Genomic DNA, 112198 nt, shown 5'->3' with positions numbered 1-112198 from the left:
TCGGGTTCTCGGTGGTTCCCCCGGTGTAGCCCGAGACCACGCCGCGCACCCCCGGCACCTTCTCGAAATCCGCCTCGACGCACCAGAAACAGCCGCCCGCCAGATAGGCCTTGTCGGCCATCGCGGGCGCGCCCGCCACCATCAGCACCAATGCCAGACCTGCCCGGATCATCGCGTCCCTCCCCTGCTTCCCCCGGTCATACGCCATCCGGGGGCCGGCCGTTTCCACGTCACGTCAAATTGACCGCCGCCCGTGCCTGCCGTAGGTCGGGGGAAACCCGCCACATCCCCCGAGGGGCCGCCCATGGACCATGTCACCACCCACGCCGCCGAAGAGGATACCCGGAACGAGTCGATCCTGATCTGGCTCAACGGGCGCATCCTGCCCAAGGCGCAGGCGGTCGTGTCGGTCTATGACAGCGGCTTCATGCTGGGCGACGGCGTGTGGGAGGGGTTGCGCCTCTACAACGGGCGCTGGGCCTTCATCGACGATCACATCACCCGCCTGTTCGAGGCCGCCAAGGCCATCGACCTCGACATCGCGATGACGCCCGATCAGGTCAGGCAGGCGCTGCACGACACGGCGGCGGCCAATGGCATGACCACCGATGCCCACGCCCGGCTGATGGTGACGCGCGGCGTCAAGACCCGGCCGTTCCAGCACCCGAACCTGTCGCAGCAGGGCCCGACCGTGGCGATCATCATGGAACACTCCCGACCGCGCATCCCGCGCCCGATCCGGCTGGCGACGGTTCCGCATGTCCGCGGCCTGCCGATGACGCAGGACCCCAAGCTGAACAGCCATTCCAAGCTCAACTGCATCCTGGCCTGCATCGCCGCGCAGAAGGCGGGCGCCGACGAGGCGCTGATGCTCGATGTGCATGGTTTCGTGAACACCACCAACGCCTGCAACTTCTTCATCGTGCGGCGCGGCGAACTGTGGACCTCGACAGGCGACTACTGCATGCCCGGCATCACCCGCCGCGCCGTCATCGACCTTGCGCGCGCGAACGGCATTCCGGTGTTCGAAAGGAACTTCTCGCTGGTCGAGACCTATTCGGCCGACGAGGCGTTCCTGACCGGGACCTTCGGCGCCCAGACCCCGGTCGGCACCATCGACGGGCGGGTGATCGGGACGGGCCAGATGGGCCCGGTGACCGAACGGCTGCGCGGGCTCTACAAGGCGTTTGTGGGTGCCTGATGTCGGGACGGATGCCATACGTCTGCCAGACGCGGGCCAGACGGATGCCAGACAGCGAAATAGCGGGAATTGCAGATGAATATCGCCATGTGGTCCGGTCCCCGGAACCTGTCGACCGCCATGATGTATGCCTTTGCCGCACGGGGTGACTGCGCGGTCTGGGACGAACCGTTCTATGCCGCCTATCTGGCGGCCACCGGGCTCGATCATCCGATGGGCGATGCCATCCTGGCCGCCGGCGACGCCGATCCCGCCCGCGTCGCGATGGCCTGCGCCAACGCCCCTGCGACCGGCGAAAAACTGTTCTATCAGAAGCACATGACCCATCACATGATTGATGGGTTCCCGCTGGATTTCATGGACTCCTGCACCAATGTCTTCCTGATCCGGCACCCCGTCCGCGTCATCGCGAGCTATGTCGCCAAGCGCGAGAACCCGACGCTCGACGACATCGGCTTTCCCCAGCAGTCCCGCCTGTTCGACCGCGTGGCCGACCGGACCGGCCGCGCGCCGCTGGTGGTCGACAGCGCCGACATCCGGGCCAACCCACCGGGAATACTGCAGAAACTTTGCGATTCCCTGGGCATCGGTTTCACGTGGAACATGCTGTCATGGCCTGCCGGGCCGAAACCCTATGACGGTGCCTGGGCCCCGCACTGGTATGGCGCGGTCCATCGCTCCACCGGTTTCGACACGGCCGAGGGCCCGTTGCCCGACCTGCCGCCGGAATTCCACCCGCTCGCCGAAGCCGCCCGCCTCCACTACGACCGGCTCGCGCCGCACCGTCTGACGGCGTGACCGCTAGCCCTTGCGTCCTGCCGCAAGTGCAGCCGCTATCGCTGCCGCGATCACGTCCGGGTCACCGATCTGGTTCATCAGGATCAGGATCAGCCGCGCGTTCAGCGCATGGCTCTCGGCCTCGGTCAACCCGTCATGCGCGGCGATCAACCGGGCATAGGCCTCATCGGCATCGGGCAGGTTCGGGGCGGTCGTCATCATAGGTCACTCCATCCCCAGGGCGCGCCGCAGCGCTGCGGCAATGGCATGGGGGTCGGGCGCCAGCCAGCGCGCCGCGACATGCCCGTCCGGGCGGATCAGATAGACCGCCCGATCCGCATGCCCCAGGTATCGCGCCCGCAAGTCATTGTTGCCATGTGCGGAAAGCGCCACGTGGTGCAGCGCGATACCGTCTGGCACCCGCACCTCCGGCGCCTCGGTGTCGATGGCCAGCAGGGTAAAGCCCGGCCCCAGCCGTGCCAGCAGCCAACCCTCGCCCAGCGGCGCATCGGGGCAGGGCGCGCCGGGTCGGCTGCGCGCGGGCATCCGCGCGTCATCGGGGCTGTTCAGCACCGAACCGTCATGCACGCATGGCACCGACAACCGGCCGGAGTTCACCATGGCCCGGGCAAAGGGCATCGACTCGGCCAGATCCAGCACGGCATTGCGGAACAGCCGCGACACCGGCGACTTCGGCGTGATGAAATCGGTCGCGCGGGTCGAGTTCAGGATATTCTCATCGGCGGCCTGCATCCGCTCGGTCTCATAGCTGTCGATCAGCCGGTCGGACGCCGCGCCCTGCACCACGGCGGCCAGCTTCCAGCCCAGGTTGTCGGCGTCCTGCACGCCGGAATTCGCCCCGCGGGCACCGAAAGGCGATACCTGATGCGCCGAATCGCCGGCAAAGATCACCCTGCCATGCCGGAACCGGGCCATCCGGCGGCACTGGAACGTATAGATCGATGTCCAGACCAGGTCATAGTCCACCCCCGGCCCCAGCATCGCATCCACCCGCGCCCGCACCCGGGCGGGTTCCTGTTCGCGCGCGCGGTCGATGTTCCAGCCCAACTGAAAATCGATGCGCCAGATGTCGTCGGGCTGGCGGTGCAGCAGTGCCGAATCGCCCGAGCGGAAATGCGGCTCGAACCAGAACCAGCGTTCCGTCGGGAAATCGGCCGTCATCCGCACATCGGCAATCAGGAAGTTGTCCTCGAACACCCTTCCCTCGAACCCCAGACCCATCATGCCGCGCAGGGGCGACCGGGCCCCGTCGCAGGCCACCACCCAGTCGGCCCGCAGCGCATAGGGCCCGTCGGGCGTCATCACGTCCAGCGTTGCGCCGCTGGCATCGGGGGCGATCCCCTCGACCCGGCTGCGGCCCCGGATCTCGATGGTTGCGCCGTCGGCACGGGCCGCGGCGATGGCCTCGCACAGGTATTGCTCGAAATAGGGTTGCTGCAGGTTCACGAAGGCCGGAAAGGCATGACCGTCTTCGGGCAACAGGTTGAATTCATAAATCAACCTGTCGTCGCGGAACACCTTTCCCCGGCTCCACCGCACGCCCTTGTCGACCATCGGCGCGGCCGCGCCCAGCCGGTCGCAGATCTCCAGCGTGCGCTTGGCAAAGCAGATGGCACGGCTGCCGCCGCCCGGCCCCTCCTGATCGTCCAGCACCAGAACCGGCACGCTCCGCCTCCCCAGGTCCAGCGCCAGAACCAGCCCGACAGGCCCGCCCCCGACGATCACGACCGGATGGCGCGCGGCATCGGCACGGTCCTGGTCCGCCGACCGCAGATAGGGGTAAAGCACCAGCCCGCCGTCCCGCGTCGTTCCGCCGTCCGCCACGGCCGTCAACCCTGCAGCGCCGCCCACATCTGGCGGTCCCGCTCGGCGGTCCAGATGCGTGGCGTGTCGATGCCCTGTGCCTCGTCAAAGGCGCGGGCGACGTTGAAGGGCAGGCAATGTTCATAGATCGCGTAATCGCCGAACTTGGGGTCGCATGCCGCGCGCACCGCTTCCCAGGCCTCGCGCAGCGAGCCTCCGCGCATCGCGACGCGGGCGGCAGGCGCGTAGGTCGACTGCACGAAGTCGCGCGTCGCCGCCAGTGCGTCCCCAACACGGTCGCGCCCCATCAGTGCGGCACCCCGTCCGGGGGCGATGGCCTCGGGGTTGAAGGCGCCGATGCGGTCCAGCGTGGCTGGCCAGTCGGCAAAATGCCCGTCGCCGCAATAGCAGGCCGAGTGGTATTCCACGATGTCTCCGGTGAACATCACGTTGGCGTCCGGCACATGCACCACGGCATCGCCCGCCGTGTGCGCGCGGCCCAGATGCCGGATGTCGACCCGTCGCCGCCCCAGCCAGACCGACATGCGGTCGTGAAAGGTCGTGGTCGGCCATGTCAGTCCGGGGATCTCGTCGTGTCCCTGGAACAGGCGGGGAAAGCGGCCGAACTCGCTTTCCCAGTCCTCCTGCCCGCGCTCGGCCACCATGCCGCGCGCGCGATCCGACATGATGACCTGCGGCGCACCATAGGCCGATGCGCCCAGCACGCGCACCGCGTGGTAGTGAGTCAGCACCAGATGGGTGATCGGCTTGTCGGTGACGCTGCGGATGCAGTCGATCACCTTGCGCGCCAGCCGGGGCGTGGCCTGCGCCTCGATCACCATGACCGCGTCATCGCCCACGATGACGCCGGAGTTCGGGTCGCCCTCGGCGGTGAAGGCATAAAGCCCCGGCCCGATCTCGGTGAAGCTGGTCTTTTTCTCTTGCAGGTCGCCCTGCGAGGCGAAGGCACGGGTCACGCTGCGGCCCCCTTGCGAACGATTGCGGAAAACCCGCCCCAGATCATGCGCCTGGCATCGAAGGGCGCATCCGCGGCGGGCATCTTCAGCCGCGGATCGGCCATCACGGCCGCGTTTACGGCGTCACGGTGGGCACGGTCGCGGAAGGTGATGAAGGAAAAGAACACGACCTCGCCGGGCTCTGCCTTGACCGCCATCGGGAAGGACGTGACATCGCCCCCGGGCACGTCATCGCCCATCGCCTCGACGGCAGAGATCGCGCCGTGGTCCATCCAGATCGCCATCGCCTCGTCCGATATCGCGCGATAGTCCTCGACCCGGTCCCTCGGCACCGGCACGACGAAACCGTCGATGTACATCACTTCACCCCCGGCGTGCCGTCGAACTTCTTCCCCAGGCTTTCCCAGCAGTCGATGTAGTCGTCCTGCAGGGGCGCCGTGGTCGCGGCCCATTCCGTCAGGTGCTGGGGGAAGCGGGTCTCGAACATGAAGGACATGGTCTCGTCCAGCTTCTCGGGCTTCAGCGCCGCGTTCGAGGCACCCTCGAAGGCGTTGCGGTCGGGGCCATGCGGCAGCATGCAGTTGTGCAGCGACATGCCGCCGGGCACGAACCCCTTCGGCTTGGCGTCATAGATGCCGTAGATATTGCCCATCAGCTCGGACATGACGTTCTTGTGGTACCAGGGCGGGCGGAAGCTGTGTTCGGCCACCATCCAGCGTTCACGAAACAGCACGAAGTCGATGTTGGCGGTGCCCGGGTCGCCCGAGGGCGCGGTCAGCACCGTGAAGATCGACGGGTCGGGATGGTCGAACAGGATGGCGCCCACCGGGCTGTAGGCGCGCAGGTCGTATTTGCAAGGCGCATAGTTGCCGTGCCATGCCACCACGTCCAGCGGGCTGTGGCCGATCGGCGTTTCGTGGAACTGTCCGCACCACTTGATCGTCACGGTCGAGGGCGCCTCGCGGTCCTCGAAGGCCGCCACCGGCGTCTTGAAGTCGCGCGGATTGGCCAGGCAGTTTGCGCCGATCGGGCCGCGATGCGGCAGGGTAAAGGGGGCGCCGTAGTTCTCGCAGACGAATCCGCGGCACGGCCCTTCCAGCACCTCGACGCGATAGACCAGGCCGCGCGGGATGATCGCGATTTCCTTCGGTTCCAGGTCGATCATTCCCAGTTCCGTGCAGAACCGCAGGCGCCCCTCCTGCGGAACGACCAGCAGCTCGCCATCGGCGGAATAGAAGTACGCGTCCACCATCGAGCGGGTCACCAGGTAGACATGCGTCGCCATGCCCGTCTGCGTATTCACGTCGCCCGCCGTGGTCACGGTGCGCATCCCCGTCACCCAGGTCAGCGCCTCGCCCGAATGCGGCACCGGATCCCACCTGTACTGGCCCAGGCTGATCACGTCGGGCACCACATGGGGGGCGGATTTCCACAGCGGCACGTCGACCTTGCGGAACCGCGTGGTGTGCTTCACCGAGGGGCGGATGCGGTAGCACCATGTCCGTTCGGGATGCGGCTTCGTGAAGGCCGATCCGGAAAGCTGTTCGGCGTAAAGGCCATAGTTGCATTTCTGCGGGCTGTTCTGTCCCTGCGGAAGCGCGCCGGGCAGCGCCTCGGTCTCGAAATCGTTGGCCCAGCCGGGCATATAGCCCTCATGCGGACCAGGGTGGGAAATGGCGCGGATCATGCCTTGGGGAAGGGCGTGGCGGGTCATGGCGGCCTCCGTTCGGATGCGCGCGATAATGGTTGCTTTTGCAACCAAGTCAAGCATAACCTCTCCCTGCACGCCGAGGAGCACCCGATGCCAGACACAGCGCCATCCGGTTTCGACCTTGATACCTTCCTGCCCTACCTGCTCAATCAGGCGGCCGAGGCGGCCAGCCGTTCATTCCAGCCGGTCTACCGCGACGGCTGGGGCATGACGCGGCCGCAGTGGCGGGTTCTGGCCCATGTCGGGCGCAGCGGCGGCATGACGGCGCGCGACATCTGCCGCGCCTCGCAGATGGAAAAGACGATGGTCAGCCGCGCCGTCGCGGCGCTTGAATCGCGCGGCTGGTTGATCCGCGCACGTGCGGAATCCGACCGTCGTGCCGAGAACCTGACGCTGACGGCCGAGGGGCGCGCGGTGTTCGCCGGTCTGGGCCGTCGCGCGTGCGACCACGACCGCAGTCTGCGGCAGGCCCTGGGCGCTGACGCCACAACGCTGGAAACCGTGCTGCGCCGCCTCATCCGTGAGGCGCCGCCACCCGGCGACACCGAGGGGGACGCACCATGATCCTGATTGTCGGGGCGGGGATTGCGGGGCTGACGCTGGGGCTGACCCTGCATCAGATCGGCCAGCCCTTCCGGATCTACGAATCCGTGGCTGCCCTGCGACCGCTGGGTGTCGGCATCAACCTGCAACCCAATGCCGTGCGCGAACTGATCGACCTGGGCCTTGGCGCGGATCTTGACCGGATCGGGGTCCGGACGCGGCAATACGGGTTCTACACCAAGACCGGCTTGCCGATCTGGGTGGAACCGCGCGGTCAGGCTGCCGGCTACGCCTGGCCGCAATACTCGATCCACCGGGGCGGCCTGCAGATGCTGCTGCACCGCAGGCTCACCGAACGGGCCGGGCCGGACTGCGTGGTGCCGGGGCACCGGGCGACGGGATATTCGGTCGACGGCGGGCGCCCCGCGCTGCATCTGACAGGGCCGGATGGCGCAGTTGTCGTGCAGGGCGATCTGATCATCGGCGCGGATGGCATCCATTCTGCCATCCGTCGCCAGATGCACCCTTCCGAGGGCCCGCCCGTCTGGAAAGGAATCATCATCTGGCGCGGCACCACCCGCGCGCCTGCCTTCTTCGGTGGCGCAGCCATGGCGCTGGCCGGACATGACAGGCAAAGGTTCGTCGCCTATCCGATCTCGGAAACCGACCCAGCCACCGGGCTTTGCCTGCTGAACTGGATCGCCGAAAAGCGCGTGGACCCCGCGCAGGGCTTCCGCAAGGAAGACTGGAACCGCCCCGCGGATCGCGCCGACTTTGCGCCGGGCTTCGACAGCTGGCGATTCGACTGGCTGGACGTTCCGTCGGTCATCCGCGATGCCGAACAGGTGTTCGAATATCCGATGGTCGACCGCGATCCGGTGGGCAGCTGGTCGGACGGGGCCGTCACGCTGATCGGCGATGCCGCCCATCCCACCTATCCCGTGGGGTCGAACGGCGCGAGCCAGGCGATCGTCGATGCCCGCATCATAGGTGCCGAGATCCGGAACCATGCCCCCGGCCCCGATGCGCTGCGTGCTTATGAGGATCGCGTCAGGCCGCGCATGAACCGCGTGATCCTGGCCAATCGGGGCACCGGCCCCGACGCCGTGATGCAGATGGTCGAGGACCGCTGCGGCGGTACATTTGCCCGGATCGAGGATGTCATTGATCCGGCGTTCCTGGCCGAACATGCCGCAACCTACAAGCGCCTTGCCGGGTTCGGCATTGACGAGTTGAACGCACAGCCGCCCGTCATCGGCCCGCTGCACGCTCAGTAGGGCAACCCGGTGTAGTTGGCAGCCATTTCGGCCCGCGCCGATGGGGATGACTCGAGCGCATCCAGTGCCGCATCCTGCATGCGGCGATCGAAATCGCCGTGCTCCGGAAAACGGTGCAGCATCATTGTCAACGACCAGCTGAACCGCATCGCCCCCCAGACGCGGGACAAGGCGCGTGCCGAATAGTTGTCGATTCCGCCGTCATGCCCGTGGCGGAAGAACGCGGTCAGGGCGTCGGACAAATAGAACACATCGCCCGCCGCGAGGTTCAGACCCTTTGCCCCGGTCGGAGGCACGATATGCGCCGCATCCCCGCACAGGAACAGACGCCCCCACCGCATCGGCTCGGTCACGAAAGACCGCAGGGGCGCGACCGACTTCTCGATCGACGCCCCCGTTACAAGCCGCGCGGCCGTCACGGCGGGCAGACGGCGGCGCAGTTCATCCCAGAAGGCATCATCGGGCCAGTCCTCCGGATGGTCCGTCAGTGGCACCTGGATGTAATAGCGCGACAGTTCGGGATTCCGCATCGAGGCCAGCGCAAACCCCCGGTCATGCGCGGCATAGATCAGCTCCTCCGCAACCGGCGGGGTGCGGGACAGGACGCCAAGCCAGCCGAACGGATAGACCTTCTCATATTCCCGCCGCACGACATCGGGGATCGCGCGGCGGCTGACGCCGTGAAATCCGTCGCAGCCGGCCACGGCATCACAGTCTATGCGCAGCGGCCTGCCATCGTGCACGCAGGTCACGAACGGCGCGTCACCCGTCAGATCGTGCAGCGCGACATCCGCGACCCCGTGCAGGATGGTCGCTCCGATCGCGTCCTGCGCCGCATAGAGATCGCGGGTCACCTCGGTCTGGCCATAGACCATCACCGAACGCCCCACGGACGCCGCGAAATCCACCCGGAACATGCGGCCCCCGCCCGCCAGATGGCATCCGTGGTGAACCTGGCCTTCCCGGTCCATCCGCGCGCCCGCCCCGGCGTGCCGGAGAAGGTCGGCCGTGCCCTGTTCCAGCACCCCCGCCCGGATGCGCGACAGCACATGGTCGCGCGACTGTCGTTCCAGCACCACGGTGGCGACGCCCTCGCGATTCAGAATCTGGCTGAGCAGCAGGCCCGACGGCCCGGCCCCCACGATGACAACCTGCGTCCGCATCGTTCCCCCCTGAAACGTGGCCGCAGACAATAGCGCCAGGCGCGTGCGGAGGAATGGACGAAACCGATCACCTCTGGCATTTTGCGGACATGGCCGATATCACAAACGCTATCCCGGCCTGGCAGCTGTACGGTGAAACCCGCCAGTTTCCGGACATCCTGCATGTCGAACGCATCGCCGACCGGGCCGCCGGCCTGGACTGGCGCATCGCGCCCCACCGCCATCTTCATCTGCATCAGATGTTCCTTCTGTCCGCAGGGGGCGCCACCGTCACGTTGGAGGGGGCGGTCATGCAGCCTGCGCTGCCCGCGCTGCTGAACGTGCCGCCGGGCACGGTTCACGGCTTCGCCTTCGCGGCCGGGACGGGCGGCTATGTGCTGTCTTTGCCGGTCATGCATTTCGAGGCGCTTCTTGCGCCGGGTGCCGAGACAGGCGCAGCCGCGCGGCCCTTCCTTTGTGCCGCAGATGCGGCTGTTGCCGATCTGTTCGCGGCGCTTGCCGCCGACCATGCCGCCGCCGACCCCATGCGCCGCACCCGGCTTGCCGCTCGGGCGCCGCTGATCGTCTGCCATGCCCTGAGTTTGGCCCCCGCACCGCAGTCATCGGCCGCAGCGGTGATCGACCCCCGGCTTGCCAGGTTCGAGGCGCTGATGACCGCCCATCTGCGCGACCGGTGGGGCGTGGCCGACTTTGCCCGCGCCCTGGCAACGTCCCCCCGCCATCTCAGCCGGCTGTGCCGTGCCGCGACCGGGCTTTCCGCGCAGGGCCGGATCGAGTCGCACCGGGTGCGCGAGGCGTGCCGCCTGCTGGTCTATACCCGCATGCCCGTTGCCTCTGTCGGCTATGCTGCGGGATGGTCCGATCCGTCCTACTTCAGCCGCAGCTTCCGCAGGGCAACGGGCCTGTCGCCGCTTGACTACCGCGCGAGGTTCGATGGCTGAAGGGTCACAGGCCCTGCTTCAGCAGCCGCGCCTTCTGCCGATCCCAGTCGCGCTTGGCGGAGGTCTCGCGCTTGTCGGCAAGCTTCTTGCCCTTGGCGACGCCGATCTTCAGCTTCACGATCCCGCGGTCGTTGAAATACATGGCAATGGGCACGAGCGTCATGCCCTCGCGCGCCGTCGCGGACCAGAGCCGGGCCATTTCCTTGCGGTTGACCAGAAGCTTGCGACGGCGGCGTTCCTCATGGCCCCAGGTCTTGGCCTGCAGGTAGGGCGCGATGTAGCCGTTGATCAGCCACAACTCGCCACCTTCGACGCTGGCATAGCTTTCGCCGATGTTGGCGCCGCCCTGCCGCAGGCTTTTCACCTCGGAGCCCATCAGGATGATCCCGGCCTCGAGGTCGCTCTCGATGTGATAGTCGAACCGCGCGCGCCGGTTCTCCGCGATGAGCTTTGAATTGGGATCGGATTTCTTGGCCATGATCGCGCCGACATAAGGGCGCAGGGGGCGGCTGTCCAGCGACGCGGCGCTCAGGCAGCCCAGTCGGGCAGCGCGCAACCCGCTTCGTCTCGGGCCGCCAGCAGCCGCCGCCCCGCTGCAACACCGATCCTTGGAAAGATGCCGGCAGCGGCCGGGTATGCTCCCGCGCCCTGGGTCATCGACGGACAGTGCAGCAACAGGCCAGAGGCCGCCCAGACGTATTCTTCCTCGTCGAACAGCGGGGTGATCACCTCGACGGGTGCGATCAGGCGGCGGCGTTCGGCGCCCCGGAAACCGTCGAAGGCAAGCGCGGGCAACAGAACGGCCAGCGCGTCCGGCAACCCGCCCACAGCCGCGTCCTCGGCGGTCAGGTCCGCCAGAAGGTGCTGGCCCGGCATCAGAGTGACGCTGTCATCGTTGCCAAAGGCGCCACCGGGCAGCCGGATGACCTCGGCTCCCGACACCGGCATCATCCAGGCGCGATCCACGGCGACCACGCGCCGCAAGCCGCCGTCGAGCGTGTGCACGGCATCACCGGTGCAAAGGTTGCCCGCCGCGCGCCATCCGCTGCGGGTTTCGACCAGCGTGGCCGCGATCAGCCCGGAAGCGGCCGGAAGATCGGGCAGGATCGGGGTTGCCGTGGCCAGACGAGCGAAATCCTGCATGAACATGGGTATCTCCTTCGGGTGCGCGTTAAGGTTTGCGGCGATCCGGTCGCCTTGCCGCCCAGAAGGCACCCCAATCCTGCCATTTTCTTGACATCACCGGGGCGAGGATGCGTCAGTGTCGCGCATCAGGAAACGGCAATGATGCGCGTCCGCCCACTGCCCGCGAAACGCTCGGGCGTTCACCTTCCGACAACCATGAATCCATACCTGTCAGTGGCTTGCGGGCAGGCGATTCGCCCTTTGCGTGCGGATCAGGGTGTAGAGCCCGCTACACACCACAATGGCGGAACCCGCCAGCGTCGCCGCATCCGGCCGTTCGCCAAGCAGGATCACCGCAAGGATCAGCGCGAACACCAGACGGCTGTAGCGCAGCGGCGTCACGACCGAAACCTCGCCGGTCCGCATCGCGATGGTCAGCGCCAGATAGGCCGCCACGCCAACCGCCGTCACGACAGCCAGTGTCACGGCTCCCACCAGGTCGGGCATGACCGCCCCGCCCGTCCAGCCCAGCATCATCGCGCCCGTCGGCACCATGGCCGCAAAGCCGTAGACGCCAAGCTGGAGGTTGCCGAGCACAGCCGGGGCCGCCCGGGTGGCAAGGTCGCGTCCGGCGAAGCCGATCATCCCGGCGACCGCCAGCAGCGACAGCGGCGTGAAACCCTCGACCCCCGGGCGCAGGATGATCAGGACACCCGCGAAACCGACAAGGATCGCTGTCCAGCGTCGCCATCCCACCCGCTCGCCGAAGATCAGCGCAGCGCCCGCCACCACGACCAGTGGCGTCGCCTGCAGGATGGCGGATGTCGCCGCAAGCGAGGTCAGGGCCAGGGCCAGCGTGTGGAACAATCGTCCCGCCACCTCGAACGCCGCGCGCAGGATCAGCGGCCGTGTCAGGATGGCGGGATGCCAGACGGGCAGGCGCCTGCGACGGCAGAGCAGGGCAAACACCAAAGCCCCGGCCAGCCCGAACACGATCAGGATTTGTCCCACCGGCATTTGCCGGGCGATCACCTTCAGCAGCAGATCCTCGACGGCAAATCCCGCCATGGCGAGGATCATGAAGCCGCCGCCGCGCAGATTGTCGGTCATTCCATGCCCCGCTGGCGCCGGTCGTGATGGGCGATGGGACGGGACCTGGCGGACCGGTATCGCAAACCGGACCGCCAGAGTCGCCGCGTCACCGCGAACCGGTCAATGATGTCGCGCGTGCCGCACGCATGCCCGGACATCACGACATTGCCGACCACGCCGGGTCATCAGTTCAGCAGCCCTGCGTGCCGCATGGCCGCGTCGATCCGGGCCTTCGTGCCGTCCGTCAGGCCCACCAGCGGCAGGCGAACCTCATCCGAGCAGAGCCCCAGCCGTGACAGGCCATACTTCGCGCCGCACAGCCCGGGCTCAAGGAAGATCGCCTCGTGCAGGGGCATCAGCCGGTCCTGGTAGGCAAGCGCACGGGCATAGTCGCCCGACAGCGTGGCCTCCTGGAACTCGGCACAGAGGCGTGGTGCCACGTTGGCCGTCACGCTGATGCAGCCGACCCCGCCATGCGCGTTGAACCCGAGCGCCGTGGCATCCTCGCCGGACAGCTGGATGAACTCGCGGCCGCAGGAGATGCGCTGCTGGCTGACCCGCTCCAGCTTGCCCGTCGCGTCCTTGACGCCGACGATGCGCGGCAGCCTGGCCAGAACACCCATGGTCTCGGGCGACATGTCGACCACCGACCGGCCGGGGATGTTGTAGATGATGATGGGCAGGCGGCAGGCATCGTGCAGCGCCGTGTAATGCGCGATCAGCCCCGCCTGCGTCGGCTTGTTGTAGTAGGGTGTCACCACAAGCGCGGCATCGGCCCCCACGCGCTCGGCGTGGCGCAGCAATCCGACCGCCTCGGCAGTCGAGTTCGACCCGGCCCCGGCCACGACCGGGATGCGCCCGGCGGCAGCGGCCACGACCGCCTCGATCACCGCCTCGTGCTCTTCATGGCTCAGGGTGGGGCTTTCGCCGGTCGTGCCCACCGGCACGATGCCGTGGCTGCCCTCGGCGACATGCCAGTCGACGAGCTTCTTCAGCGTGTCGAAATCCACTGCGCCGTCCTTGAACGGCGTGACCAGCGCGGGAAGCGACCCCTTGAGCATGACACGCATCTCCTGTTGCGGGGCGCTGAATCGCCCCGGATGAACCGTCGGCCTTCCTAGCGCCGGGGCGAGGTCTTGCCAAGCATGGGCCTTGGCGGGGATGTGAGTTGCGGTGGAGGCTGGCCAAAGGGTAACTGGCGCCATGATCCGTGCTTCGAACCGCCTTGCCGCCGGACTGGTGCTTTCGCTGATCCTTGTGATGCCCGCAGCGGCACAGGATCTGCGCGCCGCGCTGTCCGCGGCCGCCCGCGGCGACTGGACCGCCGCCGCGGCGCAGGCGCCCGATCCTGTTGGCGCCGACATCGTGGAATGGCTGCGCCTGCGTGCAGGCGATGGCACGCTGACGGACTATGAGCGCTTTCTGGCCCGCCGTTCCGACTGGCCCGGTATGCCCTTCCTGCGCCGCAAGGGCGAGGAAGCGGTCGCACGGTCGACCACGCCGGATCGGGTGATCGCCTATTTCGGCAACGGTGCCCCCGCTACGCCGGAAGGTGCGATTGCGCTTGTGACCGCGCTGAAGTCTGCGGGCCGCCCGGCAGATTCCGCGCGCGTCGCGGCGGATGCCTGGGTGAACCTGGCCTTCGATGCCGCACAGGAGACAGTCTTTCTTGCCGCTGCGCCGCAGGACCGGGCCGCCCATGAACGCCGCGCCGACCGCCTGCTGTGGGATGGCAGACTGGCCGAGGCGCGGCGCATGCTGCCCCGGCTGGGCGCCGAAGCCCGCGCGTTGGCCGAGGCACGCATCGCCCTGCGCGAACGCCGCGACGGCGTGAACGCCCTGATCTCCGCCGTGCCCTCCGCGCTGGCGGGCGATCCCGGGCTGGCGCATGACCGGTTCCAGTGGCGGATGAACAGCGGGCTCTATGACAGCGCCGCCGAACTGATCCTCGAACGGTCCGACACTGACACGCTCGGCCGCGCTGCGGCCTGGGCCCCGCGCCGCGCAAACCTTGCACGCCAGTTGGCAGAAGAGGGCAAGCACCGCACCGCATGGCGGGTCGCGGCGTCGCATGGGCTTTCCGGCGGCGGGGATTTCGCGGACCTCGAGTTTCTGGCGGGCTTCATTGCCTTGCGCCACATGGGCGACCACGCGACAGCGCTTGGCCACTTCCAGCGGCTGAGATCCGCCGTGCAGACACCGATCAGCCTGTCGCGCGCCCACTATTGGGAGGGCCGGGCGGAAGAGGCGGCAGGGCGGCGCGATGCCGCCCGGGCGGCCTATGGCGCGGCGTCCCGCCACTCAAGCGCCTACTACGGGCTTCTGGCGGCCGAGCGGCTTGGCCAGACCCTCGATCCTGCCCTGCTGTCCGACACGAGACCGGCCGACTGGCGCCAGGCCGGTTTTGCCGGATCGTCCGTTCTCGCCGCCGCGCGGATGTTTCTGGCTGCCGGCGACCGGACAAACGGCAAGCGGTTCCTGCTGCATCTTGCGGAAGGTCTGGACCCCGGCGCGCTGGATCAGCTGGCCGACATGGCGCTGTCGCTGGATGAGCCGCATGTTGCGGTCCTGATCGCCAAGGCTGCGGCGGAACGCGGGCGGATCATTCCGCGCGCCTATTTCCCCGTGCCCGCGATGGTGCCCGATGGTTTGCCCGTCAGCCGTGCGCTGGCCCTGTCGATCGCGCGGCGCGAAAGCGAGTTCGATCCGGCCGTGATCAGCCCGGCAGGTGCGCGCGGATTGATGCAGGTGATGCCCGGCACCGCCGAGATGATGGCAAGGGAAACGGGTCAACCCTATGCCAGCGGCCGTCTGACCACCGATCCGGCCTACAACGTCAGCCTTGGCGCCGCCTATCTGAAGAAGCTGATCGACGAATTCGGCCCTGCCGTCGCGCTTGTCGCTGCCGGGTATAACGCCGGCCCGGGGCGCCCCCGCCGCTGGATCACCGAATTCGGTGATCCGCGCGACCCCGCTGTCGATCCCGTTGACTGGGTCGAGATGGTGCCGATCGCCGAAACACGCACCTACATCATGCGCGTCGTGGAAAGCCTGGTGATCTATCGTGCACGACTGCGTGGCCAGCCCGGACCGGTCAGGGTGACGGCCGAACTGACCGGGCGCTGAGCCTAGGTCTTTGCCCGCACCCTTTGCCGCCACAGCGTGAACAGCCCGGCTGCCACCACGATACCCGCCCCGATTGCCACGTTCGTTTCAAGGCTCTCGCCAAAGACCGTGATACCGAGCGTCGAGGCAAAGACCAGCTGCAGGTAGGCGAACGGCTGGACCGCGCTGGCCTCGGCGACCTCATAGGCCCGGATCAGCAGGTAGTGGCCCAGGGCGCCGGTGCAGCACAGCAGCGCCATCCACCCCCAGTCGGACCAGGACATCGGTTCCCAGAACCAGATTCCGACTGCGGTGATCGCCACGCAGCCTGCCGTGCCTGTCCAGAAGAATGACACCGATGCCGCATCGCCGCGGGATACCCAGCGGGTCAGAAGGCTGTAGAAGGCGAACATCGCGGCTGCCAGCAGGGGAACCAGTGCCCAGGGCGAGAACACCGCGATCCCGGGTTGCAGGATCACCAGGATCCCGGCGAACCCGATGCCGATGGCCGTCCATCGGCGCCAACCGACCCGTTCGCCCAGCACCGGCCCCGACAGTGCGGCGACCAGCAGCGGGTAGCAGGTGAAGACGGCATGCGCCTCGACGAGGCCAAGCTTCACATAGGCCACCACCATGATGCAGATCTCGGCCACCAGCAGCACGCCCCGGAACGCCTGCACAACCGGAAACCGCGTCCGCGCCGCCGCAGACAGACCCCCGGGCGCCCTTGCGGCAATCGCCATGACGAAGGCGGCGAAGAACCAGTAGCGGATCATCACGACCATCAGAACGTTGTATTCGCCCGCCAGATGGCGTGACAGGCCATCCTGCATCGCGAACACGAAGGTCGTGGCCACCATCAGCCATATGCCGCGCGCCGTGTTCTGCTGTATGCTCATGCTTCGGCCCTGACAGATCGTGCATCGCGCACCGTCAATGCAAAGAGCCCTGCCAGAACCACGATACCCGCGCCGACCAGCGTCGCGGTCTCGACCGTCTCGCCGAAGACCGTCACGCCCATGATGGTGACAAAGACCAGTTGCAGATAGGCAAAGGGCTGAACCGACGCCGCCTCGGCCACCTGATAGGCCCGGATCATCAGCCAGTTCGACAGGATCGCCACCGCCCCGTTGGTCAAGGTCAGCGCCCAGTCGCGCGCGCCCATCGGCTGCCAGTGCCACATCCCGGCCAGCGTCATCAGCACTGCCCCCATGATTCCGGACCAGAAGAAGGCGACAAAGGCATCCTCGCGCACCGTCGCCTTTCGGGTGAGCACGCTGTAGGCCGCGAACATCGCCGCCGACAGCAGGGGCAGCAGCGCCAGCGGGGTGAACAGGTCGGTACCCGGCCGCAGGATCACCAGGATGCCCGCAAAGCCCGCCCCGATGGCGATCCATCGCATCAGCCCCACGCGCTCGCCCAGCACCGGCCCTGACAGGGCGGCCACGATCAGCGGGCATACGGCAAAGACCGCATGCGTGTTGATCAGCCCGATCAGGGTGAAGGACAGGACGATCACGCAGATTTCGCCGGTATGAAGCACCGTGCGTGCGGCATGAAGCCCCGGCTGCACCGTGCGCAGCACGGCGCGAATCCCGCCCGGACGCGCGGCGGCCAGCATCAGGACGAAGGCGGCGAAGAACCAGTAGCGGATCATCACGACCATCAGCACATTGTATTCGCCCGCCAGATGGCGCGTCAGGCCGTCCTGCACCGTGTAGCAGAACACCGTCGCCACCATCAGGATTGCGCCAAGCCGCGTGTTGCGCCCGGTCATCGAAACCACCCCGCCGTCATGTGCCGCTTGCCTGCGTATCCGGCACGCCGTTCGACCACAAAGCCTGCCGCCGCAAGGCCCCTTCTCACGAATCCCGCTGCCGTGTAGCTGGCACAGGTGCCGCCCGGCCCCGTGTGGCGTCCGACCTCGGACATGAGGGTCTCGCCCCACATCTCGGGATTCCTTGCAGGCGAGAAACCGTCAAGGAACCAGGCATCGGCGCGGCCCTGCCACACCGGCAGGGTGGCGCGTGCGTCGCCGATGATGATCCGGGCCTCCAGGTCGGGAAGGCGGATGTGCCTGCTGCCTCGGGCCCACTGGTCGAGGAACGGCGCTGCCACCGCAAGCGCCTCGGGGAACGCCGCAAGGGCGCGGGCCATGTCGGCCGCCGCCATTGGCCAGCCTTCGAACGAGGTGAAGCGCAGCACGCCTGCGACGCCTGCGCTCCGCCAGGCGATCAGGGCCGCCATCAGGTTCAGGCCGGTCCCGAACCCGAGTTCGGCAATGTGAAAGCCCGGCCGGAACCGGGCGGGCAGGCCGTTTCCCGCAAGGAACACGTGCCGCGTCTCATCCAGTCCGCCGGCCAGCGAGAAATAGGGATCGTCAAACTGGCGCGACACGGGAATGACGCCGTCGCGCCAATCCAGCACCGGGGCGGGCTCGGCCAAGGCCTTGGGGGTCGTCTGGTCGGCTGCGGTCATCTGCCCTAGTCTCCGGCGCGGCGAAACTGCGGGGCGCGCACCGGAATGGCAAGGGCCGATCTTGTGACCGATCTGGTTGTGATGGGGGCGGGTGTGACCGGCCTGTCGGTGGCCTGGGCCGCGGCCCGCAGGGGCGCGCGCGTGGTCGTTGTCGACCCGGCGGGAATCGGGGCGGGTGCGTCCGGCGGTGTAGTTGGCGCGCTGATGCCGCATCAGCCCGAACGCTGGACCGAGACAAAGGCGTTCCAGCTGGAAGCCCTGTTGATGGCGGCGGAATGGTGGGGGGCGGTGCAGGCCGCCGCCGGTCTGCCAACCGGCTTTGGCCGGACTGGTCGGCTGCAGCCTCTGGCCGATGATGCGGCCGTAAGGGTGGCCCGGGATCGCGGGCAGGCTGTACCCGGCCTGTGGAGCGGGCGCGCCGCGTGGCACGTGCTGGCCGCCCCGCCCGGCTGGGCGCCTGAAAGCGCCACGGGCCTGGTGATCAGCGATACGCTGTCGGCGCGAATCCGCCCCGCCTGGGCGCTGCAGGCGCTTGCCGAAGCCATCCGGGCATCGGGCGGCCGGATCGTCGCGCAGGCGCCAGCGACGACCGCCCCTGTCGTCTGGGCCACAGGGGTGGCGGGCCTGGCCGATCTGTCGGCGGTGTTCGGCCGTGCCGTCGGCGCCCCGGTCAAGGGACAGGCGGCGGTTCTTGCCTTTGACGCAGGCGAGGACGCGGCCCAGATCTATGCCGACGGTCTGCACATCGTGCCTCATGCCGATGGAACCGTGGCGGTCGGATCGACCTCGGAAACCAGCTTCGCCGATCCCGCCGCTACCGACCACCAGCTGGATGCCATAGTCCTGCGCGCCCGCAGGGCGTGCCCGTGCCTGGCCGATGCGCCGGTGATCCTGCGCTGGGCGGGCCTGCGCCCGCGCGCCCGCACGCGAAACCCCCTGATGGGCCCCTGGCCCGGCCGCGCGGGCCATTTCGTCGCGAACGGCGGCTTCAAGATCGGGTTTGGCATCGCACCCCTGGTTGCCGAGGTGATGGCAGACCTTGTCCTGCAGGGGCACGACCGCGTGCTGCCCGCGTTCCGGGTCGAGGCCGCGCTCTAGCCCGCGTCGGCCGTCATGCACAGCCGTCCTTCCGGCCCCTCGACCCAGAACCGGTTGTCCGCCGCACAAAGGCTTGCGGTTTCCCCGAGGATGAGCGGCGCGGTCGCCCGAAAGGCGAAGCGCGCCAGACGCCCCATCCGTTCCACAGCCAGCAGCATCAGGTGCTGGGCCAGCAGCGGCCCGTGCACGACGACGCCCCGATATCCCTCGGTCTGGGTGGAATAGGCCGCGTCGTAGTGGATGCGGTGGCCGTTCAGTGTCAGCGCCGAATAGCGGAACAAGGTCACCGCGTCGAACGTCACGTTGCGCCGAACCTCCGGCTCTCCCGTCGCCTGGGGCGGCGCGGCCGCGGGCTGCGTCGGTGTCGGGTCGGCGCGGTAGACCAGTTCCTGCCATTCCGTCAGCACCGCTTGCCCGTCCTGTGTCACCTCGTGCCGCAGCGCGACAAAGGCCAGCGGCCCACTGCGCCCGTCCTTCCGCTCGATCCCCTCGCAGACCGTGCGCCGGACGGCCGGACGGCCGGGCCACAGCGGAGCATGGAACGCCAGCCTGCCCCCCGCCCACATGCGACGGGGCAGCCCGGTGTCGGGAATCGCACCGATCCCGGGCCGGGGATGGCCGTCCCGGCCCAACCGGTCGGGCGGCTCCGGCGTCCAGAAATAGACGTGGTGCCCGAACGGAATCAGTGCTGCCGCCGGGTCATGTGCACGGCCCAGCAGGGCCGAAAGGGCCGCCGCCCGTGCCGGGTCCATCATGTCATGCGTCTCGATCACCTTCCGCGCTCCACCTCGGCCCGCAGAAGGGTCATCAGTTCGGCAAGCGCAGCCACCGACCGGGGGTCGATCAGCCGACCCTGGTGATCGAAAGCGGTGCCGGAATTGGCGATCATCACCTCGGGTCCCGGCAGCAGCCGCGGGCGGAACGGGTTCAGGCACAGCCGCAGCGAGTATTGCGCGCGTTCCCCTCCGGCCCGGCCTGCGGCGGCCGACAGGATGGCCACAGGCTTGTCCCGCCAGACCGAACCCGGGACGCGGCTGATCCAGTCGAGTGCGTTCTTCAGAACGCCTGACAGCGCCTTGTTGTATTCCGGTGTCGCGATAACCACGGCATCCGCTGCGGCAACCTGCCCGGCAAGTTCCGCAACGATATCGGGCATCCCCCGCGCCTGAAGATCGGCGTCGAACAGCGGCAGGCGCAGATCGGCCTCATGGAACGAGCCGGGCGCATAGATCCGTGCGGCCTCGTGCAGCAGCATGCGGTTGGTGGAGGCTGCGCGCAACGCGCCACAGAATCCCAGCAGGTTGTGATCGGCCATGGCATCTCCGGACAGCTTTCACGAACTATGCCTGCCGGGGCTGGCAGGGCAACCCGGGGCATTGACCTACAGGGCCGCAGCGGCGATCCCCTGCAGGAACGGGGCGAACGGAGGCGGTCATGCAAGAGGCTTTCATCTGCGATGCGGTGCGCACACCCATAGGCCGCTATGGCGGCGCACTGTCTCAGGTTCGCGCCGACGATCTGGCGGCTGTGCCCATCGCGGCGCTGATGGCGCGGAACTCCGGCGTCGACTGGGCGGCGGTTGACGATGTGATCCTTGGATGTGCCAATCAGGCGGGCGAGGACAACCGGAACGTCGCGCGCATGGCGGCGCTGCTGTCCGGCCTGCCGGTCTCGGTGCCCGGCACGACGGTCAACCGGCTGTGCGGATCGGGCCTCGATGCGGTCGGAATGGCCGCACGGGCGATCCGGGGCGGCGATTGCGACATGCTGGTTGCGGGCGGCGTCGAGAGCATGACACGCGCGCCCTTCGTCATGCCCAAGGCAGATGCGCCGTTCGCCCGCGCCCCGGCGATCCACGACACCACCATCGGCTGGCGTTTCGTCAACCCCCGGATGAAGGCGGCGCATGGCACGGATTCCATGCCCGAGACCGCCGACAACGTCGCCGCCGAATGGGGCATCTCGCGCGTCGATCAGGATGCCTTTGCCCTGCGCAGCCAGGAACGCTGGGCCGCGGCGCAGGCGAAGAACCTGTTCCGCGACGAGATCGCGCCGGTCACCATTGCCGCACGCAAGGGCCCGCCTGTCGTGGTGGATACCGATGAACATCCCCGCGCCACCTCGCTGGCGGCGCTGGCCGCGCTGCGCGGCATCAATGGCGCGGACCTGACCGTGACGGCGGGCAATGCGTCGGGCGTGAATGACGCTGCGGCGGCCGTGCTGATCGCCTCTGCCGCCGCGGCGCAGCTTCACGGTCTGGTGCCGCGCGCCCGGATCCTTGGCATGGCCGCGGCCGGGGTCGAGCCCCGGGTCATGGGCATCGGCCCGGTTCCCGCGGTGCGCAGGCTGCTGGCGCGCACGGGCCTGCGACTGGCGCAGATGGACGTGATCGAACTGAACGAGGCCTTCGCGGCGCAGGCGCTGGCCGTGCTGCGCGACCTGGGCATTCCCGACGATGCCGCCCATGTAAATCCGAACGGCGGCGCCATCGCGATGGGCCATCCGCTTGGAATGTCGGGGGCCCGGCTGGTGACGGCTGCGACGCATCACCTGCACCGCAGCGGTGGCCGCTATGCCCTTTGCACAATGTGCGTGGGCGTCGGCCAGGGGGTCGCGCTGATACTGGAACGGGTCTGAACCTACAGCCTTGCTGCCAGGCGCGCGGCCTGGTCGATGGCGCGCTTTGCGTCCAGTTCCGCCGCCACTTCCGCGCCGCCGACAAGGTGGTGCGCGATGCCCGCCTCGGTCAACGCGTCCGACAGTGTGCGGTTCGGAACCTGCCCGGCACACAGCACGACGGTATCCACCGGCAGAAGATCCGGGGGGCCGTCACCCCTGCCCAACACAAGGCCCTCGGGTCGGATCTCGTGATAGGTGATCCCACCTTCCATATGCACGCCCTTCATCTGCAATGCGGCGCGGTGAATCCATCCGGTGGTCTTGCCAAGCCCCTTGCCGGGCTTGCCGGGCTTGCGCTGCAGCAGGTGCACGACGCGGGCGGGCGGTTCAGGCTGCGGACCGCCGGGCGCAAGGCCGCCGGGGCTGTCGGCGGGATCGCCCACACCCCATTCCCGGCGCCAAAGGTCGGGATGTTCGGCAGGGCTTTCGCCAGCGTGGACAAGATACTCGGCCACGTCAAAGCCGATGCCCCCCGCCCCGATCAGCGCTGCCCTTGCCCCGACCGCGGCGCCCCGCAGCACATCGGCATAGCCCACCGCATGTTCCTGCCCCGGAATCCCGGGGTCGCGCGGCGTGACGCCGGTGGCGATGATCACCTCGTCATAGCCCCGCAGATCGTCGACGCCCGGCGCCGCATTCAGCCGCAGATCAACCCCTGTCGCGGCGATGCGATGCCGGAACCAGGCGACGAGTCCGTGAAACTCTTCCTTTCCCGGGACCTGCTTGGCCAGGTTCAGCTGTCCGCCCACCTCTGCCGCGGCCTCGAACAGCGTCACCTTGTGACCCCGTTCCGCTGCCACGACGGCCGCCATCATCCCGCCCGCCCCGGCACCCACCACGGCGATGCGCCGGGCTGTGGCTGCGTCCGGATAGGTCAGTTCGGTCTCGTGGCAGGCGCGCGGGTTCACCAGGCAACTGGTCAGCCGCCCGGAAAAGGTATGGTCCAGACAGGCCTGGTTGCAGGCGATGCAGGGTGCGATATCTGCCGCCCGCCCGGTCCGGGCCTTCACCACGAAGTCGGCATCGGCAAGGAACGGGCGCGCCATGCTGACCATATCGGCCAGACCCGTTGCCAGGATCCTTTCGGCCACCTCGGGGTGATTGATGCGGTTCGAGGTGATCACCGGAATGCCGACCTCGGGGCGCAGCCGGCCAGTCAGATGCGCAAACGCCGCCCGGGGCACCGATGTGGCAATGGTCGGGACCCGCGCCTCGTGCCAGCCGATTCCGGTGTTCAGGATGCTGGCGCCCGCCGCCTCGATGGCCCGGGCCAGCGTCACAACCTCATCCCATGTCGATCCATCGGGTATCAGGTCGATCAGCGAGATGCGGTAGATCAGGATGAAGTCGTCACCCGCCGCTGCACGGACGCGGCGCACCACCTCGACCGGCAGGCGCATCCGGTTGGCATAGTCGCCACCCCAGCGATCCTCGCGACGGTTGGTGTGCCGAACGAGGAACTGGTTCAGGAAGTAGCCTTCTGACCCCATCACCTCGACGCCGTCATAACCGGCCTCTCGGGCCCGCGCGGCAGCGGTCGCGATGTCGGCGATCTGCTTCTCGATACCCGCCTCGTCCAGTTCGCGGGGCGGGAACGGACTGATCGGCGATTTGATCGGGCTGGCCGACACGCAGTCCTTTCCATAGGCGTAGCGGCCCGCATGCAGGATCTGCATGGCAATACGTCCGCCCGCATCATGCACCCGGTCGGTCACGATGCGGTGGTTTGCGATGTCTCGCTCGGTGAACAGGCCAGCGGCACCTGGAAACACCCCGCCTTCCCGGTTCGGGGCCATGCCACCCGTCACCATCAGCGCAACGCCGCCACGCGCCCGCGCGGCATAGAACTCGGCCACCCGGTTCCAGTCGCCGGTTTCCTCCAGCCCGGTGTGCATCGAGCCCATCAGCACGCGGTTGGGCAGCGTGACATGCCCGAGCGTCAGCGGCGCGAACAGATGCGGGTATTCCATGGCAGCCCTCCCAAGACCGCCCGCAATCTGCCCCGGCGCACCGGGCCCTGTCACGCCGAACGCCGCGTCACGCCTCGGGCTGTGGCGCTATCCCCGGAACACCGTCAGGATTTCGGACAACGGCTTCTTTCGCTTCGCCACGGCGGGCACCGTTGCATCAGCGGCTGGCCAGCCGACCGGCAGGATCATGACCGCCTTCTCGCTGTCCGGCCGACCGCAGAGCGCGGGCAGGAATTTCATCGGGTTCGGTGTATGTTCCAGACAGACAAGCCCGGCGTGGTGCAGCGCGGTGATCAGCATGCCCGTGGCGATGCCCACGCTTTCCGGCACATAGTAGTTCTTGTAGCGGGCTCCGTCCTGGGTCACGCCGAAGCGTTGCGCGAAGACCACGATCAGCCAGGGCGCATCGGTCAGATGCGGCTTTTCCGGCCCCGTGCCCACGGGTTCAAGCGCGGCAAGCCATTCGTCGCCGCCACCGCCCGCGTAGAATGCACGCTCTTCCTCCTCGGCGGCGGCACGGATACGCGCCTTCATGGCCGGGTCCGAGATCGCGGCAAAGTGCCATGGCTGGTGGTTGGCGCCGCTCGGGGCCGTTCCCGCCGCGGCGATGCAGGCGGCAATGATCGCTTCGGGCACCGGGCGCGTGGCGTACTGCCGTACCGAATGCCGCCTGCGCATGTAGGCCAGGAACCGCTCGGCCTCGGCCTGTGCCTGGTCATCCGGCATCTGCACGCGGTCGGGCAGCGGCAGCGGCTGATACGAGACCTCGCCCTTGCGATACATGCCTATCCTCCCCCGATCAGCGCACCTGCGGCAAAGACCAGAGCACCGCCGACCACGACTTGCAAGGTGGCCCGCATGAACGGGGTTTCCATGTATCGCATCTGGATCCAGACGATCGCCCACAGTTCCACGAACACCACCGCAAGGGCGATCGTGGTCGCTGTCCAGAAATCGGGGATCAGGTAGGGCAGCGCATGGCCCAGTCCGCCCAGCGTCGTCATGACGCCCGAGGCGATGCCGCGCTTCCACGGCGACCCGCGCCCCGACAGCACGCCGTCATCATGGGCGGCCTCGGTGAAACCCATCGAGATGCCCGCGCCGATCGAGGCTGCAAGGCCCACGGTCAGCGTGGTGGCGGGGTCTTGCGTGGCGAAGGCCGTGGCGAAGATCGGCGCGAGGGTCGAGACCGATCCGTCCATCAGCCCCGCAAGCCCCGGCTGCACCCATGTCAGCAGGAACTGGCGCCGCTGGGTCTGATCCTCGTCCCGGCGGGTGTCGTCCGGCAGGTGCTGGGCCGTCAGGCGCCTGGCGGTCTTCTCGTGCCCCGCCTCGGCGGCCGCCAGATCGCCCAGCAGCCTGCGGGTGCCCGCGTCGCCGGTGCGGGCGGCGGCGGTTTCATAGAACAGGCGCGCCTCGTTCTCCATGGCATGTGCTTCTGCGCGGATGCGGTCCAGCCCGAGGTTCTCGGTCAGCCAGACGGGGCGGCGGGCGTAGGCGCCCGCGACGTGTTCGCGCCGGATCAAGGGTATCACGTTGCCAAAACGGGTCTGGTGCAGGCCGATCAGACGCTGGCGGTGCTGGTCCTCTTCGGTCGCCATGTCGTCGAACAGCGCGGCAGAGGAGGGGTAGTCGGCGCGCAGGCGTTCGGCATAGGTGCGATAGATGCGCGCGTCGTCCTCTTCGTTCGAGATCGCAAGCGCCAGAACCTCTTGCTCGGTCAGGTCGCGGAAGCGGCGGCGGTTCGACAGTCCGGGGATCATCGCGGGCTCCAGTTTCTGGAATGATTCTAATCTATCCGGGCAGAGATCCGGCAGCAAGACTCACAGAAGTGAACCGTTCAGTTCATTTGTGCTGGACAAAGTGAACGAATCAGTTCAGAAACAGAAAATCTAGACCGTTCAGTTCAGATGAGGATCGCCATGACCAAACTTCGTCTCGCCATCGCAGCGCTTGCCGTTTCTGCCGCCCCCGCTTTCGCCGGCGGTATCCCGGCCTTCGATCTTCCCCGGCTGGATTTCGGCGCCACGGCCACCATGTCATCCTCGGGCGTGGCCCCCGTCGCGCTGCCGGAGCGTCCCGCTTCGCGCTGACGGGGCACATTCACTGCTGGAAGGGCCCTGCGGCGCTTGCCGGGAATGAACCGCCCGGTTTACAATCGCCGCAGGGAGAGCGACATGGGTGCAGCGGCGCAACCGGCCATCCGCAAGGGTCGAAAGTTCGAACAGGTGCTTGACGGCGCCCGTCTTGTCTTCATGCGCGATGGCTACGAAGGCGCGAGCGTCGACGATATCGCGCGCGAGGCCGGTGTCAGCAAGGCCACCCTCTATGCCTACTTCCCCGACAAGCGGATGCTGTTCGTCGAGGTCGCCAAGGGCGAGTGCTGCCGTCAGGCCGAAGAGGCAGAGGCGCTTGTGAACTCCGACATGCGGGTGGAACAGGCTCTCACCATCGCCGCCCACAAGATGACCGATTTCTTCTGTTCGGATGTCTTCCTGCGCATCTTCCGTGTCGTCGTGTCCGAGGCCGAGCGCTTTCCGGAGCTGGGGCGCGAGTTCTTCGACAACGGACCGGCCCAGGCAAAGGCCAAGCTGATCCGCTACATCGCCGAACGTGTCGGCCGTGGCGAACTGGTCTGCGACGACCCTGCCCTTGCCGCCGACCAGTTCGCCGAGCTTTGCAAGGCAGACCTGTTTCCGCGCCTGGTCTTCGGCGTCAACCTTCCGATCACCGCAGCCGACCGTCATCGCGTGGTGTGCGGCGCGGTCGAGATGTTCATGGCGCGCTACGGGGCAGCGGCCCGCCGGGACGGGGGCGCCACAGCTTGACCGGCGCCCGGTGCTGTGAGACGCCGGGCCATGGCCAGCCGCACCCGCAAGACATCCCGCAGGACGGAAAGACCGGCACGCCGCCGCGGCCTGCTGCGTCGCGCGCTGCGCTGGGGGGGCGTCATGGTGGCTGGCGTGGCAGGGCTGTGGCTTGCGCTGATCCTGCTGTTCGCGGTCGTCAACCCGCCCACCAACATCTACCAATGGCAGGAAAGCCGCAGGCTTGGCGGCATCGAGCGTGACTGGGTTGCGTGGGACGACATCGCGCCCGTGATGGCGCGCTCGGCCGTCGCCGCCGAAGATGCCAACTTCTGCCTGCACTGGGGGTTCGACATGGCCGCGATCCGCGCCGCCATGGACGCAGGCGCCGGGCGCGGCGCCTCCACGATCAGCCAGCAGGTGGTGAAGAACGTCTTCCTCTGGCATGGGCGATCCTGGATCCGAAAGGGGCTCGAGGCCATTCTGACCCCGGTTGTCGAACTCGTCTGGTCCAAGCGCCGCATCATGGAGGTCTATCTGAACGTGGCAGAGTTCGGCGAAGGCGTGTTCGGTGTCGGCCCGGCCGCCCGCCATCACTTCAAGTCCGAGGCGGGCAGGCTGACGCCAACCCAGGCGGCCCGTCTGGCTGCCGCGCTGCCTGATCCCAAGGGGCGGGATCCCGCGCGTCCGTCACGTTTCCTGCAGCGCCGTGCCGCCTCGATCGCCGATGGCGCGGAAACGATCCGCGCCGATGGCCGCGCGGCCTGTTTCGAATAGCGGCCCGACGGCGCGGGCGCCGCGCCGCAGGACCGTTGCCATCCGCAGGGGCCGTTCGGCATTGAACCGCCCCCACCCCCCGGCTATCAGAAGGACGAAGTATCCCGGGCACCCCACATGATCCGCCTCTATCATTTTCCGCTGTCGCCCTTCTGTCGCAAGGTAAGGCTGACGCTGGCCGAAAAACGCCAGGAAGTGGAACTGATCGAGGAGCGCTACTGGGAACAGAGCCCGGATTTCCTGCGCCGCAATCCGGCGGCCAAGGTTCCCGTCCTGCGCATCGACCAGAAGGTGATGAGCGAGAGCCAGGCGATCTGCGAATACCTTGACGAAACCATCCCCGAGCCCCGGCTGATCCCCCGCGATCCCGATGCCCGCTACGAGGTGCGTCGCCTCTGCGCCTGGTTCGACGACAAGTTCCATGCCGAGGTGACATCGAAGCTTCTGTATGAACGGGTCCACAAGAAGGTGATGGGCCAGGGCTATCCGGATTCGAAGAACGTCAAGTCGGGTGCGGGCCGCATCAAGTATCACCTCGACTACATGAGCTGGCTGCTGGACCAGCGGCGCTGGCTGGCTGGCGATGCGATGACGCTGGCCGACTTCACCGCCGCCGCGCATCTGTCGTCGCTCGACTACATCTCGGATGTGGACTGGAACCGGTCCGCGAACGTCAAGGACTGGTACGCCAAGGTCAAGTCGCGCCCGTCGTTCCGTCCGCTGCTGGCCGATCAGGTGCCGGGCTTTCCGCCGCCCGCGCATTATGCGGACCTGGATTTCTAGACCGACGTTCCGGGCGGGTCAGGTCCGGGCCGCCCCGGCAACTGGGAAACGGAACAGGATGAACGCAGCGCGCCTGAAGGACCGGTTGCAGGCAGAAGCCCGGAAAGCCGGATTTGCCGCCTGCGGCGTCTGTGCGCCCGATGCCGCCGCCGAAGCGGGCGCGCGGCTGGCGGACTGGCTCGCGGCAGGGCACAACGGGCAGATGGTCTGGATGGCCGACCGCGCCACCTGGCGGGCCGATCCGCGTGCGATGTGGCCCGAGGTGCGGTCGGTCGTCATGCTCGCCGACAGCTATGCGCCCGATGCAGACCCCCTCGCGGTGCTGGACCGCCCGGACCGCGCTGCCGTCAGCGTCTACGCCCAGGGCAGGGACTACCACGATCTCGTGAAGAAGCGCCTGAAACATCTGGCCCGCTGGCTGGTGGCCGAGACCGGATGTGGCGTGAAGGTGTTCGTCGATACCGCCCCGGTGATGGAAAAGCCGCTTGCGCAGGCGGCGGGTCTGGGCTGGCAGGGCAAGCATACGAACCTTCTGTCGCGCGGCTTCGGCAACTGGGTGTTTCTGGGGGCCATCTTCACCACCCTCGATCTGCCCGCCGACCGGGCCGAGACCGACCATTGCGGCACCTGCACGGCCTGTCTCGACATCTGTCCGACCCGGGCATTTCCGGCACCCCGCGTCCTGGACGCGCGGCGCTGCATCTCCTATCTGACCATCGAACACCGGGGCCCGATCAGCGCAGATCTGCGCCCGCTCATGGGAAATCGCATCTACGGCTGCGACGACTGCCTCGCGGTGTGCCCCTGGAACAAGTTCGCGGTGGCCGCTTCACAATCGGGCTATGTCGCGCGCGTCGGGGCGCCCCCGCTGGCCGAGCTTGCGGCGCTTGACGACGCCGGGTTCCGCGCCCGCTTCGCGGGCAGCCCGATCAAGCGCATCGGGCGTGACCGTTTCGTGCGCAACGTGCTTTATGCCATCGGAAATTCCGGGCTTCCCGCGCTTGCGCCCTCGGCCCGCGCGCTGTTGCACGATCCCGATCCCGCGGTCGCCGATGCGGCCGCCTGGGCCGTCACGCGGCTGGCGGAGTCCGCAGCGTGTCGCGCAGGCGGCTGACCTGGGTCTGAAGTTCGGCCAGCGCATCCTGTGCCAGCCCGGTCCGCTCCCGCACACAGGCCGCGATCGGCCCGGCATGGGCGCGCAATGCCTCGCCACGGTCGGCCAGACGCACGGTAACGCGCCGTTCATCCGCCGCGTCGCGGTCGCGCAGTATGAGCCCGGCCGCCGCCATCCGCTTCAGGATCGGGGTCAGCGTGTTCGACTCCAGCCCAAGGCCCCGCCCCAGCTCGCCCACGCCCTGCCCGTCCTTCTGCCAGAGGGCCGAAAGGACAAGGTATTGCGGATAGGTCAGCCCCAGCGGCTCCAGCAGCGGCGCATAGACTGCCTGCATCGCATGGGTGGCGGAATACAGCGCAAAGCACAGCATCCGCTCCGGTGGCATGGGCGCATTCTCGGTCATCGCGCAAGATTAAGTCGTGTGCGATTTTCTTGCAAGGGCTTGACCCGCACCCGCATGCAGGATATCACGCGCTCACGATTATATCGCACACGATGGAGGGCAAGATGGCCGTAGACGTGAAATACACGACCGAGGCACAGGCGACCGGCGGCGGGCGCAACGGCCTGTCGAAACTGACCAGCGGCATGCTGACCGTCACCATGGCCAGCCCCAAGGAACTCGGTGGATCGGGCGCCGGCCACAACCCCGAGGAGCTTTTCGCGCTGGGCTATTCGGCCTGCTACCTGGGTGCGATGCGCTATGTCGCCGGGGCCGAAAAGCTGGGCACCGTGCCCGAGAACGCCACCGTGAACGCGACCGTCGGCATCGGTCCCCGCGACGATGGCGGTTTCGGCCTGAAGGTCCGGCTTGAGGTGAAGATGCCCGGCGTCGATCATGCCGTGGCCGAAAGGATTGCCGAGCGCGGCCATTTCATCTGCCCCTATTCGAACGCGACCAAGGGCAACATCGTCGTCGAGACCGTGGTCATCTGACGGGATGCGGCGGCGCGGCGTGACCGCGCCGACGATTCCATGCTAGGCTCGGTCTCCCAGCCACCGAAGGAGGACCGACCATGAGCCGTCACCTCGCCGACAAGCGCGCGCCGTCTGACGGCGGCCGCGTGAAGCACTTCCTGCGCATCGCCCGCGAGGGCGGAGAACAGGTCTGGCGCGGCCTGTGGCAGAAGCCGCGCCTCAAGCCCGCCGAAGGCCGCCGCGTGGTGGAATACGCCCGCATCGAACGGGGGCGCAGCACCTGAGGCCAGGCCCCGGGGCCAGCTTCAGGACTCCGGCACCCGCCAGGGGACGCAAGCCGCCTGGCGGGTGCCGACCGGCGGTCAGGCCCGGACCAGCTTCTCGTACTCGCTGGCCACGCGCTGCGTGAGCGCACCCACCTCGAACCGATAGGGCCCGATCTCGCCGACCGGGGTCACCTCGGCGGCCGTGCCGGTCAGCCAGCACTGTTCGAAACCTTCCAGTTCCTCGGGCATGATGTGCCGTTCATGCACCTTCACCTGCATGTCCTTCAGCATCCCGATGACCGTCTGGCGGGTGATGCCGTTCAGGAACGCGTCGGGCTTGGGCGTATGCACCTCGCCGTCCTTGACGAAGAAGATGTTCGCACCCGTCGCCTCGGCCACATAGCCGCGATAGTCCATCATCATCGCGTCGCTGCACCCTTTCGCCTCGGCGGCGTGCTTCGACATCGTGCAGATCATGTACAGCCCGGCCGCCTTGGCGGCATGGGGAATGGTCTCGGGGCTCGGACGCTTCCACTTGGCGATGTCGAGCTTCGCGCCCTTCATCTTGGCGTCGCCGTAATAGTTGCCCCATGACCAGCAGGCCACGGCGACCCGGATCGGGTTGCGCTTCGATGCCACGCCCATGTCCTCGCCCGCGCCGCGCCAGGCCAGCGCCCGCACATAGGCATCGCTCAGCCCGTTGGCCTTGAGAACGGCGGTCTTGGCCGCCTCCAGCTCGTCCACGCTGTAGGGCAGCGGCATGTCCAGAAGGTCGCCCGATATCCGCAGCCGCTCGGAATGCTCGCGGCTCTTGAAGATGCGCCCGTTGTAGCAGCGCTCGCCCTCGAACACGCTGGACGCATAGTGCAGCGCATGGGTCAGGATATGCACCTTGGCCGCGCGCCACTCCACCAGTTCGCCATCCATCCAGATGAAGCCGTCGCGGTCGTCATAGCCTGCCATCGCACCCTCCCGTGCCAGAATTTGCAGATGTTGCGCCGGTTAGGTCCAAAGCGGACATAATCTTGCGCCAAATCCCGGGCGAGGTAGCAGTTGAGTCTTGGAAAGTCAACAAGGCTGACGTAAATTCGCGCCCAAGGGAGATTGCAGATGGCAGACGGTCCTGGCGGCGAAAACCTGTTGTTCCTGACGGACGACCAGTTGCGCAAGGGTATCGAGGCGATGTTCTTCGCCTATCGCGGCTTCACGGCCGACCCCGACCGCATCCTGGAAGGGATGGACTATGGCCGTGCACATCACCGCGCGGTGCATTTCATCCACCGCTCGCCCGGCACCACGGTCAACAACCTGCTGTCGATCCTCGGCGTGACCAAGCAGTCGCTGAACCGCGTGCTGCGCACCCTGATCGACGACGGCCTGGTCGAAAGCCGCGTCGGCCGCGACGACAAGCGCGAACGCCACCTGCATCTCACGCCGCGCGGTGCCGAGCTTGAGCGTGCGCTGTCAGACGCCCAGCGTGCCCGCATGCGCGCCGCCTATCGCGCCGCCGGACCGCAGGCCGTGGCGGGATTCCGCACCGTGCTCGAGGCGATGATGGACCCCGAGATGCGCCGCCACTACCAGACATTGCGGGAGGGCGGCACATGATCCCCGATCCTCAGGCCCATCTTCTGGTCGTCGACGATGACGAACGCATCCGGGGCCTTCTGCAGAAATTCCTGATGCGCAACGGCTTTCTCGTCACCGTCGCGCGTGACGCGGGCCAGGCGCGACGCCTGATGGCCGGGCTCGACTTTGACCTTCTCGTGCTCGACCTGATGATGCCGGGCGAGGATGGCGTGGCCTTCACCCGTGCGGTCCGGGCCCGTTCGGCGGTGCCCGTGCTGCTGCTGACCGCGCGCGGTGAAACCGCCAGCCGCATCGCCGGTTTCGAGGCGGGTGCCGATGACTATCTGGTCAAGCCGTTCGAGCCCAAGGAACTCTTGCTGCGCATCAACGCCATCCTGCGCCGCGTCCCGCAGGCCCGCGCCGAAACCGTCCCCAAGGTGCTGCATCTTGGTGCCGTGCGCTACGATGTCGATCGGGGCGAACTCTGGCGTGGCGCCGACCCGATCCGCCTGACCGCGACCGAGGCGCAACTGATGCGCATCTTCGCCGCCGTTCCCGGCCAGCCGGTCAGCCGCGAACGGCTGGCCGGCGATGCCGGGGCGGCCGACGGCGCCGACCGTGGCACCGAACGCGCCGTCGATGTCCAGATCACCCGCCTCCGCCGCAAGATCGAGGCCGATCCGAAACAGCCGCGCTACCTGCAGACGGTGCGGGGCGAAGGTTACATGCTGGCGCCGGACTGACCGGCCCGGGACCGACGGCATCCCTGGTCGGGGTGGCTCCGGTCGCCCCGAATGCATGCCCCCCGACCTCCGCAACACGGAAACCGCTATGACAACCGCGCTTTTCACCCACCCCGATTGCGACGGCCACGCCGAACCGCCAGGCCATCCCGAACAGGCGGCCCGCCTCGCGGCCATCGCCGCTGCGCTGGCCAGGATGGACCTTGACCGGCGGGCCGCGCCGCTGGCGGAGGATGCCGATCTCTTGCGCTGCCATCCCGTGCGCTACCTCGACCGCGTGCGCCGGGCGATGCCTGCCCGGGGCTGGGCGATGCTGGATGGCGATACCTATCTGGCGCCCGGTTCGCTGGCGGCGGCGCTGCGCGGGGCGGGCGGGGTGGTCGCCGCGGTCGATGCGGTGATGGCGGGCGATGCCGCCAACGCCTTCGTGGCCGCCCGGCCCCCGGGACATCATGCCGAGCGTGAAGCCGCCATGGGCTTCTGCCTGTTCGGGTCGGTCGCCGTGGGCGCGATGCGCGCGCTCGACCATCACGGCGCAGGGCGTGTCGCGGTGCTCGACTTCGACGTGCACCATGGCAATGGCACGCAGGATCTGCTGTGGGACGAACCGCGCGCCTTCTTCGCCTCGTCGCACCAGATGCCGCTCTACCCCGGCACCGGCGATCCGTCGGAAACCGGCGCGCATGGGCAGGTGATGAACGTCCCCCTGCGTCCCGGCAGCGGCAGCGCCCAGATGCGTGCCGCCTGGGGTGCCATCCTCGACCGCGCCCGCGCCTTCGCGCCCGACCTGATCCTTGTCTCTGCCGGGTTCGATGCCCATGCCGACGATCCGCTGGGCGGCCTGGCCTGGGGCACCGAGGATTTCGCCTGGCTGACCGATGCGATCTGCGATCTGGCCGATGGGGTCTGCGGCGGCCGGGTGGTATCGTCGCTGGAGGGCGGATATGATCTGCCCGCACTGGCGGCCAGCACCGCCGCCCACGTGGACAGACTGAGGGAGCGGGGCCGTTGACCGACACGCCGATTGCCGAGATGACCTTCGAGGCCGCGATGGCCGCGCTCGAATCCGTGGTGGCCCAGCTTGAGCGCGGCGACGTGGCGCTGGATGCCTCGATAGCGCTTTATGAGCGCGGCGCGGCGCTCAAGGCGCATTGCGAGGCGCGGCTGAAAGAGGCCGAGGAAAAGGTCGAACTGATCCGCGCGCAGGAGGGCCGCGCCGTGGGCACCACACCCGCGGAGGGGCTGTGACATTCCCCGACGCGCTCGCGGCGGCCCGGGCCGCCGTCGCGTCGCGCCTGACGGCGGCGCTTGCCGATGCGGGCGAGCCGCCGGTGGCGCAGGCGATGCGCTATGCGCTGTCCGGCGGCAAGGGCATCCGCGGATTCCTGGTGATCGAGGGCGCGGCGCTGCACGGCCTGCCCCCCGACCGCGCCGTGGCCGCCGCAGCCGCGATCGAGGCGCTTCACGCCTACAGTCTCGTCCATGACGATCTGCCCTGCATGGATGACGACGACCTGCGCCGCGGCCTGCCCACCGTCCATGTCAGATGGGACGAGGCCACGGCCGTCCTTGCAGGCGATGCCTTGCAGGCGCTTGCGTTCGAACTGCTGGCCGACCCCGCGCTCGGCCCGGCCGAGGTGCGCATCGCCCTGGTCGCGGGTCTTGCACGCGCCGCCGGGGTATCGGGCATGGTCGGCGGGCAGGCGATGGACATCGCCGCCGAAACCGCCGCCGAACCCCTGACCCTGCCGCAGATCGAACGGCTTCAGGCCGGCAAGACCGGCGCCCTGATCGGCTGGGCCGGAACGGCCGGCGCGATCCTCGCGGGTGCCGATCCCGCCCCCCTGCGGGACTATGCCGCAGCGCTCGGCCTCGCCTTCCAGATCGCCGACGACATCTTGGACGCCGTGGGCGACGAGGCTGCGATGGGCAAGCGGGCGGGCAAGGACGCGGGGGCGGGCAAGGCGACCTTCGTCTCGCATCTCGGCCTGCTCGGCGCGCGTGCCCGCGCGGCCGATCTGGCGGATGCCGCATGCGCCGCCCTTGCCCCCTATGGCCCCCGTGCCGAAACCCTGAAGGAGGCCGCGCGCTACGTCGTCGCGCGCGACCGCTGAGGACGCCATGACAGACCAGCCCGCCACGCCCCTGCTCGACCGGGTGACGCAGCCAGCCGACCTGCGCCGCCTCTCCGACCGCGAGCTGCGCCAGGTCGCCGACGAACTGCGCGCCGAGACCATCAGCGCCGTCTCCGTGACCGGCGGGCATCTGGGCGCCGGGCTGGGCGTGGTGGAACTGACCGTCGCCATCCACGCCGTCTTTGACACGCCCCGCGACAAGCTGATCTGGGATGTCGGCCACCAGTGCTATCCCCACAAGATCCTGACCGGACGGCGCGGCCGCATCCGCACCCTGCGGACCGAAGGCGGCCTGTCAGGGTTCACCAAACGGTCCGAATCGCCCTACGACCCCTTCGGTGCCGCCCATTCCTCGACCTCGATCAGCGCGGCGCTCGGCTTTGCCATGGCCGCGGATCTCGGCGGCAGCCCCGGTGACGCCATCGCCGTGATCGGCGACGGCGCGATGAGCGCGGGCATGGCCTTCGAGGCGATGAACAACGCAGGCCACCTGAAGCACCGCCTGTTCGTCATCCTGAACGACAACGAGATGTCGATCGCCCCGCCCGTCGGCGCCCTGTCCAGCTATCTGACCCGGCTCTACGCCGAAGGCCCCTTCGACCAGCTCAAGGCGGTGGCCCAGGGTGCCGCCAGCCTTCTGCCGCCACCCCTGCGCGAAGGCGCCCTGCGTGCGAAAGAGGCGCTGAAGGGTCTGGCCAAGGGCGGCACGCTGTTCGAATCGCTGGGGTTCTCCTACATCGGTCCGGTCGACGGCCATGATCTCGACCAGCTTCTGCCGGTGCTGCGGGCGGCCCGCGCCCGCGCCACCGGCCCGGTGCTGATCCATGTGCTGACGAAGAAGGGCAAGGGCTACGCCCCGGCCGAGGGCGCGCGCGACCGGGGCCATGCCACCGGTCGCTTCGACGTGCTGACGGGCGTCCAGGCCAAGGCGCCGTCGAACGCCCCCGCCTATACCAAGGTCTTCGCACAGGCCCTGGTGGCCGAGGCCGAACAGGACGAACGCATCGTCGCGGTCACGGCGGCGATGCCCGACGGCACCGGCCTGAACCTGTTCGCCGACCGTTTTCCACGCCGGTGCTTCGACGTGGGCATTGCCGAACAGCATGCCGTGACCTTTTCGGCAGGGCTGGCGGCCGGTGGCCTGCGCCCCTTCTGCGCGATCTATTCCACCTTCCTGCAGCGCGGCTACGATCAGGTCGTGCATGACGTGGCGATCCAGCGCCTGCCGGTCCGCTTTGCCATCGACCGTGCGGGCCTCGTGGGTGCCGATGGCGCCACCCATGCCGGGGCGTTCGATACCGCCTTCCTGTCGAACCTGCCGGGTTTCACCGTCATGGCCGCCGCGGACGAGGCCGAACTGGTGCACATGGTGGCCACTGCCGCGGCGCATGACGACGGACCCATCGCCTTCCGCTACCCCCGCGGCGAAGGCGAAGGCGTCGAGCTGCCGGCACGTGGCACGCCCCTGGCCATCGGTCGCGGCCGCCTTGTCCGCGAAGGCGCCCGGGTTGCGCTGCTGTCCTTCGGCACCCGGCTTGCGGAAACGCTGCGCGCCGCGGAATCGCTGGCGGCGCGCGGCCTGCCCCCCACCGTGGCCGATGCCCGCTTTGCCAAGCCGCTCGACCGCGACATGATCCTGAACCTCGCCCGCCACCACGAGGCGCTGATCACCATCGAGGAAGGCGCCATCGGCGGTTTCGGCAGCCATGTCGTGCAGCTCCTGGCGGAAGAGGGCGTCCTTGACCGTGGCCTGCGCTTCCGCAGCATGGTCCTGCCCGACATCTTCATCGACCAGGCCAGCCCCGACGCCATGTATCGCACGGCGGGCCTTGACGCGGCCCGGATCGAGGCGAAGGTGCTAGAGGTTCTGGGCGTCGCCGTGGTGGGAAAGCGGGCGTGACGCGGGCGGCCGCGCCATGACACGGCCGTTCTCGCGCATCGCCGCTGCCGTATCGCGACGGGCCGGCATCATGCGCGACCGGCTGGCGGTGGCCGCCGCCTTCCGCCACCTCCACGGTCCCGCCCGCGTGACGCTGCGGGACGACCAGGCTGCACTCGTGACGCTTGTCCGCGATGCGGAATGGTTCCTGCATCCCTTCCTTTCGCACCATCAGGCGCTTGGCGTCGCCCACGTGGTTCTGGTGGACAACGGGTCCACCGATGCCACGGTCGACATCGCGCGCGGCTTTGCGGGCGTCACGGTGCTGCGCAACACGCTGCCCGCCCGGCGGCACGAGGTGGCGCTGCGTGCCCGGGCCGCGGCGCGGGTGCTGCGCGGCGGCTGGGTGCTGTTCGCCGACGCCGACGAGATGGCCGAACTGCCGCTGGGCGACCTGCCGGGTCTGCTGCGCTATGCGAATGCGCAGGGCCACACCGCGATCCTCGGCCAGATGATCGACCTATTCGCGCCCGGGCCCTACGCCGCGCAGGCCGGCATGGCCTATGACCGCGCGGTGGATGCCTGCCGGTTCTGGTCGGCGGACGCGCTAGAGCGCATCGCCTATCACGATGCAACCCGCATCGGGTTTCACTGGTTCCTGCGCGACAACATCTGCGACGATCCCGGCGTGATGTTCCTGCAGGGCGGGTTGCGGTCCGAGGTGTTCGGCGAAACCCCGTTCCTGTCCAAGCACAGCCTCGTGCGCAATGTGCCGGGCGTCGATCTGATGACCCACCCGCATGCCGCCAGCCGCGTGCGGCTGTCCGACACCACCATCGCGCTGCGGCACTACAAGCTTGCCGGCCCCTGGCGCGAACGTGACCGCCGCAGCGTCGCCGCCGCCACCTGGGACCATGCCGAGGATGCCCGCCGCCTGCTGGCCGCCAGGGATGACGATTTCCGCATCGCGCCCGCCCGGCCGCTGGCATGGCGCGGCGCGGGCGACCTTCTGGAACGGGGCATCCTCCACGCCTCTGCCCGGGCAAGGGCGGCGCTGTCGGACGGCTGACAGGGCGGGGCCGCGCGTTGCGTTAACCTGCTTGTCCGGGCGCGCAGTGTCGGGACGGATGCCATACGCCTGCCAGACGTGAGCCAGACGCAGGCCAGCCCGCCAATCGCCAGCGGCTTCAACGCATTAACCTGATTCGCGCCGTCAGTTCAGGAAACCGCCATCGCTGTCGTCCCCGGTCTCCTCCATCAGCCGGTCGAAGCTTGGCACCTTCACGTGCCGCTTGCTCTCCAGCACGATCACCCCGTCCTTGCGCAGCGCGGTCATCTGGCGGCTGACCGTCTCCAGCGTCAGGCCCAGATAGTCGGCCATCTCCTCGCGGGTCAGCGGCAGGTCGAAGGTGATCGACCCCTTCGCCGCCTTCAGCTGCAGCGATGCGTCCCGCCGCGCGATGATCGACAGAAGGCTCGCGATCTTCTCGCGCGCCGTCTTGCGACCCAGAAGCAGCATCCATTCCCGCGCCGCATCCAGTTCGTCCAGCGTCATCTCCAGCAGCCGCTGGGCGATGTGCGGGGTCGCCAACATCATGTCCTCAAACGGCTTTTTGCGGAAGCAGCACATCACCAGATCGGTGGTCGCCGTCACGTCATAGGCCGCAGTCGGCCGCCCCGGCCGCCCCACGAAATCCGACGGCAGCAATAGCCCCACCATCTGCCGCCGTCCGTCCTCCATGGTCTGTGTCAGCGTGGCGATCCCCGTCACCACGCTGGCCACGAAATCCATCCGGTCGCCCGACCAGATCACCGTCTGCCCCGCCTGGAAGCTGCGGTAGTACTTGATCTGCTCCAGCCGCACGAGTTCATCCGCCTCGCACCGCGCGCAGACCGCCCGATGCCGGATCGGGCAGCCGCTGCAATCCTGTGTCAGCGCGTGAAAATCCTGTGCCGACATCCAGCCATCCCCTCGCTTGATCTGCATCAAGGCCGCCCTTCGGAACAGGCGGCAATCTCCGCCCATGAAACAGGAATCCGACCTCCGCCGCCACGGTCTTTTTGACGCGCGGGTGCCCCGCTATACCAGTTATCCCACCGCCCCCCATTTCGGCGCGGGCGTGGGCCCTGACCTGTTTACGCAGTGGATCGAAGGGCTTGCACCGGGTTCCACGGTGTCGGTCTACCTGCATGTCCCGTTCTGCCGCAGGCTGTGCTGGTTCTGCGCCTGCCGCACGCAGGGCACATCCTCGGATGCGCCGGTGCTGGCCTATGCCCAAACGCTGCTGTCCGAGATCGCGATCCTGCGCCGTCACCTGCCGCCTGGTGTCGGCCTGTCCCGCCTGCACTGGGGCGGCGGCACGCCCACGCTCCTGTCGCCCGACCTGATCCGCCGCCTTGCCGGTGCGGTGTTCGAGGCGGTTCCACCCCGCCCGGGTGCCGAGTTCTCGGTCGAGATCGACCCCTGCGAGATCGACGAACCGCGGCTGGATGCCCTTGTCGCGGCCGGCATGACCCGCGCCTCGATCGGGGTGCAGGATTTCGACCCCGAGATTCAGAAGGCCATCGGCCGCGAACAGCCCTATGACCTGACCCGCCGGGTGGCCGAGACAATCCGCGACCGTGGCATTGCCAGCCTCAACGCCGATATCCTCTATGGCCTGCCGCATCAGACCCGGACAAGGATTTCCCAGTCTGTTCAGAAACTTCTGACCCTGTCACCCGATCGCGTGGCGCTTTACGGCTATGCCCACGTCCCGTGGATGAGCCGCCGCCAGCAGATGATCCCCTCGGATGCCATGCCCACGCCCGAGGAACGGCTGGCCCTGTTCGAGACCGCGCGCGAACTGTTCGTCTGGGACGGATACGCCGAAATCGGCATCGACCATTTCGCCCGGCCCGAGGATGGTCTGGCACAGGCCCTTGCCGCCGGGCGGCTCCGGCGGAACTTCCAGGGCTACACCGACGATACCGCACCCACCCTGATCGGGCTTGGTGCCTCGTCGATCTCGCGCTTTCCGAAAGGTTACGCGCAGAATGCAAGCGGCACCTCGGACCATACCAAGGCGATCCGCGATGGTCGATTCTCGACCCATCGCGGCCATGTGTTCACCGCCGAGGATCATTGGCGCGCCAGGATCATCGAGGCGCTGATGTGTGATTTCCGCGTGGAGATTCAGGATCTTGTGGAAAACCACGGGGCCAGCCGCGACCGCGTGCTGGCGTTGTTCCGCGAGGTGCGCGACAGCTTTGGAACGATGGTGGCGCTTGACGACCGGGGTCTGTCGATCCCGCCGCAGGGGCGCCCGCTGACCCGCATGATCGCCCGCGCCTTCGATGCCTATGACAACGCCAGGGCCCAGCATTCCGCAGCAATCTGACCGGGCTCAGCGGGCCGTGCCTTCGGCAAAGGCGATCATCTGCGGCAGGCAGATGCCGCGCAGGTCATAGCGCTCCAGCACCGTTGCACGCGCCGCCTGCCGCAGCGGGTCGAACCGCGCGGGTTCCGCCAGCGCCTCGGTCAGCGCGGCGGACCATCCCGCGACGTCGAAGAAATCCACCAGCCGCCCGTTGACCCCGTCGGCGATGACCTCGCGCACCGGCGGCGTGGACGACCCCACGACCAGTGCCCCCGCACTCATCGCTTCCAGCATCGACCATGACAGGACGAAGGGATAGGTCAGATAGGCATGCACCCGGGTCAGCTGCATCAGGGCGACAAAGGTCGGATAGGGCACGCGCCCCAGGAAATGTACCCGCGACAGGTCAATCCTTCCCTCAACCTCTTTCAGGAACAATGACTTCCAGGTCGTGCCCGACGGCGCGGGCCGACCATAGCTGACCTCGTCTCCGCCGACGATCACCACCTGCGCGCCGGGCCGCGCCGCCATGACCGCAGGCAGGGCCCGCATGAAGACATGATAGCCGCGATAGGGTTCCAGGTTGCGGTTGACGAAGGTCAGCACCTCGTCCCCTGCCCGGATGACCAGGCCGCCCGGCAAGGTCACTGCGGCCTCCGGGTTCGGGGCAACGGTGGCGGTGTCGATGCCGTCGAAGATCACGCTGATCCGCGACCGCAGGGCGGGGGGGTGGCTGTCGGCCTGCCAGAAGGTCGGCGAGACTGCGGCATCCGCATGCAGCAGCGCCTGCCCCAGGTGCGCCGCCCGGGCCTGCGCGATCATCAGGGGGTCGATGTTGCTGGCGTGGGTGCCGTCGAACTCCGGGTCGAACCCCACGTCCTGCCCGATCCCGCGGTAGTAGTATTCGGCATAGACAAGATGCCGGGCGGCGGGCCAGATCTCTTTCAGAAACAGCGTTTCGCCCCACCCGCTATGGCCGAACACGACATCGGGCACATAGCCCTTTTCACGCAGCGAAAGCGCGGCGCGCGCAACCGTCACGCCCCGGTCCGACATCTGCGTGAAGTTGCGCCCCAGACGGCAGGCGGCCGGGTCCGGCGGCGCCGCGTCATGGCGGTACTTCATCACCGGAACCGGACTGGGCCTGGTGTTCCGCATATCGGTCAACGCGCGCACCTCGTGCCCCCGCGCCTTCAGGGCCGGAGCCAGATGCGGAAACTGGCCCGGAAAATTCTGATGCACGAACAGTATCTTCACGCCACCGCCTCGACCTGGCCAAAGGCGGCGCGCAGCAGTTCCCGGGTATAGGCCGATTGCGGGGCGCCAAAGACATCCGCCGCCTCGCCTGCCTCGACCACATCGCCGGCCTTCATCACGATCACCTTGTGCGACAGCGCGCGCACCACCCGCAGGTCGTGGCTGATGAACAGGTAGGCAAGGTCATGCCGGCGCTGCAGGTCGCGCAGAAGATCGACGATCTGCACCTGCACCGTCATGTCGAGCGCGCTTGTCGGCTCATCCAGCAGCACCAGCCGGGGCCGCAGGATCATCGCCCGCGCGATGGCAATCCGCTGCCGCTGGCCGCCCGAGAATTCATGCGGATAGCGACCCATCATCGCAGGGTCGAGGCCGACCTCGGCCATGATCTCGGCCACCATGTCGCGACGGTTGCGCCCGGCGTCGACGCCGTGAACGCCCAGTCCTTCGGCGATGATCTCCTGCACGGTCATGCGGGGCGACAGGCTTCCGTAGGGGTCCTGGAAGACCACCTGCATGTCGCGCCGCAGCGGTCGCATCTGGGCGGGGTTCAGCCCGTCGATGCGGTGCCCGCCAAAGGTGATCGGCCCCTCGGACGCGATCAGCCGCAGGATGCCCAGTGCCAGCGTCGTCTTGCCCGATCCGCTTTCCCCGACAATGCCCAGCGTCTCTCCTGCCCGGACTGTCAGGCTGGCCGCGTTCACCGCCTTGATATGGCCCGTCACGCGCCGCAGAAGCCCGGTCTTGATCGGAAACCAGACGCGCAGCGCATCGGTTTCCACCACCACCGGGGCATCCGGCGGCACGGGGTTGGGTTGCCCCTTGGGTTCGGCCCCCAGAAGCTTGCGCGTGTAGGGATGCTGCGGATCGCCAAAGACCCGCTCGGTGGTGCCCTGCTCCACGATCTCGCCGGCCTGCATCACGCAGACCCGGTCGGCGATCCGGCGCACGATGGTCAGGTCGTGGGTGATGAACAGCAGGCTGAGCCCTTCGGACCGCTTCAGGTCGGCCAGAAGATCCAGGATCTGTGCCTGGATCGTGACGTCAAGCGCGGTTGTCGGTTCGTCCGCGATCAGCAGTTCCGGCCCGTTGGCCAGGGCCATGGCGATCATCACGCGCTGCCGCTGACCGCCCGACAGCTCGTGCGGATAGGCGCCGAGGCGGCTTTCGGCATCGCGGATGCCGACCTTTGCCAGCAGGTCGAGGATGCGGACCCGTGCCGCTGCCCCGCTCAGCCCCTGGTGCAGCGCCAGACTTTCGGCCAGCTGCTTCTCGACCGTGTGCAGCGGGTTGAGCGATGTCATCGGCTCCTGGAAGATGAAGCTGATATCATTGCCACGCACCCGTCGCAGGGCGGCCGCATCGGCGCCTATCATCTCGGTGCCGTTGTAGGTGACCGATCCGGCAACCTCGGCCGCATCAGGCAGCAGCGCCACCGTCGACAGGGCCGTGACCGACTTGCCCGAACCGGATTCCCCCACGATCGCAACAGTCTCGCCCCTGCCGACCTCGAACGACACACTGCGGACCGCCTCGGTCACGCGGCCGTCCTGGCGGAAGCGCACCGTCAGGTCGCAAACCCGAAGAACGTGATCCTGGCCGGTCACCTGAATGTCTTTCGCGGGTCAAAGGCGTCGCGGACGCCCTCGAAGATGAACACCAGCAGCGACAGCATGATCGCAAAGGTAAAGAAGGCGGCAAAGGCAAGCCAGGGTGCCTGCAGGTTCTGCTTGGCCTGAAGCGTCAGCTCCCCAAGCGACGGTGCCGAGGACGGCAGACCGAAGCCGAGAAAATCGAGCGCGGCCAGCGACGCGATGGCACCTGTGATGATGAAGGGCAGCAGGGTCAGCGTGGCGACCATGGCGTTCGGCAGGACGTGGCGGAACATGATGACCCGGTCACTGACCCCTAGCGCCCGCGCCGCCCGCACATATTCGAAGTTTCGCGCCCGCAGGAACTCGGCCCTGACAACGCCCACGAGCGCGGTCCAGCCGAAGAACACCGACAGGCCGACCAGCAGCCAGAAGTTCATCGGGATCACCGCCGCCACGATGATGATGATGTAAAGGCTCGGGGTCGCACCCCACAACTCGATCACCCGCTGGAAGAACAGGTCCACAAGACCGCCGAAATAGCCCTGCACCGCCCCGGCCGCGACACCGATCAGCGATGTCAGCGCCGTCACGATCAGCGCGAAGCTGACCGAGGTGCGGAAGCCATAGATGACGCGCGCGGCCACGTCGCGCGCGGTGTCGTCGGTGCCAAGGATATGCGTCGGGTCCGGCGGCGACGGTGCGGCGCGCCCGATGTCGTTGATCGTGTTGTACTTCGCCGGGATCGGCGGCCAGACAATCCAGCCCGGCGTGACGCCCTCGACCTGTCCGGCGGCGATCGCCGCAGTGGTGCCCGCGGGGTCGTCCAGGCAGGCCTCGACCCCGCCGGAACGGATCAGGCATTGCACTTCGGGATCCTTGTATTTCGCCTCGGTGCGGAAATCGCCGCCGAAGGCGGTTTCCGGATAGAACCGGAAGATCGGCGTGTAGAATTCGCCCTGATACCGGACGAGCAGCGGCTTGTCGTTGGCGATCAGCTCGGCGCAGAGCGACAGGCCGAACAGCACCGAGAAAATCCACAATGACCAGAAGGCGCGGCGGTTGGCCCGGAAGTTGCGCCAGCGGCGCTGATTGAGCGGCGACAGGCGGATCACCTAGCCCCTCCGCTCGAAGTCGATGCGCGGGTCGATCCAGACATACATCAGGTCCGACAGGATCCCCATGAGCAGGCCCATCAGGCCAAAGACGAACAGGGTGCCGAAGATCACCGGGTAGTCGCGCGACACCGCCGCCTCGAACCCCAGCCGGCCCAGCCCGTCGAGCGAGAATATCGTCTCGATGATCACGGACCCGCCGAAGAACACGCTGACGAAGACCGCCGGAAAGCTGGCGATGACGATCAGCATGGCATTGCGGAAGACATGGCCATACAGAACCCGCGACTCGGTCAGGCCCTTGGCGCGGGCGGTGACGACGTATTGCTTCTTGATCTCGTCCAGGAACGAATTCTTGGTGAGCAGTGTCAGTGTCGCAAAGGATGATATGGTCGAGGCGATCACCGGCAGCGTGATGTGCCACAGGTAGTCCACGATCTTTCCGCCCAAGCTGAGCGTTTCCCAGTTGTCGCTTGTCAGGCCACGCAGCGGGAACCAGCGCAGATAGGAACCGCCCGCGAACAGGACGAGCAGCAGGATGGCGAACAGGAACCCGGGAATGGCATAACCCACGATGATCGCCCCGCTGGTCCAGGTGTCGAAGGGCGTGCCGTCGCGAACCGCCTTGCGGATGCCCAGCGGGATCGAGACCAGATAGGCGATCAGCGTCGACCAAAGGCCAAGCGTGATCGAGACGGGCATCTTTTCCAGCACGAGGTCCAGAACCGAGATCGACCGGAAATAGCTGTCGCCGAAGTCGAGGCGGATGTAGTTCCACATCATGTTCAGGAAGCGCTCGGCCGGCGGCTTGTCGAAGCCGAATTCGCGTTCCAGCTCGGCGATGAAGTCGGGCGGCAGGCCACGCGAGCCCAGGTAACGGTCGTTCGCGCCGCCGCTGCCTGCGCCCTGGTCGCCCATCGGCAACCCGTCGCCCCCGCCCGAGATGCCCGCGAACACGTCGCCGGAGCCTTCCATCCGCGCGATGATCTGCTCGATCGGCCCGCCCGGCACGAACTGGGTGAGCGTGAAGTTGATCAGCATGATCCCGAACACCGTCGGGATCACCAGCATCAGCCTGCGCAGGATGTAGGCGCCCAAAGCCCCGCCCCGGGATCAGAACGCGCCGGCGGCGCGCAGCCGCGCCGCGGCCTCGGCGTCGAACCACCAGAAGTCGAGTTGCCCGACCGCCAGCGGCGGCAGCGGCTCCGGGTGGCGGTACATGTCGTAGTAGGCGACCCAGGTATCGGGGTTGTAGTAGATCGGGATGTCAAACTCGATGGTGCGCAGCACCCGGTCCACCGCCCGCACCGCCGTCTTGAGTCCATCAAGCGTCTCGGCGTCGATCACGTTGCGGATCAGCCGGTCCACCGCCGGATTGCGCAGCCGCATCAGGTTGCGCGAACTGTCATCGGCCGTCTTCGACGCGAACCACTGCTCCAGCCCGATCGAGGGCTCGAACGGCATGTCGAAACCCTGATAGGTCATGTCGAAGTCGCCCCGGCGGCGACGCTCGACATAGGCCGCCGTGTCCAGAAGCTGCATGCTGGCGTCGATGCCCAGTTCCTTCAGGTTCTCGATGAACGGGTTCACCACACGGTTGAACAGCGGGTTGAACTGGATGATCCGCAGCGTCAGGACCTCGCCCGCGGCGTTCCGCCGAATGCCGTCGTTTCCAGCCGGCCAGCCGGCTTCGTCCAGAAGCGCGCCAGCGGTGCGGCGCGCTGCGCGCGGAGGCAGGTTTGCGCCCGGCTCATGCACCGGCGGCACCGCGGCTTCATCCGTCAGGATGCTTTCGGGCAGCAGTCCCTCGGCCACCAGCGGTTGCAGCAGCGCGGCTTCTTCCGGGCCGGGAACACCGGTCGCTGCAAGATCGGTGCCCGACCAGAACGACACCGGACGCTTGTAGAGATCGTAGTAGAGCGAGGCGTTCGACCATTCGAAGTTGAACATTGTCGCGATGGCACGGCGCAGCCGGGGGTCCTGCCAGCGCGGGCGGTCGAGGTTGAAGACCCAGGACAGGCGTGTCGCGACATCACCCGACGGAATACCCTTCTTCACTACCCAGCCACGCTGGATCGCGGGAAAGTTGTATCCCGTGGCCCAGTCCTGAGCGGAATTTTCAGTGCGGAAGGTATAGATGCCCGCCTTGAACCCCTCGAAAGCCGCGTTGCTGTCGGCAAAGTACTCCACTCGGATGCGGTCGAAATTGTTGCGGCCTCGGCTGAACGGAATGTCATTGCCCCAGTAGTCGGGGTTCCGGGCGTAGATGACCTGGCGGTTGAAGTCGAAGCTGTCCAGCACATAGGCGCCGGTCGACATGAAGGGCCGCTGCGACGACCGGTCAAGGCGCGTGCCGGTGCTTTCGAACCAGGCCTTCGAGAATACGGGCGTTCCTCCGGCAAAACCCACCCGGTCGCGTACCGGCGCCTCGGCGTTGAAGCGGAAGGTGATCCGGTAGGGGCCTTCGACCTCGACCGCGTCGATGAAGCCCTCGACGATCCGGCGGTATTCGGGAATGCCCTGGGTCTGGAACAGGTCGAAGCTGTAGGCCACGTCATCGGCCGTCATCGGCGAACCATCGGAAAACCGCACGTCATCGCGCAGGTTGAAGGTCACGAAGGACAGGTCGGCAGGGTATTCCAGTGTCGTGCAGAGAAAGCAGTAGGCGCCATAGGGATCGTCGGCGGTGCTGGTCAGGATCGATTCCGAGCCGATGGTGTTCAGCGCCGCCGGCACGCCCTCGCGGGCATACTGGTTGAAGCTGTCGAAGTTCCCCTGGCTCCAGATCGAGATCTCTCCGCCCTTCGGTGCGTCGGGGTTCACATAGTCAAGGTGCGGGAAGTCGGCGGGGTACCTGAGTTCACCAAAGCTCGAATAGCCATGCGAAACGGTCAGGTCCTGTCCGCGTGCCAGCGTCGCCGAAGCACCGATCAGCGCAAGCCCGAGGCCGGTCGCAAGACAGATGCGTCTTGCCGCGCCGTCTGCCGTCATCACACGCACCGCGCCTTGCCTGTCCGCCATCCGCCGCCTCCTCGCGTTTCCGCTGCCGCTCCGCAATGATGATGCGTAAGCGCGCGCTGTCGATGCCTCAAGCCACGATTGCGCGAATTTGAGCGGATGCGGCCCCGCGTGCCGGTTTTCTGGCCTGCTGCAAGCGGCGCGCACGGGAAAGGCCTGCATTCAGGTCATGAATGCAGGCCATCGGTGGTGCTGGTCGGCAGGATTACTGGCTGGTGGCCAGCCAGGCGATCAGGTTCGCCCGTTCGGTCGGGTTCGGCAGGCCGGCAAAGCTCATCTTGGTGCCGGGCGCATAGCCGCGCGGGTTGGTCAGGAAGGCATCCAGGTTCTCCGGCGTCCAGGTGTCCGCCGACATCCCGGCCAGAACCGCCGAATAGGCAAAGCCCGCCGATGCGGCCTTGGCCTTGTTGACGATGCCGTTCAGGTGCGGCCCGGTTCCATCGGTGCCGTCCATCTTGTGGCATGCGCGGCACTTCGAGAACGCCCGCTCGCCCGCGCCGACATCGGCGGCGGCGAGAAGCGCGTCAAAGTCCACCGTTTCCGCCGGAGCGGCGTCGGTTTCCTCAACGCCCGTGTCGATGACATAGGCCTGCGTCACCTCGCCATGGCCGTCACCGCCTACGTGATAGATCGTCTCGGCCGCCCAGGCGCCCAGCAGGAACACCAGAAGCGAGCCGCAGGTTGCACCCAGAACCTTGGTCACCGTCATCGTGTCGAACATGTCGCGCCCTGCCTTGCGTCAATTCCCGCGCGCTTCTACCCGCTTCCACCCTCCGGGTTCAAGGTGTAGTGCCGCGACCGATTGCCCTTCTGCCCTGATCCACCCGACGAGGCCCCAGATGACCGCCCCAGAAACCCGCCGCATCGCATTCCAGGGCGAACTGGGCGCCTATTCCCACCAGGCCTGCCGCGAGGCGCGTCCCGGGATGGAGGCCGTGCCATGCCGCACCTTCGAGGACGCAATCGAAGCCTGCAGATCGGGCGAGACCGACCTGGCCATGCTGCCGGTCGAGAATTCGACCTATGGCCGGGTTGCCGACATCCATTCCCTTCTGCCCGGCTCTGGCCTCTACATCGTGGACGAGGCATTCGTGCGCGTCCACATCAACCTGCTTGGCATTCGCGGCACCCCGATCGGCGACGTGAAGGCGGCGATGAGCCATACGGTTCTGCTGGGCCAGTGCCGGGGCTTCCTGAAGGAACACGGTCTGCGCGCTGTCACGGGCGCCGATACGGCCGGATCGGCCAAGGTGGTTGCGGAACGGGGCGATCCCACGCTTGGCGCCCTTGCGTCGGAACTCGCGGGGGAGATCTACGGTCTCGACGTTCTTGCCCGACAGATCGAGGACCAGTCGAACAACACCACCCGGTTCCTTGTCATGTCGCGGACGCCCGACTTCACGCGGCGCGGACCCGGCAAGATGGTCACCACCTTCACCTTCCGCGTCCGCAACATTCCTGCCGCGCTCTACAAGGCGCTCGGCGGTTTTGCCACCAACGGCGTCAACATGACCAAGCTGGAAAGCTACATGGTCGGTGGATCGTTCACCGCGACCGAGTTCTATGCCGATATCGAGGGCCACCCCGAAGACGCGCCGGTGCAGCGGGCGCTCGACGAACTGACGTTCTTCACCTCGGAACGCACGATCCTTGGCGTCTATCCGGCCGATCCGCGCCGTGCCTGACGGGCGGTGTCAGCGCGGGCGGCTCTGGCGATAGCGTTCCTGCACCGTGGCGGCCAGTTGGCCCATCCGCATCTCGAATCGCTGCTCCACCCGCTTTCGCGCCAGTTTCAGGGTCTGAAGGAACAGGCGCGCCGCCAGCGTCTGCGGCTTGATCTCGACACCGACGACGATGCGGGTGCGCTTTGGCCCCATTTCGACCAGATCGACCGACAGGGTTCCCTGCACCATGTCGCCGGTTCCCGCGAACTCCATGCGGGTGGGCGGCTGCAGGTCTGCAACCCGCAGGTTCACCTTCATCGGGCGGCCGCGATAGGCAAAGCCCACCTCCCATGTGCTGCCCGGGCCCGGAACGGGCGCGGTGTCCAAGCGCCGCACCTCGGCGCCCCGGCGCAGCGCGGCACGTTCCCAGTGGTCGGCATCCGCAAGCGCCGCATAGACAAAGCCGATGGGCGCCTCGATATCCTCGCGCGTGCTGAGTTTCATGTCCTGACCTTGCCTGTGGCCGGGCGTTGCCCGCCCGTTCCGCGCTTTCCGTGCCGCAAGGTGCCGTCAATCCAGCCGATCCGCAAGCCACGCCGAAATCAGCGCATGTGCGATCGCGCCGCGACGAGCCGGCCGCACGTCGGAATGCCGGCCGGCCATCACCTCGACCATTTCCTCGCGCCCGATCCACCGGGCATCCTCGATTTCGGCCGGATCGGGCGTCAGCGTCTCGGTCAGCGCCTGCGCCACGCAGCCGATCATCAGCGAGGCCGGGAACGGCCAGGGCTGGCTGGCGGCGTACCGCACCCGGCCGATGGTGACGCCGGTTTCCTCGACCACCTCGCGCCGCACCGCGGCCTCGATCGTCTCGCCCGGTTCCACGAAGCCCGCGAGGCAGGAGTACATGCCCTGCGGCCAGCCGGGCGACCGGCCCATCAGTGCGCGGTTGCCATGGATGACCAGCATGATCACGACCGGGTCGGTGCGCGGAAAGTGGTTCGCCCCGCAGGCGGTGCAGCGCCGCTGCCAGCCGCCCTGAACCGGTTCCGACCGCGCGCCGCAAACCGCGCAGAATCCGTGGCTGCGATGCCAGCCCAGCACGGCCTTCGCGGTGGCCGCGAGTTCGCCCTCGCGCGGGGTCAGCCGCAGCATCATGCCCCGCAGTTCGGCAAAGACCTGTTCGGGTGGCAGCGCGGGGTGATGTTGTTCGCTGGCATCGAAGAACCCGGCCTGAACAGCCTCTGCACCGGCTTCGGGCGACCAGTCCGAGATGTCCTGCGCAAATCGCGCGACCCCCTCGTCAAGCCCGAGGAACACCGGCGGTCCGCCCTGCGTCAGCGCCGGATGTCCGGCTTCCAGCCAGCCCAGCCCCGTGCTCCTGTCGATCAGTGGTTTGCCGCGCCAGATCGGCAGGATCCGGCCATCCGCAAGTCGCGCCGCAAGCGCCTCGGGATCGCCGCGCAGCTGCGCCGCCCTGTCCAGCCCCGATGTCCCGAAGGCGAAACCGTCCACGCGATCCTCCCGTCCTGTCCCGGCCCCTGATGCCATGCGCAGGGCGGCGGCGAAAGACTGGCGGCGCGTGCAGGACCGGCGTTGTCCGAAATGCAACCATATGGTGAAAAGACCATCAAATCCGTGCCCGTCCAATGGCGCCCGAGGCAAAACAACCTAATGTCTGTATTGTAAAAATCAGAACGCCGCGCCTGCGCGCTGATTTGAGGGCAGAACGTCGGGGTGCACATGATCGGATGCCGCGCAGCATGACGGGCGCAATCGGCCTGCCGGTGCTGGACGATTCTGCCTTCCGGCTGCGGATACTGGCAACCTCGGACCTGCATGCGCATGTCTATCCGTGGGACTATCATGCGGACCGCCCGAACGATGCCGTGGGTCTCGCCCGTACGGCGCGGCTGATCGACCGATTCCGCGTCGGGGCGACGACCATCCTGCTCGACAATGGCGATTTCCTTCTGGGTTGCCCGATTGCGGACCGGCTTCCTGTCCTGCCGGACGGTCCGGAACGGGTGCATCCGGTGATCGCCGCGATGAACGGGCTTGGCTATGACGCCGTGACGCTGGGCAATCACGAGTTCAACCATGGCCTGTCCTATCTTCGACGGGTGCTTGCCGATGCGGCCTTCCCGGTGATCTCGGCCAATACCTTCCTGGTCGACCCCGCAGAGGCTCCAGGCCATCTTGTTCCGCCCTTCGTCCTGGTCGAACGCGATCTGGCGGCGCCCGACGGCCGGTCCGCGCGGCTGCGCATCGGCGTCATCGGCTTCCTTCCCCCCCAGACGATGCAATGGGACAGTGAGGTCCTTGCCGGGCGGGTGGAGACCCGGGACATTCTGGCCACCGCGCGTGACTGGGTGCCCCGCCTGCGCGCCGCCGGGGCGGACATCGTCGTCGCCCTTGCCCATGCCGGGATCGGCGCCGCCGATCCGAAGCCGGGAATGGAGGATGCGGCCACGGCGCTCGGTGCCCTGACAGGGGTCGATGCGATCATTGCGGGCCATTCGCACATGGTTTTTCCCTCGCCGGGTTTCGCCGAACAGCCCGGGGTCGATCCGGCCCGGGGCCTGCTGAACGGCACGCCAGCCGTGATGCCCGGCGCCTACGGATCGCATCTGGGTGTGATTGACCTGTCACTGACACACGACCGGGGCGGCTGGCGCGTCACCGGCGCGCATTGCGCTGTTCACCCCGTGTTCCGGCCAGCCGGAAGGGGCAGCCCGGTTGCCGCTGCCACGGTGGACAGTTGCGAACGGGTGCTGGCGGCCGCCGCCGCCGACCACGCCGCCACCCTGTCGGCCATGCGCGAGACGCTGGGGCACACCTGGCAGCGCCTGACGACGCATTTCGCGCTTGTCTCCGACACGGCGGCGATGCGCGCCGTGGCCGCCGCGCAGGTTCACCACATCGCACCGCAGATGCGCGGCACGCCATGGGAAGACCTGCCGCTGCTGGCTGCGGCGGCGCCGTTCAAGGCAGGGGGGCGTGGCGGACCCGACCATTTCACCGACATTCCTGCCGGTCCGGTTGCCCGCAGGAACCTTGCGGATCTCTACCCGTTCCCGAATCGGCTTCGGGCGCTGCAGGTCACCGGTGCGGGGCTTGTGGAATGGCTCGAACGGGCGGCCGCCGTCTTCCTTCAGATCCGGCCCGGCATCGCGAACCAGCCGCTGATCGACCATCGGTTCCCGGGCTACAACTTCGACGCGATCGCGGACCTGTCCTATGTCATCGACCCCACGGCGCCGGCCCGCTATGACGTGAGCGGCGAACTGGTCGATCCGCAGGCGCACCGCATTCGCGATCTGCGCCATCTGGGGCGCCCGGTTGGTCAGGCGGACCGGTTCGTGATCGTCACCAGCAACTTCCGGATCGCGACCTGGCCGCGCCTTTCGGCGGCAGAGGGCCCGCGCGCAGTCCTGGGTGATGCCACGACCGGCGAAGGCGCGCTTGTCGCATGGGCGCAGTCGGGTGGCGCGCTGCGGATCCGGACCGAACGGAACTGGCGCCTCCACCTGCCGCCAGGAACTTCGGCGCTGCTGCAGACCTCGCCCGCGGCTGACCCGGCCGATCTGGCCGGATCAGGCCTGGTGGCCGAGCCCCTCGGGCAGGATGACCGTGGCTTTGCCCTGATGCGGCTGACCGCTGACGCAGGCTGAACCCGAAGGCTGCCGATTTTTCGTGCATTCTTCCCCCAAGCTGTGCCTTTCTTGGGCGGTCGTTGCGGGCGACGCGATGGCACAGAACAAGAGTCGTGGCCCGGACCCACCGACACGGCAACACTCGCATGCGTCGCGCGGTAACTGCACCGCTGCCCAAGGAGGAAACGATGTTCCTGCGTCACCTGTTCACCGCCACCTTCGCTCTTGCTGCGCTTCCGGCTGCCGCCCAGACCAATCTGCCCTTCGCGCTTGACTGGAAGTTCGAGGGCCCGTCAGCGCCCTACTTCCTGTCGATCGACAACGGTCACTTCGAGGCCGAGGGCCTGACCGTCGAAATCCTTGAGGGGGCCGGTTCGCTCGATGCGATTCCCAAGGTCGCGACGGGGGCGTTCCCGGTCGGCTTTGCCGACATCAACAGCCTGATGAAGTTCCTTGACCAGAATCCCGACGCCCCGGTGATCGCGGTCATGATGGTCTATGACAAGCCGCCCTTCGCGATGGTCGGGCGCAAGTCGCTGGGGATCGAGGGGCCCAAGGATATCGAGGGCAAGATTCTGGGCGCCCCCCCGCCGGACGGTGCCTGGGCACAGTTCCCGATCTTTGCCGCCGCGAATGGCATCGACATGTCCACCGTGACCGTGGAGCCTGTCGGTTTCCCCACCCGCGAACCCATGCTCGCCGAAGGCAAGGTTGCCGCGGTCACCGGGTTCTCGTTCTCGTCGACGCTGAACCTGAAACGCCTGGGCGTGCCCGAGGATGACCTCTCGGTCGTCCTGATGGCGGATCACGGCGTGGCACTCTATGGCAACGCGATCATCGCGAACGCGGAATATGCTGCCCAGAACCCCGCGGTGATCGAGGGGTTCCTGCGTGCGGTGGCGAAGGGCTGGAAGGACGCGATCGCCAGTCCGGATGCGGCCGTCGACGCGCTGATCAAGCGCAACCCGGCGGCCGACAAGGCGCTTGAGACCGAGCGGCTGGCCATGTCGGTGGCCGACAACGTGCTGACCGACCATGTCAAGGCAAACGGAATGGGCGGGGTGGACCCGGCGCGCATGGCCACGGCGATCGAGCAGACAAAGACGGTCTATGAATTCAAGACCGAGCCCGATGCGTCGAAGTACTTCACCGATGCCTACCTGCCGAAGGATGGCAGCCTGATGCTGCAATGATAGCGCGCGCCGCCCCGGACCGGGGCGGCGCGGTTGCAGGGCCGGTGCCATCCGCATGACGAACCTCATCGAGATCAAGGGCGTGACCCACGCCTACCGCACGCAGGCCGGTCCGCTGCCGGTGCTGGACAACCTGAACCTTGCGATACCCGAGGGCGAGTTTGCCGCCGTCGTCGGGCCTTCGGGCTGTGGCAAGTCCACGCTGACCCGGCTGGTCGCGGGCCTGATGAAGCCGGATCGCGGCGAGGTCTGGTTGCACGGCCAGATCGTGAAATCCCCGCGCAAGACCGTCGGGATGGCGTTCCAGAACCCCGTCCTGCTGGAATGGCGCACCATCCTGCAGAACGTCATCCTGCCGCTGGAAATTGTTGCGCCTTCGATGTCGCGCGCCATGCGGGTGGCCCGGGCAGAGGAGCTGCTGGCGCTTGTCGGCCTGACAGGGTTCGAGGAGAAGCGCCCGTCGGAACTGTCGGGCGGAATGCGGCAACGCGCCAGCCTTTGCCGTGCCATCGTCCACAAGCCCGAGGTGCTGATCATGGACGAGCCCTTTGGCGCGCTCGATGCCTTCACGCGCGAGGATCTGTGGCAGACGATGCGCGACCTGCGGGCGAAGGAACCCTTCACCTGCGTGCTGATCACCCATGACCTGCGCGAGAGCGTGTTCCTGGGCGATCAGGTGATTGTGCTTTCGGGCCGCCCGGCCACCACGCAGCATGTGCTTGACGTGACCTTGCCGGCCGATCGCACCATCGACAGCCTCTACACACCCGAGGCCGCCGCCATGCTGCACACGCTCCGCAGCCAGATCAGCATCGCGCAGGGACGCGCGGGGGTGGCGCACTGATGTTGAGGCAGATCGCCGTCCCGCTTGCCGCTGTCATTGCGTTCCTGTGCTTCTGGGAATGGATCGTCTGGGTGAACAACTGGCCGAACTACAAGATGGCCTCGCCATCGGATCTGCCGCCGGCATTCTGGCGGTTCCGCTGGCTGTTCCTCGAGATGGGCTGGCAGACGCTGTGGCGCACGGTGGCAGGGCTCGGGATTGCCGTGGTGGTTGGCACCCTGCTTGGCATGGCGATGGGATTCTCGCGCGTCGTACGCGATGCGCTTTACCCCCTGCTGGTGGGCTTCAACGCCATCCCCAAGGCCACCCTGGTGCCGGTGATCGCGCTGATCTTCATCGGGCAGCACGATTTCAACACCGTGCTGATGGCGTTCCTGATCTCGTTCTTTCCGATCGCGGTGTCGGTCGGCATCGGCCTGTCCACGCTGGAGCCCGAATACCGTGACATCCTGCGCGCGCTTGGCGCGTCCAGGATCACGATCTTTCGCAAGATCGCCCTGCCGAAGACGCTGCCGGAGTTCTTCGGTGCGCTGAAGGTATCGGTCACACTGGCCTTCATCGGAACCAATCTCGTCGAGATCGTGTCGCCCCACAGCCGTGGCCTTGGCGCCCTTTTCAAGTCGGGAGAGACGAACGGTGACTATCCGCTGATGTTTGCCGTCCTGATCGCCTTGGCCTTTCTGGGGATCGTGCTGTACTACGCCGTCGTGGCACTGGAACGCATCTTCGCCGGATGGGCCGAACGACGGGCTGCGTGATGGACAATCCCGCCCCGGCGGGGCAATGAGGCCCCGACCCTGCCGGAGCCGCCGATGCGCCTGATCCGCCTTGCCCTGATCGTGATCGTCCTGCTGGCGATTGTCGCGGCGCTGACGCGGCCCGGTCCGGCCGAATTCGATGCCATGCTGGATGCGGCCATCCGCGAGCGCGTGGCCAACACCGACCTCGATGCATCGGGTGCGCCGTTGCCCACGATTGCCCTTGCGGCCTGCAAGATGCGCCCCACCGACTGTGTGTCGCTGGTGCGCGACACGCTGGATGTGACCTTCGAGGAGGGTATCTTTGTGACCCGCGCCACGGTCGAGGGATTCGGGCGCACCGCCACCTGCCGGGGTGCCTTTGGCCGCTTTGTCTGCGACCGCGAGGTGGCCGGATGATCTGGCACGCGGTGGTTTTCGATCTTGACGGGACGCTTCTGGATACCGAGGCGATCACCCACGCTGCGGGCATCGCGGCCTTTTCGGCGCAGGGCATCGCGGTGGATCCGACCTTTCTGCACAGCCTGGTCGGGGTCGATGACTTGACCGGTGCCGCCCGCATCCGCGCGGCCTTTCCGGCCATGGACCTTGTGGCCTTTGCCGCGTCCTGGACCGTCGAGGTGCGTGCGCGGCAGGCGAAAGGCATTCCGCTGAAACCCGGGGTGGCCGAGCTTCTCGCGGCCTTTCCGCAGCCCCGTGCCATTGCCACCTCGTCACAGGCCGAAGCCGCGCGGCGCAAGCTGGCGCTGACGGACCTTGCGCGCCACTTCCCGCATGTCGTGACGTTCGACGATGTGGCGCGGCCCAAACCCGCACCCGATGCCTACCTCCGCGCCGCGGCGCTGCTGGGTGCCGACCCTGCGCGCTGCCTGGCCTTCGAGGACAGCGATACCGGCGCCGCCAGTGCCCATGCGGCAGGGTTCACCGTGGTGCAGGTGCCCGATCTGCTGCCGACCGAGGGGCGGCATGCGCATCATGTGGCACCTGACCTTCTGTCGGGCGCCCGCGCTGCGGGGCTTATCTGAGCGTCACGACCAGCCCGGGGTCCAGCATCCAGGGCGCCACGATCCCGCAGGTGTCGGCCAGAGGCAGCAGACTGTCGGGCACCCGCATCCCGATGACCTCCCGCATGAACGCGGCCCTTGCCGCACAGCGCGCCGCCACCGCAGGGAAGCGCGCCGCAAGATCGGCCCGCAAGGCATCGTCCGCGACGACATAGCCATCCTCCATCCGGGTCGAACCATACACCGGGTGCCCGGGAATCACGTCCATCTGCATGGCCATGCCTGACGCGAGCGGTTCAGAGGATCCCTCGGCGATGGGCGAACTCATCCATTCGTCAAGGCCGATCAGATGCCCGGGATTCAGGAACACCCCGAACTGGTCGAACGGCAACGTCTCTTGCATCGCCGCCCAGACCTGCCCTCCCGTCACGCCCGGCCGCATCAGGGCGCACCAGCCGGACATGGCCGCGACATAGGGAAAGACGAAGGCCGCGGCATAGTCTCGGGCGGCTTCCGGCAGGTCGTCGCTGCCCCGCGCCAGCCAGCCTGCGCGGCAGATGTTCGATCCCCAATGCGCGATGTTGAAGCTGATCGGCGATCCGGCCCGCAGGACCTGCCCGGTCGGACCCGAAAGCCCCATGTCCGCCCTTGATCCGGTGGCAAAGGTCATGTGGCACGACAGCGGCAGGCCACCGACGCCGGCCGCCTGCACACAGTCGAAATCGGTCATTCCCTCACGCAGGGCAAAGGCCATGCGCCGCAGTGCCGCCGCTGCCATGTGGTTGGCAAACTCCAGCCGCGCGATCCCGGCCGCATCGACCCGCGCACGCAGGCCGTGGCCGGGATGCATGAACAGGTCGGTCGCATTCTCGACCCGCCCGGCATGGGCGCGCAGCGGATCGGCAAGGAAGGCGGGCAGGTCCAGCGTGACCGTGGGGTCATCGCATTCCTCGCCGCTGAACCATTTCCATCCGGCAGCGCCGACCCTTGCGCCGGCGGGTATCGCCTGCGCGAGAAGATCCGCGATCCGCGCGCCGCCGCGTGGCTGTGACGGCAGGGACAGCGTCGCGCAAAGCACTGGCTGCACGTCGCCTGCGGCCACGAGTGGCGAAACACCTGTGTAGGCCAGGCATTCATTGCCTGCGATCAGAACGGCGTCCGCAGCCGTGATCACCATCACCGCCTCTTCGAACCGGGGGTCGAAGCCTGTCAGCCAGTGCAGGTTCGCCACATGCTCGCGGTCGCCATAGACGACAAGCGCCGTCTGGCCCCGCGCGGCCATCGCCGTCCGTACTGCCGACAGCCGTTCGCGGTATTCGGAAAGCGCCGGTTCCGGCGGCACGTCGGGCGCGCCGAAATCCGGCCATTCGATCCGTGTCAGCCGTGCCATGTCCATGCCCTCCGCCGCTTCGGGCGGAGGCTAGCGACCGGCGCAGCGCCGCGCAATCACGCCGCGCCTAATCGATCAGCCGCGGCCAGACCGCCGCGTTGCGCCGCGCGAAGACGCCCAGGTGCCCGATCTGCTGCAACCCGAAATCCCGCCCGCGCAACACGACCTGCCGCTTCATCGCGCGCGGGTAAAGGGCCATCGCGCGCCAGACCGCCGCGGGCGGCGCCCAGGCGTCATCCTCAACCGCAACGACCCGCATCGTGCCGCCGACCGCTGCCGGATCGGGAAGCGGCAGCCGCGTGCCCACGTCCGACAGGTGGAATCCCCCGGCCAGGCACCAGCGGCGCCAGTCGGCATAGACGCCTTTCGGGATCGGCGTGCCGAGGCCAGCCCAACCGGGCAGATGGCCCATCGCGCGCACCAGCGGCGGCATCAGGTGCCAGAACGCCCATGCCTTTGCCCGGAAAGCCGGCGGATGGTCGGCCAGGCTTACCAGGCCCGCCCCCACGAGGATGGTGCGTTCGACCCCCTCCATGGCCGGATGATACCCCAGCATCAGCCCGCCCAGCGAATGCCCGATGACCCATGCCGGAACCCCGGGGACCAGCCGCCTGACTGCCGACAGCGCCGCGGCCTGATCGCGCAGGCCCCAGTCCGCCATTGTCGCCGACGACCGTGCCATCGGCCCCCGGGCCGAGGCGCCAAAACCCCGGTAGTCGTAGGTCAGGACCGCCAGCGACCGTTCGGCGGCCAGCCATTCGGCAAAGGCGCGGTAGAACCCCATGGGCACCGCAGTCGCCCCGTGGATCACCACCGCCGCGCGGGGGCGCCCGGCCGGGCGGTACAGGTGCCCGGTCAGCAGGGCACCATCGGCGGTGATGCGCACGGTGTCGACCACCGGCGTCGCGGAATGGATGGGTTGTTCGATGCTCATGGCAGTTCCCGCACTAGACCGATCGGTCCATACCATGTCTAGACCGATCAGTCTAGCGTCCCGCCGCATCTTCCGCTATCACCCGCGGATGACCCACGATACCGACGATCGCCCCACCCGCGAGCGCCTGACCGAGGCCGCCGCGCTGCTGTTCCGGCGGCAGGGCTATCACGCGACCGGCGTGGCCGAGATCCTCGCGGTTGCGAATGCGCCCAAGGGTTCGCTCTACCACCACTTTCCAGAGGGGAAGTCCGATCTGGCCCGTGCTGCCGCAGACTGGACAGCCGATCTTTTGATCCGGATCATCGACGATGCCTTCGGAGCAGCTGTCGACTGGCGCCATGGCATCTCCACGCTCTGCCACAAGCTTGCCAAACTGTTCGATCTGGCCGAATCGGCCAATGCCTGCCCGATTTCGGCACTGCTGTTCGACGGCCCCGACAGCGACGCCTTTCGCGCCCATGCCGACGCCGTGTTCACCCGCCTTGCGGGTGCGTTGGCCGGCCACGCGCGCCGCCTGCATCAGGCTGCGCCCGAGGCGAAGGCAGAAACGCTGCTGATCATGATCGAAGGCGGCTGGACATTGGCGCGCGCGCGCCGCCAGTCGGACGTGTTGCGCCGCTTGCCCGATCACCTGCACGGCTGACACTTGCGAATCCCGCTGCGCCCGACTATGTGCGCATCCGAGAGGTTGGCGCGGGCAGGTGCCTCGCCAACCCGGTCAGGTCCGGAAGGAAGCAGCCGTAACGAGCCCCACTTGGGTCGTTGTCCAGCCTCTCACCCAATGCACCGGATTTGTCACTTGCCGGAACGCGGCGCGCGGATAGCATCGCGTCATGCTGCGCGCCCTTGTCCTGACGCTGGTCCTTGCCACCCCTGCCGCCGCGCAGGAAATGACGAAGGCACAGGAACAGGCCTACACCCGCCTGTGGGAAATGACCGTCGCCGCCAATGCGCTGCATGCGGCCGGCGATCTGGCAGGGGCCGAGGCGGGCTATGCCGAGACGCTTTCGCTGATTGACCGCGAACTGCCGGACGAGCCGCTTACCCGCGCAGCGGCGCTGCACAACCTTGCTGCAGTCCGCGCCGATCGGGGGCGGCTGCAGGACGCAGAGGAGACGGCGCGCGAGGTCTTGCGCCTGCGGCTCGAGAATGGCGGCGCCACAACGGCCGTCGCGTCGACGCACCGGCTGCTCTCGTCGATCCTGCGCGACCTTGATCGCATCCCCGAGGCGCGGGCAGAGATCGAGGCCGCCGTCATCCTGACGCTCAATGATCCAGCGGCCGACAATGCGCGCCTGGTCGCCGATTTCACCGGTCTGGCCGTCATGACGGCAGAGACCGGCGACCACGCGGGCGCTGCCGAACTCATGGGCCAGCTGGAACCCCTGCTGCCCGACCTCTCGCCTGCCAACGCGGCGCGGGTCTTTGTCGCCCTTGGACGGGTCGAATCGCTCGCAGGGCGCCCGGAGCGCGCCGAACTGGGCTATCGTGAGGCTGCCGCCCGCAGCGCCGCGATCCCCGCCGACGATCCCGACTGGACACTTCAGGACCGCGCGAATGTGATCGGCAACCTGGCCTCTATGCTGTTGCAGCAGTCGCGTGAACGCGAGGCGGAACCGCTGTTCCGCGAGGCATTGACGCTGGCGCAGGGCCTTTCGCCGCTGGTCCGCGCGAACCTGCTCGATGGCCTGGGGACCGCGCTTGCGGCACAGGGCCAGATGCAGGCGGCATGGGACGCGCAGCGCCAGGCGCTCGACCTGCGGATCGCTGCGCTGCCGCCGAACCACCCGGCGCTCGCCGCCTCTTTCGCGCTGACGGGCGAGACGATCCTGCGTGCGGGCGATCCCGCGACCGCGCGCGATGCCCTGTCGCGCGCCGTCGAGATCGCCACCGAAGGAAATGACCCGCTTCGCGCCGCGCGCGCTGCCCTGCGGCTGGCTGCCGCCGAGGCCGCGATGGGCGATACCGCCTTTGGCCGGGCAGAAGAGGCCGAGACGGTTCTGGCGGGCCTCTTGCCCGCAGGTCACCCCGAAGTCGCAGGCGCCCGCTTCATCGCCGCCTCCATCGCCCTGGCCGAGAACAATGCCCCTGCGGCCCTGCCGCTTGCCCGTCAGGCGCTTGCCGGGATCACCGATCGCCTGGCGCGTGCCGGTGCGGATGCCACCGTCGCGGCGACCGGCGGCACCGACCTGCGGCGCATGGTGCTGCCCGTTGCCTCGGCAGCCTGGGGTGTCGATCGGCAGGGCCTGATGGACGAGGCATTCCGGGCGGTCCAATGGGCGACGATGACCGCCGCATCCCGCGCCACGCAGCGCATGGCCGCCCGCACGGCGGCGGCGGATGGCGAACTGGCCGCGCTTGCCCGGTCAAAGCAGGATCTGGTCAACCAGTGGCAAGAAGCCGACCGCGCCTATCTGGCGGCACTTTCGCAGGGCGATACCGATGCCGAGCGTGCCCGGCTCGATAGCCTCGAGTCTGCCATCGCGGAGGCGGAATCCGATCTTGCCGCTCGGTTCCCGGCCTATGCCGCGCTTGTCACGCCGGCCCCCCTGGCGGTGGCAGAGGTGCAATCGCGCCTCGGGCCGGACGAGACGCTCCTGATGTTCGCGACCGCGCCAGCGGAAACCTTCGTCTTTGCCATTACCGCGGATGGCGCCACATGGCACCGCGCGGACCTGCCTGCCCAGACGCTGGCCGACCGCGTGGCGCGGCTGCGCGCCGATCTCGACCCGGTCGGCCCCGCCCGAGCAGCCGTTGCCCTGGACGACAGCGCGGGCCCGCGCATCCGCCCGTTCGACCGTGCCACCGCGCATGCCTTGTACGCCGATCTGATTGCGCCGCTGGCGGCCAGCCTGCGGCCACGGGTTCTGGTGGTTGCGGATGGTGCGCTGACCTCGCTGCCGCTTGCGGTGCTCGTGACCGCGCCACCCGAAGGGGCCGACGACGACCCGGCATCCCTTGCGGCGACCAGCTGGCTTGCCGACGGGCATGCCTTTGCCACACTGCCCTCGGTGCGGTCGCTGGCCTCGCTGCGCGACCTGCCGCGCGGCACGGTTGCGGCATCGGGCTTCGTGGGGTTCGGCGCACCCGATTTCACCGGCACGGGCCGACCGCCCGATCCGGTCGCGGCGTTCGACGGTGCCACGGCCCGCACGGCGGCTCTGCGCGCCCTTGCCCCTCTGCCCGGCACGCGCCGCGAGCTTTCCGGTCTTGCGCGGCAGCTTGGCGCAGCCGATGCGGCGCTGCATCTCGGTTCGCGGGCCACCGAGGCAGCGGTGCGGCAGGCCGATCTGACCGGGGCGCGCATCCTGGCCTTTGCTACCCATGGCCTGCTTGCCGGCGAGATTGCCGGGCTGGCAGAACCCGCCCTCGCCTTTACCCCGCCCCTCGCCCCCACGGCCGCCGATGACGGCCTGCTGACCGCGTCCGAGGTTCTGGACCTGCGTCTGGCCGCCGACTGGGTGATCCTGTCGGCCTGCAACACGGCGGGCGCCGACGGCACGCCCGGGGCGGACGGCCTGTCGGGCCTGGCCTCGGCGTTTCTCTATGCGGGCGCCCGTGGCCTGCTGGTCAGCCACTGGCCCGTGGGCGATGCCGCCGCCGAACGGCTGACGCAGAGGGCGGTAGGCCGGCTGCTGGACAACCCGGATGCCGGGCAGGCTGGCGCGCTTGCGGGGGCGATGGACGATCTGCGCGCCGACCCCGCCTTTGCCCACCCGGCGGCATGGGCGCCCTTTGTCGTTGTAGGCGACGGGCGATAGCCGCGCACCGGCGGTGCCGGCGCCCGATTGGCGTCCAACCCCTGTGGACCTGTCCCGGCCTCTCCCCTACGGTCGGCGAAACGATGGGAATCCCATGACCGACACCGCCTACCGTGTTCTTGCCCGCAAGTATCGCCCGCAGACCTTCGCCGACCTGATCGGGCAGGATGCCATGGTGCGCACGCTGAAGAACGCGTTTGCGGCTGACCGCATCCATCACGCCTTCATCATGACCGGGGTGCGCGGCGTCGGAAAGACCACGACGGCGCGGATCATCGCAAAGGGCCTGAACTGCGTCGGACCCGACGGCACCGGCGGGCCCACGACCGAACCCTGCGGAGTTTGCGACCCCTGCCGCGCCATTGCCGAGGGCCGCCACGTCGACGTGATGGAGATGGACGCCGCCAGCCGCACCGGCGTGGGCGATATCCGCGAGATCATCGACAGCGTCCACTACCGGGCCGCGTCGGCCCGCTACAAGATCTACATCATCGACGAGGTGCACATGCTGTCCACCTCGGCCTTCAACGCGCTTCTCAAGACGCTTGAGGAACCGCCCGCGCATGTGAAGTTCATCTTTGCCACCACCGAAATCCGCAAGGTTCCGGTTACCGTGCTCTCGCGCTGCCAGAGGTTCGACCTGCGGCGGATCGAGCCCGAGGTGATGATGGCGCATCTCGCCTCGGTCGCCGCCGCGGAGGGCGCCGAGCTGCCGCGGGATGCGCTTGCGGTGATCACACGGGCAGCCGAGGGTTCGGTGCGCGATGCGATGAGCCTGATGGATCAGGCGATTTCCCATGGTGCCGGGGGCATCAGCGCGGCCGAGGTGCGGGCCATGCTGGGGCTGGCCGACCGGGGCCGGGTGCTCGACCTGTTCGAGATGGTGATGCGGGGTGACGCGGCGGCGGCGCTGTCGGAACTTGGCGCGCAATATGCCGACGGCGCCGATCCGATGGCGGTGCTGCGCGACCTGGCAGAGGTGACGCACTGGATTTCGGTGATCAAGATCACCGCGGAAGCCGCCGACGACCCCACCATCCCGCCGGATGAACGCGACCGTGGCCGCACCATGGCCGCCGCCCTGCCCAAGCGTGCGCTGCATCGGGCCTGGCAGATGCTGCTGAAGGCGATGGAAGAGGTGTCGCTGGCGCCCAACGCGATGATGGCGGCGGAAATGGCGATCATCCGGCTGACCCATGTGGCCGACCTGCCCGACCCGGAGACGCTGATCCGGCAATTGCAGGGGGCGGCACCGCCCGCCGCCGCAGCGGCCGGGGGGGCGACATCGGCGGCGGCGCTTGGCGCCACGCCGCGTGCGATCTCGGCCCCGCGCGGGGGGGGACCGGTGGCGCAGGCCGCCCCGGCTGTGCTGCCCGAGGCCGGGCTTCATGCCTATGGCCGGTTCGAGGATGTGCTGGACCTGATCCGCGACCGGCGGGACGTGGCGCTGCTGGTCGAGGTGGAAAAGCATCTGAAACTGGTACGTTACGCCCCGGGACGGATCGAGTTCGAGCCCACCGCCGACGCCCCGCGCGACCTGGCGGCGCGGCTGTCGCAGCGGCTGCAGGGCTGGACAGGCGGACGTTGGGGGGTCTCGGTGGTGTCCTCGGGCGGCGGCCTGACGGTGGCCGAGGCGCGGGTGGCGGACCGGGAGCGCGACCATGCCGAACTGCGCGAGAACCCGATGATCCGCGCCGTCTTTGATGCCTTTCCGGACGCCCGGATCCTGGAGGTGCGGCATCTTGCGGACCTTGCGGCAAACGAGGCGCTGCCCGAGGCGGATGACGACTGGGACCCGTTCGAGGAGGGTTGAGGGTGGTCCCGCGGGCGCTTATCCTGCCGGGCGAACCATCGGGAGAACGGGTATGCTGAAAGGTCTGGGCGGGCTTGGCGACATGGCCAAGATGATGAAGGCCGCACAGGAGCTGCAGGGAAAAATGCAGCAGGCGCAAGAGGATCTGGCCCGGATCGTGGTACTGGGCGAGGCCGGCGCGGGGCTGGTCAAGGTGCGCTGCACGGCGACCGGCGACCTGACCGGACTGGATATCGACCCCTCGATCCTGGTGGCCTCGGAGAAGGAGATCGTCGAGGATCTGATCATCGCGGCGATCAAGGATGCACAGGTCAAGGCGGCGGCGCGACATCAGTCGGAGATGGCCAAGCTGACCGAGGGGCTGGGCCTGCCGCCGGGCATGAAACTGCCATTCTGACATGGACGAAGCCCCGCGCGATATCGCGCAACTGATTGATCTTATGGCACGATTGCCAGGGCTTGGGCCAAGGTCGGCGCGCCGGGCGGTGCTGGCGCTCTTGAAGAAGCGCGAAGGGCTGATGGCCCCATTGGCGCAGGCCATGGCACAGGTCGCGATCAACGCCCGGGATTGCACCAGATGTGGGAACATCGGCACGGCGGAGCTTTGCGCGATCTGCGCCGATCCACGGCGGGCGAATGGCGAGGTCTGCGTGGTCGAGGATGTGGCCGATCTTTGGGCGATGGAGCGGGCGGGGGTGTTCCGGGGCACCTATCATGTGCTGGGCGGCACGCTGTCGGCGCTCGACGGGTTGGGGCCGGATGAACTGCGGATACCCGATCTTGTGGCGCGCGTGGCGGATGAGGGGGTGACGGAGGTCATCCTGGCGCTGAATGCCACGGTCGACGGGCAGACCACGGCGCATTACATCGCCGAGGCGCTTGGCCCTGGTGTGGCGGTGACCTCGCTGGCGCAGGGCGTGCCGGTGGGGGGCGAACTGGACTATCTGGACGACGGCACGATCGGGGCGGCGCTGCGGGCGCGGCGGAGGGTGTAAACGGATGATTAACGGTCTGGCACGCGTATGGCAGGCGTATGGCCTGCGTCTGGCCGGAAGCCCCCCGATCCGCGGCCCGAAAGGATGACCGGCGACCGGATCGCACGGCGGATCGCGGAGGATTTCGCGGCGGGTGAGCGAGACCTCTACGCCGCGCTGGGGCGGGCGGTGGCCGCGATGTCACCGGAACGCGGAACCGAGGCGGCGCGCCTGGCCCGCGCCGCCGTGGCGGCCTGTGGCGGTGCGGCGGGCGACCGCCTGCGGTCGGTCGATGCGGGGCTGCTGGCTGCCGTCGCGCGCAAGGCTGCGGGGTTCCCGGCGGTGGAGGGTGCCGACCTTCTGCCCGGCCTGCTGGCAAGCCTTCCAGCGGTGCCGATGTTCCACCCCGATCCGGCCGCGTCAGCCACGACACCCCTGCCGACGGGCGGTCAGCGCCCCGACATGCCTGCCTTCAGCGACCGCGCCTTTGACGGCTGGTTCGCGGCGACCGGAGCGGCCTATGGCCTGGGTCTTTATGGCGAGGATCGCGACGTCTATCGCAGCCCGCAGTTTGCCGATGCCGCCAGCCCCGAGCGTCGCACCGTGCACCTGGGCGTCGATGTGTTCGCACCGGCCGGAACGGCGGTTCATGCGCCGCTGCCCGGACGTGTGGCGCGGGTGGCCTACAACGCCGATCCGCTGGACTATGGCCACACGCTGATCCTGGAGCATGAGGCGGACGGGCGGCGGTTCTGGCTGCTGGTGGGGCATCTGGGCGGCAGCCTGCCCGCCCTGTGCCGCGAGGGCGCAACGGTGGAGCCGGGGCAGGTGGTGGCGCATCTGGGCGACTGGCACGAGAATGGCGGGTGGAGCCCGCACGCCCATGTGCAGGTGATCGCGGACCGGCTGGAACAGGACGCCAATTTCTTCGGTGTCGGCCACGCCAGCCTGTGGCCGGTGTGGCGCGACGTCAGCCCCGATGCGAACCTGATCCTGCGGCTGCCGCCCGCGGCCTTTCGCCCCTGACGGGCCGCCGGGGTTCAGCGCACCAGCTTGTCGTCCTCGTCATCCTCGTCGTCATCGGCCTGCGGCAGGTTGAAGAAGCTGTCGGCATCCGAATAGTCGGCAGGCTTCTTTTCCGTCTCGGACAGGGTGAAATCGCCCAGGGCTGCGACCGAGGCGGGGATGCGGGTTTCGGGCGCCATGCCGAGGCTCTGTTCGGTGGAGACGAGCTTGCGCCGTTCGTCATCCGACATGACCTTGCCTTCGGCCGCCTTCTTGCGCGCGGCGGCCTGCACGGCGGCGTCAAGCTCGGTCTGCTTGCAGAGGCCGAGCGCGACCGGATCGATCGGGGTGATCTGGCTGATGTTCCAGTGGGTGCGTTCGCGGATCGACAGGATCGTGGGCTTGGTGGTGCCCACCAGCTTGCCGATGGCGCCATCGCTGAGTTCGGGATGGAACTTGACCAGCCACAGGATGGCCGCCGGGCGGTCCTGACGCTTGGACAGGGGGGTGTAGCGCGGACCCCGGCGCTTTTCCTCGCCCTGGGCGGCGGCGTTGTACTTGAGCTTGAGCCGGTAGAGCGGATCCTTCTCGCCCCGCTCGATCTCGATCGGGTCGAGCTGGTTGTTCGCCACCGGATCGAAGCCCTTGACCCCGCCCGCCACATCGCCATCGGCGATGCCCTGCACCTCCAGCTCGTGCAGGCCGCAGAACTCGGCGATCTGGCGGAAGCTGAGCGTGGTGTTGTCCACCAGCCAGACGGCGGTGGCCTTTGCCATCAGGGGCTTGTTCATCGTGGCGGCTCCTTTACACATCCCTCGCGGGCCGGGAAACGGCTGCGGACCCTGGCCCGCGGTTCCTCGATGTCGGGGAATTCAGCGCGATATAGGCGGAAATGACGCCGGAGGGAAGGGAAAATGCGCACTCTCCTGGTTCTGGCGCTTGTGCTCGGGGCGGTCTCGGCGCGGGCCGAGGGCGAACGGGCAGGCGATTTCGACTATTACGTGATGGCGCTGTCATGGTCGCCGACCTGGTGCGCGCTGGAGGGCGACGCCCGCGGCGGCGAACCGCAATGCGCCCGCGGGTCGGGCCGGGACTTCGTTCTGCACGGGCTGTGGCCGCAGCACGAGAACGGCTGGCCATCCTACTGCCGGACGGTGGAGCGGGACCCCTCGCGCGGGGACACGGCGGCGGTGGCCGACCTGTTCGGCGGCGCGGGGCAGGCCTTCTATCAGTGGAAGAAGCACGGACGCTGTTCGGGGCTGGCGGCGCGGGACTATTTCGCGCTGGCACGGCGGGCCTATGGCGCGGTGCAGGTGCCGCCGGTGCTGCGCGAGGTGAAGAAGGTGCTGAAGGTGCCCGCCGAGGTGATCGAGGGCGCATTCCTGGAACGGAACCCCGGGCTTTCGCGCGACATGGTGACGGTGACCTGCCGCGCGGGGATGATCCAGGAGGTGCGGGTCTGCCTGACGAAGGACCTGACGCCGCGCCGCTGCGGGGCCGATGCCATCCGCGACTGCCGGATGACGGACGCGGGGCTGCCGCCGGTGCGGTGAATTGGCCGGAGGCAGGTTAGTGCTTGTAAAGAAGCCGTGATCTGGCACAATCGCGCACGTGCGGCGTGGTGTGGCCGCGCGGATGGGATTTGAGGATTGAGCATGAAATCGTTGCGTCTGTCGGCCTTTGCGGCCGCGATCATCCTGGCAACCGGCGCGGTCCTGCCTGCGCATGCGGGCAAGGGGCCCATTCCGGTCGAGACTTCGGTTACCACGGCAAAGACCACGACCAAGGCCTTCGTCGGGCTCAACTGGACATTCGGGGCCAAGAAGGGGCCGGAGCTGGTTCTGGGCGTGGCGTCGGGCAAGGCCAAGCCGTCGGGCAATGTCACCGGCGGGCGGGCCTCGGTGCATGTGGGTCTGGGGGGCGGCAGCCCGGTCTTCAACGGCGTCAAGCTGACGGCCTTCGCCGGCGGCAGCGACCTGCAGGGCGAGGTGGGCGTCGGGTTCGGCGGTGCCGGCGGCGGTGCCTTTGGCGTTGTCGGCGTGATGGGACCCCATGCCAATGCCGGGGTCGACATCTATTTCGATCGCCGCGTGTCGCCCTACATCGGGATAAACACCCTGGGCAAGTTCAAGCCGACCACGACCACCACGACGACCTTCCCCGAGGATGAGGAAGATCCGGGCGACCTGGAAGTGACAAGCGTCGGTCTGGAATAGCACCGACCCAGGCGGCGCCGGAGTCGGCGGCGCCTGTCGGCACATCGGATGGCCGTGGCGATGACGGGAACGAGGATGGCCAGCCGCCGTCAGGTGATGGTGGCGGCCCTGGCCGCGATGGCTGCGTTGCCTCTTGCAACGCGGATCGCGGCTTCTCCCTCTGGTGAACGGGCGGGCACGCTTGCGGCGTTCCTCGACACGCTGCTGCCTGCCGACGACCTGACGCCCGCCGCCTCGGCGCTGGGCCTGGTGCAGGAGGTCGAGGGGCTGGCGGCCGAGGTGCCGCTGTTCGACAGGCTGATCGCCTATGGCACGGCCTGGCTGGACGAGGTGGCAGGGGGTGACTTCGCCGCCCTCGGGTCCGACGACCGTGACCGCGTGGCGGCCTGGATGGAGACCTCGGACTATGACGAGGTGCCGGGGCGGTTCTTCCACGTGATGCGCACCACGGCGATCGAGCTGTACTATGCGCATCCCGAGGCGCTGGCGGGCCTGCCGGTGAACGCGGCGCCGATGCCTCTGGGCTATCCGCCGCCATGGTAGATGCGCCCGATGTCGTGGTGGTCGGCGCGGGTGCGGGCGGCGGCGCAGTGGCCCATGCCCTGACCGCGGCTGGCGCGCGCGTGCTGCTGCTGGAGGCCGGGCCGAGGTTCGACCCGGTGCGCGACTATCCGCAGACGGCGCCCGACTGGGAGCGCCGCAGCTTTCCGGCGCCCCCCGGCAGCCGGGGGGCGGTGACCTTTGGCGATCTGGGGGCCTGCGACGCGGCCGATGCCGATCTGGCGTCCTGGACGGCCGCGCAACCCCGGCGCGCGCCACCGGCGCGGCGCGAGGTGACGGGCGAGGGCTACTGGCATGTGCAGGGATGGGGTGGCACCACGCTGCATTTCATCGGCGAGGCGCACCGGATGCATCCGCAGGCGATGCGCCTGCGCAGCGTCACCGGCGCGGGCGTCGACTGGCCGATCGGCTATGACGATTTGGAGCCGTTCTATCTTCAGGCCGAAACCGTGCTGGGCGTGGCCGGACCCGCGGAGGCCGGGGATCGCTGGCGATCCGCCCCCTATCCGCTGCCGGCCCATCCGCTGAGCCCGGGGGCGCGGCGGCTGGCCGAGGCGGGCGCGCGGCTGGGCCTGCCGTGGGAGGCGAACGCGCGCGCCGCCCTGTCGCAACCCTGGGACGACCGGCCGGGCTGCATCTATTGCGGGCAGTGCGGCCGCGGCTGCCCGATCGGCGACAAGGGATCGGCCGACGTCACCTTTCTGCGACGGGCCGAGGTGACGGGGCGGCTGGAGGCCCGGGTGAACGCCCCGGTGCTGCGGCTGCATCCGGGCGCGGGTGGGCGGATCGTGGCGCTGGACCATCTGGATGGCGACCGCGTGGTCCGGGTGGAGACGCCGGTGCTCGTGCTGGCGGCGGGCGCGGTGCAGACGCCGCGCCTGTTGCTGCTGTCGGCCGGTCCCGAGGCGCCCGGCGGGGTGGCGAACGGATCGGGCCATGTCGGGCGGCATTTCATCGAGACGCTGTCCTGGCTGGGCACGGGGCTGGTGCCCGGGCTGTCGGGAACGCATCTGGGCCTGCCGTCGGACGCCATATGCTGGGGCCTGAACGCGCCGGGGTCGGTGCCCGGCCTGCCCGGCGGTTGCCGGTTCCACGCCGCCACGCAGGAACGCGGCCTGAACGGTCCGGTGGCCTATGGCACGCGGGTGGTGCCGGGCTTCGGGGCGGGGTTCAAGGCGGCGTTGCGGGCCGGGTTCGGAACCGCGCTGAGCGTGGGCGCGATGGGCGAGAAGCTGCCCGACGAGGTGTCGCGCGTCGACCTTGACCCCGAGGCGCGCGATGGCATGGGCCTGGCGCTGCCCCGGATCACGTCGGTGCTGGGCCGCCAGGATATCGCGCTGCTGCGGTTCATGGCGGGCGAGGCCCGCCGCCTGCTGGCCGAGGCGGGGGCCGTGGCGATGGCCGAGGAAGGCGGATCCTGGGACGGGTTTTCGGCCACGCATGTCTTTGGCACATGCCGCATGGCGGCGCGGCGCGAGGACGGAGTGGTGGGGCCGGACGGGCGGGCCTTTGACCACGGCAACCTGTGGATTGCCGATGCCAGCGTCTTTCCCACCGGGGGCGGGGGCGAATCGCCGTCGCTGACCGTTCAGGCGCTGGCCCTGCGCACGGCGGCCGCGATCCTGGCGGGGTAGGGACGCTAGCCCCCCACGCGCAGCACGATCTTGCCGATGTGCCCCGAGCTTTCGAGCCGCCAATGCGCCTTGGCGGCGTCGGCCAGCGGAAACTCGCTGTCCATCACCGGTTTCATCCGTCCGGCGGCGACCATCGGCCAGACATGCCGTTCGACCTCGGCGGCGATGCGGGCCTTGGCAAGGTCGGACTGCGGCCGCAGCGTGGAGCCGGTGATGGTGAGACGGCGCACCATCACCTCGGCAAAGTTCAGCTCGACCTTGGGGCCCTGGAGAAAGGCGATCTGGACCAGCCGCCCGTCGTCGGCAAGGGCGCGAACGTTGCGCGGCAGGTAGGGACCGCCGACCATGTCGAGGATCAGATCGGCGCCGCCCTGCTTGCGCAGGGCCTCGGACCAGTCCTCGCTGCGGTAGTCCATCGCGCTTTCGGCGCCGAGCGCGAGGCAGGCCGCGCATTTGTCGGGGTTGCCCGCCGTGGTGAAGACGCGGGCACCGATGGCGGCGGCGATCTGGATGGCGGTGGTGCCGATGCCCGACGATCCGCCGTGGACCAGGAAGCGTTCCCCGGCCCGCAGGCTGCCGCGCATCACCACGTTCGACCAGACAGTGAAGACCGTCTCGGGCAGGCAGGCGGCCTCTCGCAGGGTCAGGCCGCCGGGGATCGGCAGGGCATGGTCGGCATGGGTCAGCGCATATTCGGCATAGCCGCCGCCGGGCAGCAGGGCGCAGACCTGATCACCCTCTTTCCATCGGGTGACGCCGGGGCCGACCGCGGCCACATGGCCCGCCCCTTCCAGCCCCGGCAGGGGCGATGCGCCGGGCGGCGGCGCATAGCTGCCCGCGCGCTGCAGCGCGTCGGGGCGGTTCACCCCGGCCCAGGCAAGGCGGATCACGATCTGGCCATGCCCCGGCACGGGCACGGGCGCATCCGTCGGTTGCAGCATGTCGGGGCCGCCGGGGGCGGTGATGGCGACGGCGGTCATGGTATGGGGCAGGGTCATCGGTGCGCTTCCGGTGGGCGGGACGGCCCGGGGCGCGCGGCGGCCCCGGGAAAGGATGGCCGCACGAAAGGGCGGCAGGGCGCGAAAGGCAAGGGGCCGCGCGTCACATCCGCATGCGGCCGGGCAGGTCGGGCGGGGTTTCGGGCATCTTCGGCATGCCGAACCGCTCCATCGCCTTCAGCGGTCCGGCGAGCAGCGCGCGGGCGAGCGGGTTCTCGCGGAAGGCCGCCTTGGCCTTTTCGATGCGCATCACATCCTCGATGCGGCGGTCGAGGAAATCCCAGGTGCGGGCGTTTCCGGGGCTGTCATCGCCCAGCCAGTAGAGGACGGTGGAGGAATGCACCCCGGCGAGCGTCGCGCGCTTGGTGTACCAGGACAGGTTGCGTTCGGTGTCGCCGAGGGCGGTCCAGATCGCATCGGCAGTGGACCACAGCGCGCGGGCGCCGTCGGCGGCGTGGTTCGGCAGCGCGAAGAGCGTGGCGCCACGGCGCACCGGTTCCTTGTCGCCCGCCAGTTCGAGCCGGATGCGGATGGCGCGCGCGATGCGGTCGCGGAACCGCAGCGTGGCCAGATCCGTGCCGGCCAGGCGGCGGGCCATCTCGGCATCGCCCGCGCGATGCCAGGCCATGGCCAGATCGACCCCGCCGCGCGGGAACAGCGCGCGGGCCAGGGCCAGCGGTTCGCCCGAATCGGCCGCGGCCGCCCGGAGGGTGGCATCGGACCATCCTTCGAAGGGCACATGCGGCAGCGCGGCCGCGAGGATCGCGGCGCGGGCCGTTTCGGGAGTGCCTTTGTCTGCGGTGTTTTCCATTGGGTTCCCCCTTGCGGGACTGCATCGGCGGCGGTGGACAGGCCCGCCCCGGTCTGATACTAGCGCGCGGCCTGCACCATGACAGTGCAACTCTAGCTTAGGAAGGTGGTGACAACCACATGCAGGTCAGCGTTCGTGACAACAACGTCGAACAGGCGCTCCGTGCCCTGAAGAAAAAACTTCAGCGCGAAGGCGTGTTCCGCGAAATGAAGCTCAAGCAGCATTTCGAAAAGCCCAGCGTCAAGCGGGCCCGTGAACAGGCCGAGGCGATCCGCCGTGCGCGGAAGCTCGCGCGGAAGAAGGCGCAGCGGGAAGGCGCGCTGTAAGGCGATGTCGGCAAGCTGGGGCGGAAACGCCCGACGGGGACCCCCGCGGCATCAGGCCCGGGGGTTTTTCGTTGCGCGGGGGTCAGCCCGCGTTTCCCGCATGGGCATAGGCCGTGCCGTTCCAGCGCCAGAGGGCGAAGGGATTGGCCATGCCCGGCCCGTCTGACTGCATCCAGAGATCGGGCCAGCCCTGAACGCCGGGTGCGCCGGTGTCCATCCATACGGCCAGGCCGGTGGTGCCCAGGTGCTGCACCCAGCCACCGCCGGGCTGCGCGGTGAAGATGTGGCTGCCCGATGCGCCCATGCCGTAGACCGCGGTGGTGTCGTGGCCGATATGGGCCACCATGATGCGCCGCCCGTCGGGCCAGGCCGCGATGGCGGCGCGCAGGGTCTGCGTGCGGGGGGCGCCCAGCTGGGCGAGCATCCTGTCGTTCTCGGCCAGGACGGCGGCGAGTGCCGCGCGCGCCTCGACCTCGGCCTCGGGCGTCTCTTGCCCGTGGAAGGCGAGGAAGCGCGCGGGGTCGGTGCGGGGCGTTGCCGGCGGGGGCGCGGCGAGCGCCGCGCGGCAGGCGGCCAGGACCGGGGCCAGCGCACGGCTGGAGCCTGCCAGCGAGATCGGCCCGAAGATGTCGCGCGCGGTGCCCATGTCGATATCGACCTGCGCCCGGCGCCCTGCCTGGAGCGCAGCCAGAAGGGGCCCGTGCAGCGCCGGATCGTGGGGGCTGCGATAGACCAGCCAGCGGCTGTCGGGCAGGCGCGCGAAGGGCAGGCCGGCAAGGACGCGGCCATCGACCTGCACGCCGCCGGTGAAGGCATCGCCGTAGTCGCCCCCCGCGATGTCGATGCCGTAGCGCAGGCCCCGGCCCGGCACGCATTCCACCATGAAGCAGGCAAAGTTGCCGGTGACGGCGTCGTTCATCGGGCAGGTGCCGGTACCGGTGATGCCGTCCTGCACGAAACCGCGCCAGCCCTGCGCCTGGACGGGCAGGGACGCAAGGCACAGCAGAAGGGCAAGCGCGGTCCGCATTCCGGAAGTTTGCGCGATTCGCGCCGGGCCGGGCAAGCAGAAGCGCCCCGCCGGATCACCCGGGGGACGGATTGCCCAGGATCGCGGCATCGGCAACCCACCAGCCGGGACGCGCGGCGCGGATCTGTGCGGCGGCGGCGGCGGATTCGGCCGGGCTGGCGAACAGGCCGAAGCATGTGGCGCCCGAGCCCGACATCCGGGCAAGCAGGCAACCCGGGCTGTGCGACAGGGCGCCGAGCGTGTCGCCGATGACGGGGGCGATGGCCCGTGCGGCAGGTTCGAGATCGTTGCGGCAGGCCGCCAGCCAGGCGGCCAGTGCCGCGGCATCGGCAAGCCGGGGAAGCGCGGGCTGGGGTGGATTGTCGCGCCGCGACAGCGCGGCAAAGACGGCCGGTGTCGGCACGGCGACCGCGGGATTGACCAGCACGAGCCAGCCGGGCGGCAGCGGTGGCACGGGTTCCAGCACTTCGCCCACGCCGGACATGCGGGCGGCGGACCCGGCCAGGCAGACCGGCACATCGGCGCCAAGGGCCAGCACGGCATCGGCGGGCGGCAGCGCGCGGCCGGTCAGCCGTGCCAGCGCGCGCAGCGTCGCCGCCGCGTCGGCCGAACCGCCGCCGATGCCCGAGGCCAGGGGAAGCGCCTTCCACAGGGTCAGCGTGGCATCGGCAACGCCCATCGCCCGCGCGGCGCGCAGGACGAGGTTGTCGGGGCCGGATGAAAGCCCGGCGGCCTGCGGCCCCTCGATGCGCAGGCACAACCCCTGCCCGGAGTCCGCAGTGACCCTGTCACCCACGTCGGCAAAGACGACAAGGCTGTCGAGCAGGTGATAGCCGTCGGCCCGCTGCCCGGTGACGTGCAGCGTCAGATTGACCTTGGCAGGCGCGAACTCAGTTACCGGCGGGGGCGGCATGCGCGGTCTTGAGGGGCGGCGCGCCTTCGTCGGCCAGCACGCGGTCGAGGCCCAGTTCCAGCTTCTTGCGGATGCGGATGGCCTCTTTCTCCTCGGGGTTGAAGGACAGGGCGCGGCGCCACTGGAACCGCGCCTCCATCTGCCGCCCGACGGCCCAGTAGACGTCGCCCAGATGGTCGGTCACCACCGGATCGACGGGTTCCAGCACCGAGGCGCGTTCCATGGGCTCGACGGCCTCGGCGTAGCGGCCAAGGCGGAACAACCCCCAGGCCAGGCTGTCGATGATGTAGCCCGCATCGGGACGCGCCGCGACCGCGCGTTCGATCATGCCCAGTGCCTCGTCCAGACGCTCGCCCCGGTCGATCCAGGAGTATCCGAGGTAGTTCAGCACCTGCGGTTCATCGGGGTTCAGTTCGAGCGCCTTCAGGAAGTCGGGTTCGGCCTGGTCCCAGGTGCCCCGGCGTTCGTTGGCGATGCCGCGCCCGTAGAACACCGACCAGTGTTCGGGCTGCGGATCGCCCATGCGGGCGACGGCGTCGGTCAGGGCGTCCACCGCGTCGTCCCAGCGTTCGGCGCGGCGCAGCGCATCGCCCAGGGCCACATGCACCGACAGGCGTTCGGAGTGGGCGCGGGTCAGCCCGCGCAGCACCTCGATCGCCGCGTCGGCCTGCCCGGCGGCCTGGAGCGCGCGCGACCGTCCGATCTCGGCGGCGAAGAAGGCGCCGTCCGTGGGTGCGATCTGGGCATAGGTTTCGACCGCGAGGTCATATTGCCGCTGCTGTTCCAGCAGCCCGGCAGACAGAAGCACCGCCTCGGAATGGTCGGCGCGCAGCCAGGCGGCGAGCCGGGCATAGAGCAGCGTGTAGCCATCCGCAGCCTCGCCATTCAGCGCGACAGCGAGGGTGAAATAGACCTCGGCCATGCCATCCCGTGCATCGCGGGCGATGGTGAAGGGCAGGACCTCGCCAGCCGCCAGCCGGGTCTTGAGCGCGTCAAGGCCGGGGTCGGCATCGCCGGGGAACACCCGGACCAGCAGCGCCAGCGCCTCCGGCGCCTTTTCGAGCTGGCTGAGGATCTGGGCATGGGCGATGACGCCGCGGCGGGTCAGCCGGACCTCGCCCGCCGCGCGGCCCGACAGGATGTCGTCGGCACCCTCGAAATCTCCGACAGAGGCCAGAGCCAGCGCCTTGTGGTAAAGACCGAACGGTTCCAGCCCGCGCGATCCGGCGATCCGGTCGAAATCTTCAAGCGCCTCGGACATGCGGCCGGCGCCGACCTCGGCCCAGGCGAGAACCAGATCGTCCATCAGCTTGCCGACGGTGCGCCCCGCCTCGATATCGGCCAGCAGCGCGCCGAAGTCGCCGCGCCGGGCCTGATCGGCGATCAGCACCAGATGGGCCACCTGTGCGGGCGTCGGGGCCTGCGACAGGCGCCGCGCCACCGCGACGGCGCTTTCGATGCTGCCCGCGCTGACATGGGCGTTGATCGCGCCCTCCATCAGCACGGTGTTGCCGGGGTCGGCGGCCAGTGCGCGGGTGAACCACCCGGCGGCCTGCTTGTGATCCTCGCGGCTGCCGGCGATGCGGGCGGCAAGATAGGCGCCCGCGTCCTCATCCGCGCGCAGGGGCGCGGCCTGCCACGGCAGCGCCAGGGCGGCAGCAAGCAGGGTGACAAGGATCGGACGGTTCAGCGGCATCACGGCCTCCGGCTGGGCATCCCCTGAACCTAGGGCCGCGCGGGTGGGCTGTCCATCGGCGCGGGGGCGCGGGCGGGCCCGCTTGGGCGCCCGCTCGCGCAAATGTCACATGTTGGGATAGTTCGGACCGTCGCCACCCTGCGGGGTCGTCCAGTGGATGTTCTGGCTGGGGTCCTTGATGTCGCAGGTCTTGCAGTGCACGCAGTTCTGGAAATTGATCTGGAACCGCGCGTCCGCGCCCTCGCCCAGCACCTCGTAGACCCCGGCGGGGCAGTAGCGCTGCGCGGGTTCGGCATAGTCCGGAAGGTTGACCGCGATCGGCACCGACGCATCCTTGAGTGTCAGATGCGCGGGCTGGCTTTCCTCGTGGTTGGTGAAGCTGAAGGCGACGTTGGTCAGCCGGTCGAAGGACAACACGCCGTCGGGGCGCGGATAGGCGATGGGCTGGTGGTCGGCAGCCTTGCCGGTTGCCGCGGCATCGGACTTGCCGTGCTTCAGCGTGCCGAACAGGCTGAAGCCCAGCGTGTTCGTCCACATGTCCAGCCCGCCGCCCATCAGGCTGGCGACCAGGCCGTATTTCGACCAGAGCGGTTTCACGTTGCGCACCTTGCGCAGGTCGCGGCCGATGGCGCCATTGCGCACCTCGGTCTCATAGTCGGCAAGTTCGTCGCCCGCGCGCCCGGCCAGGATGGCGGCATGCGCCGCCTCGGCGGCGGCCTTTCCCGACAGCATGGCGTTGTGGTTGCCCTTGATGCGCGGCACGTTCACGAGCCCGGCAGAACAGCCGAGCAGCGCGACGCCGGGCGCCACCATCTTCGGGATCGACTGCCATCCCCCTTCCGAGATGGCGCGGGCGCCATAGGCCACGCGCTTGCCGCCCCTGAGGAGTTCGGCAACCATCGGGTGATGCTTGAACCGCTGGAATTCCATGTAGGGGTAAAGATAGGGGTTCTGGTAGTTCAGGTGGACCACGAAGCCCACATAGACCTGATTGTTCTCAAGGTGATAGATGAACGATCCGCCGCCCGCATTGCTGCCCAGCGGCCAGCCCATCGTATGTGTCACGGTGCCCGGGCGGTGCTTGGCCGGGTCGATTTCCCAGATCTCCTTCATCCCGAGGCCGAACTTCTGGGGATCCTTGCCATCCGACAGGGCGTATCTGGCGATCACTTCCTTCGACAGCGATCCGCGCACGCCCTCGGACAGGAAGACGTATTTCCCCAGGAGCTCCATCCCCGGTTCGTACTGCGGCCCCGGCGTGCCATCGGACTTGCGCCCCATCTCGCCCGCGACCACGCCGGCCACACGGTCGCCATCGTAGACCAGCGCGGAACAGGCCATGCCCGGGAAGATCTCGACCCCCAGACCCTCGGCTACCTGCGCCATCCAGCGGCAGACGTTGCCCATGCTGACGATGTAGTTGCCGTGGTTGTTCATCAGCGGCGGCATCGGCCAGTTGGGGATGCGGATCTGGCCTGCAGGGCCCAGCATGTAGAAGTTGTCTTCGGTGACAGGCGTGTGGATCGGCGCGTCCATCTTGCGCCAGTCGGGCAGCAGCGCGTCGAGGCCCGAAGGATCGAGAACCGCGCCCGACAGGATATGCGCCCCGACCTCGGAGCCCTTTTCCAGCACGACGACCGAGCGGTCGGGATCGAGCTGCTTCAGGCGGATGGCCGCCGACAGGCCCGCCGGACCGGCGCCCACGATCACCACATCGTATTCCATCTGCTCGCGGGTGATCTCGGCCATGCGGGTCTCCTGTCCGGTTTCCTTGCAACGCAAGCGATGTGCCCCACCCCCGACGCGGCGTCAACCGCGACGCGGCGTCCTGCCGACCGCAGGCGGTGCCCCCTTGCAAATCGCCGGTCACTGGGGTCAGGTAATCCCGATGTGCGCAAGGACATGGCCTGCAAGGGCCATGGCCTTGTCATTTTGGCAGGGCAGAAGACCGATGGAAAAGATCCCGATGACCCGCGCGGGCCACGCCGTGCTGGACGAAGAGCTGAAGACGCTGAAATCCGTCGAACGGCCCGCAGTGATCCGCGCCATTGCCGAGGCGCGCGAACATGGCGACCTTTCGGAGAATGCCGAGTACCACGCCGCCCGCGAAAAGCAGAGCTTCATCGAGGGCCGCATCAAGGAGCTGGAATCCATCCTGTCGCGGGCCGAGGTGATCGACCCGGCACGGCTGGCCGGCGCCATCAAGTTCGGTGCCACGGTGACCCTGTCGGACGAGGAGACCGGGGAAACCCGGACCTACCAGATCGTCGGCGAGGCCGAGGCGAACCTGGAGGCCGGGCTTCTGAACCTGCGGTCGCCGCTGGCACGGGCGCTGATCGGCAAGGACGAGGGCGACAGCGTCGAGGTGCGCACACCCGGCGGCACGAAATCCTACGAAGTGGTGACGATCCGCTACGTCTGACCGGAAAGGCGAAGGCATGGCCGACCCTGCCGAAAAGCCGCTTGACCTCGGCGTCTATGGACGCGGGCCCGGGGCGGGCTGGCCTGTCGCGGACATCGTGGCGGGTCTGCTTGCCGCTGTCTGGGCGCTCGGGTTCGGCCTGTGGATGCTGCTGGCGCCGGATGAGGGCAAGCCAGGCGGCATCCTGGCGATCCTGGTGCTGTTCCTGCCGCTTGCCCTGCTGTGGGTGGCGGTGTCGATCTCGCGCCAGGTGCGGGCCCTGCGGGACGAGGCGGCGCGGTTGCAGGTGACGGTGGATGCGCTGCGCCATTCCTATGTGCTGGTGCAGCAGACCGGCGCGGCACGGGGCACGGTCGAGAAGCGGCTGGACGAGATCGCGGCGGCACAGAAGCAGACAGAGGCGACGCTGGCGATGTTCGTGTCACGCCGCGACACCGCGCTGTCGGTGCCGTCGGCCGACCGGAAGGCGGCGCTGGCGCTGCCTGCACCCGACCCGGCCGCCGAACAGCCGGCGCTGGCGCTGGGCACTCCGGCCGAGGACCTGCGGGCGCCGCTGTCGGTGGCGGACTTCGTGCGGGCCCTGCATTTTCCGGAAAGCGCCGAGGACAAGGAAGGCTTTCGCGCGCTGCGGCTGGCGCTGGAGGACCGGCGTGCGTCCAAGCTGATCCGGGCCGCGCAGGATGTGCTGACGCTGCTGGCGCAGGATGGCATCTACATGGATGACCTGAAGCCCGACCGCGCCCGTCCGGACGTCTGGCGACGCTTTGCCGCCGGGGTGCGGGGGCGCGAGATCGCGGTGCTGGGTGGCGTGCGCGACCGGTCGTCGCTGGCGCTGACTGCGGCGCGGATGCGCGAGGATCCGGTGTTCCGTGACGCCGCGCACCATTTCCTGCGCTGCTTTGACCGCACCTTTGCCGAGTTCGAGGGCACGGCGACCGATTCGGAACTGGCCGATCTGGCCGACACGCGCACCGCGCGGGCCTTCATGCTGTTCGGGCGGGTGACGGGCACGTTCGACTGAGCCGCGCGCCTGCGGCGCCGGTCAGACCGCGCGCACCATGGTGATGGCGGTGTCAAAGCCGAACAGGTGACGCAGGGGCCCCAGCCGCTGTACCCCCGCCGCACGAAAACCCAGCCGTTCGTAAAGCGCCCTTGCGCGCAGGTTGGTGTCGATCACGTCCAGGCGCAACTGCCCATAGCCACGCCCCGCCGCAAGGTCGGCCGCCGCCTCGATCAGCGCGGTGCCCACGCCCTGGCCGCGGGCGGCGCGGTCCACGCAGATGCCATCGAACAGGAAGCGTTCGTTGTCGATCTCGCGCGCCAGAAGGCGCAGCGCGGCAGCGCGCCACATTCCGCCGAAAATGCCATAGCCGCGGATCAGGTCGCGCAGCGTCGTGTCGGCAAAGGCGCCCTGCGGCGAACGGAACCCGGCAAGACCGAGCAACCTGCCATCGGCAGACAGGGCGACGACGGCATGGTCGGTGCGGATCGCGCGGGCCAGGAACGGCAGGGCCCGGTCATCCGGGCCCATGACCCGGCCGAGTTTCGGGCCGAAGGCCTGCCAGTACAGGCGCGCGCCCTCGCCGCGCAGGCCCTCCGGCAGGCCGTGGAGAATGCGCCAGCCATGTGGCGCCCCTGTCATGCCGGGTCGAAGTCCTGCACCTGCTGCAGCAGGACACCGTGATTCTTGTCGGCGTCGTCGTCGGTGTAGCGGCGTGTGGTGACGCCGGGGAGCTGGCCGAAGCCGTCCATCAGCGCCTTCGGAAACCAGGTGGACGGAAGGGATTCAAACCCCGGCACCTCGCGCAGGATCGCCGACACGGCCACCGCGCACTGCGTCTTGGGCACCGCGCCATAGGCCTTGGCCCGCGCCATCACCAGTTCCGCGATCGCGGGCGTCACCACAACCGTCTGTTCGACCACGTCATAGGTCTCGCGTGCGTGGTAGTCGATGTAGTAGCTGACCATCTTGGGGGTGACGCCGAAATGCACGTCATTCCGTTCGGGCAGGCGCGGATGATACCAGGTGCCCGCAGGATCGAACATCACGCGCTCGGAGCCGTTGACCATGAGCCCGGCATGTGCCCCGGAACCGTTCCTTGTCGAAAGAACCGTGTAGAGCGTCACCGAGGGCGGACCCGAATGCACATAGCGCGCCTGCGCCACATCGGCGTCGGGCGCCCACTTGGGTTCGGCGGTGCCGCAGGCCTGCAACGCCAGAAGGGCCGCAAGGGCAAGGATCAGGCGTCGCATCGGAAACTCGCTGTCTGGGAGATCAGGCGTTGGCAAGAGCCATGAAGATCAGGATGCCGATGGATATTCCCGCACCCCACATCGTCATGCGGATGAATCCGGCAAAGGTCTTTTCCTGCACGGAGATATCCATCGTTCCCGGGACGTGGTCGCCGTGATCGTGCTTGTCTGCCATGTCGTCTTTCCTTCCAGAACGGTCTTTGCCCCGCTTATCCGATCAGACGCGGTCTGTGAAGCGTCGCGCGCGTCGCGGGGTGACCGGCCGCCGTCATGCCGGGCGCCAGAGCCACGCACCGTCCGGGCCCTCGCCATGCAGGATCGCACCGCGCGCCGCCAGATGGTTCAGATGCGCGACGGCCTCGACCAGTGCCAGGGTGTATTCGCCGGCTCCGATCTGGCGGCGATACAAGACAGGGAACAGGTCGCAGGCCGTGCGGGGTGCTTCGCGCAGCGCGTCGAGCACGCGGGTCAGCGCGCCCTCATGATTCTCGATCATCTGTGTCAGGCGCAGTGGCAGGCCGGTGAAGGGCAGCCTGTGACCAGGCAGCACCAGGAGATCAGGGCGGGCAAGCGGCACGAAGCGGCGGCAGGCGGCCATCCAGTCGGCCAGCGGGTCGGCGGCCGGTTCGGTCGGATAGACCCCGACATTGGGCGAGATGCCGGGCAGGATCTGGTCGCCCGCGATCACGATGCCGTCGTCGGACCATAGCGTTGCGTGGTCGGGCGCGTGACCGCCACCCAGCCGCACGGTCCAGTCGCGTCCGGCAAGGTGGAGCAGGTCGCCTTCGGCGATCCGGTCGAAGCCCAGGGGCAGCGGCGCCACGACATCGGCGAAGTTGAACGGGCGTTCGGCCATGCGCGCGGCAAGGACCGCGCTGTCCATTCCGGCCCGGCGCCAGAAGGCAAGCGATTCCGGCGCGGGCGTGGTCTGGACGTCGAGCGTCAGCATCCGGGCGTAGAGCCAAGCCGTGCGGGTGGTCAGCAGGCGTGCGCCGCGTGCCTGCCACCATCCGGCGAGGCCGATATGGTCGGGGTGGTGGTGTGTCACCAGAACCCGCACCACCGGGCGCCCGGCCAGAGGCCCCGATGCGATCCTGTCCCACAATGCGCGGCCCCTGTCGCTGGCGAGGCCGGTGTCGACCAGCGTCCAGCCGTCGTCATCCAGCAGCGCATAGACATTCACATGCCCGAGCGGCCCCGGCAGGGGGAGGCGCAGCCAGAGGATGCGATCTGCCACCTGCACGGCCTCGCCCTCGGCGGGGGCCTCGGGAAAGGGATGGTGCAGGCTGGCGGGATGGGTCACGCCGCGAGGTCCGCATCCGACAGGGCGTAGAGCCCCGCCGCCCCTTCGCGCGCCTGCGCCAGAAGGGCGGCATGTTCCGGCAGAAGCCGCAGGATCGCCACGCGGGCCAGCGCGCCGCGCGGCCCCTCGCCCCCCGACACCATTGCCGCTGCCAGGTGGACATGGCCCGAAAGCACCCGGGCGAAGGCACGCAGATAGGGCACCGCGCCGGCGAAACGGTCGTTCATGTCCTGGGCCAGAAGCGTCTCGGTCGCCTCGCGCAGCGCCTCGGCAGCGTTCCAGACCGGGGTGGCCAGATCGGGCAGCAGGCCGCGCGCGGCCTCTGCACCGGCCTGCATCTCGTCGATCAGGCGGAACGCGGCTTCGCCCCCGTCCATCATCTTGCGGCCCACAAGATCCATCGCCTGTATGCCGTTGGTGCCTTCGTAGATCGCGGTCACCCGGACATCGCGCAGGAACTGCGCCGCGCCGGTTTCCTCGATGAAGCCCATGCCGCCGTGGACCTGGACCCCCTCGCTGGCGACGCGGATGCCGGTATCGGTGCCGAACGACTTGGCGATGGGTGTCAGCAGCGCGGCGCGGGCCTGCCAGTGGGCATCGCCGGTGGCGCGGCCCATGTCGATGGCCAGGGCACAGGTCAGCGCGATGGCGCGGGCCGACTGCACCTCGGCCTTCATCTCGGCCAGCATGCGGCGCACATCGGCGTGGTCGATGATCGCCCCGCTGCCTGTAACCGGCGTCTTGCCCTGCCGCCGTTCCTGCGCATAGGCCAGCGCGTGCTGATAGGCGGCCTCGGCCACGCTGACACCCTGCACGCCCACGCCGAGGCGGGCGTTGTTCATCATGGTGAACATGGCGGCCATGCCCTTGTGCGGTTCGCCCACCAGCCAGCCCTGCGCAGCGTCATACTGCATCACGCAGGTCGGCGACCCGTGCAGGCCCAGCTTGTGCTCCAGGCTGACCACCTGCAGCGTGTTGCGCCGCCCGGGGTTGCCATCGGCATCGGGGATGAACTTCGGCACCATGAACAGGCTGATGCCGCGCGTTCCGGGCGCGGCGTCGGGCAGGCGTGCCAGAACCAGATGGCAGACATTGGCGGTGAAGTCGTTGTCACCCCAGGAGATATAGATCTTCTGGCCGGTGATCGCGTAGCTGCCGTCGTCCAGCGGTTCTGCCCGCGTGCGCAGGGCACCCACATCCGAACCGGCCTGCGGTTCGGTCAGGTTCATGGTGCCGCACCATTCGCCGCTGATCAGTTTCGGGATGTAGAGCGCCTTGAGCGCATCGCTTGCATGATGCTCCAGCGCCTCGATCTGGCCCTGCGTCATCAGCGGGTTCAGTTGCAGCGACAGGCAGGCGGAGCCCATCATCTCGTTGACAGCCGATGTCACGACCATCGGAAGCCCCATGCCGCCGAACTCGAGCGGTGCGGCGATGGCGTTCCAGCCGCCATCGACGATCGCGCGATATCCTTCCGCAAACCCGGGCGAGGTGCGCACGACGCCATTCTCCAGCCGGGCGGGATGACGGTCGCCATTCCGCTGCAAGGGCGCGAGAACCGTCTCGGCCAGCTTCGCGGCCTCGGCCAGCACGGCCTCGACCGTGTCGGGTGCGGCTTCGGAAAACAGGTCGGTGGCGGTCAACCGGTCATAGCCCAGCACGTGATCCATCAGGAAACGATAGTCGGCGAGCGGGGCGCGATAGGACATGGTGGCCTCATGGGTCTTGGCAAGCAGGAACCACCGGGATAGCACCCGTGGCTTGTCCGGCAGAGTAACGCAAGGGCACCAACCGGCAACACCAACGCTGCGTCACGGGACAATGGCCACGACGACCACGACCGAGCTTATCCTGCCGGACGATCAGGGCATCGCGCGCGCGGCGGAACTTCTGCGCGCCGGGCTGCTTGTCGCCCTGCCGACCGAGACGGTCTATGGCCTTGGCGGGGACGCGCGGAGCGATGGGGCAGTTGCGGCGATCTTTGCCGCGAAGGGGCGGCCCCGGTTCAATCCTCTGATCGTGCATCTGCCGGATGTGGCAGCCGCGCGGCGGATCGGGCGGTTCGACGACCGGGCCGACCGGCTGGCGGCGGCGTTCTGGCCAGGCCCGATGACGCTTGTGCTGCCGCTGCGGGACGATGCAGGGCTTTCGCCGCTGGTGACGGCGGGGCTGGCGACGGTGGCGCTGCGGGTGCCCGCGCATCCGGTCGCGCAGCGCCTGCTGCGGGCGTTCGGCGGGCCGCTGGCCGCGCCATCGGCCAATCCGTCGGGCAGGGTCTCGCCAACGCGGGCGGCACATGTGACGGACGGGCTGTCGGGCCGAATCGCGGCGGTGGTCGATGGCGGCACCTGCGCGGTCGGGGTCGAATCGACCATCCTGGGGCTGGAGGGGCCCGCGCGGCTGCTGCGGCCCGGGGGCGTGCCTGCCGAGGCGGCCGAGGCAGTGCTTGGCGAAGCGCTGCTGCCGCCGGAAACCGGGCGCGTCACGGCGCCCGGGCAGCTTTCGTCGCACTATGCGCCTGCGGCGCGGGTGCGGATGGGCGTGACGGTGCCCGAGGCGGGCGAGATCTGGGTTGGCTTTGGCCCGGCGTGCGCGGATGCGGCGCTGAACCTGTCATCCGGGGGCGATCTGGTCGAGGCGGCGGCGCGTCTGTTCCACGCCCTGCGGCAGGCCGACGATCTGGCGGGGCCGGGGGGACGGATCGGGTTCGCCCCAGTGCCGGATATCGGGTTGGGCCGTGCCATCAACGATCGTCTGCGCCGCGCTGCCGCGCCGCGCGGCTGACGCCTGCCCACCTGATCGCCCCGGCCGCCGGGGTCGCGGTGCGCGCGCCGTCAGAACAGGTCGAGCAGGCGGCGAAGATAGTCGCGTTCCGCCTCGGGGCGGGCCTGCTCGCCCTGCCGCCGCCGGATTTCACCGAGCAGTTCCTCGGCCCGGCGATAGACATCCTCGCCTTGCAGCATGTTGCGGTCTGAACCGATGCGTGCGCCCTCGCCGGGTTCGCGGCCCAGCGGATCGCGCGGGGCGTTCGGGTCGGCGCGGCCGAAGGCCTCGCCCTGCTGGCCGTTGCCCTGTTGCTGGCGCTGTTCCTCGGCCAGTGCCTCACCCAGTGACCGCATGCCCTCGCGCATCCGGTTCATCGCTTCGGCCTGCCGGTCGAGCGCGCCCGGCAGGTCGCCCCGGCGCAGCGCATCCTCGGCCTCGCGCATCGCGCGCCCTGCCTCGTCGAGGGCCTGCCTGCCGGCGTCGCCCTGTTCGCTGCCCTCGCCGGGAAGCGGGCCACGGCCCAGCTGTCCCAGCCGGTCGCGCAGCTCACGCTGACGGTCGGCAAGACTGCCTTGGCCCTGCTGACCCTGGCCCTGCTGGCCTTCGCCCTGACCTTCACCCTGTTGCTGACCCTCGCCCTGCTGGCCGGGTTGCTGCTGCCCCTGCTGGCCGTTGGATCCGTCCTGGAGGTCGCGGAAGGCATCGTCGCTAAGGCCCTGCTGGTCGCGCAGGGTTTCCTGCAGGTCGCGCATCGCCTGGTTGCCCTGGCCGCCCTGACCGCCCTCGCCCTGCGTCACCCGCATGTTCTCCATGAGCTGACGCATCATTTCCATCAGTTCCTGCGCCTCGGCCATCCGGCCTTCCTCCATCAGGCGCTGGAGTTCGTCGAGCATTTCCTGAAGCTGGTTGCCGGAGAATTCCATGCCCTGCATGTCGCCCGACTGCTGCTGGTCGGGGTTGCGCTCGGCCTCCTCGGCAAGGCGGCGCATGTATTCGTCAAGCGCCTCGCGCATTTCCTGCATCAGGCGTTCGATCTCGGACGGGTCGGCACCGTTGCGGATCGCCTCGTCCAGCCGATCCTGCGCGCGGCGCAGCCGTTCCAGCGCCGAGGCAAGATCGCCCTCCTCGACCATCAGCGCGATGTCCCACAGCGCATCGGCAATCTCATCACGCGCCTCGGCCGAAAGGCTGGCCTTCTCCAGATCGAGCCGTCGCAGCACCACGCGCAGGCGCAGCCATGCACGCTCGTTGCGCACGAATCCCTCGGGGCGGTTCGTCACGGCTTTCAGAAGCTGCGCGGTGCGCGGCGCGTTCGTGCGGTTCCACAACAGATCCCGCCGCATCTCGATGATCGCGGCGGCCAGCGGGTCGAAGAAGCGCTTCGCAGGCAGTTCCATCGCGATGGGTTCGGCAAGGCCGATCTGGCCCGGCGCGTCGGTTGCCGACAGGCGCACCTGCACCGGCAGGTTGGCGAAAGGATGTTTCGACACATCCTCAAGCAGCGCTTCCTCGAAACTGGCGCGGTTGCCGCGGATCGGCAGCGGCAGGTCGAGGATCAGCGTCTCGCGCGGTTCGGGTTCGACGGTCAGCCCGAAGCGGCGGCTGACGGCACCAAGATCGAGCGTGATCTCGGCCCGTGCCGCCGTCACGCCGTGATCATCGGCTGCCTTGAACGGCAGGCGCATCTGCCCGTCGCCTTCGCGGGTGGCGTCACCGGTCGGCGCGATGACCGGCGGCGTGTCGGGCAGGGCGATGACCTGCCACACACGCCCGCCCGGCCCCTGGATCTCGATCTGGCCGGAACGGTTCAGCAGGAAATCCTGCGCCGGATCGGAGGCGGGCGGCACATCGGTGCCCGCGCGGCCCGATACCGTCTCGGCCAGCACGAGCTGGCCGATCTCGCCATACATCCGCACCTGAACGCGCGACCCCACGGGCGCCTCGAACGATGCGCGGTCGATGTCGTTCAGGTATAGCGCGGGCTTGCCGGTATAGGGCGGGGGCTGCACCCAGCCTTCCCAGGTCGGGCCCATGGCCAGCGCTTCGGCCTGCCCCGGGGCAAGCCCCGCAACCGTGGCCGCGCGCCAGATGGAACCGAACATCAGCGCCATGACCAGTGCCGTCAGCGCGACATAGCGCAACCCGAACGGATCGCGTCGCGACAGCCGCAGATCGGGCGGCACCGGGCGGGCGGTGGCGGCGCGGTCGGCCATGCGGCGGCGGTGAACCTGCCACACGCCGGCCGACAGCGGGTCTGCGGAACCGATTGCCTGGCTGTCGGAAAGCGTCGCCAACGGCTGGCCCGGCAGCGTCGCGTCGATCCGCGCCACCGCCTCGGCCCGCGTCGGGCGCCGGAATTCCCGCCACCCGCGCCACAGTGCCCAGCCTGCCCCGGCAAGCAGTGCGACCAGCCCGATCCACACGGCCTCGACCGGCAGGCGATCATGCAGGCCGAAGGACAACGCGGCGAAGACGCCGATCACCATCGACCAGAGCGGCCAGAAGGCCCGGGTCAGCCGTTCCGCCCAAAGCCCCGCCAGCGTCAGGGCCAGCGGCCTGCGCAGCCGTTCAAGCGTGGTCCGGTTCAGGCTGTCGGTCATGCGCCGGGCCGCCCCCCATGGGTTCAGTGCAGCGCGCGGGACGATCCCGCGTCACAGCCATTGCGGGATGGTATCCCTTTTCAGCATCTCGTCAAACGTGGGCCGGGCCCGGATGACCGCAAAGTGATCCTGATGCGCAAGCACCTCGGGCACCAGCGGGCGCGAGTTGTATTCGCTGGCCATCACCGCCCCATAGGCGCCTGCCGACCGGAAGGCGACAAGGTCGCCTTCGGTCAGGTGCGGCATCGCACGGGCCCTGGCAAAGGTGTCGCCGGTTTCGCAGACCGGCCCGACCACGTCGTAGACCGCAGGCTCGGCCCCTGGAGCGGGTTCGACCACGGGCACGATGTCATGATGCGCCGAATACATCGCCGGGCGCACGAGGTCGTTCATCGCGGCGTCGAGGATCAGGAAGTCGCGCCCCTCGCCCGACTTCACCCAGATCACCCGCGACACCAGCACCCCTGCATTGCCCGAGATCAGCCGCCCCGGCTCGATCTCGATCTCGCAACCCAGATGCCCCAGGGTGCGCTTGATCAGGTCGCCGTAGTCGGTCGGCAGGGGGGGCGCGTCGTTCCCCCGCGTGTAGGGAATGCCAAGCCCCCCGCCCAGATCCAGCCGCTCGATCGCGTGCCCGTCGGCACGCAGGACGCCCGTCAGTTCGGCGACCTTGGAATATGCCGCCGCAAAGGGTTCAAGCTCGGTCAGCTGGCTGCCGATATGTACGTCGATGCCCACTGCGCGCAGTCCGGGGAGGCGGGCGATCTCGGCATAGACATCGCGGGCCCGGGTGATCGGGATTCCGAACTTGTTGTCCTTCTTGCCTGTGGCGATCTTCTCATGCGTCCGTGCATCGACGTCGGGATTGACCCGCACGGTCACCGGAACAACCGCGCCCATGCTTGCCGCGACCTCGGACAGCGCGCGCATCTCGGGTTCGCTTTCCAGGTTGATCTGGCGGATGCCGCCCTCGATCGCCAGCCGCATCTCGTCGCGCGTCTTGCCGACGCCCGAGAACACGATACGGTCACCCGGAACGCCCGCAGCCCGTGCGCGCAGGTACTCACCCCCCGACACCACGTCCATTCCGGCGCCCAGATTGCCCAGCACCCGCAGCACCGCCACGTTCGACAATGACTTGACGGCAAAGCAGACCAGATGCGGCAACGGCGACAGCGCCTCGGTGAACAGCCGATAGTGCCGGGTGAGCGTGGCCTGCGAATAGCAGTAGAACGGCGTGCCGACCGCTGCCGCGATGTCGGGCAGCGGCACATCTTCGGCATGCAGGATGCCGTTCCGATACAGGAAGTGATCCATCTGTCCCCCGATCCCGATCGCTGCGTTCTAGCAGAGCGTGTCGTGGCCGCAATTGCCGTGCACCCTCGGGCAAACGCAAAAAAAGCGTGAATCCCTGCTCCGCCTGCCCCGCTCCGGATGCTTGGCACGCATGAGGTGATCGCCCGCAGCGGCCTGAACCTGCGCAAGGGGCCGGGCGAGCAGTTCGGGATCTCGGCAATCCTGCCGGTCGGGCATGTGGTCAGCGTGCGGGGATATGACGAACCGGGGCGGCACTGGGCCTATGTCGACCTGAATGGCGACGGTCGGGTCGATGGCTGCCTGTTTGCGGACTATCTGCAACCCACAGACGCCGAGGGGCACGAGAATGCGCCGGCGTCGGGCTGACGGCCTGCCGGTGCGCGCCTGTCGCGGTCAGTCGGCATAGTCCGAGCCCTCGCTGTCGAGGATGGCGCGCAGTTCGGCCAGATGCCGCTCGGCCTGACCGGGATAATCCTCCATCTCGCGCGCCACGCGCTCGGCCACCTCGTCGGACAGAAGCCGCAGCGGCCGGCCGGTCTGAAGCGCGCGGATGTAGGTTTCTGTAGAGCGTTCGAAGTAGTAGAGGCGCGTGAACGTATCGGCGACGTCCGACCCGATCACCAGAACGCCGTGGTTGCCCATCACCATGACCTTCTTTGCCGGGTCGGACAGTTGCGACGCAACCCGCGTGCCTTCGTCCTCGAAGGCAAGGCCGCCGTAGCCTTCGTCGATCACCACACGGTTGAAGAATGTCGCGGTGTTCTGGTCGATCGGCGGCAGGCGGCTGTCGGCCAGGCTGGCCAGCACCGTGGCAAAGATCGAATGCACATGCATCACGCAGACCGCATGCGGACACCGTCGATGGATCGCGCCGTGCAGGCCCCAGGCGGTAGGGTCGGGGGCATCGGGACCGGCCATCGTGGCGGGGTCGTCGGCATCCAGCAGCAACAGGTCGCTTGCCCGGATCCGCGCGAAATGGCGCTGGTTGGGATTCATCAGGAACCGCCGCCCGTCCGGGCTGACCGCCAGCGAGAAATGGTTTGCCACCGCCTCGTGCATGTTCAGCCGGGCAGTCCAGCGGAAGGCTGCCGCAAGATCGGCACGTTCCCTGCGCCAGACCAGGTTTGCCGTCTCGGTTTGTGTTCCGTCCATCGCCGCCCTCCGCCGCCGTGCGGGCAGAGGCTAGGGCAGGATCGCCGCCGATCCAAGCCCGACCGCCGGCTTCCGGGCCATTCAGCCCATGGTTTCCAGGCAGTGCCTGCGGAACGCGCGCTTCAGCATGTCAAGCTCGGCCCGCAGCAGATCCACCTCTGCCCGGATGTCGGCTTCCAGCGGCGTGCCGGTGACGATGGTGAAATGGGCCAGGCGCGTGCCCGTTGCGGGGTCGCGCAGGATGACGGTCTGCACCCCCTCCGACAGCAGCGTCGCCGGTATCGGCAACTGCACCGCGTAGTCACCCGCCCGTTCCGGCACCGGGGTCACGGTCAGCCCCGGCAGCGGCGTTTCCAGATGCAGTGCCTCGATGGCCGGGGGCGCGGTTCCGGCGCCGGTCAGCACGCCTTCCCAGACCCCGGCGCGAATGCGCGTCTGCGTCAGCGCGATATCCGACATGGTCCGCCCCTAGAGTTCGGCGCGCGGGCGGCGGCTGACCGTCACGTCGCGCAGGATGATCTGGTTCATCTCGGGTCCCTCGAAGATCAGGTCGATCCAGATCTTCTCGATCCGCTTCTCCGAGACATTTGTATAGGCAAGATCGAACTCGACCATCACCTCCTCCGATCTCAGCGGCAGTTCGCGCACCACCTGCTCGACGTTCGGGCCGTGCCGGATATTCAGCCGCGCGAAGATTTCCAGCGGCTTTTCCATCTCGACGATGGCATCCACGCGGATCAGGTGCCGCAATCGCAGGCCCTGCACCGCGTCCTCGGGCAGGTCGAGCACGAGCGACAGGAACGACCCGTCAAACCGGAACACATCCATCCGCAGGCCGAAGGGCGCAAGATCCTGTTCCCGGGTGTTGCGTATCTGGCGCACGGTCAGTTCCGACCGGCGGCAGTCATGGAACAGCGTCGCGCCTTCCGCGATTGCAGCCTTGCCGGGAACCGAGGACTGGCCGGGAACCGGGATCATTCCGGTCCACAGCGCGGGGCGCCAGACCCAGTCGGATCCGACCGGGCGCCGCAGTGCGTTCGACCCGATCACCGGAAGCGCCAGCCGATGCTCGGCCTCGTGGATCACGCGGTCCAGGCGACGGCGCAGCGCCCAGGCACGGCTGCGCAGGCGGCGCAGCGTGGGCAGATCGGTTCCCGCCGCTGCCTGCGCGAAGGCATCCCAGCGACGCAGCGCGCTGCGATGCAGGATACGGTCGATCAGCGTGTCAAGACGTTGTCCCATCTGGCGTTCCTGGCCTTACCCGGTGGGTTGTCGCGCATCCGCTTTGTCGCCGCAATGGAAACAATACCGGATCGGCGCGACGGCGTGCAGACTGGCACGGGGGCGTTTCGGAATGTTTGACAGCGAAGGCACGGCTCAGCTGCCCTGATTGGCGGCGCGGGTGGCGCGCAGAAAGCCGTCGATCAGGCGGCGGCCAACGGGTGCGGCAAGCGGTGCCGCGACGGTGCCTGAAACCGTCAGGGTGACCAGACGGCCGTCGATCGCCGCAACCGCCCGCCATCCCTCGCCGCCCAGGGCCGTGCCGGGCGCGCGGGCGCGGTCGGTCAGATGCAGCAGCGTCGCGCCGTCGGTCGCGATGACCTCGTGCACCGTCACGCTGTCGGCCCGGCCGGCCCGGCTGAGCATCCGGCGACCCGCCTGCGAGGTAAAGAAGGCGGCCAGTCCGGCAGGGTCGGGTGCGACGCTGCCGCTGCCCGGTATGCCGACGGTGGCGGTCAGCAGCACGGGCGAACCGGTCGCGCCCGGGCAGCGGGTGAAGGCCACGAAGTCGTTGGCGCCGATCCGGCTGCGGCTGTCCTCCGCAGCACAGAACCCGTGGGGCGCGGCCACCGCAAAGCCGGGCAGGGTTGCGCTGCCGAAGTTGACGACGCGCGGGCCGCCCGCCGGAACGCAGGCGGCGACGATCAGCACCAGGGACGCGGCGCGCGCCTTACTGATCCATGTAGACATGCGCCTCGGCCTTTGCGCCGGGGTGCGTGACCGCGCCGTGCCGGGCGCCACCCACGAGGCGGGCGTATTTCCACAGCGCGCCCGACGCATAGGCCGTGTCACGCGGACCCTTCCATTCGGCCTTGCGGGCGGCGAGTTCGGCATCCGACAGCGCAACCGACAACTCGCCGGTCAGCGCGTTCAGCGTGATCATGTCGCCGTTCCGCAGCAGGGCGATCGGGCCGCCATGCGCCGCCTCGGGGCCGACATGGCCCACGCAGAACCCGCGCGTCGCGCCCGAGAACCGGCCGTCGGTGATCAGCGCGACCTTCTTGCCCATGCCCTGGCCGGACAGCGCTGCCGTGGTCGCCAGCATCTCGCGCATGCCCGGGCCGCCCGCCGGACCCTCGTTGCGGATCACGATCACGTCGCCTTCGCTGTAGTCGCGTTTCTGGACCGCCTCGAAGGCGTCCTCCTCGCTTTCGAAGACGCGGGCGGGGCCGGTGAACACCTGTTCCTCGGCGCTCATCCCGGCGACCTTCACGATGGCGCCATCGGGAGCAAGATTGCCGCGCAGCCCCACGACGCCCCCGGTCTTCGAGATCGGGGCGTCGACCGGATAGATCACACGACCGTCAGCCTCGCGCGTGATGTGGTCAAGCTCCTCGCCGATGCTGCGGCCCGAGGCGGTGATGCAATCCTCGTGCAGAAGGCCGGCGCGGCGCAGTTCCTTCAGCACCACGGGCACGCCGCCCACCTCGTACAGGTCCTTTGCCACATAGGCGCCACCGGGGCGCAGGTTCACGAAATAGGGCGTGTCGCGGAAGATGTCGCAGACGTCGAACAGGTCGAAGTCGATTCCCGCCTCATGCGCGATCGCGGGCAGATGCAGCCCGCCGTTGGTCGATCCGCCGGTGCAGGCGACGACGCGGGCGGCGTTCTCAAGGCTCTTGCGGGTGACGATGTCGCGCGCGCGGATGTTCTTTTCGATCAGGTGCATGACGGCGACGCCCGAGGCATCGCCATACTGGTCGCGCGATTCATAGGGGGCCGGGGCGCCCGACGAATTCAGCAGCGCCAGGCCGATGGCCTCGGACACGCAGGCCATGGTGTTTGCGGTGTACTGTCCGCCGCAGGCACCGGCGCTGGGGCAGGCGACACGTTCCAGGATGTCAAGCTCCGCATCCGTCATCGTGCCGGCCTGATGCTTGCCGACCGCTTCGAACACGTCCTGAACCACCACATCCTTGCCGCCCAGCTTGCCCGGCAGGATCGACCCGCCGTAGATGAAGACCGAGGGCACGTTCAGCCGGACCATCGCCATCATCATCCCTGGCAGCGACTTGTCGCAGCCTGCAAGTCCCACGATGGCGTCGTAGCAATGGCCGCGCATCGTCAGTTCCACCGTGTCCGCGATCGCATCGCGCGAGGCGAGCGACGAGCGCATCCCCTCGTGCCCCATGGCGATGCCGTCGGTCACGGTGATGGTGGTGAACTCGCGCGGCGTGCCGCCGCCCTTCTTGACCCCCATCTTCACCGACTGCGCCTGCCGGTTCAGGGCGATGTTGCAGGGCGCGGCCTCGTTCCAGCAGGTCGCGACGCCGACCCAGGGCTGGTGGATTTCTTCCTCGGTGATGCCCATGGCGTAGAAATAGCTGCGATGCGGCGCGCGGGCGGGGCCTTCGGTCACATGGCGGCTGGGAAGCTTCGACTTGTCGAAACGCTGGTTGTTGCTCATGGGCTGTCCTCCCCGGGAATGGCTTGGGCCGCAGGGATAGCGGCGCCGGGATGGCGGGGCAAGGTGCAAGCGATGGCAAGGGGTTCAGGCAGCCACGCGCGCGCCGGCCTGATCCACCAGGAAATCCGTGATCGCCGCGCCGATCCACATCGACAGCAAGGCCAGCCATGCGGTTGCCACAAAGATCGACCCGCCGGTGACGCCCGCGCCGATGGCGCACCCACCCGCCAGCATGGCGCCGAATCCCATGAGCGCGGCACCGGCCATTGACCGCCGCATCTGGCCCTCGCCCTCGAACCCCTGGAACTTCAGCTGTCTTGCGAGGGCGGCGGCAAGGAAGGCGCCAAGGAAGACGCCGGGAACGAGCCCGATGTCGAAATCGAGCGTCGGATCGGGCACAAGGAAGAACATCAGCGTGTTCGCCGAGGGACCCGAGAATGTGGCCGAGGTGATCGATACCGGGTCAAATGCCTGCTGCGCCAGCGTGAAGGTCAGCACCCATCCCAGGGCCACCGCGAAACCGACGCCCGAGGCGAAGACCAGCGTCGCGGCACCGATGGCATTGACCCGCGACAGAACCAGCGCCAGCGCGGTGAATGCCAGACCGATGACCAGCCCGGTTTCGCCGGGCAGCCCCAGGGCCGCAAGCAGGTCGACATTCTGTCCGCCGGGCGTCACCCAGAGCGCGGCCAGCCATTGCCGCGCCGGCGCGAGCCAGCCATGCAGCGCCATCTGCGCCACCACCGCAAAGATCAGACCCGCCACCACCGATCGCAGGTTGCCGGTGGCCGCCAGCACCAGCAGCCGCCCCGAGCAGCCGCGCGCCAGCACCATGCCCGCACCGAACATCAGGCCGCCGAACACCGCGCCGGACCAGGAGCCGGGCACCGCCATCATGCGCGCATCGGATGCGCGAAACAGCCCCAGCAGCTGCGCGCCCTGGACCCAGACCAGTGCCGTCGCGAAGGTCAGCAGCCAGACCGACACCCTGGGGCCGAGTTGGCCACGCGCGAATTCGACGGTTGCGGCCCGCAGACAGAACGACGACCGCTGCGCCGCCACCCCGAAGATCACGCCGGTCATCAGGCCGAACAGCGCCGCAAGCCAGGATTCGTCGATCAGGTCGAGAAGGAATGCGATGTCCATGGCGGCCCCCTGTGGCCGCCGCATGGCACGGATCGCGCCCGTTTTCCTTGATCTGCGTCAGGCCGGGGCGGTTCACAGCCCGCCGTGCACCGGAACCCCGGCAACGGCGGTCATGACCACCTGCGTGTCGCCGATGTCGCGCGGGTCGCAGGCGAGGATGTTTCGGTCAAGCACGATGAAATCGGCCCATTGTCCGGGTGCCAGGCTGCCGGTGTCGGGCCGCCACGCGGCGGCCGCGGCGTTGACGGTGTATCCCGCCACGCACTCCTGCACGGTCAGCCGCTGTTCTGGCAGGAAGATGGGGTGCGAACCGTCGCGTCGCGGCGGCTGGCGGGTCACCGCCGTCTCGATGATCTCGAACGGATTCAGCGTGCTGACCCCCCAGTCGGACGACAGAGCAAGCGTGGCGCCCGCGTCGCGCAGCGTGCGGAACGCATACATCCAGCGTCCGCGCTCGGGCCCGACCATCGGCAGCGCCACATCGGTGACCGAGGGTTCGTGCCGCGCCCAGAGGGGCTGGATGTTCGCCATGACGCCCAGTTCGCGGAAGCGCGGGGCGTCGGCCGGGTCGAGGCATTGCACATGCGCGATCTGGTGCAGCGAGGGCCAGGTGCCGTTGGCGGCTCGCGCCAGCGCCATGCCGTCCAGCGCCGCGCGGGTCGCCATGTCCCCGATCGCGTGGACATGGATCTGGAACCGGGCCGCATCCAGCGCCGGGAACAGCGTGGCGATCTGGTCGGGGGTGAACATCAGCGGCGCGTTGTCGCCCTGGTCGCTGTAGGGTGCGATCATCGCGCCGGTCCGGTTTTCCAGAACACCATCCAGGAAGAACTTGGCCGAATGCACCTTGAACATGCCGTCCGGCGTGCCCCGGCGGAACTCGGTCAATCGTTCGACGGCCTGCGCGGGACTGTCCTCGGGCGTCACAAGCGCGGTGGCGGCGACCCGCAGCGTCAGTCGCGTCTCGGCGGCCAGGCGGCGATAGACGCGCACATGGCGTTCCTCGACCTTCGCATCCAGAACGCCGGTGATGCCGTGGCGGTGGGCCAGCGCCTGCGCCCAGAGCACGCCCGCAGCGAAATCGTCGTCCGCCGGGCGCGGCATCCGCGCCTCCACCCACATCACCGCCGTCTCGTAGAGGTGGCCGTTGGCATGGCCTGCGCCGTCCCGGACGAAATGGCCGTTCAGCGGATCGGGCGTGGCATCGGTCAATCCGGTGGCGGCGATGGCGGCCGAGTTGATGCAGCCGTTGTGGCCGTCGGATGCCACGACCATGCAGGGCCGCCCGGGAACGGCGCGGTCGAGCAGGGCGGCGTCAAGGTTGTGCGGGCCGAAGACCCCGGAATACCAGCCCGTTCCGCAGACCCAGGGCCGATCATGCGTTGCGGCAAAGGCCGACAGGGTCGCCACGATTTCGTCCGGGGTGCGGCAATCCGTAAGATCGGCGTTCTGGCTGTAGTCCTGCCCGCTGTCCTGCAGGTGGATATGCGTGTCCTGGAAGCCCGGCAGCACGAGCCGCCCGCCCGCATCCATCACCGCGCTGCGCGGACCTGCCAGCGCCCGCATCTCGGCCTCGCTGCCCAGCGCCACGACCCTCCCCCCGGCGATGGCCATGGCCCCGGCGCGCGGCAGCAACGGATCCATCGTCACGATGTCGGCGCCCAGCAGAATCAGGTCGGGGTGAATCGGGGATCGGCTCATGAAACGCTCCTGGTTTTGGGCAGTGTCTGCCGCCGCCGGGGCATCTGGCAAGGCCACGCGGCACAACGACGGGGCGGTGGCGCCCCTGTGTCGGATTTCTGCTAGGCGGATGGCCGGTGCGATGCCACAGTCCCTGTCGGGCATCAGCAACAGGGAGACCGCAAGCCATGAACCGCATCAGGCAGATTGACCGCATGGCACAGGGCAAGGTTTCGCGGCGCGCGATGCTGGCCTCGGCGGGCGCCTTCGGCGTGGGCGTGGCGCTGCTGCCCCGGCCCCTTCGCGCGCAATCCGGAGCGCCGCTGACCTGCCTGACATGGGGCGGCTACGACATCGCCGACTACATCCCCGGCTACGTCGCCAAGCACGGAACGCTTCCCAATTTCTCGGTGTTCGGCGGCGAGGAAGAGGCACTTGCCAAGGTCCGCGCGGGGTTCGAGGCGGATGTCATGCATCCCTGCAACTACTCGGTCGGGCGGTTCGTCAACGCGGGGCTGGCCAAGCCCATCGACACCGCGCGCCTGACGCACTGGGCCGACATCTTTCCGGCGCTGCAGACCGCCGAGGGCGTCATGATGGACGGCAATGTCGTCATGGCCCCGGCCGACTGGGGCAATTCGTCGATCGCCTACCGCCCCGACCTGATCGACCCCGCCTTCATTGCCGACCCGACATGGGGCATCTTCTATGACGAGGCCTACAAGGGCCGCGTGTCGATGCTGGACAATGAACTGGTCATCCAGATCGGCCTGATGGTCGCCGGCAAGAGCTATGACGAGGTCTACGCCGTCACCGGCCCCGAGCTTGAGGCGGCGGCAAAGGAATGGGGCACGCGCGGCGTGCAGACCAGCCGTTTCCTGTGGACCGACGCATCCGAGGTGCAGCAGGCCATGGCCTCGGGCGAGATCGTGGCGGCCTATGCCTGGAACGACCTGGTCAAGAACCTGCGTGCCGAAGGCGTGCCGGTCGCCTATGCCGTGCCGAAGGAAGGCATGTTCACCTGGTTCTGCGGCCTGACGCTTCTGAACAGCGGCCGCGCGGACGAGGCGCTCGCCTATGATTTCATCGACGCCTGGCTGTCGCCCGAGACAGGCAAGCTGCTGATCGAGGAATCCGGCTATGGCCACGCCAACATGAAGTCGTTCGAGGTCGCGGATGCGTCCGAGGTGGCGGCGATGGGCCTCGACGATCCGGTGAAGATGATGGCCGACGCGATCCTGTTCCGGAATCCGCCCGATGCCGTTCAGAACGACCACAACCGCGTCTGGGGCGACGTGAAGGCACTGGCGCAGTAGCGCCATGGCATCGGCGGGACGGTCGGCGCGGACGGGCGCGGCGCTTCTGGCGCCGGCCTTCCTGGTCATGGCGGCCACGCTTGCCGCGCCGCTTGCCGCGCTCATCCTGCTCAGCTTCTGGACGCAGGACGGCTTCACCATCGACCGAAGCCTGACCCTGGCCAACTATGCCCGGGTGCTGACCCTGTCGGATGAACCGACGGTTTGGAACGGCATTCCCTTTCCCTTCGCCTATCCGGTGCCAGCGATCCTGCTGGTCAAGTCGCTGACCATGTCGCTGGTCGCCACCGCGGCGGTGATCCTGATCGCCTGGCCGATGGCCTATTTCCTTGCCTTCCGCGTCACGCGGCACAAGGCGGTCTGGATCATCCTTCTGACCATCCCCTTCTGGACAAGCTACCTGCTGCGGGTCTTCGCCTGGAAGATCGTGCTGGGCTACAACGGTGCCGTGAACTCCGGCCTGATGTCGCTTGGCATCATCCGCGAGCCGCTGGAATTCCTGCTGTACAATCCTGTCGCCGTGACGATCACGCTGGCGCACAGCTGGATCGCGTTCGCCGTGCTGCCGATCTATGTGAGCCTGGACAAGATCGACCGCAGCCTGCTCGAGGCCGCCTCCGACCTGGGCGACAGCCGCTGGGCGCGGTTCCGCCGCATCACCCTGCCGCTGTCGATGCCGGGCACCATCTCGGCCACGCTGCTGGTCTTCATTCCGACCGTGGGGGACTATGTGACACCCACGCTGGTCGGCGGCCCGACCGGCACGATGATCGGTAACCTGGTGCAGCAGCTGTTCACCCGGCAGGACAACGCGCCGCTGGGGGCGGCGATCTCGATCCTGACCATGCTGGTGATCGCCGTGCTGGTGCTGCTGTTCCTGCGGCTCGTCGGCTGGCGGCACATGCGGGGGCGCGGATGACGCGCAGGTTCGACGCGCTGACCTGGTACGCGGTGCTGTTCGTGGCCTTCCTCTATGGCCCGGTGCTGCTGATGCCGCTGTTCAGCGTGAACGACGCCAATTTCGCGACGTTTCCGCTGTCGGGCTTCACCCTGCGCCATTATGGCGCGATGGCCGCCAACGCCTCGATGATGCAGGCGCTCGGCAATTCGCTGTGGGTCGCGGTGGGGGTTGCAGTGGTGTCGACCGCGCTGGCTCTGCCCGCCGCGCTTGCGCTGGCGCGCTACCGGTTGCCCGGCAAGGGCCCGATCCTCGGCTTCATCATGCTGCCGCTCGTCGTGCCCTCGATCGTGCTGGGCGTCGCGCTTCTGGTCGTGATCATCCAGATCCTCGGCCTGCGCCTGTCGCTGTGGACGGTGGCGGCGGGGCACCTGATGCTGTGCATCCCTTTCGCCATTGTCGTGCTGATGTCGCGGCTGGAGGGGTTCGACCCCAGCCTCGAGGAGGCGTCGCGCGACCTTGGCGCGCCGGGGCTTTCGACCTTTCTCAGGGTCACGCTGCCGCTGGCGGCGCCCGGCGTGATCTCGTCGCTGCTGCTGTGCTTCATCATCTCGTTCGACGAGTTCGTGATCTCGTTCTTCTTGACCGGCACCGACACCACGCTGCCGGTCTTCCTGTTCAGCCAGCTCCGCTTTCCCAACCGGCTGCCCGGCACGCTGGCCCTGGGGTCGCTGATCCTGCTGGGGTCTGCCGTGCTGGTCATCCTGGCCGAGGCGATGCGCCGCCGCGGGCTGCCATCCGGAGGGAATCCGTGAGCGATCCGATCATCCGCATCAATGGCGTGGCCAAGCGCTTCGGCACCGTCACGGCCCTGCACGGGGTGACGCTGGACATTGCCGAGGGCGCCTTCTTCGCGCTTCTCGGTCCATCAGGTTGCGGCAAGACGACCCTCCTGCGCATCCTTGCGGGAATCGAGGACGCGACCGAGGGTCAGGTGCTGCTGGACGGGCGCGACATGGCCGGGGTGCCGCCCAACCGCCGCCCGGCCAACATGGTGTTCCAGAGCTATGCGATCTTTCCCCACCTGACGGTGGCCGAGAACGTGGGCTATGGCCTGCGCTATCAGGGCGTCACCGGGGCGGCGGCGCAGGCCCGCATCGACGAGGCGCTGGCCATGGTCCGGATGCAGGGGCTGGGGGGCCGCGCGGCGCATGCGCTGTCGGGCGGTCAGCGGCAGCGCGTGGCGCTGGCCCGCGCGCTTGTCCTGCGCCCGCGCGTCCTGCTGCTGGACGAACCGCTGTCCGCGCTCGACCGCAAGCTGCGCGAGGAGATGCAGCACGAACTCCGCCGCCTGCAGCGCGAGGTCGGGATCACCTTCATCCTGGTCACGCACGACCAGGAAGAGGCGCTGACGCTGGCCGACCGGATCGCGGTGATGGATGCGGGCCGGGTGCTGCAGATCGACACGCCCGAGGCGCTGTATGACCGGCCGGCGTCGCAGAAGATCGCGGCCTTCATCGGGGCGATGACGATGCTGCCCGGAACCGTGACGGCGATCGCCGAGGGCATGGCACAGGTGGATATGGGGATACTCGGCCCGATGTCGGGGCATGCGGGACCCGGGCTTTCGGCGGGCTCGGCGGCCGTCCTCGCAATCCGCCCCGAGAAGATGCGCATCGGTGCGCCTGGCACGCCCGGCCTTGCTGCCACCGTCGAGTCGGTCAGCTTTCTGGGTGACCGGCGGCAAATCGTGCTGCGCGCCGCGGATCAGGACTTGCCGGTGATGGTGACATTGGCCTCGGGCACGGGCGACGGCGGTGCGCGCATCGTCCCTGGCGACCGCGTGGCGCTGACCTGGGCGCCGGATGCCGCGCTGGTGCTGCGGACGGACTGACCGGCGCTATCCTGTCCAGCCGTCGATCATGTAGCGCAGCGACAGCGGCACCGCTGCCGCGCCCAGCGCCCGCGCCTCGGGCCCCACCGTGCCTTCGCGGAACGCGGGCGTGCTGATCCCGGCCTGATCCAGCCGCGCGAAGGCCGCCGCCGTGGCCTGCGTGACCGCCGCCCGCACACCGGCGGGCATCCAGCCGTCGAACATCACCGCCTCCAGTTCCAGAAGGCCGGTTGCGCTCATCACCGCGGCGGCCAGGGCCTGCCCGGTGTCGGCGATCCAGGCGTCCAGGACATCGGCGCCGACCTGCCAGTCATGCGGGTCGTGCCACAGGCTGTCGGACTTCTCGCCCGCCGCATCCATCGCCTGCGCCAGCGTGAACAGCGACGCCACATCCAGCAGCCGACGCATCTGTCCGTCGGGCCCCGGCACGGGCATCGGGCCCACGCCCGCCGCGTTTCCGGTGCGGCCGGTATAAAGCTGGCCGTTCAGCACCAGCCCGCCGCCGATGAAGAAGCCGAAGTAGAAATACAGGAAATCGCGGGGCCGGTCGCCCGTGCCGAACACCAGTTCCGCACCACAGGCCGCCGTCGCGTCGTTCTGCACATGCACGGGCATGCCCGTCATTGCCGACAGTTCCGCACCGATGTCGCGGTGCCGCCAGGCATCCATCTCGTTCTGCGGCGCACCGATGAAATCGACCCAGTTCCACAGCTGGAACGGCATTGCCACGCCCATGCCGCCGATCCGCGCCCGCACCGTCGGCGTCAGGTCGGCCATGACCTCGGGCAGCGCCTGCGTCACGAAGTCCACCACGGCGTCCGGGGTGGGGTATCGCCACAGCCGCCGCCGCGTCGCCCGCACCCGGCCCAGAAAATCGACCAGCGTCAGGTCCGCCGACCGCCGCCCCAGCTTGAGCCCCAGGAACAGCGCACCCTCGGGCGCCAGCCGCATCGGCACCGAGGGCTGGCCGATCTTTCCCCGCACCGGTTCCCCGCGCAGCAGGAACCCGTCCTGTTCCAGCGCCCGCATGATCACGCTGACGGTCTGCGCCGAAAGCCCGGTCATCCGCGCGATGTCCGACTTCGCCAGCGCCCCCTCGCGCCGCACCAGGCTCAGCACCAGCCGCTCGTTCCACGCGCGCATGCCCGCCTGGTTCGATCCGCGCGGCCCGCCATCGTCGGCGCCGCCCGGGTCTGCGATGGGGGTGACCTCGACCTTCATCCGGCGATCGCGTGACGGATCACGCCCTTGCGCAGGATCACGTTGGCATAGGTTGCCGGCTCGCCCGTCGCGATCACGGCATGGGCCGCGCGGATGCGCGGATACAGGTCGTCACCCGCCAGCGCCGTCACGGCGCGGTCCGGCGCCAGCCGTGCGCACAGCCTGTCAATCTCGTCGTGGATCGGGCCGCAGGCGGGCGGGCGGTTGCCCTGCGCGGCGCGCAGGATCGCTGGCGCGTCATCGTCCAGCGGAAGCACGGTCAGGATCGCCTCGATCATCGCCACAATCCCCACACCATCCGCACGCAGCAGGCGCCGGGCATGTTCCTCGGCCGGATAGTTCGCATCCACCAGCGCGATCTCGTCGCCATGCCCCATGGCGCGCAGCGTGCGCAACAGGTCCGGGCCGAGCAGGGGGGGAATTCCGATCAGCATGGTCCTTCGACGCCCAGAAATTCATCTGCCAGACTGTGTTGGTCCCGGCCGTCTGTCAATACTAAATCATAGTGATTTATTTATCTTGACGCAGCGACCGGAATCGGATCATCTGTCATCGTCGCGGCGCAGAGCGGCGTCGGCGCACGAAACGTCAAAGGGGGGCGGAACGCCCCTGCATTCTCGGGAGGACTTCGGATGAAACGGACGACAACGGCCCTCTGGGGCGCGGCGGCGCTTGCCCTTGCGGCGGCGGCTCCGGCGATGGCGCAGACCAGTGCCTGCCTGATCACCAAGACCGATACCAACCCCTTCTTCGTCAAGATGAAGGAAGGCGCCACCGCCAAGGCGACCGAGCTGGGTATCACGCTGAAATCCTACGCCGGGCGCATCGACGGCGACCATGAAAGCCAGGTCGCGGCCATCGAGGCCTGCGTGGCCGACGGTGCCAAGGGTATCCTGCTGACCGCGTCGGACACCAAGGCCATCGTCGATGCCGTGCAGTCGGCGCGCGATGCCGGTCTGCTGGTGATCGCGCTCGACAGCCCTCTGGAACCCATCGACGCGGCGGATGCGACCTTCGCCACCGACAACTTCCGTGCCGGGCTGCTGATCGGCCAGTGGGCCGCCGCCACGCTGGGCGCCGAGGCCGCGAACGCCCGCATTGCACTGCTGGACCTGGCCATCAGCCAGCCCTCGGTCGACGTGCTGCGCGACCAGGGCTTCCTGCAGGGCTTCGGCATCGACCTGGCCGATCCGAACAAGTGGGGGGATGAGACCGACCCCCGCATCGTCGGCAACGAAGTCACCGCCGGCAACGAGGAAGGCGGCCTGAAGGCGATGGAGGCGCTTCTGGCCAAGGACCCGAACATCAACGTGGTCTACACCATCAACGAACCCTCGGCCGCCGGTGCCTATGAGGCGCTCAAGGCCGTGGGCCGCGAGAATGACGTGCTGATCGTGTCGGTCGACGGCGGCTGCCCGGGTGTGCAGAACGTCAAGGAAGGCGTCATCGGCGCCACCTCGCAGCAGTATCCGCTGCTGATGGCCTCGCTCGGGATCGAGGCGATTGCCAAGTTCGCCGCCGACGGGTCGAAGCCCGCGCCCACGGAAGGCAAGGACTTCTTCGATACCGGCGTGCAGCTGATCACCGACAAGCCGGCCGCCGGGATCGAGTCGATCGATACCGTCAAGGGCCTGGAACTCTGCTGGGGCTGATCCGCCGCCCCGCACGCGGCAGTTGATTTGCCGCGTGACCTGACCCACGCTCGCTGTGCAGGGGCGGCCGATGCGCCGCCCCTGATCCTGAAAGACGGGGCACAGAACAGAAGCGGTCAGAAACCAGCCAATCATCACGCCAGGGGAGGGGAAGACAGATGTCATCCGACACCAAGGCGGCAACCAGCTACGAAGAGGGGCTGAAAGGCGCCTCCGAGAAGGTTGCCGAATTCCATGAGGACAAGAACCTGCTCAAGCGCGTGCAGCACTGGCTGCACCAGACGCCCTCGGCGGTGCCGCTGATCGTTCTGGTGGTCGCCCTGATTGTCTTCGGTCTCCTGTCCGAGAACTTCTTCAAGGCGGGCACGCTGTCCACGATCCTGCAGCAGATCGCCATCGTCGGAATCCTCGGCTGCGCGCAGACCATCGTGGTGCTGACCGCGGGGATCGACCTGTCGGTCGGTGCGATCGCGGTGTTCTCGTCGGTGCTGATGGGGCAGATGTCGTTCCGCTACGGCGTGCCGCCCACGCTGGCGGTCGCGATCGGCCTGGCGCTCGGCACGGCGATGGGGGCCTTCAACGGCTTTCTGATCGCGCGCATGAAGCTGCCGCCCTTCATCGTCACGCTGGGCACCTGGCAGATCCTGCTGGCGTCGAACTTCATCTTCTCGGCGAACGAGACGATCCGCAGCCAGGACGTGCGCGACCAGGCCCCGATCCTCCAGTTCTGGGGCGGTTCGGTCAACCCCGGCGGGGTCAAGGTGCTGTATGCCGTGTTCCTGATGATCGCGCTGGTGGCGATCATGTCCTATGTGCTGCGCAACACCGCCTGGGGACGGCATGTCTATGCCACGGGTGACGATCCCGATGCTGCCGAACTGGCCGGGGTGCCGACGAAAAAGGTGCTGATCCAGGTCTATGCGCTGGCCGGGCTGTTCTGTGCCATCGCGGGCTGGGTGATGATCGGTCGCTTCGGCTCGGTCTCGCCGACCGCCTCGACCGGGCAACTGGGCAACATCCAGTCGATCACCGCCGTGGTGATCGGGGGCATATCGCTCTTCGGCGGTCGCGGCAGCATCGTCGGCATGTTCTTCGGCGCCCTGATCGTGGGCGTGTTCGAGATGGGCCTGCGCCTTGTCGGCACCGACCCGCAATGGACCTTCTTCCTCATCGGCGCGCTGATCATCTTCGCGGTCGCCGTGGACCAGTGGATCAGAAAGGTGTCAGGCTGATGGAACCGATCCTCAAGGCGCGCGGGCTTGTCAAACGCTACGGCAAGGTCACCGCGCTCGATCACTGCGACTTCGACCTCTACCCCGGCGAGATCATCGCCGTGATCGGCGACAACGGCGCGGGCAAGTCCAGCCTGATCAAGGCGATCTCGGGCGCGGTCGTCCCCGACGAGGGCGAGATCACGCTTGAGGGGCGTCCGATCGCCTTCAAGTCGCCCATCGAGGCGCGGGCGGCGGGCATCGAATGCGTCTATCAGACGCTGGCGATGTCGCCCGCGCTGTCGATCGCCGACAACATGTTCATGGGCCGCGAACTGCGCAAACCCGGGATCATGGGGTCGGTGTTCCGCCAGCTTGACCGCCCGGCGATGGAGAAGTTCGCCCGCGAAAAGCTGAACGAACTGGGCCTGATGACGATCCAGAACATCAACCAGGCGGTGGAAACCCTGTCAGGGGGGCAAAGGCAGGGCGTGGCCGTGGCCCGCGCCGCCGCCTTCGGCTCGAAGGTCGTGATCCTGGACGAACCGACTGCGGCACTGGGCGTCAAGGAAAGCCGCCGGGTGCTGGAACTGATCCGCGACGTGCGCGCACGCGGGATCCCGATCATCCTGATCAGCCACAACATGCCCCATGTGTTCGAGGTGGCCGACCGCATCCACATCCATCGGCTTGGCAGGCGTCTCTGCGTCATCAAGCCGTCGGACTACACGATGTCGGATGCCGTGGCCTTCATGACCGGCGCAAGGGTTCCCGAAGGCGTCGAGGCGGCAGCATGACGCCAGCGACCGGGAATCCGGCAGCAGCAGCACGGCCCCCGCGCGGGACGCGCCGTCACGCGGCGGGGGCGCCGTGATCCCCGACCCAATCGTCGATCTGATCCGCGCCCGGGCGAACACCCGCCCGGGCCGCTTCATCACCGCCCTTGCCGGTCCGCCCGGCGCGGGCAAGTCCACCCTCGCCGCCGCCATCGCCGCGGGGCTGGGCCCCGGCGCCCGGGTGGTGCCGATGGACGGTTTCCACTACGACGACGCCGTGCTGAACGCGCGGGGCCTGCGCCATCGCAAGGGCGCCCCCGAGACCTTCGACGCCACGGGATTCCTGCATCTGGTCCACCGCCTGCGGACCGAGGCCGAGGTCGCGATCCCGGTGTTCGACCGCGGCATGGAACTGTCGCGCGCCGCCGCCGACGTGGTGATGCCCGACGACCGCTTCCTGATCGTCGAGGGCAACTGGCTCTTGCTGGCGGCACCGCCCTGGGCCGATCTCGCGCCGCTGTTCGACCTGACCGTGATGCTGACCGTTCCCGAGCCCGAGATCGTCCGCCGCCTTACCGACCGCTGGCTGACCCATGGCAAGACCCCCGACGAGGCCGCGCAGTGGATCGCCACGAACGATCTGCCCAATGTCCGCCGCGTCCTCGGCGGTTCGCGCCCGGCCGACCTCGTGATCGCAGGCTGACAGGCCGCGCGCCCCGTGCTAGGGCGCGGGCATGGACCAGATACCCGACAAGGCCGCGCTGCTGCGCTGGATGGCCGAGAACCCCACCCTGACCGCAAAGCGCGACATCGCCCGCGCCTTCGGCATCAAGGGCGGCCCCGCGCGCATCGAACTGAAACGCCTGCTGTCCGAGCTTGAGGACGAGGGTCGCGTCTCGCGCCGCAAGCGCAGCTACCGCGATGCGGGCACGCTGCCGCCGGTCTCGATCCTGCGCGTCACCGGCCCCGACACCGAAGGCGATCTCTGGGCCGAGGCGGTGGAATGGCAGGGCGACGGGGCAAGGCCCCGCATCCTGGTGATCACCCGCAACAGCGACCCGGCCCTGGGCGCCGATGACCGCATCCTCGCCCGCCTGACCGAAACCCCCGGCGCGGCCCACAGCCACGAGGCGCGGCTGATCCGCAAGATCGGCACCTCGCCCCTGCGCCTGCTCGGCATCTTCCGCAAGGGCGCCGAGGGCGGTCGCATCCTGCCCATCGACAAGGGTCAGGACAAGGAATGGCGCGTCGGTCCCGGCATGGACATGGGCGCGCGCGACGGCGAGCTGGTCGAGGCCGAGGCGGCCGGCCCCCGCAGGCTTGGCCTGCCTGCCGCCCGCGTCGTCGCCCGCATCGGCGACCCGGGTGCGCCAAAGGCGGTCAGCCTGATCGCCATCCACCAGCACGGCATCCCCGACCGTTTTCCCGACGCCGCGCTGATCGAGGCGGAAACCGCCGAACCTGCGGGCCAGGCGAACCGCACCGACCTGCGCGACCTGCCGCTTGTCACGATCGACCCGGCCGATGCGCGCGACCGCGACGATGCCGTCTTCGCCGAACCCGACTCCGATCCGGCCAACCCGGGCGGCCATGTCGTCTGGGTCGCCATTGCCGACGTGGCGCACTATGTCCGCCCCGGTTCGGCGCTGGACCGCGAGGCGCGCAAGCGCGGCAATTCCACCTACTTCCCCGACCGCGTGGTGCCGATGCTGCCCGACGGCCTGTCGGGCGATCTGTGCTCGCTTCACGCGGGGGTCGACCGGGCCTGCCTGGCGGTGCGGATGCGCCTGTCCGAAAGCGGTGACCTGACGGGTTTCCGCTTTGTCCGGGGCCTCATGCGCTCGGTCGCCAGCCTTGAATATGCGCAGGTGCAGTCCGCCATCGACGGCCAGCCGGACGCGGTCACCGCTCCGCTTCTTGACCGTGTGCTGCGCCCCCTCTGGTCCGCCTACCAGGCTGCCGTCCGCGCCCGCGAACGCCGCCAGCCGCTCAACCTCGACCTTCCGGAACGCCGGATCGTGCTGTCCGACGAGGGCCGCGTGATCTCGGTCGCGTTCAAGGAACGGCTCGAGACGCACCGCCTGATCGAAGAGTTCATGGTCATGGCCAACGTGGCGGCCGCAGAGGAACTGATCCGCCTGAAGAAGCCGCTGCTCTACCGCGTCCATGAAGAACCCAGCCCCGAAAAGCTTGACGCCCTGCGCGAGGTGGCCGAGGCGTCGGGTTTCACCCTGGCCAAGGGGCAGGTCCTGAAGACCGCGCATCTCAACCGCCTGCTGGCGCAGGCCGAGGGCACCGATCATGACGAACTGCTGAACATCACCACGCTGCGCTCGCTGCCGCAGGCCTATTACCACCCGCAGAACTTCGGCCATTTCGGCCTTGCCCTGCGCAACTACGCCCATTTCACATCGCCGATCCGCCGCTATTCCGACCTGATCGTCCATCGCGCGCTGATCGCGGGGCACGGCTGGGGCGATGACGGTCTTTCGGCGCAGGACATGGACACGCTCGAGGAAACCGCGAAACTCATCTCCGACGCCGAACGCCGCAGCATGATGGCGGAACGCGACACCACCGATCGCTACCTTGCCGCGTGGCTGTCCGACCGCGTGGGCAGCACCTTCACCGGCCGCGTCTCGGGCGTGCAGCGCTTCGGCCTGTTCGTGAAGCTGGACGAGAGCGGGGCTGACGGCCTGATCCCGATCCGCGAGGTGGGGCGCGAGTTCTTCCACTATGACGCGGGCAACCAGACGCTGATGGGTGCCGACACCGGCACGGTGATCGGCATGGGGGCGCGCGTGACCGTCCGCCTGGCCGAGGCGGTTCCCGTCACCGGCGGGCTGACCTTCGAACTGCTGGAAATCGAGGATCGCGCGATGCCGCGCGGCGCGCGCGGGCGCAGCGACGGGCGCGGCAAGGGTGCGCCCCGTGGCCGCGCCGCACCCCGCCGCACGGTCAGGCGCACCCGCCGCTGACCGTGGCAGCCGGGCCGGATCGCGCGGCCCCTTGCCATACCTGCCCCGCGCGCGGCATGAAGGGCGGGGTTACCGCTAACTGCCGGAGGAGATCGCATGGCCTGGGTTCCGTCCGAGGACCGCTATTCCCGCATGGTCTATCGTCGCTGCGGCGCATCGGGCCTGATGCTGCCCGCGATCAGCCTCGGGCTCTGGCACAACTTCGGGCATGACACGCCCCATGCCACGAAGCAGGCGATCTGCCGCACCGCCTTCGACCACGGCATCACCCATTTCGACCTTGCCAACAACTACGGCCCGCCCCCGGGCAGCGCCGAAGAGGCGTTCGGTGAGATCCTGCGCAGCGACTTCCGGGGCTACCGCGACGAGATCATCGTGTCGTCCAAGGCGGGCTACCGCATGCACCCCGGGCCCTATGGCGAATGGGGCAGCCGCAAGTATCTGATCGCCTCGTGCGACGCCTCGCTCAGACGCCTCGGGCTCGACTATGTCGACATCTTCTATTCCCACCGCTTCGATCCCGACACCCCGCTCGAGGAAACGATGGGCGCGCTCGACCGGATCGTGCGCTCGGGCAAGGCGCTCTACGCCGGAATTTCCAGCTACAACTCGCAGCGTACCCGGCAGGCGGCCGCGATCCTGAAGGACCTGGGCACCCCCTGCGTGATCCACCAGCCCAGCTACAACCTGCTGAACCGCTGGGTTGAAAAGGACGGGCTCAAGGACACGCTGGAAGAGCTCGGCATCGGCTCGATCGCCTTCACGCCGCTGGCACAGGGCATCCTGACCCGCAAGTACCTGAACGGCATTCCCGACGGCAGCCGCGCCGCGCAGGGCAAGTCGCTGAACCCGGGCACCATCACCCCCCGCGCCATCGAATCGGTCCGCGCGCTCGACCGCATTGCGCAGGCGCGCGGGCAGACGCTGGCGCAGATGGCGATCGCCTGGGTGCTGCGTGGCGGCGGCATCACCACGGCGCTGATCGGTGCCTCGCGCCCCGAACAGGTGATCGACTGCGCGGGCGCCGTGACGAACCTCACGTTCACCGCCGCCGAACTGGCCGAGATCGACCGGATTTCGGCCGAGGAAGACATCAACCTCTGGGCCAGGTCGTCCGAGTCATGATCGCGCGCGTCGCCACCCTCGCCCTTCTGCTTGTCGCGCTGGCCGCCCCGGCCCGCGCCACGCTGGCGCCAGAGACGGTCCTGCGCGACTGGTATCGCCTGACGCTGGAACTGGTGCGCCACACCGCCACCTACTCGCCCCCGGTGGCCAGCCGCGCCTTCGCCTACATCGGCGTGACGATCCACGAGGCGCAGGTCACGGGCAACCCCGGTCTGGTCACGCTCGCGGGCCAGCTCAACGGCCTGACGCCGGTTCCCCCGCGCGGTCCCGGCCAGCATGACGAGGCCGCAGTGCTGCAGGGCGCGCTGGCCGTGCTGGTGCCCGCGCTCTTCGACAACACCGGCCCGACCGGACAGCGCGCGCTCGAAACCATGCAGCGCCGCCTGACCGAACGCGCGACCGGGGCGCTCGATCCCGCCGTGGCTGAACGCAGCCTCGCCTACGGTCGCGCGGTGGCAGGGCATGTGCTGGCCTGGGCTGCGACCGATGGCGGGGCCAGCGTCGCCAACCTGGGCTTTCCGGTCGAATGGACGCGCGGGACCGGGCCGCAGGCCTGGGTTCCCACCAGCGCCGTCGCGCTGCAGCAGGCGCCTCTGTTGCCGCGCTGGGGCGAGAACCGGCCCTTCGTGCTGCCCAGCGGCGCCGAATGCCGCCTGCCGCCCCCGCCCGCCTACAGCGAGGACCCGGCCAGCCAGTTCCGCCGCGAGGCGCAAGAGGTCTACGATACCGTGGCCGCCCTGACGCCCGACCAGCTGGCCATCGCCCGCTTCTGGTCGGACGATCCGATGCTCTCGTCGGCGCCGCCGGGGCACTGGGTTGCCATCGCGGTTTCGGTCTTTGCCGAACAGGGCACCGACGCCGCCCGCCAGGGCGAAGTCATGGCGCTTCTGGGCGTCAGCCTGGCCGACGCCTTCATCGTCTGCTGGCGCGACAAGTACGACTACGATCTGGTCCGCCCGGTCAGCTACATCCGCCGCGTGATCGACCCGCGGTTCGAACCGCCCCTGATCACGCCGCCATTCCCCGAATACCCCTCGGGGCACTCCACCCAGTCGGGCGCCGCAGCCGTGGTGCTGACGCATCTGTTCGGCGAACCCTTCACCTTCGTCGACAACACGCATGCCGATGACGGCCTGCCGGGGCGCACCTTTGCCAGCTTCTGGGATGCCGCGGAAGAGGCCGGTATCTCAAGGCTCTATGGTGGCATCCACTTTCGCAGCGCGATCCGCGAGGGGCTGGAACAGGGCCGCTGCGTCGGTGAACAGGTCATCCGGCTGAGGACGCGGCGATGATCCGCGCGGCGCTGCTCCTGTCCCTCGCCATCCCCGCCACCGCCACGGCGCAACGGTTCGAGGCGCAGGATGCCGGCCTGTCGGACGGCATCTTCCGCGGCGAATGGCAGTACATGGTCGGTGGCGGTGCCGCCGCCTTCGACTGTTCGGGCGACGGCTTTCCCGATCTCTATGTGGCGGGCGGCGAAGATCCCGCGCGCCTGTATGTGAACGAAAGTTCGCCCGGCGGTCCGTTGCGGTTCCGCCGCACGGCTGCGGCGGAAACCGATCTGGCCGCCGTCACCGGCGCCTATCCGCTTGATGTCGACGGCGACGGCATCACCGACCTTGCCGTGCTGCGCGTGGGCGAGAATGTGCTGCTGCGCGGGCTGGGCGACTGCCGCTTCGAACGCGCCAACGAACCCTGGGGTTTCGACGGTGGCGATGGCTGGACCACCGCCTTCGCCGCGACATGGGAGGCCGGCAGCAACTGGCCGACGCTGGCCACCGGCGACTACATCGACCGGCATGAAGAGGCGTTTCCCTGGGGCTCCTGCACCCCGAACCGCCTGTTCCGCCCCGGCCCGCAGGGCTTTGCCGCGCCGCTCGACCTGCTGCCCAGCCATTGCCCGCTGTCGATCATGTTCACCGACTGGAACCGCGACGGCACCGCCGACCTGCGCGTGTCGAACGACCGCGAGTATTACAAGGGCGGACAGGAACAGATGTGGGCAATCCCGCCCGGTCAGGCGCCGCGCCTGTACACGGCCGAGGAAGGCTGGCGCTACCTGCGGCTCTGGGGCATGGGCATCGCCAGCCGCGATGTCACCGGCGACGGCCTGCCCGACTACTTCCTGACCTCGATGGCCGACAACAAGCTTCAGGTGCTGGCCGATGCGGCGTCGGGCCGCCCCGACTATGCCGATGTCGCGGCCCGCGCGGGTGTCACGGCGCACCGCCCCCATGCCGGCGGCGACATCCGCCCCTCGACCGCCTGGCACGCCCAGTTCGAGGATGTCGACAACGACGGCCGCGCCGATCTGTGGGTCGCCAAG

General features: G+C 68.6%; 112 protein-coding genes and 1 other RNA gene (2 of these 113 running past the window's edge). 58 read left to right on the top strand and 55 right to left on the bottom strand.

Translation table 11 applies throughout. From position 1 onward, the window contains the following. On the bottom strand, positions 1 to 208 hold the start of the coding sequence (gene msrA / locus KF887_01925) for a peptide-methionine (S)-S-oxide reductase MsrA (protein QYK41923.1). It extends 449 nt beyond the left edge of the window; 208 of the gene's 657 nt are visible here — the first part of the coding sequence; the start codon lies at positions 206 to 208; the stop codon falls past the left edge of the window. A 96-nt stretch (positions 209 to 304) separates the two neighbouring features. On the opposite strand from msrA, the gene KF887_01920 reads away from it, so the two are divergent. Both KF887_01920 and KF887_01915 read left to right on the top strand, forming a co-directional pair. Then, positions 305 to 1201, top strand: a complete 897-nt coding sequence (locus KF887_01920) for a D-amino acid aminotransferase (GenBank protein ID QYK41922.1) — start codon at positions 305 to 307, stop codon at positions 1199 to 1201. 75 nt (positions 1202 to 1276) lie between these two features. Continuing rightward, a complete protein-coding gene (locus tag KF887_01915) occupies positions 1277 to 1999 on the top strand; it encodes an HAD family hydrolase (protein QYK41921.1) in 723 nt (240 codons plus the stop codon). A gap of 3 nt (positions 2000 to 2002) precedes the next feature. On the opposite strand, the gene KF887_01910 is transcribed toward KF887_01915, so the two are convergent. The 5 genes from KF887_01910 to hmgA are packed head-to-tail and all read right to left on the bottom strand — an operon-like array spanning position 2003 to position 6493. After that, the gene (locus tag KF887_01910) at positions 2003 to 2197 is read right to left on the bottom strand and encodes a DUF2783 domain-containing protein (protein QYK43394.1); all 195 of its coding nucleotides are present in this window, start codon (positions 2195 to 2197) and stop codon (positions 2003 to 2005) included. A gap of 6 nt (positions 2198 to 2203) precedes the next feature. Further along, positions 2204 to 3790 (bottom strand): FAD-dependent oxidoreductase, encoded by a 1587-nt coding sequence (locus KF887_01905; protein QYK43393.1) that lies wholly within the window; start codon positions 3788 to 3790, stop codon positions 2204 to 2206. A gap of 38 nt (positions 3791 to 3828) precedes the next feature. After that, entirely contained in the window at positions 3829 to 4779 is a 951-nt protein-coding gene (locus tag KF887_01900) for an MBL fold metallo-hydrolase (protein ID QYK41920.1), read from the bottom strand. Further along, a complete protein-coding gene (locus KF887_01895; protein QYK41919.1) occupies positions 4776 to 5138 on the bottom strand; it encodes a DUF1428 domain-containing protein in 363 nt (120 codons plus the stop codon). Before KF887_01895 ends, KF887_01900 begins: the two co-directional genes overlap by 4 nt. Further along, on the bottom strand, positions 5138 to 6493 hold the full coding sequence (gene hmgA / locus KF887_01890; protein QYK41918.1) for a homogentisate 1,2-dioxygenase: 1356 nt from the start codon (positions 6491 to 6493) through the stop codon (positions 5138 to 5140). Before hmgA ends, KF887_01895 begins: the two co-directional genes overlap by 1 nt. An 87-nt stretch (positions 6494 to 6580) precedes the next feature. Between hmgA and KF887_01885 the strand changes: the two genes are divergently transcribed. Together KF887_01885 and KF887_01880 are read left to right on the top strand one after the other, a co-directional pair. Further along, positions 6581 to 7054: a winged helix-turn-helix transcriptional regulator gene (locus tag KF887_01885; GenBank protein QYK41917.1), complete on the top strand. Its 474-nt coding sequence runs from the start codon at positions 6581 to 6583 to the stop codon at positions 7052 to 7054. Continuing rightward, complete coding sequence (locus KF887_01880; GenBank protein ID QYK41916.1) at positions 7051 to 8310, top strand: flavin-dependent oxidoreductase; 1260 nt, start codon at positions 7051 to 7053, stop codon at positions 8308 to 8310. The genes KF887_01885 and KF887_01880 overlap by 4 nt, the downstream gene beginning before the upstream one ends. Here the strand turns inward: KF887_01880 and pobA are convergent. Then, positions 8304 to 9473: a 4-hydroxybenzoate 3-monooxygenase gene (gene pobA / locus KF887_01875; protein QYK41915.1), complete on the bottom strand. Its 1170-nt coding sequence runs from the start codon at positions 9471 to 9473 to the stop codon at positions 8304 to 8306. The genes KF887_01880 and pobA overlap by 7 nt on opposite strands. A gap of 89 nt (positions 9474 to 9562) precedes the next feature. Here pobA and KF887_01870 point away from each other — a divergent pair, with 89 nt between their 5' ends. Further along, the gene (locus KF887_01870) at positions 9563 to 10414 is read left to right on the top strand and encodes a helix-turn-helix domain-containing protein (protein ID QYK41914.1); all 852 of its coding nucleotides are present in this window, start codon (positions 9563 to 9565) and stop codon (positions 10412 to 10414) included. 4 nt (positions 10415 to 10418) lie between these two features. On the opposite strand, the gene smpB is transcribed toward KF887_01870, so the two are convergent. From smpB to dapA, 4 genes are all read right to left on the bottom strand, one after another. Further along, a complete protein-coding gene (smpB, locus tag KF887_01865; protein ID QYK41913.1) occupies positions 10419 to 10892 on the bottom strand; it encodes an SsrA-binding protein SmpB in 474 nt (157 codons plus the stop codon). 50 nt (positions 10893 to 10942) lie between these two features. Then, positions 10943 to 11563, bottom strand: coding sequence for a hypothetical protein (locus KF887_01860; protein ID QYK41912.1), 621 nt, complete (start codon positions 11561 to 11563; stop codon positions 10943 to 10945). Positions 11564 to 11770: 207 nt separating this feature from the next. Continuing rightward, positions 11771 to 12607 (bottom strand): DMT family transporter, encoded by an 837-nt coding sequence (locus KF887_01855; protein ID QYK43392.1) that lies wholly within the window; start codon positions 12605 to 12607, stop codon positions 11771 to 11773. A 209-nt stretch (positions 12608 to 12816) separates the two neighbouring features. Further along, positions 12817 to 13692 (bottom strand): 4-hydroxy-tetrahydrodipicolinate synthase, encoded by an 876-nt coding sequence (gene dapA / locus KF887_01850; GenBank protein ID QYK41911.1) that lies wholly within the window; start codon positions 13690 to 13692, stop codon positions 12817 to 12819. Positions 13693 to 13834: 142 nt separating this feature from the next. Between dapA and KF887_01845 the strand changes: the two genes are divergently transcribed. Beyond that, positions 13835 to 15757, top strand: a complete 1923-nt coding sequence (locus KF887_01845) for a lytic transglycosylase domain-containing protein (protein ID QYK41910.1) — start codon at positions 13835 to 13837, stop codon at positions 15755 to 15757. A gap of 2 nt (positions 15758 to 15759) precedes the next feature. Here KF887_01845 and KF887_01840 read toward each other — a convergent pair whose 3' ends face one another. From KF887_01840 to mnmD, 3 genes are read right to left on the bottom strand one after another with little or no spacing between them, the layout of a single operon-like run. Next, on the bottom strand, positions 15760 to 16635 hold the full coding sequence (locus KF887_01840; GenBank protein QYK41909.1) for a DMT family transporter: 876 nt from the start codon (positions 16633 to 16635) through the stop codon (positions 15760 to 15762). After that, positions 16632 to 17513 (bottom strand): DMT family transporter, encoded by an 882-nt coding sequence (locus KF887_01835; GenBank protein QYK41908.1) that lies wholly within the window; start codon positions 17511 to 17513, stop codon positions 16632 to 16634. Before KF887_01835 ends, KF887_01840 begins: the two co-directional genes overlap by 4 nt. Next, entirely contained in the window at positions 17510 to 18214 is a 705-nt protein-coding gene (gene mnmD / locus KF887_01830) for a tRNA (5-methylaminomethyl-2-thiouridine)(34)-methyltransferase MnmD (protein ID QYK41907.1), read from the bottom strand. The genes KF887_01835 and mnmD overlap by 4 nt, the downstream gene beginning before the upstream one ends. A gap of 45 nt (positions 18215 to 18259) precedes the next feature. Between mnmD and KF887_01825 the strand changes: the two genes are divergently transcribed. Further along, on the top strand, positions 18260 to 19312 hold the full coding sequence (locus tag KF887_01825; GenBank protein ID QYK41906.1) for an FAD-dependent oxidoreductase: 1053 nt from the start codon (positions 18260 to 18262) through the stop codon (positions 19310 to 19312). Here KF887_01825 and KF887_01820 read toward each other — a convergent pair. Both KF887_01820 and KF887_01815 read right to left on the bottom strand, forming a co-directional pair. Beyond that, positions 19309 to 20067, bottom strand: a complete 759-nt coding sequence (locus tag KF887_01820) for an acyl dehydratase (protein ID QYK43391.1) — start codon at positions 20065 to 20067, stop codon at positions 19309 to 19311. The genes KF887_01825 and KF887_01820 overlap by 4 nt on opposite strands. Positions 20068 to 20081: 14 nt before the next feature. Then, on the bottom strand, positions 20082 to 20627 hold the full coding sequence (locus tag KF887_01815; GenBank protein ID QYK41905.1) for an NAD(P)H-dependent oxidoreductase: 546 nt from the start codon (positions 20625 to 20627) through the stop codon (positions 20082 to 20084). A 119-nt stretch (positions 20628 to 20746) separates the two neighbouring features. Here KF887_01815 and pcaF point away from each other — a divergent pair, with 119 nt between their 5' ends. Then, entirely contained in the window at positions 20747 to 21949 is a 1203-nt protein-coding gene (gene pcaF, locus KF887_01810) for a 3-oxoadipyl-CoA thiolase (GenBank protein ID QYK41904.1), read from the top strand. A 2-nt stretch (positions 21950 to 21951) separates the two neighbouring features. Here pcaF and KF887_01805 read toward each other — a convergent pair whose 3' ends face one another. The 3 genes from KF887_01805 to KF887_01795 all read right to left on the bottom strand — a co-directional run bounded on the left by KF887_01805 (position 21952) and on the right by KF887_01795 (position 25724). Continuing rightward, positions 21952 to 23961 (bottom strand): NADPH-dependent 2,4-dienoyl-CoA reductase, encoded by a 2010-nt coding sequence (locus KF887_01805; GenBank protein ID QYK41903.1) that lies wholly within the window; start codon positions 23959 to 23961, stop codon positions 21952 to 21954. A gap of 87 nt (positions 23962 to 24048) precedes the next feature. Next, on the bottom strand, positions 24049 to 24744 hold the full coding sequence (locus tag KF887_01800) for a nitroreductase family protein (protein ID QYK41902.1): 696 nt from the start codon (positions 24742 to 24744) through the stop codon (positions 24049 to 24051). Between the two features lie 2 nt (positions 24745 to 24746). Beyond that, a complete protein-coding gene (locus KF887_01795; protein ID QYK41901.1) occupies positions 24747 to 25724 on the bottom strand; it encodes a rubrerythrin family protein in 978 nt (325 codons plus the stop codon). Positions 25725 to 25883: 159 nt separating this feature from the next. Here KF887_01795 and KF887_01790 point away from each other — a divergent pair, with 159 nt between their 5' ends. The 5 genes from KF887_01790 to queG all read left to right on the top strand — a co-directional run bounded on the left by KF887_01790 (position 25884) and on the right by queG (position 29442). Next, positions 25884 to 26054 (top strand): hypothetical protein, encoded by a 171-nt coding sequence (locus tag KF887_01790; GenBank protein ID QYK41900.1) that lies wholly within the window; start codon positions 25884 to 25886, stop codon positions 26052 to 26054. Positions 26055 to 26138: 84 nt separating this feature from the next. Continuing rightward, the gene (locus KF887_01785; GenBank protein QYK41899.1) at positions 26139 to 26789 is read left to right on the top strand and encodes a TetR/AcrR family transcriptional regulator; all 651 of its coding nucleotides are present in this window, start codon (positions 26139 to 26141) and stop codon (positions 26787 to 26789) included. Between the two features lie 30 nt (positions 26790 to 26819). Beyond that, positions 26820 to 27545 carry a monofunctional biosynthetic peptidoglycan transglycosylase gene (gene mtgA, locus KF887_01780; GenBank protein ID QYK41898.1) on the top strand — a complete coding sequence of 242 codons (726 nt, stop codon included), beginning with the start codon at positions 26820 to 26822 and terminating at the stop codon, positions 27543 to 27545. A gap of 117 nt (positions 27546 to 27662) precedes the next feature. Beyond that, a complete protein-coding gene (locus KF887_01775) occupies positions 27663 to 28328 on the top strand; it encodes a glutathione S-transferase family protein (GenBank protein ID QYK41897.1) in 666 nt (221 codons plus the stop codon). 58 nt (positions 28329 to 28386) lie between these two features. After that, positions 28387 to 29442, top strand: coding sequence for a tRNA epoxyqueuosine(34) reductase QueG (gene queG, locus KF887_01770; GenBank protein ID QYK41896.1), 1056 nt, complete (start codon positions 28387 to 28389; stop codon positions 29440 to 29442). Here the strand turns inward: queG and KF887_01765 are convergent. Then, positions 29399 to 29812 (bottom strand): MarR family transcriptional regulator, encoded by a 414-nt coding sequence (locus KF887_01765; protein QYK43390.1) that lies wholly within the window; start codon positions 29810 to 29812, stop codon positions 29399 to 29401. The genes queG and KF887_01765 overlap by 44 nt on opposite strands. A 137-nt stretch (positions 29813 to 29949) precedes the next feature. On the opposite strand from KF887_01765, the gene KF887_01760 reads away from it, so the two are divergent. Together KF887_01760 and KF887_01755 are read left to right on the top strand one after the other, a co-directional pair. Then, positions 29950 to 30378 carry an organic hydroperoxide resistance protein gene (locus tag KF887_01760; protein ID QYK41895.1) on the top strand — a complete coding sequence of 143 codons (429 nt, stop codon included), beginning with the start codon at positions 29950 to 29952 and terminating at the stop codon, positions 30376 to 30378. An 80-nt stretch (positions 30379 to 30458) separates the two neighbouring features. After that, positions 30459 to 30644, top strand: a complete 186-nt coding sequence (locus tag KF887_01755) for a hypothetical protein (protein ID QYK41894.1) — start codon at positions 30459 to 30461, stop codon at positions 30642 to 30644. A gap of 78 nt (positions 30645 to 30722) precedes the next feature. Here KF887_01755 and KF887_01750 read toward each other — a convergent pair whose 3' ends face one another. Beyond that, the gene (locus tag KF887_01750; protein QYK41893.1) at positions 30723 to 31589 is read right to left on the bottom strand and encodes a branched-chain amino acid aminotransferase; all 867 of its coding nucleotides are present in this window, start codon (positions 31587 to 31589) and stop codon (positions 30723 to 30725) included. 147 nt (positions 31590 to 31736) lie between these two features. Between KF887_01750 and KF887_01745 the strand changes: the two genes are divergently transcribed. The 7 genes from KF887_01745 (at position 31737) to KF887_01715 (ending at position 38021) form a co-directional block, all read left to right on the top strand. Further along, positions 31737 to 32234, top strand: coding sequence for a MarR family transcriptional regulator (locus tag KF887_01745; GenBank protein QYK41892.1), 498 nt, complete (start codon positions 31737 to 31739; stop codon positions 32232 to 32234). Next, positions 32234 to 32938: a response regulator transcription factor gene (locus KF887_01740; GenBank protein QYK43389.1), complete on the top strand. Its 705-nt coding sequence runs from the start codon at positions 32234 to 32236 to the stop codon at positions 32936 to 32938. The genes KF887_01745 and KF887_01740 overlap by 1 nt, the downstream gene beginning before the upstream one ends. A gap of 88 nt (positions 32939 to 33026) precedes the next feature. Then, the gene (locus KF887_01735; protein ID QYK41891.1) at positions 33027 to 33950 is read left to right on the top strand and encodes a histone deacetylase family protein; all 924 of its coding nucleotides are present in this window, start codon (positions 33027 to 33029) and stop codon (positions 33948 to 33950) included. Continuing rightward, the gene (locus tag KF887_01730) at positions 33947 to 34186 is read left to right on the top strand and encodes an exodeoxyribonuclease VII small subunit (GenBank protein QYK41890.1); all 240 of its coding nucleotides are present in this window, start codon (positions 33947 to 33949) and stop codon (positions 34184 to 34186) included. Before KF887_01735 ends, KF887_01730 begins: the two co-directional genes overlap by 4 nt. Then, a complete protein-coding gene (locus KF887_01725; GenBank protein QYK41889.1) occupies positions 34183 to 35052 on the top strand; it encodes a polyprenyl synthetase family protein in 870 nt (289 codons plus the stop codon). The genes KF887_01730 and KF887_01725 overlap by 4 nt, the downstream gene beginning before the upstream one ends. 7 nt (positions 35053 to 35059) lie before the next feature. Next, entirely contained in the window at positions 35060 to 36973 is a 1914-nt protein-coding gene (gene dxs / locus KF887_01720) for a 1-deoxy-D-xylulose-5-phosphate synthase (GenBank protein QYK41888.1), read from the top strand. A gap of 16 nt (positions 36974 to 36989) precedes the next feature. Further along, the gene (locus KF887_01715) at positions 36990 to 38021 is read left to right on the top strand and encodes a glycosyltransferase family 2 protein (protein QYK41887.1); all 1032 of its coding nucleotides are present in this window, start codon (positions 36990 to 36992) and stop codon (positions 38019 to 38021) included. A gap of 144 nt (positions 38022 to 38165) precedes the next feature. On the opposite strand, the gene KF887_01710 is transcribed toward KF887_01715, so the two are convergent. After that, entirely contained in the window at positions 38166 to 38912 is a 747-nt protein-coding gene (locus tag KF887_01710; GenBank protein ID QYK43388.1) for a Crp/Fnr family transcriptional regulator, read from the bottom strand. 64 nt (positions 38913 to 38976) lie between these two features. Here KF887_01710 and hemN point away from each other — a divergent pair, with 64 nt between their 5' ends. Next, complete coding sequence (gene hemN, locus KF887_01705; GenBank protein QYK41886.1) at positions 38977 to 40332, top strand: oxygen-independent coproporphyrinogen III oxidase; 1356 nt, start codon at positions 38977 to 38979, stop codon at positions 40330 to 40332. 6 nt (positions 40333 to 40338) lie between these two features. On the opposite strand, the gene KF887_01700 is transcribed toward hemN, so the two are convergent. From KF887_01700 to KF887_01675, 6 genes are all read right to left on the bottom strand, one after another. Then, positions 40339 to 41568 (bottom strand): glycosyltransferase, encoded by a 1230-nt coding sequence (locus tag KF887_01700; GenBank protein QYK41885.1) that lies wholly within the window; start codon positions 41566 to 41568, stop codon positions 40339 to 40341. After that, the gene (locus tag KF887_01695) at positions 41565 to 43175 is read right to left on the bottom strand and encodes an ABC transporter ATP-binding protein (protein QYK41884.1); all 1611 of its coding nucleotides are present in this window, start codon (positions 43173 to 43175) and stop codon (positions 41565 to 41567) included. Before KF887_01695 ends, KF887_01700 begins: the two co-directional genes overlap by 4 nt. Continuing rightward, the gene (locus KF887_01690) at positions 43172 to 44272 is read right to left on the bottom strand and encodes an ABC transporter permease (protein QYK43387.1); all 1101 of its coding nucleotides are present in this window, start codon (positions 44270 to 44272) and stop codon (positions 43172 to 43174) included. The genes KF887_01695 and KF887_01690 overlap by 4 nt, the downstream gene beginning before the upstream one ends. Positions 44273 to 44275: 3 nt before the next feature. Beyond that, the gene (locus KF887_01685) at positions 44276 to 45373 is read right to left on the bottom strand and encodes a microcin C ABC transporter permease YejB (protein ID QYK41883.1); all 1098 of its coding nucleotides are present in this window, start codon (positions 45371 to 45373) and stop codon (positions 44276 to 44278) included. 15 nt (positions 45374 to 45388) lie between these two features. Next, complete coding sequence (locus tag KF887_01680; protein QYK41882.1) at positions 45389 to 47296, bottom strand: ABC transporter substrate-binding protein; 1908 nt, start codon at positions 47294 to 47296, stop codon at positions 45389 to 45391. Positions 47297 to 47498: 202 nt separating this feature from the next. After that, a complete protein-coding gene (locus KF887_01675; GenBank protein QYK41881.1) occupies positions 47499 to 48014 on the bottom strand; it encodes a c-type cytochrome in 516 nt (171 codons plus the stop codon). Between the two features lie 118 nt (positions 48015 to 48132). On the opposite strand from KF887_01675, the gene KF887_01670 reads away from it, so the two are divergent. After that, complete coding sequence (locus KF887_01670) at positions 48133 to 48978, top strand: prephenate dehydratase (protein QYK41880.1); 846 nt, start codon at positions 48133 to 48135, stop codon at positions 48976 to 48978. Positions 48979 to 48987: 9 nt separating this feature from the next. Here the strand turns inward: KF887_01670 and KF887_01665 are convergent, their stop codons facing one another. Both KF887_01665 and nudC read right to left on the bottom strand, forming a co-directional pair. After that, positions 48988 to 49461, bottom strand: coding sequence for an SRPBCC family protein (locus tag KF887_01665; protein QYK41879.1), 474 nt, complete (start codon positions 49459 to 49461; stop codon positions 48988 to 48990). A gap of 66 nt (positions 49462 to 49527) precedes the next feature. After that, positions 49528 to 50508, bottom strand: a complete 981-nt coding sequence (gene nudC / locus KF887_01660; GenBank protein QYK41878.1) for an NAD(+) diphosphatase — start codon at positions 50506 to 50508, stop codon at positions 49528 to 49530. A gap of 212 nt (positions 50509 to 50720) precedes the next feature. On the opposite strand from nudC, the gene KF887_01655 reads away from it, so the two are divergent. From KF887_01655 to KF887_01630, 6 genes are all read left to right on the top strand, one after another. Beyond that, positions 50721 to 52631, top strand: coding sequence for a bifunctional 2',3'-cyclic-nucleotide 2'-phosphodiesterase/3'-nucleotidase (locus tag KF887_01655; GenBank protein QYK41877.1), 1911 nt, complete (start codon positions 50721 to 50723; stop codon positions 52629 to 52631). Between the two features lie 170 nt (positions 52632 to 52801). Further along, complete coding sequence (locus KF887_01650) at positions 52802 to 53806, top strand: ABC transporter substrate-binding protein (protein ID QYK43386.1); 1005 nt, start codon at positions 52802 to 52804, stop codon at positions 53804 to 53806. Between the two features lie 55 nt (positions 53807 to 53861). Further along, positions 53862 to 54650, top strand: coding sequence for an ABC transporter ATP-binding protein (locus KF887_01645; protein ID QYK41876.1), 789 nt, complete (start codon positions 53862 to 53864; stop codon positions 54648 to 54650). Further along, complete coding sequence (locus tag KF887_01640) at positions 54650 to 55408, top strand: ABC transporter permease (GenBank protein QYK41875.1); 759 nt, start codon at positions 54650 to 54652, stop codon at positions 55406 to 55408. Before KF887_01645 ends, KF887_01640 begins: the two co-directional genes overlap by 1 nt. A 54-nt stretch (positions 55409 to 55462) precedes the next feature. Then, on the top strand, positions 55463 to 55807 hold the full coding sequence (locus KF887_01635; protein QYK41874.1) for a hypothetical protein: 345 nt from the start codon (positions 55463 to 55465) through the stop codon (positions 55805 to 55807). Continuing rightward, a complete protein-coding gene (locus KF887_01630; protein ID QYK41873.1) occupies positions 55804 to 56433 on the top strand; it encodes an HAD family phosphatase in 630 nt (209 codons plus the stop codon). Before KF887_01635 ends, KF887_01630 begins: the two co-directional genes overlap by 4 nt. Here the strand turns inward: KF887_01630 and KF887_01625 are convergent. Then, entirely contained in the window at positions 56426 to 57802 is a 1377-nt protein-coding gene (locus tag KF887_01625) for an aminopeptidase P family N-terminal domain-containing protein (GenBank protein QYK41872.1), read from the bottom strand. The genes KF887_01630 and KF887_01625 overlap by 8 nt on opposite strands. Positions 57803 to 57869: 67 nt before the next feature. Beyond that, complete coding sequence (locus KF887_01620; protein QYK41871.1) at positions 57870 to 58736, bottom strand: alpha/beta fold hydrolase; 867 nt, start codon at positions 58734 to 58736, stop codon at positions 57870 to 57872. 88 nt (positions 58737 to 58824) lie between these two features. Between KF887_01620 and KF887_01615 the strand changes: the two genes are divergently transcribed. From KF887_01615 to KF887_01585, 7 genes are all read left to right on the top strand, one after another. After that, positions 58825 to 59382, top strand: a complete 558-nt coding sequence (locus KF887_01615; GenBank protein QYK41870.1) for a TetR/AcrR family transcriptional regulator — start codon at positions 58825 to 58827, stop codon at positions 59380 to 59382. A 38-nt stretch (positions 59383 to 59420) separates the two neighbouring features. Further along, an RNA gene (ffs, locus tag KF887_01610) (signal recognition particle sRNA small type) lies at positions 59421 to 59519 on the top strand. Between the two features lie 53 nt (positions 59520 to 59572). Next, positions 59573 to 62500 (top strand): CHAT domain-containing protein, encoded by a 2928-nt coding sequence (locus KF887_01605; GenBank protein ID QYK41869.1) that lies wholly within the window; start codon positions 59573 to 59575, stop codon positions 62498 to 62500. Positions 62501 to 62594: 94 nt separating this feature from the next. Further along, positions 62595 to 64313, top strand: a complete 1719-nt coding sequence (locus KF887_01600; protein QYK41868.1) for a DNA polymerase III subunit gamma/tau — start codon at positions 62595 to 62597, stop codon at positions 64311 to 64313. 52 nt (positions 64314 to 64365) lie between these two features. Next, positions 64366 to 64710: a YbaB/EbfC family nucleoid-associated protein gene (locus KF887_01595; GenBank protein QYK41867.1), complete on the top strand. Its 345-nt coding sequence runs from the start codon at positions 64366 to 64368 to the stop codon at positions 64708 to 64710. Between the two features lies 1 nt (position 64711). After that, positions 64712 to 65308, top strand: a complete 597-nt coding sequence (gene recR / locus KF887_01590) for a recombination mediator RecR (GenBank protein QYK41866.1) — start codon at positions 64712 to 64714, stop codon at positions 65306 to 65308. Positions 65309 to 65392: 84 nt separating this feature from the next. Beyond that, a complete protein-coding gene (locus KF887_01585) occupies positions 65393 to 66313 on the top strand; it encodes a peptidoglycan DD-metalloendopeptidase family protein (GenBank protein ID QYK41865.1) in 921 nt (306 codons plus the stop codon). A 14-nt stretch (positions 66314 to 66327) separates the two neighbouring features. On the opposite strand, the gene KF887_01580 is transcribed toward KF887_01585, so the two are convergent. After that, a complete protein-coding gene (locus KF887_01580) occupies positions 66328 to 67083 on the bottom strand; it encodes a DUF1013 domain-containing protein (protein QYK41864.1) in 756 nt (251 codons plus the stop codon). A 123-nt stretch (positions 67084 to 67206) separates the two neighbouring features. Here KF887_01580 and KF887_01575 point away from each other — a divergent pair, with 123 nt between their 5' ends. The 4 genes from KF887_01575 to KF887_01560 all read left to right on the top strand — a co-directional run bounded on the left by KF887_01575 (position 67207) and on the right by KF887_01560 (position 70703). Beyond that, positions 67207 to 67845 (top strand): ribonuclease T2, encoded by a 639-nt coding sequence (locus KF887_01575; GenBank protein ID QYK41863.1) that lies wholly within the window; start codon positions 67207 to 67209, stop codon positions 67843 to 67845. Between the two features lie 102 nt (positions 67846 to 67947). After that, positions 67948 to 68508 (top strand): hypothetical protein, encoded by a 561-nt coding sequence (locus KF887_01570; protein ID QYK41862.1) that lies wholly within the window; start codon positions 67948 to 67950, stop codon positions 68506 to 68508. 60 nt (positions 68509 to 68568) lie between these two features. Then, positions 68569 to 69051, top strand: a complete 483-nt coding sequence (locus KF887_01565; protein ID QYK41861.1) for a gluconate 2-dehydrogenase subunit 3 family protein — start codon at positions 68569 to 68571, stop codon at positions 69049 to 69051. Further along, entirely contained in the window at positions 69045 to 70703 is a 1659-nt protein-coding gene (locus KF887_01560; GenBank protein QYK41860.1) for a GMC family oxidoreductase, read from the top strand. Before KF887_01565 ends, KF887_01560 begins: the two co-directional genes overlap by 7 nt. A 5-nt stretch (positions 70704 to 70708) precedes the next feature. On the opposite strand, the gene KF887_01555 is transcribed toward KF887_01560, so the two are convergent. Both KF887_01555 and KF887_01550 read right to left on the bottom strand, forming a co-directional pair. Next, positions 70709 to 71701, bottom strand: coding sequence for an NAD(P)H-quinone oxidoreductase (locus KF887_01555; GenBank protein QYK41859.1), 993 nt, complete (start codon positions 71699 to 71701; stop codon positions 70709 to 70711). Between the two features lie 103 nt (positions 71702 to 71804). After that, positions 71805 to 72512 carry a COQ9 family protein gene (locus tag KF887_01550; protein ID QYK41858.1) on the bottom strand — a complete coding sequence of 236 codons (708 nt, stop codon included), beginning with the start codon at positions 72510 to 72512 and terminating at the stop codon, positions 71805 to 71807. 119 nt (positions 72513 to 72631) lie between these two features. On the opposite strand from KF887_01550, the gene rpsU reads away from it, so the two are divergent. After that, the gene (gene rpsU, locus KF887_01545) at positions 72632 to 72838 is read left to right on the top strand and encodes a 30S ribosomal protein S21 (protein QYK41857.1); all 207 of its coding nucleotides are present in this window, start codon (positions 72632 to 72634) and stop codon (positions 72836 to 72838) included. Between the two features lie 82 nt (positions 72839 to 72920). Here rpsU and KF887_01540 read toward each other — a convergent pair whose 3' ends face one another. From KF887_01540 to KF887_01525, 4 genes are all read right to left on the bottom strand, one after another. Further along, positions 72921 to 73865 (bottom strand): hypothetical protein, encoded by a 945-nt coding sequence (locus KF887_01540; protein ID QYK41856.1) that lies wholly within the window; start codon positions 73863 to 73865, stop codon positions 72921 to 72923. A gap of 55 nt (positions 73866 to 73920) precedes the next feature. Further along, positions 73921 to 74778 carry a 4-(cytidine 5'-diphospho)-2-C-methyl-D-erythritol kinase gene (locus KF887_01535; protein ID QYK41855.1) on the bottom strand — a complete coding sequence of 286 codons (858 nt, stop codon included), beginning with the start codon at positions 74776 to 74778 and terminating at the stop codon, positions 73921 to 73923. Next, positions 74756 to 76474, bottom strand: a complete 1719-nt coding sequence (locus KF887_01530; protein ID QYK41854.1) for a tetratricopeptide repeat protein — start codon at positions 76472 to 76474, stop codon at positions 74756 to 74758. Before KF887_01530 ends, KF887_01535 begins: the two co-directional genes overlap by 23 nt. Positions 76475 to 76579: 105 nt before the next feature. Next, positions 76580 to 78223, bottom strand: coding sequence for an electron transfer flavoprotein-ubiquinone oxidoreductase (locus KF887_01525; GenBank protein ID QYK41853.1), 1644 nt, complete (start codon positions 78221 to 78223; stop codon positions 76580 to 76582). Between the two features lie 202 nt (positions 78224 to 78425). Here KF887_01525 and greA point away from each other — a divergent pair, with 202 nt between their 5' ends. Together greA and KF887_01515 are read left to right on the top strand one after the other, a co-directional pair. Further along, complete coding sequence (gene greA / locus KF887_01520; GenBank protein QYK41852.1) at positions 78426 to 78896, top strand: transcription elongation factor GreA; 471 nt, start codon at positions 78426 to 78428, stop codon at positions 78894 to 78896. A 16-nt stretch (positions 78897 to 78912) separates the two neighbouring features. Then, a complete protein-coding gene (locus KF887_01515; protein ID QYK41851.1) occupies positions 78913 to 79917 on the top strand; it encodes a hypothetical protein in 1005 nt (334 codons plus the stop codon). Between the two features lie 21 nt (positions 79918 to 79938). On the opposite strand, the gene KF887_01510 is transcribed toward KF887_01515, so the two are convergent. The 5 genes from KF887_01510 to KF887_01490 all read right to left on the bottom strand — a co-directional run bounded on the left by KF887_01510 (position 79939) and on the right by KF887_01490 (position 84161). After that, positions 79939 to 80538: a GNAT family N-acetyltransferase gene (locus KF887_01510; protein ID QYK41850.1), complete on the bottom strand. Its 600-nt coding sequence runs from the start codon at positions 80536 to 80538 to the stop codon at positions 79939 to 79941. Continuing rightward, on the bottom strand, positions 80535 to 81149 hold the full coding sequence (locus KF887_01505) for a hypothetical protein (GenBank protein QYK41849.1): 615 nt from the start codon (positions 81147 to 81149) through the stop codon (positions 80535 to 80537). Before KF887_01505 ends, KF887_01510 begins: the two co-directional genes overlap by 4 nt. A 22-nt stretch (positions 81150 to 81171) precedes the next feature. After that, positions 81172 to 81324, bottom strand: coding sequence for an aa3-type cytochrome c oxidase subunit IV (locus tag KF887_01500; protein ID QYK41848.1), 153 nt, complete (start codon positions 81322 to 81324; stop codon positions 81172 to 81174). A 93-nt stretch (positions 81325 to 81417) separates the two neighbouring features. Further along, a complete protein-coding gene (locus KF887_01495) occupies positions 81418 to 82452 on the bottom strand; it encodes an MBL fold metallo-hydrolase (GenBank protein QYK41847.1) in 1035 nt (344 codons plus the stop codon). Continuing rightward, on the bottom strand, positions 82449 to 84161 hold the full coding sequence (locus KF887_01490; GenBank protein ID QYK41846.1) for an acyl-CoA dehydrogenase: 1713 nt from the start codon (positions 84159 to 84161) through the stop codon (positions 82449 to 82451). The genes KF887_01495 and KF887_01490 overlap by 4 nt, the downstream gene beginning before the upstream one ends. Before the next feature lie 112 nt (positions 84162 to 84273). Here KF887_01490 and KF887_01485 point away from each other — a divergent pair, with 112 nt between their 5' ends. After that, entirely contained in the window at positions 84274 to 85236 is a 963-nt protein-coding gene (locus KF887_01485; GenBank protein QYK41845.1) for a threonylcarbamoyl-AMP synthase, read from the top strand. A gap of 50 nt (positions 85237 to 85286) precedes the next feature. On the opposite strand, the gene KF887_01480 is transcribed toward KF887_01485, so the two are convergent. Both KF887_01480 and lysA read right to left on the bottom strand, forming a co-directional pair. Beyond that, the gene (locus KF887_01480) at positions 85287 to 87818 is read right to left on the bottom strand and encodes a DUF4175 domain-containing protein (protein ID QYK41844.1); all 2532 of its coding nucleotides are present in this window, start codon (positions 87816 to 87818) and stop codon (positions 85287 to 85289) included. Positions 87819 to 87869: 51 nt separating this feature from the next. After that, positions 87870 to 89135: a diaminopimelate decarboxylase gene (lysA, locus tag KF887_01475; GenBank protein ID QYK41843.1), complete on the bottom strand. Its 1266-nt coding sequence runs from the start codon at positions 89133 to 89135 to the stop codon at positions 87870 to 87872. A gap of 117 nt (positions 89136 to 89252) precedes the next feature. Here lysA and KF887_01470 point away from each other — a divergent pair, with 117 nt between their 5' ends. Then, positions 89253 to 89501, top strand: coding sequence for an SH3 domain-containing protein (locus tag KF887_01470; protein QYK41842.1), 249 nt, complete (start codon positions 89253 to 89255; stop codon positions 89499 to 89501). Between the two features lie 27 nt (positions 89502 to 89528). Here the strand turns inward: KF887_01470 and KF887_01465 are convergent, their stop codons facing one another. The 7 genes from KF887_01465 to KF887_01435 form a co-directional block, all read right to left on the bottom strand. Continuing rightward, positions 89529 to 90287, bottom strand: a complete 759-nt coding sequence (locus KF887_01465) for a class II aldolase/adducin family protein (protein ID QYK41841.1) — start codon at positions 90285 to 90287, stop codon at positions 89529 to 89531. Positions 90288 to 90368: 81 nt separating this feature from the next. Then, a complete protein-coding gene (locus KF887_01460; protein QYK41840.1) occupies positions 90369 to 90746 on the bottom strand; it encodes a hypothetical protein in 378 nt (125 codons plus the stop codon). Between the two features lie 9 nt (positions 90747 to 90755). Further along, entirely contained in the window at positions 90756 to 91529 is a 774-nt protein-coding gene (locus KF887_01455; protein ID QYK41839.1) for a hypothetical protein, read from the bottom strand. Between the two features lie 135 nt (positions 91530 to 91664). Further along, positions 91665 to 92258 (bottom strand): cation transport ATPase, encoded by a 594-nt coding sequence (locus tag KF887_01450; GenBank protein QYK41838.1) that lies wholly within the window; start codon positions 92256 to 92258, stop codon positions 91665 to 91667. Further along, entirely contained in the window at positions 92239 to 93975 is a 1737-nt protein-coding gene (gene ilvD, locus KF887_01445) for a dihydroxy-acid dehydratase (protein QYK41837.1), read from the bottom strand. The genes KF887_01450 and ilvD overlap by 20 nt, the downstream gene beginning before the upstream one ends. Before the next feature lie 84 nt (positions 93976 to 94059). Continuing rightward, on the bottom strand, positions 94060 to 95121 hold the full coding sequence (locus KF887_01440; protein ID QYK41836.1) for a YeeE/YedE family protein: 1062 nt from the start codon (positions 95119 to 95121) through the stop codon (positions 94060 to 94062). Between the two features lie 72 nt (positions 95122 to 95193). Next, positions 95194 to 96822, bottom strand: coding sequence for an amidohydrolase (locus KF887_01435; GenBank protein QYK41835.1), 1629 nt, complete (start codon positions 96820 to 96822; stop codon positions 95194 to 95196). A gap of 167 nt (positions 96823 to 96989) precedes the next feature. Here KF887_01435 and KF887_01430 point away from each other — a divergent pair, with 167 nt between their 5' ends. The 4 genes from KF887_01430 to KF887_01415 are packed head-to-tail and all read left to right on the top strand — an operon-like array spanning position 96990 to position 100909. Further along, positions 96990 to 98117 carry an extracellular solute-binding protein gene (locus KF887_01430; GenBank protein ID QYK41834.1) on the top strand — a complete coding sequence of 376 codons (1128 nt, stop codon included), beginning with the start codon at positions 96990 to 96992 and terminating at the stop codon, positions 98115 to 98117. A gap of 4 nt (positions 98118 to 98121) precedes the next feature. Then, on the top strand, positions 98122 to 99036 hold the full coding sequence (locus KF887_01425) for an ABC transporter permease (protein QYK41833.1): 915 nt from the start codon (positions 98122 to 98124) through the stop codon (positions 99034 to 99036). Next, positions 99033 to 99830, top strand: a complete 798-nt coding sequence (locus KF887_01420) for an ABC transporter permease (protein ID QYK41832.1) — start codon at positions 99033 to 99035, stop codon at positions 99828 to 99830. Before KF887_01425 ends, KF887_01420 begins: the two co-directional genes overlap by 4 nt. Continuing rightward, positions 99827 to 100909, top strand: coding sequence for an ABC transporter ATP-binding protein (locus tag KF887_01415; GenBank protein QYK41831.1), 1083 nt, complete (start codon positions 99827 to 99829; stop codon positions 100907 to 100909). The genes KF887_01420 and KF887_01415 overlap by 4 nt, the downstream gene beginning before the upstream one ends. 6 nt (positions 100910 to 100915) lie before the next feature. Here the strand turns inward: KF887_01415 and KF887_01410 are convergent, their stop codons facing one another. After that, complete coding sequence (locus KF887_01410; protein QYK43385.1) at positions 100916 to 102052, bottom strand: ROK family transcriptional regulator; 1137 nt, start codon at positions 102050 to 102052, stop codon at positions 100916 to 100918. A 74-nt stretch (positions 102053 to 102126) separates the two neighbouring features. Beyond that, entirely contained in the window at positions 102127 to 102564 is a 438-nt protein-coding gene (locus KF887_01405) for a transporter (protein QYK41830.1), read from the bottom strand. Between the two features lie 198 nt (positions 102565 to 102762). Between KF887_01405 and KF887_01400 the strand changes: the two genes are divergently transcribed. From KF887_01400 to KF887_01365, 8 genes are all read left to right on the top strand, one after another. Further along, positions 102763 to 103782, top strand: coding sequence for a sugar ABC transporter substrate-binding protein (locus KF887_01400; GenBank protein ID QYK41829.1), 1020 nt, complete (start codon positions 102763 to 102765; stop codon positions 103780 to 103782). Positions 103783 to 103940: 158 nt separating this feature from the next. Beyond that, positions 103941 to 105014: an ABC transporter permease gene (locus KF887_01395; GenBank protein ID QYK41828.1), complete on the top strand. Its 1074-nt coding sequence runs from the start codon at positions 103941 to 103943 to the stop codon at positions 105012 to 105014. Further along, positions 105014 to 105790, top strand: a complete 777-nt coding sequence (locus tag KF887_01390) for a sugar ABC transporter ATP-binding protein (GenBank protein QYK41827.1) — start codon at positions 105014 to 105016, stop codon at positions 105788 to 105790. The genes KF887_01395 and KF887_01390 overlap by 1 nt, the downstream gene beginning before the upstream one ends. Positions 105791 to 105863: 73 nt before the next feature. Beyond that, a complete protein-coding gene (locus KF887_01385) occupies positions 105864 to 106472 on the top strand; it encodes a nucleoside triphosphate hydrolase (GenBank protein ID QYK41826.1) in 609 nt (202 codons plus the stop codon). A 31-nt stretch (positions 106473 to 106503) separates the two neighbouring features. Beyond that, positions 106504 to 108747 carry a ribonuclease R gene (gene rnr / locus KF887_01380; GenBank protein ID QYK41825.1) on the top strand — a complete coding sequence of 748 codons (2244 nt, stop codon included), beginning with the start codon at positions 106504 to 106506 and terminating at the stop codon, positions 108745 to 108747. A gap of 96 nt (positions 108748 to 108843) precedes the next feature. Then, a complete protein-coding gene (mgrA, locus tag KF887_01375) occupies positions 108844 to 109872 on the top strand; it encodes an L-glyceraldehyde 3-phosphate reductase (GenBank protein ID QYK41824.1) in 1029 nt (342 codons plus the stop codon). After that, positions 109869 to 111164, top strand: coding sequence for a vanadium-dependent haloperoxidase (locus tag KF887_01370; protein ID QYK41823.1), 1296 nt, complete (start codon positions 109869 to 109871; stop codon positions 111162 to 111164). The genes mgrA and KF887_01370 overlap by 4 nt, the downstream gene beginning before the upstream one ends. Next, positions 111161 to 112198: the 5' portion of a CRTAC1 family protein gene (locus KF887_01365; GenBank protein ID QYK41822.1), read on the top strand. 522 nt of this gene lie beyond the right edge of the window; 1038 of the gene's 1560 nt are visible here — the first part of the coding sequence; it begins with the start codon at positions 111161 to 111163; its stop codon lies off the right edge, out of view. Before KF887_01370 ends, KF887_01365 begins: the two co-directional genes overlap by 4 nt.

Source organism: Paracoccaceae bacterium, from assembly GCA_019454225.1.
Classification (GTDB): domain Bacteria; phylum Pseudomonadota; class Alphaproteobacteria; order Rhodobacterales; family Rhodobacteraceae.
Note: the sequence above shows the minus strand (reverse complement) of the source record. Positions and strands in the feature narration are given on the sequence as shown.

Excerpts from the sequence above, each read along its gene's own strand:
- rnr (QYK41825.1), top strand. The coding sequence starts at position 106,504 with ATGGACCAGATACCCGACAAGGCCGCGCTGCTGCGCTGGATGGCCGAG.
- rpsU (QYK41857.1), top strand. The coding sequence starts at position 72,632 with ATGCAGGTCAGCGTTCGTGACAACAACGTCGAACAGGCGCTCCGTGCC.
- KF887_01535 (QYK41855.1), bottom strand. The coding sequence starts at position 74,778 with ATGCCGCCCCCGCCGGTAACTGAGTTCGCGCCTGCCAAGGTCAATCTG.
- KF887_01630 (QYK41873.1), top strand. The coding sequence starts at position 55,804 with ATGATCTGGCACGCGGTGGTTTTCGATCTTGACGGGACGCTTCTGGAT.
- greA (QYK41852.1), top strand. The coding sequence starts at position 78,426 with ATGGAAAAGATCCCGATGACCCGCGCGGGCCACGCCGTGCTGGACGAA.
- KF887_01735 (QYK41891.1), top strand. The coding sequence starts at position 33,027 with ATGACAACCGCGCTTTTCACCCACCCCGATTGCGACGGCCACGCCGAA.
- mnmD (QYK41907.1), bottom strand. The coding sequence starts at position 18,214 with ATGACCGCAGCCGACCAGACGACCCCCAAGGCCTTGGCCGAGCCCGCC.
- KF887_01470 (QYK41842.1), top strand. The coding sequence starts at position 89,253 with ATGCTTGGCACGCATGAGGTGATCGCCCGCAGCGGCCTGAACCTGCGC.
- KF887_01485 (QYK41845.1), top strand. The coding sequence starts at position 84,274 with ATGGCCACGACGACCACGACCGAGCTTATCCTGCCGGACGATCAGGGC.
- KF887_01550 (QYK41858.1), bottom strand. The coding sequence starts at position 72,512 with ATGGAAAACACCGCAGACAAAGGCACTCCCGAAACGGCCCGCGCCGCG.
- KF887_01510 (QYK41850.1), bottom strand. The coding sequence starts at position 80,538 with ATGACAGGGGCGCCACATGGCTGGCGCATTCTCCACGGCCTGCCGGAG.
- lysA (QYK41843.1), bottom strand. The coding sequence starts at position 89,135 with ATGGATCACTTCCTGTATCGGAACGGCATCCTGCATGCCGAAGATGTG.
- KF887_01450 (QYK41838.1), bottom strand. The coding sequence starts at position 92,258 with ATGTCTACATGGATCAGTAAGGCGCGCGCCGCGTCCCTGGTGCTGATC.
- KF887_01885 (QYK41917.1), top strand. The coding sequence starts at position 6,581 with ATGCCAGACACAGCGCCATCCGGTTTCGACCTTGATACCTTCCTGCCC.
- mgrA (QYK41824.1), top strand. The coding sequence starts at position 108,844 with ATGGCCTGGGTTCCGTCCGAGGACCGCTATTCCCGCATGGTCTATCGT.
- KF887_01505 (QYK41849.1), bottom strand. The coding sequence starts at position 81,149 with ATGCGACGCCTGATCCTTGCCCTTGCGGCCCTTCTGGCGTTGCAGGCC.
- KF887_01870 (QYK41914.1), top strand. The coding sequence starts at position 9,563 with ATGGCCGATATCACAAACGCTATCCCGGCCTGGCAGCTGTACGGTGAA.
- KF887_01405 (QYK41830.1), bottom strand. The coding sequence starts at position 102,564 with ATGCTGATCGGAATTCCCCCCCTGCTCGGCCCGGACCTGTTGCGCACG.
- KF887_01605 (QYK41869.1), top strand. The coding sequence starts at position 59,573 with ATGCTGCGCGCCCTTGTCCTGACGCTGGTCCTTGCCACCCCTGCCGCC.
- KF887_01425 (QYK41833.1), top strand. The coding sequence starts at position 98,122 with ATGGCATCGGCGGGACGGTCGGCGCGGACGGGCGCGGCGCTTCTGGCG.
- KF887_01805 (QYK41903.1), bottom strand. The coding sequence starts at position 23,961 with ATGGAATACCCGCATCTGTTCGCGCCGCTGACGCTCGGGCATGTCACG.
- KF887_01910 (QYK43394.1), bottom strand. The coding sequence starts at position 2,197 with ATGACGACCGCCCCGAACCTGCCCGATGCCGATGAGGCCTATGCCCGG.
- KF887_01515 (QYK41851.1), top strand. The coding sequence starts at position 78,913 with ATGGCCGACCCTGCCGAAAAGCCGCTTGACCTCGGCGTCTATGGACGC.
- KF887_01815 (QYK41905.1), bottom strand. The coding sequence starts at position 20,627 with ATGGCCGATCACAACCTGCTGGGATTCTGTGGCGCGTTGCGCGCAGCC.
- KF887_01615 (QYK41870.1), top strand. The coding sequence starts at position 58,825 with ATGACCCACGATACCGACGATCGCCCCACCCGCGAGCGCCTGACCGAG.
- KF887_01880 (QYK41916.1), top strand. The coding sequence starts at position 7,051 with ATGATCCTGATTGTCGGGGCGGGGATTGCGGGGCTGACGCTGGGGCTG.
- KF887_01670 (QYK41880.1), top strand. The coding sequence starts at position 48,133 with ATGACCGCCCCAGAAACCCGCCGCATCGCATTCCAGGGCGAACTGGGC.
- KF887_01800 (QYK41902.1), bottom strand. The coding sequence starts at position 24,744 with ATGTATCGCAAGGGCGAGGTCTCGTATCAGCCGCTGCCGCTGCCCGAC.
- KF887_01390 (QYK41827.1), top strand. The coding sequence starts at position 105,014 with ATGGAACCGATCCTCAAGGCGCGCGGGCTTGTCAAACGCTACGGCAAG.
- KF887_01420 (QYK41832.1), top strand. The coding sequence starts at position 99,033 with ATGACGCGCAGGTTCGACGCGCTGACCTGGTACGCGGTGCTGTTCGTG.
- KF887_01395 (QYK41828.1), top strand. The coding sequence starts at position 103,941 with ATGTCATCCGACACCAAGGCGGCAACCAGCTACGAAGAGGGGCTGAAA.
- KF887_01665 (QYK41879.1), bottom strand. The coding sequence starts at position 49,461 with ATGAAACTCAGCACGCGCGAGGATATCGAGGCGCCCATCGGCTTTGTC.
- KF887_01645 (QYK41876.1), top strand. The coding sequence starts at position 53,862 with ATGACGAACCTCATCGAGATCAAGGGCGTGACCCACGCCTACCGCACG.
- KF887_01855 (QYK43392.1), bottom strand. The coding sequence starts at position 12,607 with ATGGCGGGATTTGCCGTCGAGGATCTGCTGCTGAAGGTGATCGCCCGG.
- KF887_01785 (QYK41899.1), top strand. The coding sequence starts at position 26,139 with ATGGGTGCAGCGGCGCAACCGGCCATCCGCAAGGGTCGAAAGTTCGAA.
- smpB (QYK41913.1), bottom strand. The coding sequence starts at position 10,892 with ATGGCCAAGAAATCCGATCCCAATTCAAAGCTCATCGCGGAGAACCGG.
- KF887_01820 (QYK43391.1), bottom strand. The coding sequence starts at position 20,067 with ATGATGGACCCGGCACGGGCGGCGGCCCTTTCGGCCCTGCTGGGCCGT.
- KF887_01500 (QYK41848.1), bottom strand. The coding sequence starts at position 81,324 with ATGGCAGACAAGCACGATCACGGCGACCACGTCCCGGGAACGATGGAT.
- KF887_01540 (QYK41856.1), bottom strand. The coding sequence starts at position 73,865 with ATGCGGACCGCGCTTGCCCTTCTGCTGTGCCTTGCGTCCCTGCCCGTC.
- KF887_01845 (QYK41910.1), top strand. The coding sequence starts at position 13,835 with ATGATCCGTGCTTCGAACCGCCTTGCCGCCGGACTGGTGCTTTCGCTG.
- KF887_01920 (QYK41922.1), top strand. The coding sequence starts at position 305 with ATGGACCATGTCACCACCCACGCCGCCGAAGAGGATACCCGGAACGAG.
- queG (QYK41896.1), top strand. The coding sequence starts at position 28,387 with ATGAACGCAGCGCGCCTGAAGGACCGGTTGCAGGCAGAAGCCCGGAAA.
- KF887_01655 (QYK41877.1), top strand. The coding sequence starts at position 50,721 with ATGACGGGCGCAATCGGCCTGCCGGTGCTGGACGATTCTGCCTTCCGG.
- KF887_01620 (QYK41871.1), bottom strand. The coding sequence starts at position 58,736 with ATGAGCATCGAACAACCCATCCATTCCGCGACGCCGGTGGTCGACACC.
- pcaF (QYK41904.1), top strand. The coding sequence starts at position 20,747 with ATGCAAGAGGCTTTCATCTGCGATGCGGTGCGCACACCCATAGGCCGC.
- KF887_01635 (QYK41874.1), top strand. The coding sequence starts at position 55,463 with ATGCGCCTGATCCGCCTTGCCCTGATCGTGATCGTCCTGCTGGCGATT.
- KF887_01410 (QYK43385.1), bottom strand. The coding sequence starts at position 102,052 with ATGCGCGCGTGGAACGAGCGGCTGGTGCTGAGCCTGGTGCGGCGCGAG.
- KF887_01715 (QYK41887.1), top strand. The coding sequence starts at position 36,990 with ATGACACGGCCGTTCTCGCGCATCGCCGCTGCCGTATCGCGACGGGCC.
- KF887_01625 (QYK41872.1), bottom strand. The coding sequence starts at position 57,802 with ATGGCACGGCTGACACGGATCGAATGGCCGGATTTCGGCGCGCCCGAC.
- KF887_01490 (QYK41846.1), bottom strand. The coding sequence starts at position 84,161 with ATGTCCTATCGCGCCCCGCTCGCCGACTATCGTTTCCTGATGGATCAC.
- KF887_01440 (QYK41836.1), bottom strand. The coding sequence starts at position 95,121 with ATGGACATCGCATTCCTTCTCGACCTGATCGACGAATCCTGGCTTGCG.
- KF887_01555 (QYK41859.1), bottom strand. The coding sequence starts at position 71,701 with ATGACCCTGCCCCATACCATGACCGCCGTCGCCATCACCGCCCCCGGC.
- KF887_01750 (QYK41893.1), bottom strand. The coding sequence starts at position 31,589 with ATGGCAGGCTATGACGACCGCGACGGCTTCATCTGGATGGATGGCGAA.
- hemN (QYK41886.1), top strand. The coding sequence starts at position 38,977 with ATGAAACAGGAATCCGACCTCCGCCGCCACGGTCTTTTTGACGCGCGG.
- KF887_01585 (QYK41865.1), top strand. The coding sequence starts at position 65,393 with ATGACCGGCGACCGGATCGCACGGCGGATCGCGGAGGATTTCGCGGCG.
- KF887_01825 (QYK41906.1), top strand. The coding sequence starts at position 18,260 with ATGGCAAGGGCCGATCTTGTGACCGATCTGGTTGTGATGGGGGCGGGT.
- KF887_01840 (QYK41909.1), bottom strand. The coding sequence starts at position 16,635 with ATGAGCATACAGCAGAACACGGCGCGCGGCATATGGCTGATGGTGGCC.
- dapA (QYK41911.1), bottom strand. The coding sequence starts at position 13,692 with ATGCTCAAGGGGTCGCTTCCCGCGCTGGTCACGCCGTTCAAGGACGGC.
- KF887_01710 (QYK43388.1), bottom strand. The coding sequence starts at position 38,912 with ATGTCGGCACAGGATTTTCACGCGCTGACACAGGATTGCAGCGGCTGC.
- KF887_01580 (QYK41864.1), bottom strand. The coding sequence starts at position 67,083 with ATGAACAAGCCCCTGATGGCAAAGGCCACCGCCGTCTGGCTGGTGGAC.
- KF887_01835 (QYK41908.1), bottom strand. The coding sequence starts at position 17,513 with ATGACCGGGCGCAACACGCGGCTTGGCGCAATCCTGATGGTGGCGACG.
- KF887_01640 (QYK41875.1), top strand. The coding sequence starts at position 54,650 with ATGTTGAGGCAGATCGCCGTCCCGCTTGCCGCTGTCATTGCGTTCCTG.
- KF887_01435 (QYK41835.1), bottom strand. The coding sequence starts at position 96,822 with ATGAGCCGATCCCCGATTCACCCCGACCTGATTCTGCTGGGCGCCGAC.
- KF887_01595 (QYK41867.1), top strand. The coding sequence starts at position 64,366 with ATGCTGAAAGGTCTGGGCGGGCTTGGCGACATGGCCAAGATGATGAAG.
- KF887_01575 (QYK41863.1), top strand. The coding sequence starts at position 67,207 with ATGCGCACTCTCCTGGTTCTGGCGCTTGTGCTCGGGGCGGTCTCGGCG.
- KF887_01525 (QYK41853.1), bottom strand. The coding sequence starts at position 78,223 with ATGGCCGAGATCACCCGCGAGCAGATGGAATACGATGTGGTGATCGTG.
- KF887_01790 (QYK41900.1), top strand. The coding sequence starts at position 25,884 with ATGACCAAACTTCGTCTCGCCATCGCAGCGCTTGCCGTTTCTGCCGCC.
- KF887_01755 (QYK41894.1), top strand. The coding sequence starts at position 30,459 with ATGAGCCGTCACCTCGCCGACAAGCGCGCGCCGTCTGACGGCGGCCGC.
- ilvD (QYK41837.1), bottom strand. The coding sequence starts at position 93,975 with ATGAGCAACAACCAGCGTTTCGACAAGTCGAAGCTTCCCAGCCGCCAT.
- KF887_01760 (QYK41895.1), top strand. The coding sequence starts at position 29,950 with ATGGCCGTAGACGTGAAATACACGACCGAGGCACAGGCGACCGGCGGC.
- KF887_01480 (QYK41844.1), bottom strand. The coding sequence starts at position 87,818 with ATGACCGACAGCCTGAACCGGACCACGCTTGAACGGCTGCGCAGGCCG.
- dxs (QYK41888.1), top strand. The coding sequence starts at position 35,060 with ATGACAGACCAGCCCGCCACGCCCCTGCTCGACCGGGTGACGCAGCCA.
- KF887_01455 (QYK41839.1), bottom strand. The coding sequence starts at position 91,529 with ATGGGACAACGTCTTGACACGCTGATCGACCGTATCCTGCATCGCAGC.
- KF887_01460 (QYK41840.1), bottom strand. The coding sequence starts at position 90,746 with ATGTCGGATATCGCGCTGACGCAGACGCGCATTCGCGCCGGGGTCTGG.
- KF887_01915 (QYK41921.1), top strand. The coding sequence starts at position 1,277 with ATGAATATCGCCATGTGGTCCGGTCCCCGGAACCTGTCGACCGCCATG.
- mtgA (QYK41898.1), top strand. The coding sequence starts at position 26,820 with ATGGCCAGCCGCACCCGCAAGACATCCCGCAGGACGGAAAGACCGGCA.
- KF887_01570 (QYK41862.1), top strand. The coding sequence starts at position 67,948 with ATGAAATCGTTGCGTCTGTCGGCCTTTGCGGCCGCGATCATCCTGGCA.
- KF887_01745 (QYK41892.1), top strand. The coding sequence starts at position 31,737 with ATGGCAGACGGTCCTGGCGGCGAAAACCTGTTGTTCCTGACGGACGAC.
- nudC (QYK41878.1), bottom strand. The coding sequence starts at position 50,508 with ATGGCATCAGGGGCCGGGACAGGACGGGAGGATCGCGTGGACGGTTTC.
- KF887_01465 (QYK41841.1), bottom strand. The coding sequence starts at position 90,287 with ATGGACGGAACACAAACCGAGACGGCAAACCTGGTCTGGCGCAGGGAA.
- KF887_01530 (QYK41854.1), bottom strand. The coding sequence starts at position 76,474 with ATGCCGCTGAACCGTCCGATCCTTGTCACCCTGCTTGCTGCCGCCCTG.
- recR (QYK41866.1), top strand. The coding sequence starts at position 64,712 with ATGGACGAAGCCCCGCGCGATATCGCGCAACTGATTGATCTTATGGCA.
- KF887_01560 (QYK41860.1), top strand. The coding sequence starts at position 69,045 with ATGGTAGATGCGCCCGATGTCGTGGTGGTCGGCGCGGGTGCGGGCGGC.
- KF887_01650 (QYK43386.1), top strand. The coding sequence starts at position 52,802 with ATGTTCCTGCGTCACCTGTTCACCGCCACCTTCGCTCTTGCTGCGCTT.
- KF887_01430 (QYK41834.1), top strand. The coding sequence starts at position 96,990 with ATGAACCGCATCAGGCAGATTGACCGCATGGCACAGGGCAAGGTTTCG.
- KF887_01600 (QYK41868.1), top strand. The coding sequence starts at position 62,595 with ATGACCGACACCGCCTACCGTGTTCTTGCCCGCAAGTATCGCCCGCAG.
- KF887_01675 (QYK41881.1), bottom strand. The coding sequence starts at position 48,014 with ATGTTCGACACGATGACGGTGACCAAGGTTCTGGGTGCAACCTGCGGC.
- KF887_01895 (QYK41919.1), bottom strand. The coding sequence starts at position 5,138 with ATGTACATCGACGGTTTCGTCGTGCCGGTGCCGAGGGACCGGGTCGAG.
- hmgA (QYK41918.1), bottom strand. The coding sequence starts at position 6,493 with ATGACCCGCCACGCCCTTCCCCAAGGCATGATCCGCGCCATTTCCCAC.
- KF887_01680 (QYK41882.1), bottom strand. The coding sequence starts at position 47,296 with ATGGCGGACAGGCAAGGCGCGGTGCGTGTGATGACGGCAGACGGCGCG.
- KF887_01400 (QYK41829.1), top strand. The coding sequence starts at position 102,763 with ATGAAACGGACGACAACGGCCCTCTGGGGCGCGGCGGCGCTTGCCCTT.
- KF887_01370 (QYK41823.1), top strand. The coding sequence starts at position 109,869 with ATGATCGCGCGCGTCGCCACCCTCGCCCTTCTGCTTGTCGCGCTGGCC.
- KF887_01775 (QYK41897.1), top strand. The coding sequence starts at position 27,663 with ATGATCCGCCTCTATCATTTTCCGCTGTCGCCCTTCTGTCGCAAGGTA.
- pobA (QYK41915.1), bottom strand. The coding sequence starts at position 9,473 with ATGCGGACGCAGGTTGTCATCGTGGGGGCCGGGCCGTCGGGCCTGCTG.
- KF887_01765 (QYK43390.1), bottom strand. The coding sequence starts at position 29,812 with ATGCTGTGCTTTGCGCTGTATTCCGCCACCCATGCGATGCAGGCAGTC.
- KF887_01565 (QYK41861.1), top strand. The coding sequence starts at position 68,569 with ATGACGGGAACGAGGATGGCCAGCCGCCGTCAGGTGATGGTGGCGGCC.
- KF887_01795 (QYK41901.1), bottom strand. The coding sequence starts at position 25,724 with ATGATCCCCGGACTGTCGAACCGCCGCCGCTTCCGCGACCTGACCGAG.
- KF887_01860 (QYK41912.1), bottom strand. The coding sequence starts at position 11,563 with ATGTTCATGCAGGATTTCGCTCGTCTGGCCACGGCAACCCCGATCCTG.